This is a genomic window from Neobacillus sp. GCM10023253 (assembly GCF_042653105.1).
In the GTDB taxonomy this organism is placed as follows: Bacteria; Bacillota; Bacilli; order Bacillales; family Cytobacillaceae; genus Neobacillus; species Neobacillus citreus.
Genome location: NZ_JBHSHV010000003.1, coordinates 922,744 through 1,038,086, shown reverse-complemented (window position 1 = coordinate 1,038,086; position 115,343 = coordinate 922,744). Strand labels below are relative to the sequence as shown.

Annotated in this window: 106 protein-coding genes, 3 pseudogenes and 2 riboswitches (2 of these 111 only partly in view); of the genes and pseudogenes, 20 read left to right on the top strand and 89 right to left on the bottom strand. The window is 41.7% G+C overall.

All coding sequences use genetic code 11. The features are described 5' to 3' along the window. The 3 genes from ACFPA1_RS05360 to ACFPA1_RS05350 all read right to left on the bottom strand — a co-directional run. Positions 1-458 carry the 5' end (the start) of a TrkH family potassium uptake protein gene (locus tag ACFPA1_RS05360; RefSeq protein ID WP_213140198.1) on the bottom strand. The gene continues 889 nt to the left of window position 1, outside the view, so the window shows 458 of its 1,347 coding nt (coding positions 1-458); its start codon is at positions 456-458; the stop codon falls past the left edge of the window. Positions 459-583: 125 nt separating this feature from the next. Continuing rightward, positions 584-1,243 (bottom strand): response regulator transcription factor, encoded by a 660-nt coding sequence (locus tag ACFPA1_RS05355; protein WP_213140199.1) that lies wholly within the window; start codon positions 1,241-1,243, stop codon positions 584-586. Then, entirely contained in the window at positions 1,224-3,377 is a 2,154-nt protein-coding gene (locus ACFPA1_RS05350) for an ATP-binding protein (protein WP_378581667.1), read from the bottom strand. Before ACFPA1_RS05350 ends, ACFPA1_RS05355 begins: the two co-directional genes overlap by 20 nt. A 199-nt stretch (positions 3,378-3,576) precedes the next feature. On the opposite strand from ACFPA1_RS05350, the gene ACFPA1_RS05345 reads away from it, so the two are divergent. Continuing rightward, on the top strand, positions 3,577-4,140 hold the full coding sequence (locus ACFPA1_RS05345) for a hypothetical protein (protein WP_378581666.1): 564 nt from the start codon (positions 3,577-3,579) through the stop codon (positions 4,138-4,140). Between the two features lie 191 nt (positions 4,141-4,331). Here ACFPA1_RS05345 and pepF read toward each other — a convergent pair whose 3' ends face one another. Further along, a complete protein-coding gene (gene pepF, locus ACFPA1_RS05340) occupies positions 4,332-6,122 on the bottom strand; it encodes an oligoendopeptidase F (protein ID WP_378581665.1) in 1,791 nt (596 codons plus the stop codon). Between the two features lie 92 nt (positions 6,123-6,214). On the opposite strand from pepF, the gene ACFPA1_RS05335 reads away from it, so the two are divergent. Together ACFPA1_RS05335 and ACFPA1_RS05330 are read left to right on the top strand one after the other, a co-directional pair. Next, on the top strand, positions 6,215-7,141 hold the full coding sequence (locus ACFPA1_RS05335) for an MBL fold metallo-hydrolase (protein ID WP_378581664.1): 927 nt from the start codon (positions 6,215-6,217) through the stop codon (positions 7,139-7,141). A gap of 83 nt (positions 7,142-7,224) precedes the next feature. After that, positions 7,225-7,623, top strand: coding sequence for a hypothetical protein (locus ACFPA1_RS05330; protein ID WP_378581663.1), 399 nt, complete (start codon positions 7,225-7,227; stop codon positions 7,621-7,623). 53 nt (positions 7,624-7,676) lie between these two features. On the opposite strand, the gene ACFPA1_RS05325 is transcribed toward ACFPA1_RS05330, so the two are convergent. The 6 genes from ACFPA1_RS05325 to uraD all read right to left on the bottom strand — a co-directional run bounded on the left by ACFPA1_RS05325 (position 7,677) and on the right by uraD (position 12,151). Then, a complete protein-coding gene (locus ACFPA1_RS05325; RefSeq protein ID WP_213140205.1) occupies positions 7,677-7,853 on the bottom strand; it encodes a Fur-regulated basic protein FbpA in 177 nt (58 codons plus the stop codon). 255 nt (positions 7,854-8,108) lie between these two features. Continuing rightward, complete coding sequence (locus ACFPA1_RS05320; RefSeq protein ID WP_241113880.1) at positions 8,109-9,476, bottom strand: MFS transporter; 1,368 nt, start codon at positions 9,474-9,476, stop codon at positions 8,109-8,111. Positions 9,477-9,651: 175 nt separating this feature from the next. Then, the gene (gene tpx, locus ACFPA1_RS05315; protein WP_213140206.1) at positions 9,652-10,173 is read right to left on the bottom strand and encodes a thiol peroxidase; all 522 of its coding nucleotides are present in this window, start codon (positions 10,171-10,173) and stop codon (positions 9,652-9,654) included. A gap of 43 nt (positions 10,174-10,216) precedes the next feature. Continuing rightward, positions 10,217-10,570, bottom strand: coding sequence for a hydroxyisourate hydrolase (uraH, locus tag ACFPA1_RS05310; protein WP_213140207.1), 354 nt, complete (start codon positions 10,568-10,570; stop codon positions 10,217-10,219). Then, a complete protein-coding gene (gene pucL / locus ACFPA1_RS05305) occupies positions 10,567-11,538 on the bottom strand; it encodes a factor-independent urate hydroxylase (protein ID WP_378581662.1) in 972 nt (323 codons plus the stop codon). Before pucL ends, uraH begins: the two co-directional genes overlap by 4 nt. A gap of 112 nt (positions 11,539-11,650) precedes the next feature. Next, positions 11,651-12,151, bottom strand: coding sequence for a 2-oxo-4-hydroxy-4-carboxy-5-ureidoimidazoline decarboxylase (uraD, locus tag ACFPA1_RS05300; protein ID WP_213140209.1), 501 nt, complete (start codon positions 12,149-12,151; stop codon positions 11,651-11,653). 266 nt (positions 12,152-12,417) lie between these two features. Here uraD and ACFPA1_RS05295 point away from each other — a divergent pair, with 266 nt between their 5' ends. Continuing rightward, the gene (locus ACFPA1_RS05295; protein ID WP_213140210.1) at positions 12,418-13,164 is read left to right on the top strand and encodes a PucR family transcriptional regulator; all 747 of its coding nucleotides are present in this window, start codon (positions 12,418-12,420) and stop codon (positions 13,162-13,164) included. A 36-nt stretch (positions 13,165-13,200) separates the two neighbouring features. Here ACFPA1_RS05295 and ACFPA1_RS05290 read toward each other — a convergent pair whose 3' ends face one another. From ACFPA1_RS05290 to ACFPA1_RS05210, 17 genes are all read right to left on the bottom strand, one after another. Further along, on the bottom strand, positions 13,201-14,424 hold the full coding sequence (locus ACFPA1_RS05290) for a PucR family transcriptional regulator (protein ID WP_213140211.1): 1,224 nt from the start codon (positions 14,422-14,424) through the stop codon (positions 13,201-13,203). A gap of 29 nt (positions 14,425-14,453) precedes the next feature. Then, the gene (locus tag ACFPA1_RS05285; protein ID WP_213115805.1) at positions 14,454-15,785 is read right to left on the bottom strand and encodes a nucleobase:cation symporter-2 family protein; all 1,332 of its coding nucleotides are present in this window, start codon (positions 15,783-15,785) and stop codon (positions 14,454-14,456) included. Positions 15,786-15,950: 165 nt separating this feature from the next. After that, a complete protein-coding gene (locus tag ACFPA1_RS05280) occupies positions 15,951-17,312 on the bottom strand; it encodes an allantoinase (RefSeq protein WP_378581661.1) in 1,362 nt (453 codons plus the stop codon). 204 nt (positions 17,313-17,516) lie between these two features. Beyond that, positions 17,517-18,428, bottom strand: a complete 912-nt coding sequence (locus tag ACFPA1_RS05275) for a sugar phosphate isomerase/epimerase family protein (protein WP_378581660.1) — start codon at positions 18,426-18,428, stop codon at positions 17,517-17,519. 87 nt (positions 18,429-18,515) lie between these two features. Beyond that, positions 18,516-20,246: a thiamine pyrophosphate-binding protein gene (locus ACFPA1_RS05270; protein WP_213140214.1), complete on the bottom strand. Its 1,731-nt coding sequence runs from the start codon at positions 20,244-20,246 to the stop codon at positions 18,516-18,518. 1 nt (position 20,247) lies between these two features. Continuing rightward, positions 20,248-21,699, bottom strand: a complete 1,452-nt coding sequence (locus ACFPA1_RS05265; RefSeq protein WP_378581659.1) for a four-carbon acid sugar kinase family protein — start codon at positions 21,697-21,699, stop codon at positions 20,248-20,250. A gap of 21 nt (positions 21,700-21,720) precedes the next feature. Next, entirely contained in the window at positions 21,721-22,668 is a 948-nt protein-coding gene (locus ACFPA1_RS05260) for a transketolase family protein (protein WP_378581658.1), read from the bottom strand. After that, entirely contained in the window at positions 22,669-23,493 is an 825-nt protein-coding gene (locus ACFPA1_RS05255; protein WP_378581656.1) for a transketolase, read from the bottom strand. It abuts the gene before it with no gap. A 371-nt stretch (positions 23,494-23,864) separates the two neighbouring features. Further along, complete coding sequence (locus ACFPA1_RS05250; protein ID WP_378581654.1) at positions 23,865-24,620, bottom strand: IclR family transcriptional regulator; 756 nt, start codon at positions 24,618-24,620, stop codon at positions 23,865-23,867. Positions 24,621-24,770: 150 nt separating this feature from the next. After that, on the bottom strand, positions 24,771-26,027 hold the full coding sequence (locus tag ACFPA1_RS05245) for an ArgE/DapE family deacylase (RefSeq protein ID WP_378581652.1): 1,257 nt from the start codon (positions 26,025-26,027) through the stop codon (positions 24,771-24,773). After that, positions 26,024-27,295 carry an allantoate amidohydrolase gene (locus ACFPA1_RS05240; RefSeq protein ID WP_213140220.1) on the bottom strand — a complete coding sequence of 424 codons (1,272 nt, stop codon included), beginning with the start codon at positions 27,293-27,295 and terminating at the stop codon, positions 26,024-26,026. Before ACFPA1_RS05240 ends, ACFPA1_RS05245 begins: the two co-directional genes overlap by 4 nt. Before the next feature lie 275 nt (positions 27,296-27,570). Then, a complete protein-coding gene (locus tag ACFPA1_RS05235) occupies positions 27,571-28,083 on the bottom strand; it encodes an RNA polymerase sigma factor (protein WP_378581650.1) in 513 nt (170 codons plus the stop codon). Positions 28,084-28,120: 37 nt separating this feature from the next. Then, positions 28,121-30,349: a sensor histidine kinase gene (locus tag ACFPA1_RS05230; RefSeq protein WP_378581648.1), complete on the bottom strand. Its 2,229-nt coding sequence runs from the start codon at positions 30,347-30,349 to the stop codon at positions 28,121-28,123. After that, positions 30,327-31,019, bottom strand: a complete 693-nt coding sequence (locus ACFPA1_RS05225; protein WP_213140222.1) for a response regulator transcription factor — start codon at positions 31,017-31,019, stop codon at positions 30,327-30,329. The genes ACFPA1_RS05230 and ACFPA1_RS05225 overlap by 23 nt, the downstream gene beginning before the upstream one ends. A gap of 901 nt (positions 31,020-31,920) precedes the next feature. Continuing rightward, complete coding sequence (gene msrA, locus ACFPA1_RS05220) at positions 31,921-32,877, bottom strand: peptide-methionine (S)-S-oxide reductase MsrA (RefSeq protein ID WP_378581861.1); 957 nt, start codon at positions 32,875-32,877, stop codon at positions 31,921-31,923. 249 nt (positions 32,878-33,126) lie between these two features. Continuing rightward, positions 33,127-34,101, bottom strand: coding sequence for a bile acid:sodium symporter family protein (locus ACFPA1_RS05215; protein ID WP_213140223.1), 975 nt, complete (start codon positions 34,099-34,101; stop codon positions 33,127-33,129). Continuing rightward, positions 34,101-35,492, bottom strand: coding sequence for an FAD-binding oxidoreductase (locus ACFPA1_RS05210; protein WP_241113888.1), 1,392 nt, complete (start codon positions 35,490-35,492; stop codon positions 34,101-34,103). Before ACFPA1_RS05210 ends, ACFPA1_RS05215 begins: the two co-directional genes overlap by 1 nt. Before the next feature lie 190 nt (positions 35,493-35,682). Between ACFPA1_RS05210 and ACFPA1_RS05205 the strand changes: the two genes are divergently transcribed. Further along, a complete protein-coding gene (locus ACFPA1_RS05205) occupies positions 35,683-36,414 on the top strand; it encodes a FadR/GntR family transcriptional regulator (protein ID WP_378581645.1) in 732 nt (243 codons plus the stop codon). 118 nt (positions 36,415-36,532) lie between these two features. Here the strand turns inward: ACFPA1_RS05205 and ACFPA1_RS05200 are convergent, their stop codons facing one another. From ACFPA1_RS05200 to nirB, 4 genes and pseudogenes are all read right to left on the bottom strand, one after another. Continuing rightward, complete coding sequence (locus ACFPA1_RS05200; RefSeq protein WP_213140225.1) at positions 36,533-37,381, bottom strand: VOC family protein; 849 nt, start codon at positions 37,379-37,381, stop codon at positions 36,533-36,535. Positions 37,382-37,518: 137 nt separating this feature from the next. Further along, entirely contained in the window at positions 37,519-37,866 is a 348-nt protein-coding gene (locus ACFPA1_RS05195; RefSeq protein WP_213140226.1) for a YrdB family protein, read from the bottom strand. A 430-nt stretch (positions 37,867-38,296) separates the two neighbouring features. Beyond that, a complete protein-coding gene (nirD, locus tag ACFPA1_RS05190; protein WP_378581643.1) occupies positions 38,297-38,575 on the bottom strand; it encodes a nitrite reductase small subunit NirD in 279 nt (92 codons plus the stop codon). A gap of 34 nt (positions 38,576-38,609) precedes the next feature. After that, positions 38,610-40,250: pseudogene (gene nirB / locus ACFPA1_RS05185) on the bottom strand (nitrite reductase large subunit NirB); the annotation flags it as partial. 329 nt (positions 40,251-40,579) lie between these two features. Between nirB and ACFPA1_RS05180 the strand changes: the two are divergent. Next, positions 40,580-41,783 (top strand): annotated as a pseudogene (locus tag ACFPA1_RS05180) (nitrate/nitrite transporter). 77 nt (positions 41,784-41,860) lie between these two features. Here the strand turns inward: ACFPA1_RS05180 and ACFPA1_RS05175 are convergent. The 4 genes from ACFPA1_RS05175 to ACFPA1_RS05160 all read right to left on the bottom strand — a co-directional run bounded on the left by ACFPA1_RS05175 (position 41,861) and on the right by ACFPA1_RS05160 (position 45,913). Then, on the bottom strand, positions 41,861-43,174 hold the full coding sequence (locus tag ACFPA1_RS05175) for an ammonium transporter (RefSeq protein WP_378581641.1): 1,314 nt from the start codon (positions 43,172-43,174) through the stop codon (positions 41,861-41,863). Positions 43,175-43,179: 5 nt separating this feature from the next. Further along, positions 43,180-43,539, bottom strand: coding sequence for a P-II family nitrogen regulator (locus ACFPA1_RS05170; RefSeq protein ID WP_378581639.1), 360 nt, complete (start codon positions 43,537-43,539; stop codon positions 43,180-43,182). A gap of 286 nt (positions 43,540-43,825) precedes the next feature. Then, positions 43,826-45,487 (bottom strand): AAA family ATPase, encoded by a 1,662-nt coding sequence (locus ACFPA1_RS05165; RefSeq protein WP_213140230.1) that lies wholly within the window; start codon positions 45,485-45,487, stop codon positions 43,826-43,828. A 135-nt stretch (positions 45,488-45,622) separates the two neighbouring features. Beyond that, a complete protein-coding gene (locus ACFPA1_RS05160; RefSeq protein ID WP_213115825.1) occupies positions 45,623-45,913 on the bottom strand; it encodes a hypothetical protein in 291 nt (96 codons plus the stop codon). Positions 45,914-46,079: 166 nt separating this feature from the next. On the opposite strand from ACFPA1_RS05160, the gene ACFPA1_RS05155 reads away from it, so the two are divergent. Then, complete coding sequence (locus ACFPA1_RS05155; RefSeq protein WP_213140231.1) at positions 46,080-46,505, top strand: HIT family protein; 426 nt, start codon at positions 46,080-46,082, stop codon at positions 46,503-46,505. Between the two features lie 48 nt (positions 46,506-46,553). Here the strand turns inward: ACFPA1_RS05155 and ACFPA1_RS05150 are convergent, their stop codons facing one another. Further along, the gene (locus ACFPA1_RS05150) at positions 46,554-48,548 is read right to left on the bottom strand and encodes an acetoacetate--CoA ligase (RefSeq protein ID WP_378581636.1); all 1,995 of its coding nucleotides are present in this window, start codon (positions 48,546-48,548) and stop codon (positions 46,554-46,556) included. 235 nt (positions 48,549-48,783) lie between these two features. Here ACFPA1_RS05150 and ACFPA1_RS05145 point away from each other — a divergent pair, with 235 nt between their 5' ends. Further along, on the top strand, positions 48,784-50,220 hold the full coding sequence (locus ACFPA1_RS05145; protein WP_213140233.1) for a PLP-dependent aminotransferase family protein: 1,437 nt from the start codon (positions 48,784-48,786) through the stop codon (positions 50,218-50,220). A gap of 495 nt (positions 50,221-50,715) precedes the next feature. Beyond that, the gene (locus tag ACFPA1_RS05140; protein ID WP_378581634.1) at positions 50,716-52,383 is read left to right on the top strand and encodes a ribonuclease J; all 1,668 of its coding nucleotides are present in this window, start codon (positions 50,716-50,718) and stop codon (positions 52,381-52,383) included. A gap of 233 nt (positions 52,384-52,616) precedes the next feature. Here ACFPA1_RS05140 and ACFPA1_RS05135 read toward each other — a convergent pair whose 3' ends face one another. Beyond that, positions 52,617-53,477, bottom strand: a complete 861-nt coding sequence (locus ACFPA1_RS05135) for a gamma-glutamylcyclotransferase (protein WP_378581632.1) — start codon at positions 53,475-53,477, stop codon at positions 52,617-52,619. A 179-nt stretch (positions 53,478-53,656) separates the two neighbouring features. Between ACFPA1_RS05135 and ACFPA1_RS05130 the strand changes: the two genes are divergently transcribed. Beyond that, positions 53,657-54,229 carry a phosphatase PAP2 family protein gene (locus tag ACFPA1_RS05130; RefSeq protein ID WP_213140236.1) on the top strand — a complete coding sequence of 191 codons (573 nt, stop codon included), beginning with the start codon at positions 53,657-53,659 and terminating at the stop codon, positions 54,227-54,229. A gap of 48 nt (positions 54,230-54,277) precedes the next feature. On the opposite strand, the gene ACFPA1_RS05125 is transcribed toward ACFPA1_RS05130, so the two are convergent. Beyond that, a complete protein-coding gene (locus ACFPA1_RS05125) occupies positions 54,278-55,045 on the bottom strand; it encodes an alpha/beta fold hydrolase (protein ID WP_378581630.1) in 768 nt (255 codons plus the stop codon). Between the two features lie 197 nt (positions 55,046-55,242). Here ACFPA1_RS05125 and ACFPA1_RS05120 point away from each other — a divergent pair, with 197 nt between their 5' ends. Continuing rightward, positions 55,243-56,349, top strand: a complete 1,107-nt coding sequence (locus ACFPA1_RS05120; protein ID WP_378581628.1) for an AbrB family transcriptional regulator — start codon at positions 55,243-55,245, stop codon at positions 56,347-56,349. Positions 56,350-56,420: 71 nt separating this feature from the next. Here the strand turns inward: ACFPA1_RS05120 and ACFPA1_RS05115 are convergent, their stop codons facing one another. The 8 genes from ACFPA1_RS05115 to ACFPA1_RS05080 all read right to left on the bottom strand — a co-directional run bounded on the left by ACFPA1_RS05115 (position 56,421) and on the right by ACFPA1_RS05080 (position 63,774). Beyond that, the gene (locus ACFPA1_RS05115; RefSeq protein ID WP_213140238.1) at positions 56,421-57,158 is read right to left on the bottom strand and encodes a response regulator; all 738 of its coding nucleotides are present in this window, start codon (positions 57,156-57,158) and stop codon (positions 56,421-56,423) included. After that, positions 57,136-58,746, bottom strand: coding sequence for an ATP-binding protein (locus tag ACFPA1_RS05110; protein ID WP_378581625.1), 1,611 nt, complete (start codon positions 58,744-58,746; stop codon positions 57,136-57,138). Before ACFPA1_RS05110 ends, ACFPA1_RS05115 begins: the two co-directional genes overlap by 23 nt. Before the next feature lie 70 nt (positions 58,747-58,816). Next, positions 58,817-60,343, bottom strand: coding sequence for a tripartite tricarboxylate transporter permease (locus ACFPA1_RS05105; RefSeq protein ID WP_378581622.1), 1,527 nt, complete (start codon positions 60,341-60,343; stop codon positions 58,817-58,819). 62 nt (positions 60,344-60,405) lie between these two features. Further along, positions 60,406-60,861 (bottom strand): tripartite tricarboxylate transporter TctB family protein, encoded by a 456-nt coding sequence (locus ACFPA1_RS05100; protein ID WP_378581621.1) that lies wholly within the window; start codon positions 60,859-60,861, stop codon positions 60,406-60,408. A gap of 60 nt (positions 60,862-60,921) precedes the next feature. Continuing rightward, positions 60,922-61,962 (bottom strand): tripartite tricarboxylate transporter substrate binding protein, encoded by a 1,041-nt coding sequence (locus ACFPA1_RS05095; RefSeq protein WP_378581620.1) that lies wholly within the window; start codon positions 61,960-61,962, stop codon positions 60,922-60,924. A 236-nt stretch (positions 61,963-62,198) separates the two neighbouring features. Next, positions 62,199-62,339, bottom strand: a complete 141-nt coding sequence (locus ACFPA1_RS05090; protein ID WP_213140242.1) for a YrzI family small protein — start codon at positions 62,337-62,339, stop codon at positions 62,199-62,201. A gap of 195 nt (positions 62,340-62,534) precedes the next feature. Next, positions 62,535-63,140, bottom strand: a complete 606-nt coding sequence (locus tag ACFPA1_RS05085; protein WP_378581619.1) for a TetR/AcrR family transcriptional regulator — start codon at positions 63,138-63,140, stop codon at positions 62,535-62,537. A 112-nt stretch (positions 63,141-63,252) separates the two neighbouring features. Next, positions 63,253-63,774 carry a cupin domain-containing protein gene (locus ACFPA1_RS05080; RefSeq protein WP_378581618.1) on the bottom strand — a complete coding sequence of 174 codons (522 nt, stop codon included), beginning with the start codon at positions 63,772-63,774 and terminating at the stop codon, positions 63,253-63,255. 288 nt (positions 63,775-64,062) lie between these two features. Here ACFPA1_RS05080 and ACFPA1_RS05075 point away from each other — a divergent pair, with 288 nt between their 5' ends. Continuing rightward, positions 64,063-64,260, top strand: a complete 198-nt coding sequence (locus ACFPA1_RS05075) for a hypothetical protein (protein ID WP_213115843.1) — start codon at positions 64,063-64,065, stop codon at positions 64,258-64,260. Between the two features lie 93 nt (positions 64,261-64,353). On the opposite strand, the gene ACFPA1_RS05070 is transcribed toward ACFPA1_RS05075, so the two are convergent. From ACFPA1_RS05070 to ACFPA1_RS05060, 3 genes are all read right to left on the bottom strand, one after another. Next, positions 64,354-65,724 carry an MATE family efflux transporter gene (locus ACFPA1_RS05070; RefSeq protein ID WP_378581617.1) on the bottom strand — a complete coding sequence of 457 codons (1,371 nt, stop codon included), beginning with the start codon at positions 65,722-65,724 and terminating at the stop codon, positions 64,354-64,356. Between the two features lie 190 nt (positions 65,725-65,914). Continuing rightward, positions 65,915-66,232, bottom strand: coding sequence for a hypothetical protein (locus ACFPA1_RS05065; RefSeq protein ID WP_241113886.1), 318 nt, complete (start codon positions 66,230-66,232; stop codon positions 65,915-65,917). A gap of 88 nt (positions 66,233-66,320) precedes the next feature. After that, on the bottom strand, positions 66,321-67,604 hold the full coding sequence (locus ACFPA1_RS05060; protein WP_378581616.1) for an MFS transporter: 1,284 nt from the start codon (positions 67,602-67,604) through the stop codon (positions 66,321-66,323). Between the two features lie 196 nt (positions 67,605-67,800). Between ACFPA1_RS05060 and ACFPA1_RS05055 the strand changes: the two genes are divergently transcribed. Beyond that, positions 67,801-68,082, top strand: a complete 282-nt coding sequence (locus tag ACFPA1_RS05055) for a hypothetical protein (RefSeq protein WP_378581615.1) — start codon at positions 67,801-67,803, stop codon at positions 68,080-68,082. A gap of 785 nt (positions 68,083-68,867) precedes the next feature. On the opposite strand, the gene ACFPA1_RS05050 is transcribed toward ACFPA1_RS05055, so the two are convergent. Continuing rightward, positions 68,868-69,698: a hypothetical protein gene (locus tag ACFPA1_RS05050; RefSeq protein WP_378581614.1), complete on the bottom strand. Its 831-nt coding sequence runs from the start codon at positions 69,696-69,698 to the stop codon at positions 68,868-68,870. Between the two features lie 163 nt (positions 69,699-69,861). Between ACFPA1_RS05050 and ACFPA1_RS05045 the strand changes: the two genes are divergently transcribed. Together ACFPA1_RS05045 and ACFPA1_RS05040 are read left to right on the top strand one after the other, a co-directional pair. Further along, positions 69,862-71,076 carry an MFS transporter gene (locus ACFPA1_RS05045; RefSeq protein WP_378581613.1) on the top strand — a complete coding sequence of 405 codons (1,215 nt, stop codon included), beginning with the start codon at positions 69,862-69,864 and terminating at the stop codon, positions 71,074-71,076. Between the two features lie 214 nt (positions 71,077-71,290). Continuing rightward, on the top strand, positions 71,291-72,028 hold the full coding sequence (locus ACFPA1_RS05040; protein ID WP_213140251.1) for a protein-glutamine gamma-glutamyltransferase: 738 nt from the start codon (positions 71,291-71,293) through the stop codon (positions 72,026-72,028). A 71-nt stretch (positions 72,029-72,099) separates the two neighbouring features. Here the strand turns inward: ACFPA1_RS05040 and ACFPA1_RS05035 are convergent, their stop codons facing one another. The 22 genes from ACFPA1_RS05035 to ACFPA1_RS04930 all read right to left on the bottom strand — a co-directional run bounded on the left by ACFPA1_RS05035 (position 72,100) and on the right by ACFPA1_RS04930 (position 94,303). Beyond that, a complete protein-coding gene (locus tag ACFPA1_RS05035) occupies positions 72,100-73,095 on the bottom strand; it encodes an ABC transporter substrate-binding protein (protein WP_378581612.1) in 996 nt (331 codons plus the stop codon). A 23-nt stretch (positions 73,096-73,118) separates the two neighbouring features. Further along, positions 73,119-73,886, bottom strand: coding sequence for an ABC transporter permease (locus ACFPA1_RS05030; RefSeq protein ID WP_378581611.1), 768 nt, complete (start codon positions 73,884-73,886; stop codon positions 73,119-73,121). Continuing rightward, positions 73,876-74,646, bottom strand: coding sequence for an ABC transporter ATP-binding protein (locus tag ACFPA1_RS05025; RefSeq protein WP_378581610.1), 771 nt, complete (start codon positions 74,644-74,646; stop codon positions 73,876-73,878). Before ACFPA1_RS05025 ends, ACFPA1_RS05030 begins: the two co-directional genes overlap by 11 nt. Further along, complete coding sequence (gene tenA, locus ACFPA1_RS05020) at positions 74,621-75,292, bottom strand: thiaminase II (RefSeq protein ID WP_378581609.1); 672 nt, start codon at positions 75,290-75,292, stop codon at positions 74,621-74,623. The genes ACFPA1_RS05025 and tenA overlap by 26 nt, the downstream gene beginning before the upstream one ends. Further along, positions 75,289-76,587, bottom strand: coding sequence for an acetylornithine deacetylase (locus ACFPA1_RS05015; protein WP_378581608.1), 1,299 nt, complete (start codon positions 76,585-76,587; stop codon positions 75,289-75,291). Before ACFPA1_RS05015 ends, tenA begins: the two co-directional genes overlap by 4 nt. Before the next feature lie 73 nt (positions 76,588-76,660). After that, positions 76,661-76,764: riboswitch (TPP riboswitch) on the bottom strand. Beyond that, entirely contained in the window at positions 76,765-77,274 is a 510-nt protein-coding gene (thiW, locus tag ACFPA1_RS05010) for an energy coupling factor transporter S component ThiW (protein WP_213140254.1), read from the bottom strand. Positions 77,275-77,281: 7 nt separating this feature from the next. Then, a complete protein-coding gene (gene thiE / locus ACFPA1_RS05005; RefSeq protein ID WP_378581607.1) occupies positions 77,282-77,923 on the bottom strand; it encodes a thiamine phosphate synthase in 642 nt (213 codons plus the stop codon). Continuing rightward, positions 77,920-78,732 carry a bifunctional hydroxymethylpyrimidine kinase/phosphomethylpyrimidine kinase gene (gene thiD / locus ACFPA1_RS05000; RefSeq protein WP_213140256.1) on the bottom strand — a complete coding sequence of 271 codons (813 nt, stop codon included), beginning with the start codon at positions 78,730-78,732 and terminating at the stop codon, positions 77,920-77,922. The genes thiE and thiD overlap by 4 nt, the downstream gene beginning before the upstream one ends. Beyond that, positions 78,732-79,553 (bottom strand): hydroxyethylthiazole kinase, encoded by an 822-nt coding sequence (gene thiM, locus ACFPA1_RS04995; RefSeq protein WP_213140257.1) that lies wholly within the window; start codon positions 79,551-79,553, stop codon positions 78,732-78,734. The genes thiD and thiM overlap by 1 nt, the downstream gene beginning before the upstream one ends. Positions 79,554-79,633: 80 nt before the next feature. Next, positions 79,634-79,742: riboswitch (TPP riboswitch) on the bottom strand. 127 nt (positions 79,743-79,869) lie between these two features. Then, positions 79,870-80,112 (bottom strand): glutaredoxin family protein, encoded by a 243-nt coding sequence (locus ACFPA1_RS04990; protein WP_213140258.1) that lies wholly within the window; start codon positions 80,110-80,112, stop codon positions 79,870-79,872. A gap of 330 nt (positions 80,113-80,442) precedes the next feature. Continuing rightward, a complete protein-coding gene (locus ACFPA1_RS04985; protein ID WP_378581606.1) occupies positions 80,443-81,237 on the bottom strand; it encodes a HipA family kinase in 795 nt (264 codons plus the stop codon). Further along, the gene (locus tag ACFPA1_RS04980) at positions 81,234-82,349 is read right to left on the bottom strand and encodes a glycosyltransferase family 4 protein (RefSeq protein ID WP_213140260.1); all 1,116 of its coding nucleotides are present in this window, start codon (positions 82,347-82,349) and stop codon (positions 81,234-81,236) included. Before ACFPA1_RS04980 ends, ACFPA1_RS04985 begins: the two co-directional genes overlap by 4 nt. 35 nt (positions 82,350-82,384) lie before the next feature. Continuing rightward, positions 82,385-83,401, bottom strand: a complete 1,017-nt coding sequence (locus ACFPA1_RS04975) for a hypothetical protein (RefSeq protein ID WP_213140261.1) — start codon at positions 83,399-83,401, stop codon at positions 82,385-82,387. Positions 83,402-83,653: 252 nt separating this feature from the next. Further along, positions 83,654-84,937, bottom strand: coding sequence for a YjiH family protein (locus ACFPA1_RS04970; RefSeq protein ID WP_378581860.1), 1,284 nt, complete (start codon positions 84,935-84,937; stop codon positions 83,654-83,656). A 180-nt stretch (positions 84,938-85,117) separates the two neighbouring features. Continuing rightward, a complete protein-coding gene (locus ACFPA1_RS04965) occupies positions 85,118-86,116 on the bottom strand; it encodes an agmatinase family protein (protein ID WP_241113871.1) in 999 nt (332 codons plus the stop codon). Continuing rightward, a complete protein-coding gene (hutI, locus tag ACFPA1_RS04960; RefSeq protein ID WP_378581605.1) occupies positions 86,094-87,386 on the bottom strand; it encodes an imidazolonepropionase in 1,293 nt (430 codons plus the stop codon). Before hutI ends, ACFPA1_RS04965 begins: the two co-directional genes overlap by 23 nt. A gap of 214 nt (positions 87,387-87,600) precedes the next feature. After that, positions 87,601-89,274, bottom strand: a complete 1,674-nt coding sequence (hutU, locus tag ACFPA1_RS04955) for a urocanate hydratase (protein WP_213140265.1) — start codon at positions 89,272-89,274, stop codon at positions 87,601-87,603. A gap of 204 nt (positions 89,275-89,478) precedes the next feature. Further along, complete coding sequence (locus ACFPA1_RS04950) at positions 89,479-90,960, bottom strand: helix-turn-helix domain-containing protein (RefSeq protein WP_213140266.1); 1,482 nt, start codon at positions 90,958-90,960, stop codon at positions 89,479-89,481. Between the two features lie 127 nt (positions 90,961-91,087). Further along, a complete protein-coding gene (locus ACFPA1_RS04945) occupies positions 91,088-91,486 on the bottom strand; it encodes an acyl-CoA thioesterase (protein ID WP_277398264.1) in 399 nt (132 codons plus the stop codon). Positions 91,487-91,584: 98 nt separating this feature from the next. After that, positions 91,585-92,631 (bottom strand): ATP-grasp domain-containing protein, encoded by a 1,047-nt coding sequence (locus ACFPA1_RS04940; protein WP_378581603.1) that lies wholly within the window; start codon positions 92,629-92,631, stop codon positions 91,585-91,587. A gap of 137 nt (positions 92,632-92,768) precedes the next feature. Then, the gene (locus ACFPA1_RS04935) at positions 92,769-93,263 is read right to left on the bottom strand and encodes a flavodoxin domain-containing protein (protein ID WP_378581601.1); all 495 of its coding nucleotides are present in this window, start codon (positions 93,261-93,263) and stop codon (positions 92,769-92,771) included. Between the two features lie 113 nt (positions 93,264-93,376). Then, positions 93,377-94,303 carry an alpha/beta hydrolase gene (locus ACFPA1_RS04930; protein WP_241113879.1) on the bottom strand — a complete coding sequence of 309 codons (927 nt, stop codon included), beginning with the start codon at positions 94,301-94,303 and terminating at the stop codon, positions 93,377-93,379. 176 nt (positions 94,304-94,479) lie between these two features. Here ACFPA1_RS04930 and ACFPA1_RS04925 point away from each other — a divergent pair, with 176 nt between their 5' ends. Both ACFPA1_RS04925 and ACFPA1_RS04920 read left to right on the top strand, forming a co-directional pair. After that, positions 94,480-95,787, top strand: coding sequence for an ectonucleotide pyrophosphatase/phosphodiesterase (locus tag ACFPA1_RS04925; protein WP_213140271.1), 1,308 nt, complete (start codon positions 94,480-94,482; stop codon positions 95,785-95,787). A 23-nt stretch (positions 95,788-95,810) separates the two neighbouring features. Next, positions 95,811-97,085: an MFS transporter gene (locus ACFPA1_RS04920; protein WP_213140272.1), complete on the top strand. Its 1,275-nt coding sequence runs from the start codon at positions 95,811-95,813 to the stop codon at positions 97,083-97,085. Between the two features lie 40 nt (positions 97,086-97,125). On the opposite strand, the gene ACFPA1_RS04915 is transcribed toward ACFPA1_RS04920, so the two are convergent. The 7 genes and pseudogenes from ACFPA1_RS04915 to ACFPA1_RS04885 form a co-directional block, all read right to left on the bottom strand. Continuing rightward, positions 97,126-98,022 (bottom strand): carbohydrate kinase family protein, encoded by an 897-nt coding sequence (locus ACFPA1_RS04915; protein ID WP_213140273.1) that lies wholly within the window; start codon positions 98,020-98,022, stop codon positions 97,126-97,128. A 112-nt stretch (positions 98,023-98,134) separates the two neighbouring features. Beyond that, positions 98,135-98,341 carry a copper chaperone CopZ gene (gene copZ, locus ACFPA1_RS04910; protein ID WP_213140274.1) on the bottom strand — a complete coding sequence of 69 codons (207 nt, stop codon included), beginning with the start codon at positions 98,339-98,341 and terminating at the stop codon, positions 98,135-98,137. Between the two features lie 14 nt (positions 98,342-98,355). Continuing rightward, positions 98,356-98,694: a metal-sensitive transcriptional regulator gene (locus tag ACFPA1_RS04905; RefSeq protein WP_213140275.1), complete on the bottom strand. Its 339-nt coding sequence runs from the start codon at positions 98,692-98,694 to the stop codon at positions 98,356-98,358. Positions 98,695-98,831: 137 nt separating this feature from the next. Then, positions 98,832-99,044: pseudogene (locus ACFPA1_RS04900) on the bottom strand (hypothetical protein); the annotation flags it as partial. Between the two features lie 545 nt (positions 99,045-99,589). Next, positions 99,590-101,410: a CocE/NonD family hydrolase gene (locus tag ACFPA1_RS04895; RefSeq protein ID WP_378581598.1), complete on the bottom strand. Its 1,821-nt coding sequence runs from the start codon at positions 101,408-101,410 to the stop codon at positions 99,590-99,592. 535 nt (positions 101,411-101,945) lie between these two features. Further along, a complete protein-coding gene (locus tag ACFPA1_RS04890; RefSeq protein WP_213140277.1) occupies positions 101,946-102,413 on the bottom strand; it encodes a CBS domain-containing protein in 468 nt (155 codons plus the stop codon). 21 nt (positions 102,414-102,434) lie between these two features. Then, a complete protein-coding gene (locus ACFPA1_RS04885; RefSeq protein ID WP_378581596.1) occupies positions 102,435-103,082 on the bottom strand; it encodes a TetR/AcrR family transcriptional regulator in 648 nt (215 codons plus the stop codon). Positions 103,083-103,369: 287 nt separating this feature from the next. Between ACFPA1_RS04885 and ACFPA1_RS04880 the strand changes: the two genes are divergently transcribed. Next, complete coding sequence (locus ACFPA1_RS04880) at positions 103,370-103,522, top strand: hypothetical protein (protein ID WP_213115881.1); 153 nt, start codon at positions 103,370-103,372, stop codon at positions 103,520-103,522. Between the two features lie 179 nt (positions 103,523-103,701). Beyond that, complete coding sequence (serC, locus tag ACFPA1_RS04875; protein WP_378581594.1) at positions 103,702-104,799, top strand: 3-phosphoserine/phosphohydroxythreonine transaminase; 1,098 nt, start codon at positions 103,702-103,704, stop codon at positions 104,797-104,799. A gap of 23 nt (positions 104,800-104,822) precedes the next feature. On the opposite strand, the gene ACFPA1_RS04870 is transcribed toward serC, so the two are convergent. The 6 genes from ACFPA1_RS04870 to napA form a co-directional block, all read right to left on the bottom strand. Continuing rightward, positions 104,823-105,401: a DNA-3-methyladenine glycosylase I gene (locus tag ACFPA1_RS04870; protein WP_213140280.1), complete on the bottom strand. Its 579-nt coding sequence runs from the start codon at positions 105,399-105,401 to the stop codon at positions 104,823-104,825. Between the two features lie 3 nt (positions 105,402-105,404). Then, positions 105,405-106,100, bottom strand: coding sequence for a diphthine--ammonia ligase (locus ACFPA1_RS04865; RefSeq protein ID WP_378581592.1), 696 nt, complete (start codon positions 106,098-106,100; stop codon positions 105,405-105,407). Positions 106,101-106,183: 83 nt separating this feature from the next. Beyond that, positions 106,184-106,750: a 4Fe-4S dicluster domain-containing protein gene (locus ACFPA1_RS04860; RefSeq protein ID WP_378581590.1), complete on the bottom strand. Its 567-nt coding sequence runs from the start codon at positions 106,748-106,750 to the stop codon at positions 106,184-106,186. Then, a complete protein-coding gene (locus ACFPA1_RS04855; protein WP_213140283.1) occupies positions 106,743-107,006 on the bottom strand; it encodes a chaperone NapD in 264 nt (87 codons plus the stop codon). Before ACFPA1_RS04855 ends, ACFPA1_RS04860 begins: the two co-directional genes overlap by 8 nt. Before the next feature lie 68 nt (positions 107,007-107,074). Next, positions 107,075-107,482 carry a nitrate reductase cytochrome c-type subunit gene (locus tag ACFPA1_RS04850; protein ID WP_213140284.1) on the bottom strand — a complete coding sequence of 136 codons (408 nt, stop codon included), beginning with the start codon at positions 107,480-107,482 and terminating at the stop codon, positions 107,075-107,077. A 15-nt stretch (positions 107,483-107,497) separates the two neighbouring features. Beyond that, a complete protein-coding gene (gene napA, locus ACFPA1_RS04845; protein ID WP_378581588.1) occupies positions 107,498-110,035 on the bottom strand; it encodes a nitrate reductase catalytic subunit NapA in 2,538 nt (845 codons plus the stop codon). A gap of 290 nt (positions 110,036-110,325) precedes the next feature. On the opposite strand from napA, the gene ACFPA1_RS04840 reads away from it, so the two are divergent. After that, positions 110,326-110,985 (top strand): hypothetical protein, encoded by a 660-nt coding sequence (locus ACFPA1_RS04840; protein WP_378581586.1) that lies wholly within the window; start codon positions 110,326-110,328, stop codon positions 110,983-110,985. A gap of 53 nt (positions 110,986-111,038) precedes the next feature. Here ACFPA1_RS04840 and ACFPA1_RS04835 read toward each other — a convergent pair whose 3' ends face one another. The 4 genes from ACFPA1_RS04835 to ACFPA1_RS04820 form a co-directional block, all read right to left on the bottom strand. Then, positions 111,039-111,974, bottom strand: coding sequence for a manganese-dependent inorganic pyrophosphatase (locus tag ACFPA1_RS04835; RefSeq protein WP_378581584.1), 936 nt, complete (start codon positions 111,972-111,974; stop codon positions 111,039-111,041). A gap of 99 nt (positions 111,975-112,073) precedes the next feature. Then, the gene (locus ACFPA1_RS04830; protein WP_378581582.1) at positions 112,074-112,934 is read right to left on the bottom strand and encodes a GNAT family N-acetyltransferase; all 861 of its coding nucleotides are present in this window, start codon (positions 112,932-112,934) and stop codon (positions 112,074-112,076) included. Positions 112,935-113,298: 364 nt separating this feature from the next. Beyond that, complete coding sequence (locus ACFPA1_RS04825) at positions 113,299-114,192, bottom strand: R2-like ligand-binding oxidase (protein WP_378581580.1); 894 nt, start codon at positions 114,190-114,192, stop codon at positions 113,299-113,301. 42 nt (positions 114,193-114,234) lie between these two features. After that, a protein-coding gene (locus tag ACFPA1_RS04820; RefSeq protein ID WP_378581578.1) for a class I adenylate-forming enzyme family protein crosses the window boundary here: on the bottom strand, positions 114,235-115,343 show its 3' portion. 409 nt of this gene lie beyond the right edge of the window; only the last 1,109 of its 1,518 coding nucleotides appear in the window; its start codon lies off the right edge, out of view — the gene reads right to left on this strand; it ends in the stop codon at positions 114,235-114,237.

The window sequence follows — 115,343 nt, the reverse complement described above, 5'->3', positions numbered from 1 at the left end:
CGGATCGCTAAAATAAGCGCCCCTGTTATCTCTACAATTAAAGTTATCATGATGATTTTGGAGACAAGTTTTACCACACCTGAAAGTGTAAATAGGTTTAGCGAATCTTGAAGTAGCAATCTTTCTTTCAAGCCAATTTTCTTTCCGAGGATGATGAACATGAATATGCCGATCGTCATAAATCCCCAACCGCCAATCTGAACTAAGAAAAGCATTACCAGCTGGCCGAAAATGGTAAAGGTTGTTCCTGTATCCACAACTGCGAGACCTGTTACGCAGACGGCAGACGTTGCCTCGAATAAGGCATCGACAAAACGGAGGCCCCTTCCCTCCTCATAAGTCGAAATGGGCAGCATTAATAAAAGTGTACCTAATAAAATAAGTACCGCAAATCCGATAACCAAAATTTGCGCAGGATGCAGCTGGATAAACTTCCCTTTTTTCTTGATTAACTCCACAAATACTCCCCTTTGTTTGGTAAGATATCAAATGTGTAAATTTTGGATAAATTTATGAATCATATCTTACTCTCGGGAGTAGGATTTGTAAACAAAAAATTTCATTTGCCGCGTGTTGTTTCCTGTCATGATTCCATTTCAGATTCTTCCCAGCTTTGCGCGGTTTTAAATATTTTCTTAGCCTCATGCCGGTCGGAGGCCTGCAATTTATTAAGGATATTCGTAACATGATTTGCTACAGTTTTCACACTTAAATGGAGCTTTGCAGCAATTTGTGCATTTGTTTTTTCCCCGACAATCAACTCCAATATTTCCTTTTCACGGGCAGTTAGGTCGGACAATATAGGATTTACCGATTCTATCTCTTCTGTTTTTGAAAAATAATGTATCATCCGTGCGGCAATGTCAGCGCTGAAAACGGCGCCGCCATTGCCGACCATGCGAATAGAATGAAGAAGTTCCATTTCTCCGGCATCCTTTAACACATACCCGCTTGCACCCATTTTCATTGCCGTAAAAACAGATTTATCATTTTTTAGCATCGTAACAATTAGAATTTTTATTTTCGGAAATTTTTCCTTTATGATTTGAGTGGCTTCAATTCCATTTAGTCCTGGCATGCGTATATCCATGACAATGACATCCGGTTGGAGTGAGGACGCCATTTCTACAGCTTCCTCTCCTGTGGCAGCTTCGCCAATCACTTCTAAGTCATCCGTTGTTTGAATCAAATTTCGAACTCCTCCGCGAAACAACGGATGGTCATCAGCTAAAACTATTCTCATCCCTCTTCACTCCTGTCGAAAAAGGCAGAACTGCCCTTACTCGTGCTCCACCCGTTTCCAAAGATTCCATTTCACATTTCCCGCCAAGCTCCAATGCTCGCTCTCTTATCGATGTTAAACCAATTCCTCCGTTTTGGGACGGCCTCAGCTTATCAGGAAACCCAACGCCATTATCCGTAACCTCAAGTTCTAGTGTATTTTCGACAATTGTTAAACGAACTGTGCATTTGGTCGCATTCGAGTGGCGGATTACATTGACTAGTGCTTCCGTTATAATCCGGTACGCTGCAACCTCAACTGCTGCGGGCAATACAGGCAAACTTTCCGGGGCTTCCAAGTAAATTTCAATAGAACTAACTTCCGATGTGACAGACACTTCTTCCGAGGTTTTCCTGATTTCGTCCACCCTCGCCTGGATTGAACCCAGCAGTCCAAATTCATCAAGAGTCGGTGGGCGTAATCCATGGACCATCGTACGAATTTCATCCACAGTTGAACGAATTACTTGACGCAGCCCCTCCATTAACTCCAAAGCTTTCGCTGGATTTCTTTCAATATATTGCTCGGCTGCCGCGACGTTAAAAGCTAATGACATGAGCCGGGGGGCAAGGTCATCATGAAGGTTGCGGCGAATATGGAGCCGTTCCTCTTCACGGGCCAGCACCAATCTTTCCCGTGACTGCTGCAGGTCATTTGCCAGTAATTTCATACCCAAAGTCATTTTCACATTTTGAAGAACAGGACCAGCTTGGCGGAGAAGAACCTCAATAAGTTTATTGTCCTCACCAGTAAATACCTCATTTAAAGACCTGTTTGATAAATGAAGTGTCCCTAGTTCTTCCCCTCCATGAATAATCGGTAATGTGTGGATATCAAACTTTACTTTTCCCGATGCTGCAGCAAGTGTCTCTTTTCCGTTTATATTAATGAATATCCCGGCGTATGGCAGGCGAAGAGCATCCCGTATTGTTCCCGTCACAACGTTTAGCATCTCTTCAGGAGCAATGGGTCTGATCAAATGATCCCCAAGCTCCTTCAGTATGGTATACGGTTCATCATGTCTTCCCTTCATCAGTCTGTTCACAAGGCGCTGCAATCTTTCTTTTATTGGCGCAAAAAGAATTGCAACAATGGCGGTTGCCACTAAGGAAATGATGAAGTTGTTATCTGTCTTAAACAAGCTGCTAAAATAGAGAACTAAAAATGAGTATAGAAGAATAATAGCCAGCGATAAGGTGCCATAAACAACCGTCCGGTTCACAAGAGGGTCAATGTCCCACAGGCGATGACGAAGAATCGCAAATGCCAATGTTAATGGTATGATGGCCACAACGCCATACAGTAATGCACTTAAATAAAGATAGAATACAGGGTTTTCGCCAAAAATCGGATAGACAAAAAAACCGCTTACGATGATTGACCCCAGAAATGAAAGCGATAATCCAAAGACCACCCATTTGGTTTGCTGCCGTTCGACCTGGGTGGATATTTTTTTATATTGATAGATTTGTGAATAAATCGTCACAATAATCATGATTCCATAATAAACCAGTCTCGCCGTGCTCGACCAATTTAATAAATCAACAACCGTGTCCGGAAAAATCAAACTAATGAACTGGATGATACAAAAAGGAGTAAACAGGACAAGCTGCCAGCGGTGAATAAAACGTCCGTTTGGAAATATTAAGAAGAATAAGAATAGAGCCATTCTACCTACAGCCCCGATGATTTCCGGAAACTGGCCTACCACTTCGCGGCCATCTGATGCAAGGTATACCAATGATGTGTAGGTTGCCCCATATGTGACCAATGCCAATACTGCCAGAAGCCCCATGATATCCCGCGTGCTTTTAATAAAAATGATAATAGCTGCTGTGAAAAATAGGAAGGCAAACGCGGATTCGATAATGACAAATAGCGCCGCATACGTGTTAGAGGTTAAATGGTATTTGCTTAACGCTTCAATCGTTGTTGGGGGCGCAGGTGCCAAGGAACTGCAGGACTTGAGGATACATTCGTTTCGTAGGGTGTCATAATATCCCGCAATGGATTGAATGAAAAATACTAAGGTCAATATAGAAAAAATAATCACAAAGACTTGAAACAGGAAAAGTTTCTTATTTACTTCATTCATCCAGGAACGATCCCCACCTTTTGCACCTAAGATATAGGAAAATTATAACAAGGTGACCAACTTCTGTATAGATTTGGTTTTTCCTATTTATACCCATAAAAACTTCCCGATTGAAATGGGAATCCCCCTCCCTTCAAAACAGGAATTTCCCTTTGATACGATTAATTCGTAAACAACAATACAAAGGGAGTTGGAAAACATGATGTTAGAAAAAATTGTTAAGGTTCTTGGGTTTATTGCTTTCTTAGGGGGAATCGCTAGAATGGGGATGACGCCGTCAGGTTTGATTTGGGAGTCAGACAGCACACTTGAACTAATCTTCGCTTTTGCCGCAAGTATATTAATGGCAATCTCGTCTATGGCTTTGTTTATGTCCCAGTCACGGCAGACAGGGGTTTTCGGTTTCATCTCTGGTCTCATTCTTTCTACAGGAAACTTAATGCTGTCGGCGACATTCTATGGTTTGTTCGCTTACGGCGATTATCCGAAAGACGGCTTGTTCGTTAATCTTGCGAATAGTCTCTCCTACGGAGGGCTGTTGCTTGCCACGGTCATCCTGATGATTGTTACCTTTCGCGCAAAAGTGTTCCCTCGCTGGTACGCAATTGTGTTCTTGCTCATGCTTGTCTGTCTTGGCCTTCCGTTCCTCGGTGATTTCTTCGCCTTCTTCTGGGGATTGACATATGTACTGATGGGTTACTCCATCTTCACTGGAAAAGGAATCAACGTTGTTACTGTTAAAAAAGAGGAAATTGCCTCATAAAATTATGATGTTTTCTTTAAAGTAATATATCAGCGGATTTTTTAAAGATATCAGCGAATTATTGGCACATATCAGCGAATTTTTTATTATATCGGCGAATTTTCGAAATATATCAGCGAATAGCAAATTATTATGATTAAAAAGATAAAAGCTCCAATGCCAATCTCGGGCATGGAGCTTTTTTCATTAACCTATAAAGCTGCAAATTCACGAATCAACTGCTCAAACCGTTTTAAAGCATTGTCAATCGGTTCCGGTTTAGATAAATCTACACCAGTTTTCTTTAACAACTCGAGCGGATAATCGGAGCTGCCGCTCTTCAAAAATTCAAGGTAAGCATTGACGGCCGATTCGTCCCCGTTTAATAGCTGTTCAGCAATATGAATCGCCGAAGCAAATCCGGTAGCGTATTTGTACACATAGAAAGGTCGGTAAAAATGCGGGATCCGTGACCAGCCGTATTTCACTTCCTCATCAAACACCACTTCGTCCCCGTTATATTGCCTAAATAAAGATTCGTAGATTTCACTAAATACATTTGCGTTTAAAGGTTTTCCGCTTTCCGCATATTCATGGGTGATTTTTTCAAATTCGGCGAACATGACCTGTGTAAAGAAAGTTCCTCTAAATTGATCAATAAAGTGATTGAGTAAGTACTTCCGTACCTCTTTATTTGTTTCTTTTTCTAACAAATAATGAATCAATAGTACTTCGTTCACCGTCGAAGCTACTTCGGCTACAAAAATGCTGTAGCCTGCGGAGATTCTAGGCTGATGCTTGCTGGAATAATAGGAATGCATGGCGTGACCGAATTCGTGAATCATGGTGAACATACTATCCAAATCATCATGTTGGTTTAACAGCACAAATGGATGAACCCCGTAGACACCCAGGTTGTAAGCGCCCGAACGCTTGCCTGGCGTTTCCCGGACGTCTATGTAGCGGGCATCTTTAAAGGTTTTCAGAGTATTAACGTAATCCTCGCCCAGGGGTAGCAAAGCTTTTAAAATCGTTTCATACGCTTCCTCATAGGAAATTTCTAATTTCACACCAGGAACCAGAGGAACGTTCAGATCGTACTGGCGCAACGCCTCTAAGCCAAGCAGTTTTTTTCGAATAGACCCATATTGATGCAACGGTCCAATATTGGCTTTTGTCGCCATAATCAGATTTTCATAGACCTCTTTTGAAACCATATCCCCAAACAAACCTTTTTCCAAAGCGGATGGGTAGTTCCGCAAGCGGGCCAACGTCGCATTAGTTTTAACGTTCGCAGACAAAGTCGAGGCAATCGAATTTTTCAATTGCAAATATGGCTGATAATAAGCCTTGTACGCTTCCCTCCGCTTGTCTCGATCCTCATCTTCAATTAACTTTGAGTACATGCCGCGCGTCAGTATGACTTTCATTCCTTCATCACTCGTCACCTCGCCGAATTTGATATCGGCGTTGTTAAGCATACTGTAGGTGTGGCTTGGCGTAGAAAGGGCCTCACCTAAGTTGGATAAGATCTCTTCTTTTTCCTTGGTCAGAACATGTGCTTTATATCGGAAAGCTTCAAAAAGGTCTTGTTCAAAGTATTTTAACCGGGGTTCTTGCTCGATATATTCTCTTAATGTGCTTTCCTCTAGACTCAATAAAAATGGCATGAAAAATGATGAAGCTGCGCTTATTTTTACGGAAAGCTGCTTGGCACGGTCAACGAGCGATTGCGCCAAGGCATCGCGGGTGTCTACATCGGCCTTGAGCATGCCATACACATAGACAAGATTTAATTTACTGGAAACTTCCTCTTTTTCCGATAGATAATCATAAAGTGACTTTCCATTGTGAATCGCACCATCAAATTTTTTCAATTCGACAGTCTTTTTTTCAATCCAGAGATAATCATTTTCCCAGTCCTCAAGATTTTTATAAAGGTCCTCGAAATTCCATTTTTCTTTTTCCGGCACCTCAACCCTTGACATATAGGTAATGGTCATGTGAATCCCCCTCGCAATTGTAAGTTACTTAATTTTACCATTTAATTGAATGCTGTTATAATCAAAACAAAAAAATTTCCACGGGTGAGCCTATGAGAAAAAGATACTCGAATCTCGATGATGTAAAAAACAACAAGTCATTTAAAGATATGATGAAGTGGAACAAAGAAAGACGAAGCAAGGTAAAGGATTTAACGATTAATATTCCACAATGCCAGGATAAACAGATTGAAAAAATTAAAGAAAACCGGAGCCGAACTTCTTATACCTGGATTGGCCACTCCACCTTTTTGATTCAAATGAATGGGATTAATATATTAACCGATCCAGTTTGGGCAAAGCGGATGGGCTTTCAAAAAAGATTAACGGAGCCCGGGATTCCACTCGAGGATCTTCCTGAGATTGATGTAATCGTTATTTCTCATGGCCATTACGATCATTTGGATTTCCCAACCATCAAAAAATTAAAGGGAAACCCTCAATTTTTTGTTCCAATTGGTTTAAAGCCGCTTTTTAACCGGAAAGGGTATCAAAAGGTCAGCGAAATGGGCTGGTGGGAAAGTGCTGAAATCAGAGGCATCCAGATTCATTTTGTCCCCGCCCAGCACTGGACAAGAAGAACCCTGACAGATATGAATACGTCTCATTGGGGAGGGTTTATTTTTCAATCTCAAGAAGAAACGCTGTATTTTGTCGGGGATACAGGATATTTTGCGGGATTTAAGCAAATCGCCGAGCGTTTTGACAACATTGATACTGTGTTTATGCCAATTGGTGCTTACGAGCCGGAATGGTTCATGAAGGATTCGCATATTTCGCCGGAGGATAGTGTTAAAGCCTTCTTAGAATTAAACGCGAAAAAATTTGTCCCGATGCATTATGGAGCCTATCGCCTCGCCGACGACACCGGGCCCGAAGCCCTTGAACGGCTATATCGTGAATGGGAAAAACAACAACTTCCTAATGAACTGTTAAAGGTTTTGACAATTGGTGAGACGATGATAGAGGAAAAAAAATAACACTAAATAAAGGTATCTCACTCATCCGAAGTGATGTACCTTTATTTATCCAAAGTAAGTCAAAATCGGGGGTAATAACAATATTGAACTGGAAATTAGTACAGAACCTGCAAAATGTATTTCAGTCGTTTGGTGAGCTACAAACCTCTTTTACAAAAAACTTAACTGACATTGCATCAAGGATAAAATCGGTGAATCCCGGTGCCACCATTGTATTTTTGGAATTATATAATCCCTTATCACCGTCCGACAAACTGTATCCTCTTGCTGATCAATTGCTTCCGAAATGGAATCTTAAGTTATATGAGACTGCCAATCAGTATTCACCATCCCTAGTTATCGAAACCACTAAGGTAATAAACGGGGAAAGACCGGAAAATTTATCACCTGATGGTGTGCATCCTAATTCGAACGGTTATTCTGCTATATCAGAGCTAATGATTTATCAATTTAAGCATCAATATCGAATCGATTCTGTATAAAACGAAGGAGCCTTGTGGGCCCCTTTGTTTTTTATATTTTTCTAACCGGCATACTATGTACCGGTTTTTCCCATGTATTCTTTTTCAATTTCCTCGAATTCCTTTTCTAATTCACTTAATGTCCATTCATATAGATGTTTATCATTGATTTTAAAGATACCCAAGTTAATTAGCTCTTCAATGAGAAATTGTCTTTTTTCCTGAACAGTTTCGTTAAGAAGATGTTCCATTAAAAGCTCCCCCAATCTCTAAGCTAATAACAAATTTGTCACCTTCCACTGCCATTATAAAATGTCCAATTCATGGAATTTGTCGAAAAGACAGTTTTTTACCGAATTGTTATCATTTTTTAATAAACTAGTGTGATAGTCACGAATATTTTTAATGAAATTGTAAAAAATTAGGTGATTTTAAAAAATGGGTTTTTACCATGTATATGAATACAATAAAGCCGGATTAAATAAATTTAGTCCGACTCTTTAGAATTATTCATTTTTCCGCCTTTGCAGTTCAGCCAATATGGCCGGGTATTCTTTGTCAATTCTAAAAAACAGCATAAGGATAATCTGGATAACTGCTAATGCGAGCGGTATTTGAATATTAACTGCTTTGATCATTTCAATAGCCAAAGCTGGCTGCTCGACAGCCCCGCCTACATATCCGCCAATCCCAAGCAGCCATCCGACTACTGCAAGACCAAGCCCTGTACCAAACTTCATTCCAAAGCTAGCAGCACTATTGACCAGTCCTTCTGTCCGTAAACCGGTTTTGTACTCGCCGTATTCAACGGTGTCGTTGACCATCGCCAACAGCAACCCAAGCGTTGGCATGACTCCCAAGCCCGCTAACGCTGTCCCAACTAAAAAAACAGGTAAATTACTAGGGTCCGCCCATTTTATTATTTGTCCCACAATCGCTACCAGTGAACCAATTATGGCCACGTTCCTTTTCCCGAACCTGGCCACTAAAGGGCCGATGAAAAATAACCCCAAAATCATTGGTGCCGTTAACGTAAGGCCAATGATAGGAAATTTATTGATATCACCTATAACCCACTGCGCGTAGTATAGCCCTGCGCCTTGTACCAGACAGATGGTAGTGTAAAAGGTGATGCAAAAAAGCGTAATGATAATCCAGTATTTATTTCGTAAGATGGCCTTAAAGCTAGCTGAAAAGGGAATTTTGTCTTGTTGTGATGTTGAAGATTCAACTCTTTCTTTGACAAATCGGAAGGTAATGTAAAGGGCAATAATTGATAACAATCCATAGAAACCAGCAAGTCCTGTCCATCCGATGGAAGCCGTCAACGGTTGGGTAAAGGTCATGACAATTAAGGTTCCAATCATGGTGAAAATCGTAGAGTAAATGTTTGATAAGGAACGGCTATGCTGATGCTGTGTCATGACGCCGAGCAATGTTTTGTACGGGATGGAAGCAGCGGTGTATAGTAGGATGAACAAAATGTATGTGATGTAGGCATAAATGATTTTGCCTGTATGATCGAGATCAGGGACTGAAAATAACAATACAATTGAGACACCGAGTGGAACTGACATCCAAAGCAACCATGGCCTGGCTTTTCCATGTTTAGATCTCGTCATATCAACTATGGAACCCATTCCGATATCGGTAATTCCATCAAACAATCTTGCAATCAGCATCAAGGTTCCGACAATCGCACCAGCAATACCGACTACATCCGTGTAATAAAAGGTTAAAAATGAACTAATCAGTGTATTGACAGAGAAAATCCCAAAACTTCCGACTCCATATGCCCACATTTCTTTTTTTCTTGGTTTCTCTAAATCGTGCTTTTGTTCAATCCATGGCCCCTCAATAATTGTTTGCCTCAACAAAATCCCTCACTTCAAATTGGAATTGTTTAATGAAATAAGTTATCGAATGTATGCGCTTCCATGATATGAGACAAACCAGGGGATTAGACTATGCTCATAGTAAAAACTTTTTAAATGGAGACCCCAAAAAAAAGCAACGGACTAATCCATTGCTTTTTTTGGTCCCATATTATTATTTCGCCGCTGCCTTTGCCGCTTCCAAAGCAGCTTCATAATTCGGATGGTTGGTCACTTCGGAAAGATACTCGACATACGTAACAATGTTTTCAGCATTTACCACAAAAACAGCGCGGCTGTTTAAACGAAGTTCCTTTATATACGTTCCATAAGCTGTACTGAATGACATTTCAAAATGGTCAGACAAAGTCTGGACGCCGCTGATACCGGCAGCCCCGCACCATCTGCTTTGGGCAAACGGAAGATCAGCGCTGATGGTCAGTACCACAACATTGTCACCCAATTCAGACGCTGCTTCATTAAAGCGCCTCGTCTGCTGGTCGCAAACTCCCGTATCAAGTGAAGGTACCACACTGATCAGCCGGATCTTTCCATTTGAATCAGCAAGAGTAACCGGCGAGCGGTCATTTGCCAAAACCGTAAAGTCAGGTGCTTGATCACCTACTTTAATTTCTGGGCCAAGCAAGGTTACAGGATTACCCGCTAATGTTGCCGTTCGAGTCTGTTCTTGAATCATATCTTGTTCTCCCCCTTTAACACACTACACATCTGTCTATAAATCAGCTGCCACGATAAGTGCTATAGCCGCCCGGTGCCACTAACAGTGGAACATGATAATGGGAATTCGTGTCAGCAATTCCAAACCTAATCGGAACTTTATCTAAAAAAGGCGTTTCACCAACTCCCACACTTTGTTCCCGAAAGTAATCCGCTACATAAAAGACTAATTCATATTCCCCTGATTCTACCTGTCCTTCAGCAAGCAACGGGGCATCCACCCTGCCATCGCTGTTTGTAGAAACTATCTTTATAAGTGACCGCTCAGGTCCTAACCGCCAAAGTTCTATTTTTAAATTTTTTGCTGGAAGGCCCTTGGATATATCAAGGACATGTGTGGTTAATTTTCCACTCATGCTTCTACACTTTCTGTCGGAGATTCTAAGCCTTCATTTACAAGATCTTGGCGGTTAACGACAAATCCCTGGAAGCCGTATGGAGGTCGTGGTTCTGTGAACACCGCACCCTCTGAATCCGGAATCTCCACAATTGTTTCCCACGTACGGTTATTTGATAAAAATTGAACTTCAGCAATCTGTGGGAAACGCTGTAATACACGGCAGCCGACTCGATAAATTAAATCTTGGATTGATAATGTTTCAGCTTCATGGAAGACAGATGCTGCAATATCACGGACTTGTTCAGCAGGAACATAAACAGCAGGATTATCAGAAACAGCATCCTCTTTATCATTATAGCGGTAGAAAATATCAAGATAGATATAAAGCGGACGGTCCTTAGCTTCTGGAAGAGTTGTGTATTCATCTTGGATGAAGCCATAGAAGGAGCTGCCGGTTACCTTAATTAGGTGAAGATTTTTAATGCCGCTCTCTTGCTTCACAAGCTGATTACCTTGTTCAGTCCGTGCAACTTTGACAGTTGTTGTAATTAATTCATTTCTGGAGTGACGATAAACTAACGGGCTGGCCTCCAGTCCATTTTGTCCTGCCACTTGGACTGTTTCAAAAGGAACTTCATCTGCGGTGATTTCTACGGATGTTATGTGTGGATAGGTATTAAGGAAGCGATTACAAACGAATTTTAAAAATCCTTCAAAGGTTGGTCCGTGATACTGCGCTGCTTGACGAAGAATGAAATTTTTCATTGAATCCGTAGCGACGACACAGCTGTTATCAGCTTTTGTGAAAGAGTGAAGGAAGTCTCCCTCAAGGGCAATTTTGGCATTCATTCCAAAAATAACATTGTTGCGGCCGGTAAAATTCGACTCCGGAATAGTCTTGATTCCTTCTAGCGGGGTTTGGTACGTCCGGAAAACAAAAACATCACCTTTACCATAATAGCAAACTCTCTCTTGTGAACTCATTTAAATTCCTCCCTAAAATTTTATTATTTTAACCCTGAATCGCCGAAGTGCTGCTCCTGCGTTTCAAGATATAGGAACCAAAAATGATACAAACTTTAAGTCGCCAGGTCTTTTACTTGATGATAAAATCCTCTAGGCGGAAGAAGGCGATTTTAAAAATCTGGGTAAGTGCTTCCTGCAGTTCCTCTGGCGGATCGTTATTCACCCGTTCCTTCATATTGCCTCGAATCGTTTCTTTCGTTTGTCCTTTTACTGCCATGATGAAGGGGAATTGAAATTTTGATGTGTATGCGTTGTTGAGGGATAAAAATTCTTCGTGTTCTTCTTTGGTAAGCTGATTTAGGCCGGCACTTGCCTGTTCCTTGACAGAGGCATCGGCCATTTGTACCCGTGCCGCCAGATCTGGATGCGCCCTTAACAAAGCGAGCTTTTCTTCCATTGTTGATTCCTTCACCGTGTCCACCAACGCTTGGTGAAGATCAGCGACAGACTGGAATGGACGGTTCACCCAGGTCCGTTCTGCCACCCATGGTGAATGTTCAAATACCCAGCCAAGAACTTCTGTGAACGCTGGCTGATCTAAACTATTAAGCGTTTCGAGCTTCATAGTCATTTTGATTCCTTCCTTTCTTTTCTATAACGCCTTCCAAAATGGCCGGTGCAAATTACTCTCTCACCTCTTGGATTAACTTTATTTTACCTTCATTAATGGGGGAAGGTCATTAGCCATAAGTGACAAATATCACACCAATAAAGTGTGCTCTGTGCACACTGGGTTAAAAACCATCCCCAAAAACAAGTAAAATAAACGAATTGTGCACTAAGCACATCATAAGGTAAACTACTATTAAACAACCAAAAAAGGAGGGAACGACACCATTGAAGCTGTCTTTAGAAGAAGCATTAACACTTCCACCACTTCACCAATGTAAAATGATAGCTGGTACACAAGGTCTAAGCCGGACCATTATATCAGTAAATAGTTTTGATGCACCTGATGTGATGAGATGGTTAAAGACTGGGGACTTAGTTTTAACGACTGGTTATATTTTTTTTAATAATGAACAAGCATTAACTAGTTTAGTGTATGATTTGGCTGAAAGAAATTGTGCCGGATTAGGGATAAAAACAGCTCACTTTCCAAACTCCCTGCCTCAAGATATGATCCTGGCAGCAAACAGGCTTGCATTTCCCATTTTCCTAATCCCTAACGAATTATCGATTGCCGACCTAATCCAAACCGTACTGCGTGAATTACTAACACCACAAACGAAGACGGAAACCAACCTTCAAAACATAGCTGTTAATGAAAGTCCTGATTTTTCAATCTATTCCGTTCTGAAGCATATTCCTAAAGAGATTCTAAAAGACTACTATTCTGCCTTTTTATCACCATTAATTTCTCACGATCAAGAAAACCATACGGAATTATTAAATACCTTAGAAGTCTATCTTAATTGCGGTGCAAAGACAACCGAGGCCGCACAAACAATCGGCGTTCATCGAAACACCATCCACCAGCGAATCAGCAAAATAAAAGAACTCCTCGGTACGGACCTGAACAACGGTAAAACAAATTTCAAATTACAATTAGCTATAAAAATGTTTCATCTAAATAAATATTAAAAAGGGCCCGATCAATCAGGGCCCTTTACTTTAAAATTAATATTGAGTTGACCTCAACTGCGACTCTGAATAACCGAGCAGCATTCCTAGCATTCTGGCTATTCGAATCGCCAGCAATAGGCGGAATTGAACCTGACTATCTGTTAAATCCAATCCCAGCAATTCCTCAATCCGCACAATCCTAAATTTTACGGTGTTTCTGTGGACAAAAAGGCGATTGGCCGTGTCTAACAGTTTCCCGCCGCATTCCAAATAGGCTTCTAAAGTAAACAGCATATTGGATCCGTTTTCCTGATCATACTCTAAAAGAGATTCCAGCATACTATGAAAATAATTTTTCAAGGCATGTTCCGGTAATTGCTGCAGTAATCCCTCTGGTGCATAGTTCCTATATTCAAAAACGGTATCCTTTACTTCCTTTGAAAGTTTTTTCCCTAACGAAATGGCCTCCACTGCCTCCTTATAGCTTCGTCCAACCGTCCCCAGCCCGGCACAAGGTAAACCAACCCCTATCTGGACCTGGTGTTTAGGAAATTTTATATGTATTTGATTTGCCAAGAAACTGGCTGTTTTTCTCGCAAGATTCGCTAACTCATGTGACTTATTCTCCGTTACCGATACCAGCACCGCAAATCCCTGTGGAAGAGGAATACTGATTAATCTAGCATTTGCCTTCTTCTCCGCCGCACTGACTAGTTGGGGAAAAACAGAGTGAATCATCTTCTGTTCCTCACCACTTAAATATAAAAGGACAAAGTGGTTATCATGCCTTATCTTAAGCTCATCAGCAATCGAACGGACCTTCTCTTCTTCCGTTTTTTCTCCCGTCAGCAATATTTTAAAAGCTTCATCCTTATCACATGATTGCCGTTGTTCATCTTGAAGAATCTCTCTTGTAATGGATAAAAGAGAATCAGACAAGACATTTTCATAGGGGAGCTCGATCAAAGGCAGACCTAAGCGATCTGCCTCCTCAAGCATACAAGCAGGAATTTCCGTCAAATAACGTTTTACTTTAATGGCCAAGCCCGCGCAGTTACGTTTGGCCAGGTCATTGAGCAATTTTATTTGAGTCGCTTGATGATCTTTAAAGACATAACCGGTTGTCAGGAGCAAATCACCCTGTTTTAACCAAGAGGTATCTGGCTCATCCATGATACTGACAGAACGAATGTTGCGGTTTAACCCACGGATCCCTGCCACTATACGACAGCCGGGAATCAGCCTTGTCTTTAAAATATCAGATACCGTAAACGCCATTGCTCAACGCCTCCATTCAAAGAATAGTTTTAATGGGACTCCTTCGCAGCAGCCATTTCTGCATTTTCAATCCCATGACCGGCATGACTTGCCTTCGATGATGTACCATTTAAAATCATGTTCAAGACAACCAGAACAAGTGAACCCATTACAACCCCGTTTCCTAACAGTAAGCGGGCAGTACTCGGTAAATCCACGAAAGCACCAGGGACCCCTTTAATCGCTAAGCCAATTCCCACGCCTACAGCAACAATGAGTTGATTAGCTGGAGAAGCCAAATCTTCCTTCGCAATAATTTTCAGGGCCGCGGAAATCAACATCCCAAACATTGGAACCATGGCCCCTCCAAGCACAGCTGGAGGAATCATCGTTGTTAAAGCACCAACCTTTGGCACAAGCCCCAGCACAATCAGGATACCGCCAGCGGCAGTCAATACCCTTAAATTGGTTACCTTTGTCAAAAGAACAAGACCGACGTTTTGCGAGAAGGTCGAATGGTTAAAGGAATTGAGGAATCCGCTGATAAATCCTCCAAGACCTTCAGCACGCAATCCCCGTTTAATATCATCTGATTTAATGTCTCTTCCTGTGATATCACCAAGGGCGAAAAATACACCAATACTTTCAATTGCAATAATAAAGGTGATAATAGTCATCGTAATGATGGAAGAAATATCGAATGTTGGTACACCGAAATAAAATGGCTGAGGCACATTAAACCATTTTGCTTCTAAAAAGACGTTAAAATTAACCATTCCGAAAAAGCTTGCTACAATCGTACCGATTACCATCGCTAAAAGAATGGAGATAACTTTAATAAATCCTTTAAACATGGTGTTGAATAATAAAAAGCATAATAACGTAAAAAGTGCTATCAGCAAGTGCTTCGGATCACCAAACGTTTTAGAGCCTGCCCCGCCGGCAGCATTGTTCATCGCTACTGGCATCAACGAAATACCGATGATTAGAATAACCGAACCAGATACGATTGGAGGGAAAAACCTTACCAGTCTCCCTATGAACGGGGCGCACAAGGCCACGAGCAGTCCTGCTACAATAACAGCCCCAAAAACTCCCGTTATCCCATGAATTTTCCCTATCGCAATGGCCGGTTCAACATTAATGAAGGAAACTGCCATAAGAGCCGGCAATTTGATTCCGATATGCTTTCCGCCCATAACCTGGAGCAATGTTGCAATACCACATGCCAATAAGTCAAATGAAATTAGATATACAAGTTGTGCCTGCGTCAGACCTAATGCACCAGCCACAATAATTGGTACTGCCACTGCGCCGCCATACATAACGGCAATATGCTGGAATCCTAATGCCAGCGTTTTCCCTGTTCCTAATCTTTCCATCTATATTCCTCCCAAATTCCAAAAAGTTTATTGGTTGTGGAGCCGCTTCTGTTCATTCATGAAGAGTTTAAGTGGTTTCGGCAAAGTAACACCTATTCTGAATATGGTTAAAATTCAGATAATTTTCTCCATACAGGGATGAATGTGTCTATATAGAAGCTAGTTCTATTGTGGGATGGTTTCAGTGTTTTCTTGTGGCAATATTTCTCCATTTCGATAAACAATGGATCCTTTTACGATGGTGATTCTATTTTTCCCCCTAAACATTTTTCCAATATAGGGAGAATGGGCATGGCGGTAAAAAAGGTCATCTGCTTTCAACGTAAAAGATTCATTTAAACTAATCAATGCCAAATCGGCATCGCTTCCCTCGGCTACTGCCCCTTTTTGCGGGTAGAGGCCAAATCGTTTCGCAGGGTTGGTGGACATGGCGGCTGCAATCTTTTGCAAGGATATGTTTCTTTTCCAATATCCTTCTTCCAATAGAACAGATAAACTAGTCTGCGCACCGCTTATTCCCCCCCATGCTGCAAACATATTGCCGTCTTTCGAACTCTTCATTTCCGGCGGGGCAGGAGAATGGTCAGAGCCAATTACGTCAATCTCACCGTTCGCAAGCGCTTTCCATAATGCCTCTACTTCTTCCGAGCTCCTTAATGGCGGTGCGCATTTTGCGATTGGTCCCAGCCTCGCGAAATCATCACTAGTAAGTGATAAATAATGTGGGCATGTTTCAACGGTTACATCAATTCCCTTTTTCTTCGCTTCTGTTATTAATTCAACGACTTTACTGCTGCTTGCGTGAACAATGTGGACCTTGCATCCGGTCAATTCAGCATAGGATAACAGCCTTCTGACAGCCTCCATTTCCGATATAATCGGACGGGATTCGCAGTAATCCAGGGCCGAAAGCTTTCCTTCTTTAATCTTACCTGCAGCTAGTAACTCCGTCATAACAGTGCTTTCTGCATGGACAGCCAAGATCGATCCAAGTCTTGCGATTTCACCCATTCCTGCCATTAGCGTGGCATCATCCGAATGATGAAATTCGTCAATTCCGCTTGGTGACATAAAGGCTTTAAATCCAATTACACCGGATTGAATCATTTCCTCGAGCAATTTTATATTTTCCGGAACGAGGCCTCCCCAGAGCCGGAAATCTGTGACAGATTTCTTAATCGCTTGCTCCTGCTTTAATCGGAAACCGTAAGCATCAATCGTTGGAGGGTTGCTGTTCAATGGCATATCAAAATATGTTGTCACTCCTCCCGCCGCAAGACTTTTACTTCCGGTCAAGATGCCCTCCCAGTCCGTTCTTCCAGGTTCATTAAAATGGACATGCGTGTCGATTAATCCAGGAAAAATGTGAAGGCCGATCGCATCTATTTCCTCTTTAGCTTTTCCTTCTATCGGAATATCTCTTGTTATTTTAATTATTTTTCCATTCTTGATCCCAATTTCACCTGTAAAACTTGCCTCAGGACCAACAACCATTCCATTACGGATAATTAGATCATATAATAGCATAATAGACTAATACCCTTCCTCTCTAAACCAAGGTCCGCATAGTGAAAACGCTGCCATTAATATTAATTCTTTGTTAACCCATTAATTCCTCCCGTCTTTTAATATAAATTTAGAAAAGTTCTTATTAAAGAACTTTTCTATTTCATCCTCTCCCGAAAATGTATGAATACGGGAGAGGAATCATTCCTAATAAAATAGATAGATTTAGAGCCGTGCCCATGCTTGGATTAAGGTTCGTTTCGACTGCGCAATAATCGCATCGGAATCCTCATTTCCAACCGGTTTTACCTCAAATGCGACCACATTTCTAGACCCTTCCCCGATGTAACCTATTTCTAATAGCATTCTTAAATATTCCGTTAATTCCTCGACGTCATTCTCACTTCCCGGGTAGCCGAATCGCGGATGCTGGTCACCATAGGCAGGATCATTTTTATCCTTAATATAGCAATTTCCGATATGAGCGTGATTAATATAATCACGGGCAATGGTTAAGGCATCCTTTGAGGTTTCCCGCTGCATCGGAAGATGGCTCAAATCCAGCATTAAGCCAAAGCTTGGGTCTACTTTTCTTACTTCCTTCGCAATTTCAACCGCCAAATGATTTGGTCCAATTAGGCATTTTTTATCGGTTTCATCATCAAAGGTTTCTAATGAGAGTACTAGATTACCCTTCTGTCTAGCATACTGGGATAATTCAATTATCGAATCAGTAAGCAATTGGAGGGCTCTATCCACATTCTGATCCGGTTTAGGACCGCTTAAGAATCCTAATTTCGAAGCATTCAACTCATAGGCTTGATCGATCCCGGCCTTTACAAGATCAATTGCCGCCTTCCGTTTTTCCGGGTCAAACGAGTTCAAATCGCCTTTATTGCTAAGCAGGATCGGCTGGGCACCAAAACCAACGGCCATCCGCCCGGATTTCAATAGGGAAGCAACCTTTTGTCTTTCTGCAGGATCATTGACCCTTGTTACTTCAATCCCTGAAAAAAAGTCATCCGTGACGATTTTCCGAACTGTGTCTGAAATTTTCCCCTCACCCTTCATGGCTTCCGGATAGGCCATAAAATGAACAATACCAACCTGCATAAAATGTTGAAGATCTATTTTCATATGCAATACCGGAATAAATCCGGAACTTCCCCCTTCCCCAAAGGAAAAAAGAGTCCGCTGCTCTTTTTTCCTTTTTTAATAGATTGATTATTTGTTAGAATATTCAAAGCCAGTTAAACTACCGTTATTAGAGAACCCGCAAACTGCCGTTGGGTCGACAACCACTTCAATCAAGTATGGTTTGCCACTGTCCACCGCTCGCTGCAATGCTGGTTTAATGTCATCATAGTGGGTAACAAGTTCCCCGCGGACGCCCATTCCGGCAGCGGTTTTCACAAAATCAATACCGCGCTCTTCATTGTCGCAGAGTTCATTTTTGTAAATCAGGTCTGTAGAGATATCGCGCTCATCATAAAACCAATTTTGTTGCTGGCGAATCAATCCAAGTAATGAATTATTCATAACGAATACGATTACCGGAATATTATGCTTAGCGGCAGTGGCAAGATCCTGCAGGGACATTCCTAGACTTCCGTCGCCAAGAATATTGACGCTTTGACGCTCTGGGAAGGCAAGCTTCGCTGCCATAGCAGCTCCTAATCCCCAGCCCATCGTACCTGCACCGCCTGTTAATAAATAGCTGCGTGGAACATAAGTTTCAAACAATTGACAAGACCAAATTTGGCTGATTCCGCAGTCATGTGATGCAAAAGCATCACGGTCTAAGAATTCGCGAAGCTCTTTCAGAGCGCGTTCCGGACGAATCGGAAGGGTATCATAATCTTGTTTACGGGCATACTTCTTTCTTTCCTCGGTTAAATCAAGCTTCTTAATGCCTGGTTCAACAGCTGCCGCAATGCCCACATCCAAGGATTTATAAACCTCAGTTAAGCCTGCCATGAAGGATTTCACATCGGAAACGATTCCAAGCTCCGTCTGTACGGTTTTGCCAAGTTCTTTTGGATCCAGGTTAATGTGGATAATTTTTGCATCGCGCTTAAAAATATCCACTGTGCCGGTGCTGCGGTCTGCAAAACGGCCGCCTAGATTAATGATCAGATCCGAATTTAAGATGGTCATATTTCCGTATGGTGTATCTAGCATTGTTCCCATTCTTCCGGCAAACAGCGGATGATCGTTCGGGAAAGTATCCATCCCCATACCAGTTGTAACCACAGGGATTTGCAATGTTTCTGCCAGTTCCTTTAGCTCTTCCGTGGCATTTGCAAGGTTTACTCCGCCTCCGGAAATAAGAACAGGTTTTTTGGCATCCTTTAATAGGTTTAGAACTTCATAGAGTTCCTCCTTTGATGCAGAAGGCAGTACCTCTGGTTCATCCACAAACTCATCCCAATCAACTTCAAGTTCAACCTTTTGCGTATTGATCGGCAAGTCAATTAATACAGGGCCTTTTCGTCCTGTTGTTGCCGTCGTCCATGCCTCGTGAATCATTTTAGCTGCGTCTTTTCCGTCTGTTAATTGGTAAACAGCTTTACAAACCGGCTTAGCCATTTCGCAAATCGGTGCTTCTTGGAATTGCATTGTTCCGATTAAAGTTGATTTCTGCTGGCCTGTGAAAGCAATCATTGGAATCGAATCCATCCATGCGCCATATAAGCCTGTTAGGAAGTTTGTTCCTCCTGGTCCGGAAGTAGCTGCACAAACGCCAACCCTTCCAGTTGCCCGGGAATATCCGTCTGCCATAAACGCTGCAGTTTGCTCGTGACGGACAACATAAGATTTTATATTGGTTTTCTCGCGAATCGCATCATACAATGGAAGAATTGCAGCCCCCGGAACACCATAAATTTGATCAACGCCTTTTCGAACTAGATAAGCTGCAATTGCTTCAGCAGCGGTCATTTTTTGTTTTGCCATGTTAATCCCCCAGTTCACTATCTATTTTTTTAAATATTTCCGTAATCGTGTTTTTCTGACCTACATTCCCTGGAAACACAATATAAGTTGTATTTTTAATTCTCGCTTCTTCTCCTGTGAGTAAAACAGGAACCCCTGCAGCCGCCTGGCCGAGTATTTTAGCCTTCTTGATTCCTAAACCGCTTGTAGCAATATCACTGGAGGTGATCCCCCCTTTTGCCATAATAAATTTTGGTTTTACCGTTAAGGAGTGGACTAATTCTACTAGAGCTTGGGAGATGATTTGACTATACTGTAAATTCTCCTCCTTGCTTACCGCTTTGATGACAGTTCTGCTTGTATAAAGGACTGTATTGTCACCATTTTTAATGGAGGCTTCTAGTAATTGGGCGGCCCTTTGGATTTCGTCTTTTCTTTGGTTCTTTTCTAAAATCATTTCCACATTCAATTCAATTGGTCTTATATGAACCTCCGAAACTAAGTCGGAAAGCTGCTCTGTGGTCAATTTAGTATGGGAGCCGACTACCAGTAATCCGCCAAAATTCTTACCGTCAGATCCTTGAGCCATTTCCTTTGCTTCAAGAAATGGTTTATGGGAAAACCCACCTAATGACTTTACTAAGGAGGCTGCGGTCCTAAACAGGAAGTGTTTCCCTCTTTCAATAGCCTTTAACAGCGCCAGGGAAACGACATCCAAATCCTGATAATTGATGGCGTTCACAACAATTGGCACATTACCGGAAGCTTTATCTAAAATTGAAAAAACTTGATCGACACCGCCGCTGCGAATATCTTCAATGGAAATGGATAATACCTGTTCCGAAGTGAACTTTCCTTCCGATTTCTCCTGCACATAATCCGGCAGATAAGCGGTTGAGTAGCCAAATACTGCATCTTTTGCGAATTCTGTATTGTTCACTGGAACCAGATTTTGATTGACCAAAAGATAATGAGTATTATCGACTGTATATCGATTCCCTTCGAAAAAGGCTGGTATGATAAGGTGCCCATCAATGTTCCAGTCCAGCTTTTCGGTCAGTGCTTTTTCCAAAACGGAAATTTCTAATGGATAATGGCCGCGTAAAGTTGAGTCGCTCCGGCTGATGATCGTGAAGGATACATTCAATTCCTTAGACACCACCGCTAAGTTTTCAATAATTTCTGTATTGATTCTGGCGGCTTTTTCCGGCTCATAGCTTCTTGTATTCGTTAAAATATAGAGAACTTGTGTATCCTCTTCGAGGCCTTTACGAATCCAGCGTTTATCCCAATCTGTGATAACGGAAACATCATGGACTGTCTGGACTCCAGTTGGGTCATCATCTAGAACAATTAGCTTATGATTTAATTCTTTCAGCTTGGAAAAGATTGTCTTCCTTAACGGGGTGTCCCCCTGTAAGGTGGAAGAATTGCTGATTATTTCTTGAAAAATCATATCGGTTTTGGTTGTCAAGGCCGACGCCACCTCCTAGGTCTATTTGATTAATGCTGAATCGACCAGTTTTTCCGCAGTTGCAGTAATGCGTGCTGCTCTTAGTTCGAAGAAATCCAAAAGCTCATGCATTTTACCGGATACTCCGAAGCGGTCCTGTGTGCCAATCCGTTTTAATGGCACTGGGCAATGTTCGGAAAGGACCTCCGCCACAGCACTTCCTAATCCGCCGATTATGGAATGCTCTTCTATTGTTACGACCCTCTTTGTCTTAGCAGCAGAGGTCGCAATCGCTTCAACATCTATTGGTTTAATGGTGTGGATGTGCAGGACATCTGCTTGAATCCCTTTTTTGCCAAGCGCTTCGGCTGCCTTAAAAGTTTCATCAAGCATGATTCCTGTACTGATTAAAGTAACATCGTTCCCGTCACGGTATTTTATTGCTTTTCCGATTTGGAAACGGTCTTCTTTTTTCGTGACAATTGGAACAGGCAGCTTCCCAACCCGTAAGTAAACCGGACCTTCATGGTAATATGCTGCTTCTACCGCCTTTTCCATTTCCAGGGAATCAGCTGGAACAATCACCGTCATTCTTGGTAAGGACCGCATAAGCGAAATATCTTCAAGCGGCAGGTGTGTCGCTCCTTCCTGTGCAGCCGATGTTCCGGCATTATGGCCGACAATTTTCACATTATTGTTCGAGTAGCATACTGAAATCCGCATTTGGTCATAGGCACGGCCTGTTAAAAAGTTGGCGTAAGCATTGGCAAAGGGGATTTTCCCACCAATGGCCAATCCAGCTGCCGTACCGACTAAGTCGCATTCAGATATCCCGACATTAAAGAATCGGTTTGGAAATTGATCCTTGAAAAAATTTGTCATATTGGATTTAGCACAGTCTGCATCAAGTACAACCAAATCTTCATGTTGATGTCCAAGTCTTATTAATGCTTCGCTAAAGCCTTCGCGTGGTGCTTTTTGTGCTGCCATTTAAACCAACTCCTTTAGTGCCAATTCTAGTTCCTCATCATTTGGAGCTAACCCGTGCCACTTGTGGGTATTCTCCATAAATGAGATTCCTTTTCCCTTCACCGTGTGCGCCAGAATGGCCGTCGGCTTTCCTTTCACCGTCTTCGCCTGTTCGAACGCTGAATGGACGTCATCAAGGTTATGACCGTCAATTTCGATCACATGCCAGCCGAATGCTTCCCACTTGGCTTTGAAATCCTTCATGCCTTTTATGTTTTCTACGTAATCATCCAGCTGGATTTTGTTCCAGTCGATAATCGCGCAAACATTATCCAAATTAAAGTGGGCTGTTGTCATTGCTGCTTCCCAAACTTGCCCTTCCTGTGACTCGCCATCACCAATCATCACGTAGGCTCTTCTTGGCTTGCCATCAAGTTTGGCAGCCATTGCTACTCCGTTCGCTAATGACAGCCCCTGCCCTAGTGAACCAGATGATGCATCGACCCCTGGGATATGCTCACCGCATGGGTGGCCATGAAGGCGGCCGTCCACATCTCGGAAGGTCATCAGTTCTTCAACTGGGAAGAACCCTTTTTCGGCCAAAACCGAATAATAAACTGGTGTACAGTGCCCTTTGGATAAGAAGAATACATCCCTTTCCTCCCAATTAGGCTCATTTGGGTCGACATTCATATGTTCAAAAAATAAATCTGTTAATAATTCGGTTGCTGATAAAGATCCACCTGGATGCCCACTACCCGCATGATGGGTCATTTTGACAATATGACGGCGGATTGTTTTCGTTAATTCCTGTAAATATTCTTTACGGTTAGATTCAAGCTGCATTATTCCTTCCTCCTTTGTTGCTTATTATGAAACTCAGTTTCTTTTAATGTGCAAAAAAATAATTATGCCATCTTTTTTGGACCACTCTTCCCATTCGTTGCTTATTGAGAAACAACGTTTCTATTAATACTTAAAAAAAGAGCAATTAATTATTTTAACACATCTCAACTTAATGTTGCTTATTATGAAACTGCGTTTCCGATATGTTTTATTTAAAGAAATCATAACATCGCTTTCAAATGTTTTCAATAACCTTTTTATGAATTTTCTAATTATTCTTTCGACAAAAAAAGACATGTTTCTCGCAAAACCATGTCTTCTCACGTTTATGTAAAAAGACATGCTCGCCTGGAGTCATGTCTTTATTTCACTTATTCTCCTTTATACCCGAGTCGTCTTGAAATCGATGAACCGACTTCAATTAACTTGTACTTTAGTTCATCCAGCCTAGCTTCCGTCATTCTCATGGAAGGACCGGAAATACTTACGGCACCAATCACATTTCCAAGATGATTAAAGATGGGCGCAGCCATACAAGTAACACCGGGTTCATTTTCTTCCCGCTCTACTCCATAGCCCTTTTTACGGATTTTTTCCAGAATATCCAATAATTCGTCTTGGTCCGTTATCGTGTTGTCTGTGTGTTTTGGCAGCCCTTTTTCCTCGATCATATCCATGACCTCTTCAGTCGGCAAATATGCCAATAAAACTTTCCCAGCACTGGTGCAATGCATAGGAACACGTCTGCCAACCTGCGAGTGCATTCGCAATGTTTCACTGCCCTCTAATTTTTCAATATAGACCGCTTCTTTTTGTGAATAAATGATTAAATGAATCACTTCATTTGATAGATCTACCAATTCTTGCAAAAATGGCTTTGCTTCTTTTCGGATATCAATGGAATCTAACAGCTTGGCGCTCAATTCCAAATATTTATAACCTAATTTATACTTCTTCGTATCTGGGTCCTGTTCAATGTAGCCGTGGGAGGCAAGGGTGGCTAAAATCCGAAATATAGAACTTTTATTTAATCCTAATTTTTCGGCCAGCTCCGTTACACCTAAACCGCCCTTCTGTGAACTGACATAGTTAACAATGGTTAAGGCTCTATCAATTGATTGTACCATGTTCCGACCCCTCTATCTTTGCTATTAATATTTATAAGGAGAATCAAATGCTGTACTTTTCATAGAATCTATTCTGTTCTCATTATATCACTATATTTTTAAACGAAGAAAGGATATTCTCAAATGAAGAATACCCTTTCAATATCCCTATTATTGTTGAGTTAATAAATCATATAAAGCTAATGTGACAATTTTGGTCGATTTTAACAGATCATCCACTTTAATATGCTCGTCAGCACGATGTCCATTAGCCTCAAGGAGTGTACGCGGACCGGCTCCAAAGAGGACGACAGGAATGCCTGCTTCATAAAAATGACGGGCATCCGTATATAATGGCACTCCGTTCACCGGCAGTTCTCCACCCATAATTGTTGTCCAGTTAGTAGAAATTGATTGTACTAAAGGAGAATCAACTGGGACCGGCCCGAAAGCGCGCGCCAGCAGAATTTGATTGATGTATGCCTCCACCCCTGCATAGTTTTCCAGTGCTTCAGCGATGACGTTACGAATTTCAAGCTCAGCAACCTGAGGATTTTCCTCTGGAATAAGCCGTCTGTCAATGCGGATGGTCGCCTCATCTGGTACCACGTTTGTATTAATGCCGCCAGAAATTAACCCTACTACGAGATTAGGAGAATCGATTCCAGGTACATTTGATTTAATTTTTGAAAAACCTTTTCTGTATTCGTATAATGCACTTAATACGCCGGTCATGGCTTCAAGGGCGTCGTGGCCATATTGCGGTTCAGCAGCATGGGCAGATTTCCCCTTCAATTTCACTTCCAAATGAAGACAGCCGTTATGGGCATTCACCAACGAATAAGTGAATCCTGGGCAAATTACCATATCCGGGTTAATTAGTCCTTTATCAAGCAGCCATTTTGGCCCAATGTCACCGCCAGTTTCTTCATCAAAAGTGAACGCAAGAGAAATTTTTCCCTTTAGGTCAGCCTGCAGCTTTCTTAAAGCTAGAACAGCAAATGTATAGGAAGCAATGTCCGATTTTGACACAGCAACGCCGCGGCCATACATTTTTCCATCGACCACGTTACCGCCATACGGATCTTGGGTCCAGCCAAGTCCCGGTGGCACTACGTCGCCATGAGAATTTAGGGTAATTTCAGGACCTTCACCGCTTCCGAACGTGGAGTATGCGACCACATTGGATGCTCTAATCATTCCAACTGCCTTCACTTTTTCTTCTTCTACTTCATTAAGTGATACGTTTTCCAATCCAAAGCCATCGAGGCGCTTATAGATATGTTCAGCAATTGCTTGGCAATCTCCTGGGGGATTATCGGAAGGGATTGAAACAAGCTCTTGCAAAAACTTAATTAGTTCAGCCTGGTTTTCCTCAATATAATTGATTAATTGCTGCTTCTCTGCGCTTAATGTGTTTGTTTTCAATTTACTTTCTCCTTTTCCATATTTGAATTTTTAACTGTTAATTGGATCACAGTATCCAGCAAGACTTTGGCACCCATTTCAATGTCTTTTACGGCTGCGAATTCAGCAGGGTTATGGCTGATTCCTTCTTTGCAGCGGACGAATATCATACCTACCTTTGTAAGTTCTGCCATCGCCATGGCGTCATGACCTGCTCCGCTTATTAAAGAAATGGTCCTCATCCCATTTGAGAGAATAGACGATTCAATGGCAGCGATAATGTTTGCGTCACATAGTGTAGGGTCGGTTTCCATTATTTTTTCAACCTGGAAAGAGAGATTGCGTTTCTGGCAGATGGTGTTCGCGACATGAAGAATTTCGTCAATCACCCTTGATTTTCGGACTGCATCGGTATCACGAATATCAAGTGTTCCTGTCACTTCCCCTGGGATGACATTGCTTGCCCCCGGATTTACCTGAAGCTTTCCGACAGTTGCGACAATCGGCGCGTTTTCTTTAGCTAATTTTTCTATTGCTAAAATGATTTCTGCCGCTCCAGAAAGAGCATCCCTGCGAAGGTCGAGGGGCACGGTTCCCGCATGACCAGCAAAACCGGTAACTTTAAAAGAAAACCTGGAGGCACCGGCTATTCCGGTTACCACTCCACATGGAAGGCCTTCTTTTTCTAGTACGGGACCTTGTTCAATATGAAGTTCTATGTAACCAAGAACATCATTTGCATGTCTTGCGGCTGATTTGTATTGATACGGTTCTAAGCCCAATTCCTCAAGAGAACTTGCCAGGGTGATACCTGTTTCATCTGTAAGCTCTAATGTTTGTGGAGAAAAGGTTCCGGCGATGGCTTTGCTTCCAAGGAAGGTGGAGTGAAATCTGACCCCCTCTTCATCGCTAAAGCCGATGACCTCGATTGGGTGGTCCAGCCGTGTGTCATTTTCATAAAGTACCTGAACAATTTCGATTCCGGCAATAACACCTAACATCCCGTCATATTTTCCACCGTTAATAACGGTATCAAGATGGGAGCCAATCATTAACGCTGGTGCGTTTGGTTTTGCACCTTCGTAGCGGCCAATTATATTATTGAGATTGTCGACACGAACCTTCATGCCGGCATCACTCATCCATTTTTTCACCAAATCTTGGCCTCTTTGAAACTCTTTTGTAAATGATAGTCTCGTTACCCCATTTTTTGTTTCAGAGATTTCAGCTAATTCCTCCAGCCTTTGCGATATTCTTTGGCCACAAATCTGTCCTTTTTTTATCTCCAAACAAATCACCCCTTGTCTGGTTAATTTTTGTTGCTTATTACAAAACCTCGTTTCATATTGTTCGTGATTTTATTTTATCATCACAAAATTAAAATAGCAAGATTTTTCAGATAACTAATTTTATATAATAATTGTGCTTTAAATGTTAATATTATTATTCTATTTGATTCCATAATTTCCTTTTTGCTACAGATAAATGCGGTTGTTTTTTTTTGTGAGAACTATCAAACTTTTTGGCAAAAAAAACACCGCCGTCATCGACAGCAGCATTTAATTTATGCAATTTTCGTTTCAAAAACCAATAACTTAAGTTTTTTTCTGGCCCGGTAGATCTTTGTTTTTACCGTATTAGGGTTCAATTGGAGTACATTTGCGATTTCCTCTTCTTTTAAACCTTTTGTGAACTTAAGCATCAGTAACTCCTGCTGCTCATATTGCAGCGTCCCGATTGCCTCATTGATCTCTTCAAAAAGCAAACCTGTCTCTACTTCCTGCTCCACATTCTGTTTTGTTTCTTTGCCCATAAGTTCAAGCAAATCGTGTTCAAAAGGGACAGCTTTTTTTCTTTTCTCACGTCTGATAAAATCAATGGCAGTTCTGGCTGCAATCACAGATAGCCAAGCTCCCATTTTTCCTTGCTCTTCAATCGTTCCCGCCTTATTCAACGCTTTAATGAACGTTTCTTGAACGACATCTTCAGCGTGAAACCGGTCCCTCGTAATGGAATAGCTAATCACAAACAACCGTTTATAATAGAGCGAATAAAGCTCTGTGAAATCCAGTTCCATCTCCCTTTCCCTTTCTAACGCTATTTTTTTCCTGCGTTTAATCCGCAAGCAGCAAAGTAATGATGACCTTAAATAAATCGCCGTCCGCTTCAATATCCAATTTCCCATCATGCAGGTCGATAATTGATTTGACAATGGCAAGACCGAGACCTGACCCGTCGGTATGGCGGGAAGTATCGCCGCGCTTGAAGCGTTCAAACAACTCATCGACATTATCGCTCAGTTCATATTTGGAGACATTTTTAAACGTGATGAGGGCTTGGTGTTCCACAGTTTTAATGGAAATATAGACACGTGTATTTTCAAGCGAATATTTCAGGATATTGCCAATTAAGTTATCAAAAACTCTCCACAGCTTTTGGCCGTCGACAAGGGCATAAATCGGCTGCCCTGCTTGGTTAACCCGGAATTGCAGGCTGGATGCACGAATCGTTTCATCATATTCTGCGAGGGCCTGCTGCAATAGCTGGTTGAGGTCCACTTTTGCCTTTACCAACTCAACACTGCCACTTGCCATTTTTGATACCTCAAACAGGTCATCGATCAACACCTTTAATCGCTTTGATTTTCGGTCAATTATTTCGAGGTATGCTGTTTTTTCCTCCTCCGACACATCATTTCCCTTTAATAATTCCGTATAGGTAATGATGGAGGTCAGAGGCGTCCTAAGATCATGGCTGACGTTGGTAATAAGTTCCGTTTTTAATCGTTCACTCTTGGCCTGCTCGGACTGAGAGTGCTTCACACCCTGCTTCAGGACATTAATATTGCCTGCCAATGTAGCCAAAACGGATTTCCCGGTTACATCAAGGTCCTCCCCAAGTTTTCCAGCCGCCAGCTCATTTGTTTTTTGGACAATCCGATTAAAATAACCCACTTTTTTGACCAAAAACATTCCAAGTGGAAACCCTGCGCCTGCTAACAGAAAAATATACAAGATAACAAATATAGGATTCATCGCCACCATCAACGCCGCCGCACCAATGAAAAACACCCCAGTAAGCAGAATGAACATCTGCATTCCTGTGCTTTGATCAAGAAACGCTTCGACTAAGGCCGCACGGACGCTTTTGAAAACCTTTTTGCCGCCCTGCCATGTTTTTACCGATAAACTCTTCTTCCATTCTTCTTTCACATTGGTCCAACTTTTCAGATCCACCTGTAAAAATTTACGCTGCACATGGGTGATAGCCACAAAAATGGCGGTCCCAAGCAAGGCGAATACGATTTCGCTTGCTAATATATAAAGATTGTTATAGATATTATAAAAATTTTCATTGACTAGAAAGATAAATATTATGGACAATAGGGCGGTGATCAGAAATAGGCCCACTCTAATATCAATCGGAAGCTTGTTATAGATAGGCCGCCAGCTTTCCACTTGCGCATTTACAGCCGTCACTTTTTTTGAAAAATAAAGGCTTAACAGCAAGCCAATAATGCCTGCCAAGCAGTAACTCAGGATAATGAGCTGATTGCGTTTAAAATCCTTGTACTGCTCCATCAGAGGGGACGATGCAGAAAGCGTTTTGGCAATTCCGATTTGGCCTTCAATCGTTTTTTGTGAGTTGATGCTCAACACGTCCGCCAAGTCCTCGTATCCTCCGGGACCATAATGAAGATAAGAATCACTTGAAATGCTAAAGTTGGTTAAATAAAGCATATCTTTTTGTTTAAGCGGATTTTCATTATTTTGATTGCTATAAACTTTTCCGGTTTCTGGGTCTTTAAAATAGTAGGTTAATTCTTTTTGGTATCTTAAAAAATCATACTTGAATTGGTCTCTTTTCTTAAAATACTCATCAATTTTCGTTTCTTTTTCTTTGACCACCTTTGGCCTGACCCAGTCATCGCTGGCAAAATTGTTGCTGATGTCCTCTATTTTTGCATCTCTTTCCTTTATCAAGGCATTGGCTATCTCTTCATTTTTCGCTGCTTGAGCATCTTGAATGCGAGATTCATATTGAGCCCGGATGTTGGAAATTTGCTGATCTAAACCACCATAGCGGAACCGATGCTCATCTATATCGTCTTTCGTAACGGTAATCGCGGCTTTTGCCTCTTCAGGCGTAGTTTCGTTTAACTCAAACATGCTTAAATATCCCGCGAATTGATCAAGCTCACTGTGAAATTCCGGCGTATGGAAAAAATCGCGATTCATATATTTGGTACCCGTGGAAAATAGGGCCAGAATGCCGCTTAACGAGAAAGTTAACAGAAATGCCCAAAGATAAATCAAAATACTACTTTTCCATTTTGTAGCCAATGCCCCACACCACCTTTAAAAATCTTGGATTCTTCGGATCAATTTCAATTTTTTCACGGATTTTCCGGATGTGAACAGCCACTGTATTTTCTGCATTGTAGCCTGGTTCCTTCCACACCCGCTCGTAAATTTCATCAATGGAAAAGACCCGGCCGGCATTGGTCATTAACAATTCGACAATCTTATACTCTATCGGCGTCAGCTTGACCGGCTCCCCATGTACCGTCACTTCTTTTGCTTCTTGGTCTAGGGTAAGACCGTTTAAATCGATTACTTTTTTAATTCCGCCATATGTACCTAATGTGACATACCTGCGCAGCTGGGATTTCACGCGGGCGACAAGCTCCATCGGGTTGAACGGTTTTGTGACGTAATCGTCAGCCCCTACCTGGAGCCCCAGAATCTTATCTGTGTCCTCACTTTTCGCGCTTAAAATAATGATTGGGATATTTTGTTTTTCGCGGATTTTAAAGGTTGCGGAAATCCCATCAAGCCGAGGCATCATAACATCAAGGATAATCAGGTGAACGGTGTGTTCATTTAATATTTCGAGCGCCTCAATCCCATCCTTTGCCTTGAGGACGATGATCCCTTCATTTTTGAGGTAAATTTCGATGGCATCGCGAATTTCCTTTTCATCATCCACTACCAGCACAAAATAATTGTTCATATCTCTCGCCTTCTTTCTTGCTTCAACATATCTATATCGTAAACAGCAAATCTTAAATTCAAGTCAGGATAAATCTTAAGAATTTCTTAAGGTTTTATGATTATTCCTTTTTAGGGAAAAACTGCAAAATCTATCATTCTTAGAATAGCAGTGTTCGTTCAAAGAATAAACCTGTTCTTTGTTGCAGACTTTGATTCAATCACCCAATAAAAAAAGCTGCCTCCATGACAGCTAATAATTAATATGCATTTGTAGAGATTTTCGTAATGACTAGGATGAAGAATTGAACTCCTCAGTCGTTATTAACACTTCATAACGACCGGAACGGCAATCCATTTACTGCTTCGGGTGTTATGCGCTTTTTTAAAGACCAGAATGGCAATTCATCTACTGGTTCATGCGTCGCTCTTTTTATAAAATATCATAATCTATCAAATTTCTTCAGCACTCCATAAACTACATAAAAAATGAGCTGTACAATAAATACCAATGAAGGAACCACGAGTTCCCATAGAAGATAATCCCATCTGAAAATTGTAAATCCTGTGAGGTCGTTTTTATAACTAATTATTGAATAAATATGGTAAAGGACATTTTGTGCAGCCATTAGCGAAAACCATATCCAAAATAGAAATCTATTAGAGCTTTTCTTTAGCAGCTTAAAAGAGACAATTAAGGAAAAGATAACAACAAAATAGATAACTACCATGAGTTCCCTATCCCCGCTATGTTTCGGGATAAAGACTGTTCCTGCAAGGACAAGCCAGACCAAATACTTCACCATAATGTCCGCCAAAATAATCAGCCAATATTTCAGAGCTTATTCCTCCAATAATTTCCTATTATTAATATAAAAATACCACAGTCAGCTTGTACTGTGGCATTAAAATTGAAATTATACCTAATCAAACAATTTCCTAAACTCGCCGTATCCTTCCTCTACTAGCTTTTCCTTTGGAACAAACCGAAGAGCTGCGGAATTTATGCAATACCTTGCTCGGTCAGGGCCGGGCCCATCATCGAATACGTGTCCTAAGTGGGAATCCGAGGTTTTCGCGCGAACCTCAATTCGCCTTAACCCGTGGGACGTGTCAAACCTCTCTTCAAGCTCGATGCGCCGTAATGGCCTTGTAAAGCTAGGCCAGCCGCAGCCTGCATCATATTTATCTGTCGAGCTAAACAGTGGTTCTCCCGAAATGATATCAACATAGATTCCATCCTCTATATAATCCCAATACTCATTTTTAAATGGCGGTTCGGTTGCGTTATTCTTTGTTACTTCGTATTGAAGCGGCGTTAATACCAACCTAAGCTCATCGTCTCTTTTCCGCTTTTTCCAATTTTCACGAATGAATTTAGCCCGTCCTGAAGCTTCGAAATAATGATTATAGTGAAAAGGTATTTTCTTATAATAATTCTGGTGTTTATCCTCAGCCGGATAAAACGGACCTGCCGGCAGAATCTCGGTTACAATTGGCATCTGAAAACGCCCGCTCACTTCCAATTCAGCCTTCGATGCTTCCGCCAATTCCTTTTGTTTTTCGTTAAAATAAAATATTGCTGTTTTATATGCCTCTCCCCTGTCACTGAATTGTCCTCCGGCATCAGTGGGGTCGATTTGCTGCCAAAAAATCTGGAGCAATTTTTCATAAGGGAAAATGGTCGGGTCAAACGTAATCTGAACTGCTTCATAGTGTCCGGTTGAATTTGAGCGTACATCATCATAAGTGGGATTTTCCTTATGCCCGCCCGTGTAGCCAGATATGACCTCTTTAATCCCAGGCTGTTCATCAAACGGCGATACCATGCACCAAAAGCAGCCGCCCGCGAAGGTTGCCTTTTCGAGTTGTTGAGATATTTGGATCTCCCTCCTTGAGTTTATTACTATTACTAATTGTATCAAAAGGACTGACAGATTTTAATTTTACCATTTTTTACAAATGCTTTCCGAATAGGATGAAATATTTTCCCAATTAAAGCTTTTACTTTCCAAAATGAAACAATTACTTTCCAAACTAACCACTATACTTTCCACTTTTAACAAAATACTTTCCAACCGCAAAATAAACAAAGAAAAGGCACCTAAACCAAAAGGTGCCTCCCTACATTAAATAGCCTTCTTTTCCTGTTCCTGACCGCTGCTAATTTGCCCCTGATTTGCTGGTCTCTTTGACCAATACGTAGCTAGAATTGGACCTGTAATATTGTGCCAAACCGCGCCACAAACACTTGGGATAGCGGCTAAGGGTCCAAAATGGGCAGTTGCCAGTGCCACACCCAATCCAGAGTTTTGCATACCGACTTCGATTGAAATTGCCCTGCGGGTCCCCTCATCAAGCTTCAAGACAAGAGCAGTTAAATAACCAAGAAGCAAACCAAATGCGTTGTGTAGCATGACTGCAGCAAAGGTTAAAAATCCAGCGGATGCGATACTATCGGCACTTCCCGAAACAACCGCAGATACAATCAAGATAATTGCAACAACTGAAATCAACGGTAACACAGAGTTACATTTCTCTACCACTCCAGGTAGGAATTTCCGAATCACAATTCCTAAAATAATTGGAAAAATAATGACTTGAACGATTGACATAAACATCGCCATTGGATCAACAGGCATCCATTTCCCGCCTAGCAACAAGAAAATTGCTGGCGTTGCGATTGGTGCCAAAAGTGTGGAAATGGATGTCATCGTAATCGATAGTGGAACATTCCCTTTTGCTAGGTAAACCATGACGTTTGATGCCGTTCCGCCTGGGACGGATCCTAAAAGAACAAGCCCAGCAGCCAATTCAGCAGGTAAATTCATAAAATAGGCAATCAAAAACGCGGTAACCGGCATGATAATAAATTGGGCACATACCCCGATAATAACAGGGATTGGTTTGGTGATAACAAGCTTAAAATCCACTGCTTTTAAGGTTAGACCCATACCGAACATGACTACGCCCAACAAAATCGTAATATAACCTTTGAACACTAAAAATGGAGCAGGTGCAATAAATGCAATAGTAGCAATTAAAATTACCCACACAGCAAAATATTTTCCGGCAATCGAACTAATAGATTCCAATATTTTCATCAGAATAACTCCCTCTTCACTTTGATTAGTTTATTTGGATTCAAGAGGTTTTCTGGGTCCAATGCTAGTTTGATTCTTTCCATCACCTGCAGCGCTTGTCCGTGCTCCCGCTCCTGATATTTCTGTTTCCCTACTCCGACTCCATGCTCACCAGTACAAGTACCGCCTCGTTCAAGAGCATCAATCACGATGACTTCATTGAATTCTTCTGATTTTCTAATTTCTTCAGGGTTATTCATATCAATCATGATGAGAGCATGAAAATTTCCATCGCCGACATGCCCCACGATGCCTCCTGGCAAATCTAATTTATTTAAAGCTGCTCTTGCATTATCAATGGCTGCTCCCAAATCTGAAATTGGTACACAAACATCTGTTGTCATCATTTTTTTACCAGGATAACCGTGAATAAAGGCATAGGCCAAATTATGACGGGCTTCCCATAGCTGATTTAACGCAGCCTGATCGGTTTCGTATTCAATGCCTTCGCAATGATAGTCGGAGACGATTTCCTTCATAAATTCCACGTCCTGTTTTAAGCCTGCCTCATTTCCGTGAAATTCCATAAACAATGTTGGCTGTTCCTTATAATTCGTGTCGTTAAACAAGTTTACTTGTTTCATAGAGGGTTCGTCGACAAGCTCCACACGAGCAACAGGAATTCCTGCCTGTAAAATGCCAACTACCGCCGAGACGGCATCTTGGACGGACGGAAATGATGCTCGCGCTGCCATCACATATTCCGGAATACCGTAGACACGCAACGTTAACTCAGTGAAGCAGCCGAGCGTTCCTTCAGACCCGACAAACAATCCGTTTAAATGCAAGCCGGATGAAGATTTTTCCGCTAAGTTACCCGTATGTATAACCGTACCGTCTGCAAGAACAACCTCTAAATCACGGACTTGGTCGCGCATTACTCCATATCTGACTGCTGTCGTACCACTGGCATTCGTTGCTGCCATACCCCCTAAAGTTGCATCCGCTCCAGGGTCAACGGAGAAAAACAGCCCATATTTTTTGAGTTCTTTATTTAATTGGGTACGTGTAACTCCCGGCTGTACTCTCACGAGGAAATCATTTTCCCTTACTTCTAAAACCTTATTCATAAGAGAAAAATCTATCGTAATTCCGTGATCATATGGAATGACGTGACCTTCTAAGCTGGTTCCTCTTCCAAATGGCACGACCGGTACTTTGTATTGACTAGCCAGTTTCATTATCTTGATTACTTCTTCTGTCGAAGCAGGAAAAACAACTACATCCGGCATACTTGGGGTATGATACGATTCATCCTTGCCATGCTGCTCTCTAATCGTTTCATTGATGGATACTTGTTCAGCTGGTAACACACTTTTCAGCGAAGCTACCAATTCTTCGGTTGTTAACATTACTTTCACCTGATTCCTCTTAATTTCCAAACAATAGGTCATACCAATTTTTAATCACTTGGAATTGGTTCAACCTTTAATTTATTATAGTGAATAGTCTGAAAAAATCAACCATTTTGAATTATAAAATTGTAACTGTTGAAAAAATTTTTGTATGATAATATTATGATGGTTGGTGAAATTGAGAGGAATGAAAAAAGACATGCAGCTGCCAAGGAAAAAAGCATATGAAGTGGTCATTGATCAAATAAAAGAATCTTTTTTAAATGGAAAACTTCCTCCTGGAGACAAGCTGCCAACGGAGAGAGAACTTGCGAGTCTTTTTAATATCAGCCGGACATCGGTAAGAGAGGCATTGCGGAAGCTGGAGATTGAGGGATTAATTGAAATTAGACAAGGCAGCGGGACCTTCTTAAAAGCAAACCCTATACAAGATACGAAGAGTGATTTTTCCTTCTCTATCGTAAATAATAAAAAAAAATTAATATTTGAAATGCTTGAGCTACGCCGCGTTTTGGAGGTAGAATGTGCCTTTTTGGCATCACAAAGAGCCACAACCGATGACCTGGAGCAAATCCTTGATTCACTGGAATTAATGAGAAATTCCAATGATGATGTGGAACTTGGGCTTCAAGCAGATGTTAATTTCCATAAGAATATTGTCCGCGCTTCCCATAATTCTATCTTTTTACAGTTGATTCAGTCGCTTAGCGAACGTATGGAAGATACCATTCGGGCTACCCGAAAACTACGTTTGACTGATTCCGAAAGTGTAGAAGATACGTTTGATGAACATAAACAAATTTATTTAGCCATCGCCACAGGAGACTCCCTTCTAGCCAAACAGCTGATGGAAAAACATATTTCTCAGATACGAAAAGAGATGACTGAATTTTTCTTGGAGCAGAACAGAAATAGTTAAATACCTCAAATAAACCTTCCAAATCTACATGATTGGAAGGTTATTTATTACGCTTTAGAACGGTATTCGTTTTATGTTTTTTGGGGTTTACGGAAATTCAAGGTAACGGATCCTTTATCTATATTAAAACCATTCGAATCCGATTTCCAGACGGGTCACTGGTCTCTACAAATCCATCTTCTTCTCTTACAGATGCGCCCAACTCTCGAACCCGCATTACAACCTCTTCCCTCGCAGCTTCATCCGGAAAAACAAGAGTATACCAATTAAGTCCCACACTATTACTTGGTGGTGTCGGTGCGCCATCCCCCTGCCAAGTGTTGATCGCAATATGGTGGTGGTACCCTCCTGTCGACAGGAATACTGCTTGCGGATAATAACTTACAATTTCAAAACCTAAACCTTTAGTATAAAATTCCTCCGCTTTTTTCAAATCCCCAACATGAAGATGAATATGCCCCATGATCGTTTCCGCAGGCAGACCAGTCCATTCCGCATTACTTTCAGCAAGAATACCATTCCCATCCAGTTGTTCTGTGGCCATGGAAACAAGTCCGTTGTTCCAGGTCCATTCACTCGAAGGACGGTCCCGATAAACTTCTATCCCATTTCCGTCAGGATCGTTTAAATACAATGCCTCACTTACATAATGATCAGCAGCTCCTAACGGGTAACCAGTCTCAAGCAAATGGCGTAAAAACACTGATAAATCTGCACGCGTTGGCAAAAGAATTGCAAAATGATAAAGACCGGAAGTACGTTCCGCCTTCGGGATCACATCTTCAGGCTGCTCCAGTGTTAATAACGGTGTTTTTCCATCTGTTGTTAAAACCGCACTGCGGTCTGATCTTTTCAATATCCGCAAACCAATAATATTCAGATAAAAAGTAAGCGAGTAATCCAGATTTTTTACGTTTATGCTAATTTCTCCTACATAAACATTAGGTTTCTGATGGAATTTTTCCATTTTCCTCAATCCTTTTTTACTTATTTTAGGTTTTTTTCTCAAAAATTATTATCTCGATTTGAAGATATACTAATTCAAAATACAGAATGTGTAAAGTAACTATTCATTAAAAAAAGAGGAGCTATAACTCTCCTCCATTATTGTTTCCATACAATCAATAAAATTTTATTTATAATCACAATAATCCCTAGTAACCAAGCAATCTCATTTTTTCCAAGCAGAGCAAGCAATAAGACCGGCAGGCCAAACACGATTATTTCCAAGAATAAATGAAAAGGTTCAGCTAATTTAATCGGTGCTTTTGGGGACCCCAGCAATCCCCATATTACAGCCAAAACTAAAGGGCCAACAACCGCGAGAATCCATCGAACAACAAAATTGTTTCCTGTTTTATACCCCCAATAACCCACTGCATAAAGTGAACAAAGTTCTAATAAAAATCGCAACACCAGATTAAATGACTTGAGACCAACAAGCAAGCTCATTTACAAAATCCCCCGTTCATTTGGATTATTAACTTATTCAGATTACCTAAACTATTAATAATAACATTTTAACTAATTGAATTAGTTTTATCAAGAGGTTTTTATCTTACCTTGCAATAAATTTTGTTTTCAGTTAATTAAAAACATTTAGTCTTGGAAGAACTCAAACAAGAGATTTCATTTTTAAGGGGGAACGAGGATGAACTGGAAAATCCCCCTTAGTTATATATCGATAATAATATTATGTTAACTGAAAGGAAGAAAGGGACTAGGGGATTCCATGATCGGTCAAATGCTCATCCGCTATGCCATTTTAATTTGTTTTGTTAATACTATTTAAAGAGAGCTCCACCATATTTTGGCGGGGCTCTCTTGCTCCCAATTATTCTTCATCTAAAAGAAGAAATACATCTTCCCCTCCTATAATTGTTTAATAGCTTTTCACACATCCAATATCGGGCTTTTGAACTTTTCCATCATGCAAACAAATTTTCCAATCATGCATCGGACAAAAGACAAACTCACCGCTTACGATTCCTTGACTTAATACTCCCCCACGGTGTGGACAACGATTTTCAACTGCCCGAAAAATCCCATTTGATAATTTGAAAACCGCCACTTCTTTATCCCCTATTTGAACCGTTTTACCTAAGCGCTCCGGGAATTCATGAACATAGCCAAGTGGAATTTTTGATATGCTTTTATTCACAGGAATTATTCCCCCCTCCACCTATTTATCATCCTTACGACATGACCATGCTTTCAAACAGCTCTTTTCGCACTTTTTGATCCTCAGTAATTTCTTTCCAAGGGTCCCTAATGACTGATAGAGCCTCTTCCATTCTGGCGTTTAATGCTGCACGTTTTTCCTGATCATCTAACACAGCCCGGACATGGTCCAAACCAACATGCTCAATCCAGGCCAATGTTCGTTCTAAATAGTTGGCTGTTTCCCGATAATATTGCAGGTAGGCGCCCGTAATCCCCATAACTTCTTCTTCCGTTTTTACTTTGTACAATATGTCTCCCCCGCGAATGTGGGTTCCCCCATTTCCGCCGACATAAATTTCCCAGCCGCCATCTATTCCGATAAAACCAATATCTTTGAATCCCGACTCAGCGCAGCTTCTAGGACAGGCAGATACGGCCATTTTTACTTTATGAGGAGTTTGCAGCCCTTCAAATCTCTTTTCCAGCATGATTCCCAGACTGATTGAATCCTGGGTGCCGAAACGGCAAAACTGATCTCCGACACAGGTTTTTACCGTCCGAAGCGATTTTCCGTAAGCAAACCCTGACGGCATGTCCAAATCCTTCCATACTTTTGGCAGGTCTTCTTTTTTGACCCCAAGCAAGTCAATTCTCTGTCCCACTGTTAATTTGACTAATGGAATATCATATTTATCAACTACGTCTGCAATCCTCCTTAGGTCATGTGAATTTGTCACACCTCCATACATCCGTGTAACGACTGAATATGTTCCATCTTTTTGAATATTCGCATGCATACGCTCATTCACAAAACGCGATTGTTTTTCATCTTCATAACCGGTTGGATTAACCATTCCCAAATAGTAATTTAGAGCAGGGCAGCATTTCGAGCAGCCTTCTTCCGTGATCCAACCCAGGACAAACATAACTTCTTTTATGTGGGTCAACCCTTTTGTTTTAATTTCTTCAATCACTTCATCTCTTGATAGTGATGTACAGCTGCAAATCGGTTCTTTTTGTAAAGAGACATCAGCCTCGGATCCTAAGGTAATCTGTAAAATCTCTGCTACAAGTGGTTTGCAGCCTCCGCAGGAACGGCATGCACTCGTACATTCCTTAATATCATTGACGGTCGAACAGCCTTTTTCCTGGATTGCTTCGATGATAGTACCTTTTGACACGCCATTACAGCCGCATATAATTTCTTCATTGCTCATGGCAGCAGTCAGACTGTCTCCGGAATCCTCACCATTTTGGTTTAAAATGGCCACTTTTGTTAAATCGGAAATGTCTGTTTTCTTTTGAATTATGGAAACTAAACGGTTTCCTTCGCTGCTGTTACCAAATAGAACAGCACCGACAATTTGATCGCCGGATAAGACGATTTTCTTGTAAATGTTATTTTGTTCATCAAAGACTTTGATGGCTTTTTTTTCTTTATCCTCATAAAAGTCACCGGCTGAAAAAACTTCAGCACCCGAAACCTTCAACTGGGTAAATAAAATAGAGCCTTTATAAGGTTCCGTTCTTACCTTGGAGATTTGTTTGGCTGAAATTTTTCCTTGTTCGTACAAAGGTGCCACTAAACCATAAGCAATTCCGTTGTGCTCTGCACACTCACCAATCGCATAAATATGAGGGATATTCGTTTCCATATAGTCATTGACAACAATGTCCACTAGTGATGAAATAATCGAATATCCCACATTATTTCATAAAAATCGGATAAAGAAATTAAATGCGTTATATTTTCTAACATAAAAAATTCCATGTTAGATGACCTTACAGATTTTGAGACAAAACAAAATTGACCTATTATTCTTGAAAACAGCAAGGGGATTACGAAAAGCACTTAATAAGGAATGGAGGCATGGAGATGAAAAAAGTAATTGGTTTTTTTACGTTTACTGAATTGGTAGCTAAAGTGATTTTCTCAAAAAAACAAAATATCGGATGGTAGATTCCTTAAGACGCAGAAGACACAAGGAAGGAGTGTAATAAAATGAGATTAATAGAGTTAAGGAAAAGCGGGCATGCCCCCTCGCTGCTATCATCGTTTCTATACTTTGATGTCAGTTTCATGGTTTGGGTAATATTAGGTGCTTTAGGAGTCCATATTGCAAATGACTTTAATCTATCACCTTCTGAGAAGGGATTCATCGTTGCCATCCCGATTCTTAGCGGCTCATTTTTCCGCCTTATTTTCGGGGTTTTAACAGACCGGATTGGTCCCCGAAAAACAGCCATTTTCGGAATGTGCTTCTCATTGATTCCCCTCGTGTGGGGCTGGCAATTCGGAGATACTATAGCTGAACTTTATTTGATAGGCATCTTACTTGGTGTAGCTGGGGCAAGCTTTGCTGCAGCCATTCCGATGGCGAGCCGCTGGTATCCACCGCATTTGCAGGGGCTGGCAATGGGGATTGCAGGTGCCGGAAACAGCGGTACACTCTTTGCTACATTGTTCAGCCCTCGTTTGGCTGAAGCTTATGGCTGGCATAATGTAATGGGACTGGCCTGTTCCGCTTTTAATTGTTTTCATCGTTTATATCATTTTGGCGAAAGATCCTCCTTCCCAACCAGAATCTAAACTAATAACGGAATATTTGCGAATTTTCAAACAAAAAGACACTTTGTATTTTTCCTTGTTTTACAGCTTTACTTTCGGCGGATTCGTGGGACTATCCAGCTTTCTGGGCATCTTTTTCGTAGATCAATACCACTTATCAAAAGTTCAGGCGGGCGATTTTGTAACCCTTTGTGTAGCTGCCGGTAGTTTTTTTCGCCCAATCGGGGGTTTTATTGCGGATAAAATAGGCGGGGTTCGGCTGCTTACCTTTTTATTGATTGCAGCAGCACTCAATATGTTCGGTGTAAGCCAGCTTCCTGCCCTTTATTTGGCGATAACTTTTTTAATTATCGGCATGCTTTGCCTCGGAATGGGCAATGGCGCGGTATTCCAATTAGTTCCTCAACGGTTCTCAAAGGAAATTGGTATGATAACCGGCATTGTCGGGGCAGCTGGAGGGGTTGGCGGATTTTTTGTCCCGAATATTCTTGGTACACTCAAACAAGTAACCGGAACATACCAAATTGGTTTTATCGTTTATGCAGTCTTGGGTGTGGCTGTACTGATTGTCCTTGCCAATGCTCAGCAATCATGGCGAAAAAAATGGATTTCAAATGAAGCTTCGATAAAAATTTAATCTTTTCGTTAAGGTTGGTAACCTTTGATAAAAGAAATAAGCCAGTAATATCGGATTTCGATATACTGGCTTTTAAATTATACCGCATCCCTGGAAACTTTTTTCCCTCCGCTTGGAGCTACGGTGATACCTGTTGACTCTTCAAAATTGTACAAGCTGGCAGGCAAATCCGCGAATCGCTCTAATTCGTTATAGGCTGGAATACCGTGAAAGGACATATCCAATCCTTCTTCTTCCTCTCGTTCCGTCGCCCGGAGTCCAACCGTTTTCTCGCATACAAAAGCCATAAACGATCCGCAGATAAGTCCCCAAATAACTACAGCTGCAGCACCCAAGAGTTGAATTTTAATAAGAGAAAAATCCCCTGAAGTGAATAACCCATGAGACTGATCAAACAATCCAACCGCGATGGTGCCGAATACACCATTAAACCCATGAACCGCCACTGCACCTACAGGGTCATCGACTTTTAAATAGTCCACTAATAACGTTGCGTATATGACAATGATACCGCTGATAATACCAATGATGATTGCACTCCATTGCGAAACAAAGGCACATCCTGCTGTTATAGCCACTAACCCAGATAATACCCCATTGATCATCATACTCGGATCCGCTTTACCAAACTTCTTCATCGTCATAAAAAGAGCCGCTGTTCCGCCGCTCGCTCCTGCAAGCATCGTATTAATGGCTATAGAAGCAAAGGCTTTATTAGAAGCATCCAAGGTGCTGCCAGTATTAAAGGCAAACCAGCCAAACCACAAAATGAACGTTCCGGCTGAAGCTAAAGGTATGTTACTTGGAGCAAATACATTCGTGCTTCCATCGGAATTGAATCTTCCTTTCCTCGGCCCCAGCCATTTCGCCATAGCAAAAGCTGCAAAGCCACCTACCGCATGAATAGCGGCCGATCCGGCAAAATCCTTCATCCCCAGTTTCGCAAGCCAGCCGTTTGCGCTCCAAATCCAATGTCCGGAAAGTGGATATACAATGATACAGATTAAGGCAGCTGTTAAAATATAGGCTTTAAAGTTCATTCGTTCGGCAACAGCACCAGAGACAATCGAAATACAGGCAACCGCAAAGCCCATTTGAAACAACACGAAGGCCGTGCTCGGCAGGTCAATGGAAAGGGTAATATTTTGCGGATGTCCAAAAAGTGTGGTTCCAAAAAATCCATTAACATCCTTCCCAAACATCACACCAAATCCAATCAGCCAGAAAGCTAAAGCACCAACCGTTAAATCCACAAAAATTTTCATGGTCACGTTTACGGCATTTTTTGTTCGAACCAGGCCAGCTTCGAGTAGACTAAATCCGCCTTCCATAAACAGCACCATTGCCGCTGCAAGGACGACCCAAACCGAATTTAAGTAGATCAGTTCCATGATACTCATCCCTCCTTTTTCTGCAAATCATCAATATCATCATCCGTTTCACCTGTCCGGATGTTATACGCCTCTAAAATCGGATAAACATAAATTTTTCCGTCCCCATCTTCTCCAGTTTGCGCAGCGCCCACAATTGTCCGAATGGTCCGTTCCACCATGTAATCGGAAAGGATGATCTCCAATTTTACTTTTGGATGGAGGGTCACTTTGTAATTTTTCCCGCGGTATACACCTTGAGTATCTTTCTGCTTTCCTCTGCCAACCACCTGCGAAACGGTAAACCCAGTAATACCTATACTCTTTAACCCTTTTATGGTCTCAGTAAGTCTTTCAGGCCTGATAATGGCTTCAATTTTTTTCATTAAGGTGGACCGCCTTTCTCTATGTTAGCTTTTATAACATATAATGATAAATAATATAACATTCGCAAAATTACTGTCAATTAAAATATAAATATTACAGTCTTTAACCCAATTTAATAAAAAAGGAGCATCCCTTTTTTCCTAAAAAGAAAATGCTCCTCAATATTTCACAGCTTATTGGTTTACCTCTTTCAAGCACATTACCAATATACAAAATGTGTAAAGGATAAATTCTATAAAATAACCAGTCAATCAAAGGATTAACTGGTTTCTTTCTTTTTTTTAATTATGCCCCGACCTCTGGCATTTCCAGGCTCTGTTGGCCATTTAGTCCTTTATATATTTGTTCAATTTCATCTCCGGTTAAATCGCCCCGCTTAAGCAGTTCTTCTGCAATCGAGTGGACGAAGGCAGCATTCTCAAGAACCAGCTTTTTCACATTGTTCATTTCATCCTTTAACAGCTGGTTTATTTTTGTACGAAGAGCCCTTAGGCCATCGGCTCGCGACCCTAAGGCAAGCCAACTGAACAATTCATCTCCCATCCCAACAATACCGAGATATGCACCGGCAAGCTCTGTTGCCTGCCGCAGGTCAGATGTGACACCATTTAATTTTTTCCCGAGGAATTCTTCCTCCACCGCCCTGGCGGCAAGACAAACTTGTATTTCTGCAAGAATTTCACTGTCACTGCGGTTATATCTTTCATGGGTTGGTTTCGTTGCCGCAAGACCGAGGGCTCCGCCACGGCGAATGATAGTAACCTTCCAAACTCGTTCATGCGGTTTCAACAGGTACTGTGCCACCGCATGACCAGCCTCGTGATAAGCAACATTGCGTTTTTCATCTTCGCTCATTGAACGAAGCGGCTGTTTGAGCCCCCATTCATATGTTTCCATTGCGTTTCGGAAATCCTCATAGCTCGAAACCTGTGCCCCGCGCTGGTGAGCGATGACAATTGATTCGTTGACAATATGCTTTATTTGGGCTGGACTATAGCCGATGGTGTCTAATGCAGCACGTTCTGGAGTCAGCGACTTATCACGCTTGATTTTTTGAAGATAATAGAAGAAGACGTCGACCCGACCATCATAGTCAGGTGAATCGACCCAAAGCTTTCGGTCGAAACGGCCGGGTCTGAGCAGCGCTTGGTCAAGAACATCCGGTAGGTTTGTCGCTCCAATCGTCAAAACCGGAGGCCGTTCAGCCTTTTTACGCCTTAAGCCTAGCGTGCGCAGAAGCTTGGCAAACCAGGAGCTGTCAATATTCGGGGGATCCATTTGCAGGAGGAGCTCATTTAAAAGGCCGGCGCCGCCCATTCCCATCATCCCTCCCATCATTCCGCCGCCTCCGCCGCCTGATTGACGGCTCATTCCGATGGCATCGATTTCGTCGATGAAGATAATACAGGCGCCATATAATTTTGCAAGTTTTCTAGCTTTTTTATATAAACCCATGACTTTAAGGTTTCCTACACCGAAGAACATATTTTGAAAGCTAGGGGCAGATGCATAGGCGAATGGTACTTGTGCTTCATTCGCTATAACTTGGGCCAAGTAAGATTTTCCTGTCCCAGGGGGTCCGCAAAGCAATAATCCCCTTATAGCTTCGCCCCCCATTTCCTTAAATTCCTTCACACCTTTAAGGAGGGTGACAATACGCTTGGCATTTTCTACAATTTCAGGGTTTCCTCGATAATCATCCCAAGAGGAACCTGTTTCACCTGGCAAGATCCAATAGGTTCGCCCCCTGGCCAGAAACCAAAATAGAGCAACAAACTGAATAATCATAAACATCATGGCAAAAAACAGTTGGAAGACAAAACCTAAAATAGTTATCGCGATATTCCATGCTGCAGGTCCTCCTTTTACCAACAGCATGACTAAAAACACGAAAACCGCAACCCAGAGGATAATTTTCCGCCATTTGACCCACTGATAGTTCCTCAAGGTCTCACATCCCTTCTTAAATTTGTGGAATATTCTATGAAAAATAGGCTTCCATGTTGACAGGAAAGGTGTCAGGCATGAAGAAATATTTTCATCAAAAAAACCCTCCGCAAAGGAGGGTTTCTATAAACCAGATTATTTAAATTTCTTATAAATATCAAATAAATACTTGAGAGAAATGGCGATACCGCCAATAAAATAGAAGGTTACCAGTATCCATCCTGACGGGTCTATTGAGAGCATTGAAATGAGGATATTTAATGGGAAGATGAAGTAGAGGACATCCTTAAGATAGTCTAAAACTAATGTTGGGCTGAATGAGCCTTTCCAAAATGATTTTACAAAAGCTATCAGAAAATCAATAAGCATAAGTCCGAAAGCAGCCCACAACGTATAGAGCATCCAATCTGCAAGTGCAAAAGACATTATTCATCACCTCCTTTCCTACATAATATTCGTGTAGAATTAGCTGGTGAGAATAGTGAAAAACTTTATTATAAACAAAATAGTTTAAAATTAGACAAGATATGAGCACAATAAACGAGAAAAATTTATATTTACTATTTTAAACTAGAGAAGAGGATGAAAATGGATGGAATTAAATAAAGATTGCATGTATTGCATGGAGGATGAAAGACGAGACAATCTTATGATTGAAATAGCCAAACTTGGTGTTTCCACAGTTTTTCTCTTTAAAGAGCAAACCTATAAAGGTAGATGTAATGTAGTATATAAGGATCACGTAAAGGAACTTTTTGAACTTAGTGATCAGGAATTATCTTTATTTATGAACGATGTAAAAAAGGTAGCAGCTGCTGTTGACAGGGCTTTCCAACCTAATAAAATAAATTATGGTGCATACGGTGATACATTACATCATTTACATTTACATGTGGTTCCAAAATATGAAGGAGAAGATAATTGGGGATCAACCTTTGTAATGAATCCCGGCAAAGTTTATCTGACTGACAAAGAATATTCAGATATGATCAAGAAGATTACAGCCAATTTAGATTAATCCTGAAAACAATAATAAAGCCGCCCACCTTGTGAGCGGCCTAAAAGTTTATTTTTGTAAGCCGTTTAGACTTTTCTGAAATTCTATGAAATATTGTAAAGTATCAGGATTCGCTAATGAGCCTGTATTCACTGCCTTTTCAACAGGCGTTCCCATCAAAATTTTCTTGATCGGTACCTCCAGCTTCTTTCCGTTCAACGTTTTCGGCAGTTCCTCAACTACAAAAATTTCATTTGGAACATGCCTTGGGGAACAATCTTTACGAATAGCCTGATTAACTCGGGACCTCACATCGTCAGACAGCTCAGTTCCTTGTTTTAAAACTACGAATAAAGGCATATAGGATTGCTCGGCACTTAGCGGCAGATCGACAACTAAGCTATCAAGGACTTCAGGCACCTTTTCTAGTGCACTATATATTTCACTTGTCCCCATCCGGACCCCGCCGCGATTAATCGTTGCATCCGAACGCCCGTATATGATGGCGCTGCCCCTTGAAGTGATTTTAATAAAATCACCATGGCGCCAAATGCCTGGGTACATGTCAAAATAGCTGTCGCGGTAACGCTCGCCGCTTTCATCATTCCAAAAATAAATTGGCATCGATGGCGTCGGCTCGGTAATGACGAGTTCTCCTATCTCATCGGTCAGCTCTTCGCCCTGTTCGTTAAATGCCTTTACAGCAGTACCCAGCGCCCGGCACTGCAATTCCCCAGCATGAACTGGCAGGGTTGGAGCACCGCTAACGATTGAGGTACAAATGTCCGTTCCTCCACTTGTCGAAACGAGCCAAAGGTCTTCTTTCACATGTTCATACACCCATTCAAATCCGCTGACAGGAAGAGGTGACCCCGTTGACCCGATACTTTTTAAATGGGAAAGGTCAAACTGTTCCTTCGGCTTCAGGCCTGCCTTCATGCAAGCCGTAATGAAGCCCGCACTTGTTCCGAACATGGTCATTTTCGAAGATTCGGCAAATTTCCACAATGTATCATAATTTGGATATGCTGGATTACCATCATATAATAGAATCGTTGAACCAACCAGTAAACCGCTTACAACTACATTCCACATCATCCAGCCAGTGGTGGTATACCAGAAGAAACGATCATCTTTAGAGATATTGCTTTGCAGCGCCATCATTTTAAAATGCTCTAATAAAATTCCGCCCTGGCTTTGGACAATCGCTTTTGGTTTGCCAGTAGTACCGGAGGAATATAAAATCCACAGTGGATGGTTGAATGGAACCTGTTCAAATGCTAATTCTTCCCCGGTGTAAATTTCCAGCGGATGATTCCACAAGACAGCGTTCGTTAACTGTCCGATATTTGGCTCTTCATTTATGTTTCGGATAATGATCGTTTGCTGTAGAGTTGGCAGTTCCGCTTGGATTTTTTTCACCAGTTCAAGGCGATCAAAGTCTTTTCCTCCATACCGGTAGCCATCAACGGCAAACAATACCTTCGGTTCAATTTGCTTAAAGCGGTCAATTACGCTCATGATCCCAAATTCAGGTGCACAGCTTGACCAGACGGCCCCGATGCTGGCACATGCAAGAAAGGCTGTAATCGTTTCATGAATATTGGACGCATACGCTACTACACGGTCTCCCGGCTGAACTCCAAGTGATTTAAGATATTCGGCAATGGCCGCGGTGTTCTTTTTCAATTCAGCCCAGGTTATTTTCCCCTGCGTCCGGTTTTCACTTTCGTATATAATTGCTTCTTTTTCAGGGATTTCATTCCGAAATACATGCTCTGCATAGTTTAAAGTAGCTCCAGGAAACCACTGAGCCCCTGGCATTTTTCTTACCTTTAAAACCTCTTCATATGGCGTTTTCGCCTGAATGTCAAAATAGTGCCAGACGGCAGACCAAAAGCCTTCAATCGAGGTAACTGACCACTTCCATAACTGTTCATATGTATCAAAGTGCAATCCCCGTGTTTCTTCCAGCCATATCATGAATTTTTTCAAATTGGATTCATCCTGGAATTGTTGTGAAGGCTCCCACAACAACTTTCCTTCCATTTTTTCAATCGTCATTGCCATTCCCCCAAATGTCGTGTTCGAATTGTTTTAGCTACACTTACCATATACGAGTTTAGGATAGTAATTTCCTTCTTAATTTTTCAAAAAATGAAAAAACTCTTAAAAGAAAAGCTGCCATGTTGCAGGCAGCTAAAATACGAGGCACCGACTATCGTGTCCAAAATGAAAAATGCATTGAAAAAGTATACAATTATAAATAAAACCTAGATTAAGTTGAAGGATGTAGCTAATGGATTGGAAACCTAACAGAGAATCTAAAATACCCATTTATAAACAACTTGCTTTATATATCGAGAACGGGATTGCGGATGGAACTTTTCCCCAAGATAAACCATTGCCTTCTGAAAGAGGCTTGGCGAAAGAGCTCGGAGTAAACAGAAGCACCATCATTGCGGCTTATGACGAGTTGGAATCAAATGGACTGATTGAGCGAAAAAAAGGCAGTGGAACAACCGTAAGCAAAGATATTTGGGGAATGGCTAAGAACCGTGTTCCAAGCTGGAACAGGTATATTGAGGCAGGCTCATTTCTTCCCAATTTACCTGTAACGCAAAGAATTCACAAAGAGATGGCTGAGCAAAAGTTAATTAATTTAGCCAGCGGCGAGTTATCTCAGGATTTATTTCCTTTAACGTCTCTTAGGGAAATTACTATGCACAGATCCTTTATCGGTACTTTGGGATATGACCATCCACAGGGAAATTTGATACTCAGAGAAACACTTGCTAAGCATGTTAAACAGTTCCGAGGGATCGAAACGAATCCTTCATCTATATTGGTTACTTCGGGAGCACAGCAAGCTTTGCATCTTGTGGTGCAATGCCTGTTAAAACCAGGAGACTCAGTTGCCCTTGAGAATCCTTCCTATCATTACAATCTGCCTGTATTTAAATCTGCAGGTATCAAAACCTATTATTTAAAGGTTGGCAATGATGGGATAAACCCAGACAATATAACCGATTTATATAAAAAACATCGAATTAGGATGATTTTCTTGAATCCAATTTTTCAAAATCCTACGGGAACGCTTTTATCCCTAGAACGGAGGAAAAAGATTCTTGAAATATCATCTGAATTTGGAATTCCAGTGGTGGAGGATGACCCCTATAGTTTGACGCCTTTTTCAATGAAAAAAATCCCAACTCTTAAATCATTAGACCATCATGGAAATGTTTTATATATTAGTTCTTTGACAAAAATTGTTGCCTCCGGGCTGCGGATAGGATGGATTATTGGACCGAAACAGGTCATTGAAAGGTTATCAGATGCCAAACAGCAAGTCGATTTTGGACATGCCAGTTACTCGCAATGGATTGCGAATGATTTTTTAGAATCACATGATTTTAAATCGCATATGAAAAGCTTAGTAAAGAGGTTGGAAAGCCGCAGAGATCAAATTGTTGACAGCCTGGATACGTTTTTAAAAGATCAAGTCGAATTTAAAATCCCTCAAGGCGGCATTCACTTGTGGTGCCGAATTAAAAATGAATGTGATGAAATCAATTTGTTGGAGGAATCGATAAAAAGAGGTGTAATATTTGTCCCTGGTTCAACGATGGGGACTGAAAAGGGATTCGTCCGTTTTACCTTTGCAAGGGAAAATGAGGAAATGATTAATGAAGGAATTCGAAGGTTTGCTAATGCACTTGAGAGTGTTTCAAAGTAAATAGGGCAAATAATAAGACCATCCTTCAAGATGGTCTAATCAACCCCAATATAGATTCCAAGTGAAATTAAAGCGATGCCGATAATAACAACATATATTAAAGTTAAGTTGGTGGTGTTTCTTTTTGTTGATCCACTGTAGTTTTCATCAGGTTTCCTGGTAATTAATAGCGTTGAAACTACAGAAAAAATAAGGATTAAAATTACTAAACCGATCATTATATTCATACTGCACCTCTAATTAAAAAGCTTTTGCTACCTATATAATATCGAAAACATATTGATTATTGACCATCCAATTCATCTAAAATTAGACCATCCACTTTTTTCTTAATAAAAAAGGCCGTTGTTTATACGGGCCCCTATATTATATTTACACGTTACCTCATGATTTTGGGGCGGTGAATCTTACGGAAAAATGGTGTTCACAGTTAAATTAATGAAGGATTCTCCGGGTATATTATAAATATCAGAATGTATTCGGGAGGTAGAAAAAGTGAGTAACAATACCCTATCCTTTTTTGCTTTAGGCGGCATTAATGAAATTGGCAAAAACATGTATGTGATTCAATATAATGACGATATCGTGGTGATTGATGCCGGCGGAATGTTTCCTGATGAAAGCTTGCTTGGAATTGATTTGATCATCCCAGATGTGACCTATTTGGAAGAAAACCGTGAGAAAATCCGTGCTTTGGTTGTGACTCATGGGCATGAAGACCATATTGGAGGTGTCCCTTATTTTTTAAAAAAATTAAATGTACCTATTTATGCAACACGTTTTACGCTCGGTTTGATTGAATTAAAATTGGAAGAGCACAGACTAAAACGGGATACTAAGCTTATACCGATTGATGCTGATTCAGAGTTAGAATTTGGCGAGATTAAAGTTTCCTTTTTCAAAGTCAGCCATAGCATTCCGGATTGTCTTGGGATTGTTTTCCATACACCAGAAGGAAATGTCGTTCATACGGGGGACTTTAAATTTGATCTAACTCCGGCCAATAACCAATATTCCGATATACATAAAATGGCAGAGATTGGCCAGAAAGGCGTTTTGGCGTTAATTTCGGAAAGTACGAACGCAGAAAGAAAAGGGATCACTCCTTCTGAGCAAATGGTGGGCAGTCATATGTTGGAAGCTTTTCTTCGGGCTACGGGGAAAATTTTCGTTTCGACTTTTGCTTCCAATGTTAATCGTGTGCAGCAAGTCGTGGAAGCCTGTCTTGAGACAAATCGAAAGCTGGCCTTGCTGGGCCGAAGTATGGTGAATGTCGTTGATGTTGCCATTGAACGTGGCTATTTGCATGTACCGGAAGGAATGCTGATAGCAGCAGGCGAAATCGAAAAATTTGCCCCCGAACGAGTCGCCATCCTATGTACTGGAAGTCAGGGCGAGCCAAATGCCGCTCTCGGGCGGCTCGCAAGCGGAAGCTATCGGGATGCTTCGATTTATCCCGATGATACTGTTATTCTAGCGGCATCCCCTATTCCTGGGAACGAAAAGGATGTTTCCCGGATTATCGATAACTTGTTCCAGCGGGGAGCGCATGTTATTTACGGTTCCGGAAGCTCAACCGGTATGCATGTATCGGGCCACGGTTACCAGGAAGATCTAAAACTGATGCTTACGTTGATGAAGCCCACTTACTTTATTCCGATTCACGGCGAATACCGGATGCTTCACCATCACCGGATGCTTGCGGAATCGGTTGGAGTGGAAAAAGGAAATACCTTTATTATCCGGAATGGGGATGTTGTGGATATTCAAGACAGGGTTGCGAGGCAGACAAGATCTGTCCCTGCTGGTGATACATATGTCGACGGCGTGAGTGTAGGTGATGTGGGAGAAATTGTGCTTCGTGATCGGAGGCAACTGTCAGAAGATGGCATGCTAGTAATCGTTTTAACGTTAAGCAAACGGGACCAAAGGATTATCCAAGGACCCGACACGATTACGCGCGGATTTGTGTATGTGAAGGAATCTGAGAATTTGATGAGGGAAATTAACAGCCTTGTCAAAAAGACGGTCAATGACTTACAAGAAGAAAACATTCGGCAATGGAACGTCATCAAACAAAATATCAAGAAGGCTGTAGGACAGTATCTCTTTAAAGAAACGAAAAGAAAACCGATGATATTGCCGATTATTATTGAGATATGAATGTGTAAAAAATTGCCAGGCACCTTCTACCGAGCGCCTGGCAATTTTTGGAGTTTAGAAGTAAAAATTATGATTCTCCAGATATATTTAGAAAATCGCAGATATATTTGGAAGTTCGCAGATATATTTGGAAATTCGTAGATATAATTAAAAATTCGCAGATATCCTTAGAAAATTCGCGGATATAAATGATGATATGCAAGAATGGCGCTATTTTTAATCAAAAACCAATTTCAGATTCGCGAGTAAAGCATCTTAACGTGTTCCTGCAACCTCGAAAGATAAGTTTCACTTAAAAAACCGCTCCCGCCACGGATAATTTCCTCGAGATAATGGTCAGGCGGTGCTGTTTCAGGGTCTTTCGAAACGACTATGAATGTTAGTACATCTTGGATTGTCTGGCCATGCATCTTGACATCAATTAATGCAGGCCGGTAGAGGCGAGTATGAACGCCTTCTCGCCGGTATAAATATTCGAGACATTCATATGGAATCTCGTAAACCTTCCCTTCCACAACACCTCCCTCTTCCACAATGTCTGCCCGTCCGCCGTCAGGCAGCTTTTTTGTAAACCGAAGGGTGTAACCCTTAAGCTCTGCAACCCCGGCAAATTTTTGAAAAAAATGGTCAACACCACCGAGCTTAAACCTGGCATGGTCCAAACAGCTGCCATATGCAAAATACAGTACGTTCCTGCTTTGTTTTTCAAACTGATACACCTTCCAGTCACCTAGTAGGATTGGCGTAATTAACATGCTTTCGTTGTGTTTGGCAACCGTGTAGATATAGGCTTCCGTCTTCCCATTGTCATGAAAAATGATTTGTTTTTTACGGTCGTATAAATTGTCGTGACTATGTTCCTCATATTCTTCCAATTCGTCCAGGCTGCATAGATGTTTATCTGAAACCAGGTATAATTCCCCATATACCGGATCCGATTCTGATTCTTTCACCGCCGGATAACCTAGTCCAGTGTCGAAAAGGCTTCCGTTTGCCCAAGCCTGCTCAGCTACAAGCTCTGCCCCCTGCAGCAAATGATGATATTTTTCATTCTTTCTCAATGTTCCATAAACGAAGACATAATGTTTGTTCATTTTTTTCAGCAATCCCTTTCGTTGAAATAAATTCATCCATTCTAAACTTATCTTTACTTCGGCATAAAAATCCTAGATTCCTTTTACAGTTAGAGTAATTTTTTTGGATTCCTTTCTATACATGGACTGCTGGTTTGCTGGAAATAATAGCATTTAGTTAAAGTTAAGGGGGCATCTTAATGGATCTTAATATTTTTAGAATAATAAATAAAATGGCCGGCCGTTCTCGTTTATTGGATATGATCATGATAACCATTTCGAAAAAAGCTCGTTATGTATATGTATTATTATTAATTATCTTGTGGTTTCGCAATAAGAACTATAAAAAACACTCGCTATTAACGGGGGTATCGGTTGGAGTAACCTATATTATTACTTTCATAATAAAATTTTTCAATTATCAACCAAGGCCATTTGTGAACCATGAGGTGCATTTATTACCTCCTGTGCCAGCAAAAAAGGATTCTTCCTTTCTAAGTAAACATACAGCATTGGCTTTTGCGGCAGCTGTTTCAGTGCTTTTATATCAACGAATATTTGGAAAAATAATGTGGTATTTGGGTATATTTATCGGAATCTCACGGATTTGGATGGGGCACCATTACCCTTATGAAATTGTTAGAAGTGCTGCACTCGGAAGTATAGCTAGTTTCATGGTTCACCTTACGAAAAAGCTGTGGGATCCAATCTTATCCCGATTTATTTATTCATATAATCGTTTTTGCTCCTTTTTAAAATTCCAATTAAAATAATGTTAGCGGGAGCAGCCTTTAGGATTCCTCCCTCTTTTTCATATTTGTTTAATTATGTTTTTGAATAAACCTGCTGATTAGTTGGTTTAAGTTAGGAGCTGACTTCGTTGGTATCTGGTGCTTTTCATATATAAATTTTAATTCATTATTAGGAAGCTTTTCATTTAAAATTTTGGCATATTTATGAAACGATTTATCTTTTTTTCCATAAATCAATAAAACCGGATGATTAATGGTATGTAATTGATTGGTACAATTGTATTGCAAGCTATAATTGTAATATTGTGCGATGTTTCTTGTATCACCATTCAGGGCTTCTTGATACATAGCTTTGAATATTTTTTTATCATCGGAATTGCCCCAGGAAATCCCTAAAGCCAACAAACGTTTGGCTCCTGCTTTGGCAAGCAGCCGTGCCAGAATAATTCTTTTTTCATTATACCAATCATAAACCTCAGACATTCCGCTGATAATAATGGCTCCCAATGCCCTGTCCGGGTTTGTCAATAAAAATTCCAAGGCAATGGAACCTCCGGTGGAATATCCGCAAAGATATGCTTTTGAGATTCTTAGATAGTCCAAGAGATACCGTATGTCATCCGCAATTAACCGATAGGTAAGAGGTTGTTCCGAATAAGAGCTCTGGCCATGGCCGCGAATATCAAAACAAATGACTTTGTAATTTTTCGATAAATCATCCATCTGGTATTTGAAATTAGCGCTTGTGAGCAAGGGAGGATGGATAAAAACGATGGGAACTCCTTCCCCTTTCACGGTGTAATACAGGCTGATTCTTTCCTTTTTCATAACAGGCATCGTTAACCCCTCCTTTATTTCATATTTCAACTGGCTTTAATATTCAAATTCATTATTTAGGTTTACTCCTACATAAAGCCCTTATTCTAAAAAGAATGCTTCAAAATATTAAGGATCAATAAATCATGGTAAAATGATGATAATATGGAGTATTCAAACATAACGTAATATTATTTTTACAGAATGAAGGGTTGTCGTTGACAAAGTTTTCGAATATTAATACCAATAAATCAAATCGCTTTTTTATAACACTCTTCATTGCTCTTATCGGCGCGCTGATATTCCAATTCCTTCATACCCCCATTCCTTGGCTTTTAGGACCAATGACTGCCGTATTCATTGGCTCTAGGTTTAATCGATTTGAACTGTACTGGCCGAGATCGATTCGAGAAATTGGATTAATCATTGTGGGCTATTCGATTGGGCTGTCGTTTACCAAAACGGCTCTTTATCAAATCATGGCGAATTTGCCTTCCATGTTGTTAATGACCACTTTACTAATTTGTTTTTGTGCCGGCATTGCCTTTGTTGTAGCAAAGCTGACTGACGTTGATTATCCCACTGTTCTAACCGGAAGTATCCCCGGGGGTCTTTCGCAAATGATTACCTTTGCCGAAGAGATGAAGGGAATTGATATTACAACGGTGACGTTTCTTCAGGTTGCCAGATTAATGATGATTATCTTTTTTGTTCCGTTTCTAGTGTTCGGACCGCTTTTTCATAATTCAGGGAAAGTAGATTCAGGTTCCTCGTTTTTGCAAAACGCAGATCAAACTTCTGGAGGAATCCTTTCTCCGATGCTGATTTTATTCGCGGTTATTTGCGTTTTAAGTGCCATACTAGCGAAAAAAATAAAGGCACCTACTCCATTTCTGCTGGGGCCGATTTTGGGAACCGCTATTTTTACTATTGGCGGGCTGCAAGGTCCTGCACTCATCCCTTCTATTTTGGACCTCTCACAATTTATGATTGGCGGCTATATAGGACTGTTGTTGAAACCTGAAAAACTGACAAATAAAGCAAAAGTTATTACCCTTTCCATTATCAGCGGGGGACTGATGATTCTCTGCTCATTAGGTTTAAGTTTGCTTTTGGTATACTTTCGGTATTTCACTCCATCCACCAGCTTCTTGAGTGTCGCCCCAGGAGGAATGGATCAAATGGGCATCCTCGCTCATGCAATAGGAGCGGACTTATCAATGGTGAGTGGCTTTCAGCTATTCCGGCTGTTTTTCATATACTTTGCCGTCCCGCCAATCCTAAGATGGATATTCAAAATCAGAAAAACCGCAAAATCCACTTAGACTTACCAACATAACAAAAAGTGTAAAACCTGAAGAGGTCTTACACTTTTTTATTTTTATAAGTGTCCGCCTCAGGTGGACATTTGTCTTTTGGTGGCGTCTGATACCAAATAGACGCGTTCAGGGCGGCCAACTGTGCCGTAGGCTAAATCGGCTTCGATTTTGTCCTCCGCGACAAGGTGTTCGAGGTAGCGGCGGGCGGTGGTGCGGCTGACGCCGATTTCTTTGGCAACGCGTTCAGCGGTGAGACCGCCCTCTGCTCGTCCGAGTACTTCCATTACCTTATCTAAGGTAAGCGGGTCGATGCCCTTTGGAAGGTAAGGCTTGTCCCCCGCTCCTGCGGCCCCCTCAACATCCTTGCGCAACAGCTGGTCGACCTGTTGCTGGGTGACGTGCGGATTATCTTGTCCCAATTGAACAAGCTTTCTATGAAACTCTTGATACCGCAGCAATGATTGCTTGAAACGCTCAAAGACAACTGGTTTAATGATGTAATCAAAGACACCTATACTAATTGCCTCTTGAACTTTATCAATCTCTTTCGTGGCCGTAATCATAATGACGTCCATTTGCTTTGCCTGCTGTTTTGTTTCCTTCAGCAAATCTAGTCCGTTCATATCCGGAAAATAAACATCCAACAGAAGCAGATCCGGCTGCAAAATCTCGATTAACGTTTTTGCTTCCAGATAACTAGCCGCAATTCCCACCGTTTGAAAGCCTTCGAGTTGTTCCAAAAACCTCTTTTGGATTTCCGCCACACGTAAATCATCCTCAACAATTAACACTTCAATATCTCGGTTCACCTTCATGCAAACTCCCCCTGCGTTTTGGAATCGCCACTGTAAAAATCGTTCCTTCTCCCTTGGCCGATGAAAACGTCACGTATCCCCCTAATTCGTGAATTTCCTTTTGAACGAGACTAAGACCGATTCCGGAATTGGTTCCTGAATTCTTTGTTGAAAAGCCTTCTTTAAAAATCTGATCAGTCAACTCGGCGTCAATCCCTGCGCCGTTATCTTCTACTTCGATAATCAATTCCCTGCCAAGGTCGGTTAAAAACAAGGAAACGATTTTTTCCACCTTGTCATTTGCCCTCACAGCTTCAAAAGCATTGTTGACGAGATTGCCAATAATCGTGACTAGTGAATCCCGGCTGATGTCACCAGGAAGATCCCTAAAACTGCTTTCACTATCAATCGTAAACTGAATTTTCAGCTCGCTAGCCAGGCTGACTTTCCCTAGAATAAACCCAGCAATAATCGGATCAGGTATTTCCTTCATTAAAAATCGAATGAACGCTTGGGTAACATCCACTTCTCTCGATATGAAATCGATTGCCTCTTTATAGGAACCTAACTGAATCAACCCCAGCAATGTATAGAGACGATTGGAATACTCATGTGTCTGAGCTCGCAGCCCTTCTGCATAAGCCTTGACATGAGATAATTCCTGAAGCAGGTGCGCCAATTCAGATTTATTCCGCAAGCTCGCTACAGCCCCGATAACGGCACCTTTGTTGTTAAAAATTGGCACTCGGTTTGCTAAAAAGATTTCCCCAAAAATCATGAATTCCCTGTCATATTCGGCCTGACCGGTCCTGACTACATCGAGCAAATGCGTATTTTCCAGCACTTCTTCAATCCTTGTCCCACGAAGAACGGTATCGCAAGGGACTTGTAAAATTTTATGGGCTGTTTCGTTGACAACCGTGATTCTTCCATTCGTATCAATGGCAATTATTCCTTCATGAATGGATTCAAGGATCGCATGCTTTTCCTGATACATCCAGGCAATCTCCTCTGGCTCAAGCCCCAAAAGTGCCTTTTTAATATTAAACGAGATTAATATAGCAGCCAGAAGACCGCCTAATAAAATAATCATGATGGCCCAAAAGACCTTCTTCTGAATTCGCGCCACTTCTTTTTTAATATCTGTCTGCAGGTACCCTACTGAAACGACGCCGGCAACCTGTCCACCAATAAAAATTGGAGCTTTTCCTCGTAAAGAAGGTCCAAGTGTCCCAACTGATTCCGATATAATTGATTCTCCTTTAAAAACACGGTCATTATCTCCACCGACCATTTTTTTGCCTAAACGATTAGAGTTAGGGTGTGAATAACGGACCTCGTCTCGATTTCCGATAACAATAAATTCCGCACCCACCTGTTTGCGTATTTTTTCCGCAATAGGCTGAATAATTAAAGCGGGGTCCTCCGCACTAAACGCCTTTTGTATTTCCGGCATGTTTGCAATCGATTGAGCAACGGATAACGCCTTCGTTCCAATCTCATGCTTCAAATTCGTTTCCATGATATTTTTAAACGTAAATTCTATGATGGTCCCCATTATAATAATAACTATAGAGATTCCCAGCATCAGTTTTGTATGTAAACGCATGCAAACACCTCTATCTTAATAATATATTAAAAAAACTCCTTTAAAAAGGAGTTTTTTGTAATCTTCAGATTTATCCCTCAACATTAATGATAACCTCTTTGCCCCTGCGCTTCATCATGAATGGCACGACGAGCCATAATAGGGTGATTAATAGAAAAATTAATGAAATTGGGCGGGAAAGAAATACCGTATAATCACCGTTCGAAATGGTCAATGCTCTTCTAAGGTTATTCTCAAGCATTGGGCCTAAAACAAGTCCAAGAACAAGTGGAGCAATCGGATAATCATTTTTGCTTAAAAAGTAACCAAGAACACCGCAGGCTAATAATAAAAGTAAATCGTAAGTCGATACTTGGACCGCATAAACACCGAAAATCGAAATGGCAATAATCATTGGAATCAAGTACTTCTTTGGTGTCTCGATAATTTTTGCAAAAACTTTTACTAGAGGCAGATTTAAGATTAATAGCATAAAATTTCCGATAAACATACTGGCAATCAAGCCCCACGCCACTTGTGGATGGTCTTCAAATAATAACGGACCCGGCTGGACATTGTACATCATCAGGGCCCCCATCAAGATAGCAGTAGTCCCAGAACCCGGAATACCTAGTGTTAATAATGGGATCATCGCTCCGCCTGATGCAGCGTTATTAGCGGATTCAGGAGCAGCAACTCCAGCAATCGTACCTGTTCCAAATTTTTCAGGTTTCTTTGAAATCTTTTTTTCTAGCAGATAAGAGAAGAATGATGCGAGTGTTGCTCCTGCCCCCGGTAGAATACCAACGAAAAAGCCGAGTAATGATCCGCGGACAATTGGAGCTGCAGACTCCTTGAATTCTTCCTTGGACGGCAGCATATTGTTGATTTTGGCAATTTCTCCTTCTTCCTCTTCTTTTTCAAGGATGGTTTTGAACACCTCACCAAGGGCAAATAAACCAACCGCGAGTGTCAAAAACTCAATTCCCTGGTATAACCATGGGATCTCGAAGGTAAACCGGGCAATCCCCGAAACATTGTCAATTCCAATCGTTCCTAGCAAAAGGCCGCAAACCGTCATAATCAACGCTTTCGTTACCGATTTTCCGGCCAATCCGCTGACCGCCCCGAGCCCAAGAAGCATAAGTGAAAAATATTCTGCTGGACCAAATTTAAGAGCGACGTTTGATAATGGCTTTGCTAATAAAATAAGTGCGATAATCGTAACGATCCCAGCAAAGAACGAGCCGATTGCCGCAATCGAAAGGGCGCTCCCCGCTCTCCCTTTTTTCGCCATTTGATAACCGTCCAGGGTCGTCACAACGGAGGACGATTCTCCCGGTGTATTTAATAGGATTGAAGTTGTCGACCCCCCATACATCGCCCCATAGTAGACACCAGCAAGAAGAATGATGGCGCTGGTCGCTGCCTGCTCCGGCGGAAGTCCGCCGGTTATCGATGCTGTTACCGGAATCAAGAGCGCGACACCGCTCATAGGTCCAATTCCCGGAAGCACCCCAACCGCGGTACCGATTAAAACCCCGACAAAAGCAAAGATGATATTATACCAGATAAGTGCTGTTCCAAAACCTTGTAATAAATAATCAAGTATACCCATGTCCGTACTCCTTTCTAAAAAGCTGAGATTTCCTTAAATGCGGAAGGTATTTTGCCTCAAACCTACGAGAACCAAACTGGCCAGCCTGGCAGGGTCCCTTTTAAAACCTCCACGAATAAAAAGTAAACAATTCCTGAAAATGCTGCTGAAATAATAAGTGAATTGATCCATTTTGAACGTTCCATCGTTTGAAAGCAGACAAATAAAAATAAGAATGTGGTGATTACATAACCAATGGATTCCAACGTTAAAATATAAAGCAAAGTCGCAATAAAAATAATGATGAATGGTTTGTATTCTAATTTTTCTTTATTTTCCTGCTTGTTTTTGTTTTGAAACGTCTCAAAAAACAAGCGAATACTTAACAACACTAGCGCGTTTCCAAGGACGAGCGGGAAAATATCCGGCCCGACCACACTTCCGTAAGATGAACTGGCAAGATGCCGGCTGCCTATGATAAACAATACGCCTACTGCAAGAAACAGGACTGACGCAATACGGTCGAATTTCATTTCCATTCGAAGTCCTCCTTTTTGAAAAAATAAGGGAAGGAGAAAAGCAACTCCTTCCCGCCTTTATTACTTCTGCATGCCTAATGCTGTTAATAATTCTTTGACTTGCTTATCCTGATCTCCTAAGAATTTTTGGAAGTCAGCGCTGTTTTTGTATTCCAATTCCCAGCCTTGTGTTTCAACTTCTTTTTTCCATTCAGGTGACTGGACAAGCTTGTCGATAGTCTTTTCCCAATAAGTTTTAGCTTCTTTAGACATTTTTTCCGGTCCAAACACACCACGCCAAATCGTGAACTCTGCATCTACACCTTGTTCTTTAGCTGTTGGAACGTCTTTGAAATCGCCGCCTAAACGTTCAGTTGAAGTAATTGCCAACACACGAACCTTGCCTGCTTTTAAGAATTCTTTTACGCTTGAAGCATCTGTGCCGATCACGTCTGCATTACCGCCAAGCAATGCCGTAATTGCCTCACCGCCGCCATCATAGGAAACGTACTTGATCTTAGTTGGGTCCACGCCGTATTTAAATGCTGGCAGGATAGAAATTAAGTGGTCCATTGAGCCAGGTGCGGAACCGCCGGCAAATGTTAGTTTAGTAGGATCTTTCTTCACTTCATCTAATACAGACTTTAAATCTTTGAATTTTGAATCGGCCTTTACAACGATTGCTCCATAATCCTTTGTCAGCTGTGCCAATGGTGTTGTGTTTTTATAACCATATGGGCTGTTACCTTCTTTTTTCAGGTTGTTAATAATGATTGGCGGTGAGTTGACAAACAGCATGTCATTGTTTGCCGCTTGCTGTGTGGCGTATTCCGCCATAAACACGGCACCGCCACCACCCGGTTTGTTTTCAACCGTTAACGGCTGCTCCACCATTTTGGTTTCGCTTAAGATTTTTGTGAAGGAGCGTGCTGTTAAATCCCAGCCGCCGCCTGCCCCGGATGGTGCCACAACGGTAATGGCCTTAGTTGGGTAGCCTGTCCCTTCTTCTTTTTTGGCTGCTGGACTTGAAGTTTCTTTGCTGGCACCGCTGCTACATGCAGCAAGGCTTAACGCCAATGCTCCCGCAGTCACCACTGTTGAAAATTTTTTGAAACTAAACATCTTTTTAATTCCCCCTTGTAAACGTTTACCTAATTCTACAAAAAATTTAGAATATTGAAAGTTTATATACTTAAACAGCATTAAAACCTTATTAATCATTTTGTTCATTTTGTTCACAAATGAGGCGTGGGGACGGTTCTCGTGCCTCAAAAATTTCGTTAAGCGAACCTCTTGGTTCCGTTCATCCGGTCCAACTAAGTAAAAAAAAGCTAGGGCCTCTGCCCTAACCTCTATGATTATTTAAAATTCCTCATCGAAATACGTTGATTTTTATTCTCATCATGTAGTTTTTCTATATAATCATCCTGTACTGCCTCTTTTAAACTTTTTGTTCGTTTTGTGATGGTGATGGTTAAAAACAAAATATTTAGAGTCATAATTAGCCCACCTTTCTTTCACTTTTTAAAATGACCAGTCGGTTTATTTAATCTCTAAAAAAATTCTCTTCCAAATAGACTGTTGAGTCTATTTTGATTTTATTATATATTTATGCTGAATTCAATGATTTTGCGCTGAAATTTCTGAAAAACCGCATGAAGAACAAATTTTTTCCATATACAGTTCTAGTCAGGCTAAGCCTTAATTTTTCTTAAAAACATTTCCCTCATCTTGTTAATCACATCATTACATGGAAAGTCGGGATAGATCGTTTGAATCATTGCCCCATCAATCATCGACCAAAATACATTGGCATAAATTTCTGGCTTCAGGTCCTTCTTTATCTCTCCTGAATGCTGACCCTCTTTAATGATCTGTGAAAAAAGCTGGATAAAATATTCGTGTCTTCGCTGGTTTAATTTTTCCAATAATTCTGGGTGACGAGATGCATGAAGTTTAAATTCATCGTGGACAACAATATTGCCGATATCTTCTCGATCCTTTGGTGATAAATACATATCAAATAGATGTATTATTTTATCTATGGAATTGGTGCATGTCCCCAATTCGCCAGTTAGTTTTTCATACGTAGCCTCTGTACTCGCCTTCATCAATTCCAGAAAAATTTCATCTTTGCTTTTGAAATAATTATAGATAGCCCCTTTGCTAATTCCGGAATGCTGCACAATGTCGTCAACGGTAGCAATCAGGAATCCTTTCTGAGCAAAGCAGACAAAAGCGCTATCCAATATCTCTTTACGCTTTTTTTCTTTATAGGAGTCGGATACAATTGGCGCCATGGCTGTTCCCCCTTTTGCTGAACGAAAAAATATTATGACCAGTCGGTTTATTTTAATTATAGTATTAATCACCATAACTTATCAATGAATTCATCATTTTTCTACATATAATTTATTCTGGCAATTCTTTATACGCCAGTTTCAAAATGATTTCTCTATGCTGTGGATATTTTTGCAATAGCTCGTCCTGTGTAAACAATTCAAAATCCTGAAAATCAAAGCCAGGTGAAACCATGCAGCCTACTAGCGAGCATGTTTCTTTCTCCATGACTGATGAACCGAAAATAGCGTTTTTGGGGACAAGCGCTTGCGGAACTTCGCCATTGTTAAAATTCAATCCAAGCCTAATTTCCTCATATTCTCCATTTTCATGAATGATATGAATAGTCAAAGAGCTTCCACCATGAAAATACCATAATTCGTCTGACTTCAACCGATGAAAATGGGAAACGTCATCAGACGTCAATACAAAATAAATACTTGTATACAGCTTTCGTTTTCCATTATAATTCACAGTTAACTCTTGGTCAGATATTTGCTCGGAAGATTCAAAAGTTCGTTTATAATAACCGCCTTCCGGATGAGGCTCCAGCCCCAAATTTTTCACCAAAGAATCCAGCATTCGAATATCCATATATTTACTCTCTCCTTCATAGAGAACTATTTAAAAATAATTTTTAATTTTTGTTTGAGGTCCTGATTGTCTAAATATTCCACATAAATAAAATAGTAAGATAAATTTTCCTCCGAAAGTATTTTTTTAAATGTTAATTTGTCTATTGAGAAAAGTCAAATCTATGAATATGCTTCTAGGAGAATATGAAAAATTTGTATAAATTTGATACAAAATAACGATGGACTATTTTTAAAAGCCTGCTATAATGCAATATATAAATATATTACACACGTAAAGGTGGGCATTATGGGGAACACTTGTAGATATGTTGTCAATGCTCTTGGTAAGGGTGGGGAAACATATTATACACAATGCAGAGATAAGCAAGAATTGAAAAAGTGGATTACTGATAATCAAGAAAAATTAGTTATGAATGAACTGCAAATCACAGATAAAAACCAAAATCCATTACTAAAATTATTTGGAATAAAAAAGTTTTTTTAACTAAAAGACGCCATTCTGATGCAATGGCGTCTTTTCATTTTATTAACAGAATTTCAGAGTGATTGATTTAGTGAAATAGCGTTTCAGGCAGATTTACCCCACTTCCAACATTTCAACGTTAGTAAATTTGTGTTTTTGGATGTAGATGAGCCTGATGGCTAAAGCGATTCCTGCGGCAAGGAGACCGATGGTGAGGCCGATCCAGTAGCCCCTTGCCCCTAATCCGGTATAGTGTGCCAATAGGTATCCAGCAGGCAAACAGATGAGCCAGTAGGCAACTAATGTCATAATAAAGGCCAAATTCACATCTTTATATCCTCTTAACGCTGCCTGGGCTGTTGCCTGGATGGCATCGGAAATTTGAAAAAACAAGGCGAAAATTAAGAAGTTTGCCGTCAAACTAATAACGGCCGCCTCATTCGAGTAAAACCCTGCGACCTTGTAGCGAAAAGCCACCACAAATAATCCTGTCACAAGCGCAGTCACCACCGCCAAAACAATTCCTAGCCAGCTATAGACCTTGGCATCCTTATAGCGGCGGGCACCCACTTCATATCCGACTAGGACCGTCTGTGCCATTGAAATGCTGATAGGTATCATGTACAGGAACGACACGATGTTCAAAGCCGATTGATAGGCAGCAACAGTTGTTACATTAAACTTACTGATTAAAATGGTAACGACTGCAAACATGCTTGTTTCAAAAAACGTCGACAACCCCATCGGCACTCCAATTTGTAAAATCTCTCTGCACTTCGTCCACGAAAATTGCTTCATATTACCAAATACGGGGTACGCAGAGAATGGTTCTTGTTTTAACACAATTAAAACCGTAAAAGCTAAAATCACCCAATAGGTAATCGATGTAGCATAGCCGGCACCTGCACCACCTAACTCAGGAAAACCCCATTTTCCAAAAATAAACACATAGTTTAACAGAAAATTTACAGGCAGGGACGAAATCATGATCACCATAACAACACGGGTTTTTCCCAAAGCATAAATAAACGAGCGCAATACATTAAAAATGAAAAGCGGCAAAATCCCATAACTAAGCCCGACAAGATAGTTAAAAGCTGTATCCTGCACACCTCTTGGAAGATTCATCGTTACTAAAAGCGGTGCCAATATAAAGAAACCAAAAACAATGATAACCAATGTTAAAATGATAGAAAGATACACACCATGCTTAACCACGGCTGCAATTTCATGGCTCTTTTTTTCGCCCAAATATTGTGCAGCAATTGGCGATACTGCCAGGAGAATGCCGCTCAAGCCTGTAAAAATCGGATTCCAAACTGAAGAACCAATCGCGACACCAGCCAGGTCGGTTGAATGATATTTTCCCGACATGATCGTATTGAAAAACACCATGGAAAACATCCCAAGCTGGGTGATTAAAATTGGAACTAACAGAACGAAGATTTGTTTTATTTTATCCTTCAAGGTGATAGCCTGATTCATGGTAGTAAACTCCTTAAAAATACATTCAAAAAATAATTATACTAAATATTTGTTCCAATTTCCTCTATTATTTTCGTTTCTGTGGTTCACAATATCCGCTGGGAATTAAACAATAAGCCCGCAAAAATTAAAAGCAGGAGCCATAGCCCCTGCTTAATTCACGAACAACCTGTTCTGTTAATTAACCTTTTCAGCCTTGGCCTGGCTGGTAGGTACCGTGGCCGTGATGATATCCGTGGCCTGGATAATAGCCGCCGTGGCCGTGGTGATACCCGTGGCCTGGATAATACCCGCCGTGGCCGTGGTGATACCCATGGCCTGGATAATACCCACCGTGGCCGTGATGATACCCATGTCCCGGATAAAAACCGCCATGGCCGTGATGATAGCCCATTCCCGGATAACCAGGATAACCCATGCCTGGGTGCGCACCCGGATATCCCATTCCCGGATGACCAGGTGGTGCATAACCTCCGCCTGGTAAACCAATTGTTATTTGTCTATCCATTCTTTATCTCCTCCTCAAAATGGTTACAAAATTAGTATATGTGTCCAAATTGAATGAGGGATAGGCTTATTGCCCAATTACTCCAAGCTTATACAATTGCTTCTTCACTTGGCCTGTTCACTTCGCGCTGATTTTCCTTGATCATCATTCCGCCGAGTAAGCCAATCAGCGCGAATGCGGCAGGAATAATAAACCCATAGTGGTACCCCACACTTGCACCGAATGAATGAAAATGGTCTAATACCTTACCAAAAATGCTTGGTAAAAGGACCGCGCTGATAAAACCCCCAGTGTTCGCAAATCCTGTGACTACGCCAACCTCCTTAATAGGGAAAGACTGACGGACGACCGCAAAGGTTAATGTACTGCCGCCATTTCCGTAACCTATTAAAAAGAAAAGCATATATAGAAGGAAAACAGGCGGATTTCCACCGAAAAGCAGAATGATAGTCCAGCTTAGAAAAATAACAACATGAACCAGGACATATGGTCTTTTGAGTGAATCAATCCGTGCTGAAAACCAGCTTGTTACAGGCGCACCGATGATGGCGCCAATCAAGCCTATCATAACCAGCTGGCTGGCAGCGGATCTTGTCATGTCATATACGTGCATTCCGTATGGTACAGCCCATGAACCAATAAATCCAACATACGTCCCTACCGCTCCAAAATGACAGAAAAAAGCTGCCCATGCCTGACGATTTGAAAAAATACGGCGCAGCATCACCAAGGTTTTTTCCTGCCTCGGCTGTTTTTTAAGATAAGACTTTTGCGGCTTGGTTTGGTTCAGGCCCATTTGATTTGGCTTCATGACCAAAACGTAATATAAAAGAATTCCAGTAAGGCAGAGAATAATACCCGTTGTCAAAAAAGGCGATCTCCAGCCAAAGGAGGCAATGAATGCAGAGAAGGGAACTGTCGCCAATAAAAACCCTAAGCTTCCGGCCATTCCTGCTAAGCCAAGCAATTTTACAAATTCATTGGCTCTAAACCACCTGCTTAAAATCAACACCAAATTGACCCAAATGGCGGCATCCCCTATTCCTACCAGCAATCTTGCCGCAAAAAGGATGGCTTCATTCGAGGCAGTACTATAAATAATTGTCCCAAGCCCCGTTAGGAGGGTACCGCCAATAAGAAAATAATTTGGACCCAAACGGTCAGATAAAATCCCAATCGGAATTTGCAGTCCGGCATACGCCAAAAACTGTATACTTGCCAACAAACCAATCGTGGCTGCTGGTAAATGGAAATCCTTCATTAATTGATCCGAAATTAATCCAGGTGCTGTTCTTTGACTTACAATGATAAAATACGTAAACAACACTGCCGTAAAAACTACCCATCTATACTTGCTATTTCGTTTTTCCAATGTTTCATACCCCTGTTGTATTGATTATTTCCCTTATTATACTCCATATTTCCCTAGATGAATTCCCTAATTTCCGATGGAGGCGGTTACATATAAAAAAATTTCAGTTCTCGAAATAATTGCTATTTGTGATTCCCGTCACCCCGTTCCCTCATCCATTTTTACTAAAATAAAGCTACAGGGGAAGGTGATAAAATTGGAAAAAAGAATATCTAATTTTTCTATTTTTGAGAATTACCATGATAGGCAGGTCGTTTTAAACTACTATGAGGACGAAGATTTTTTATGGAAAAGAGATGGGTTTCATTTTGATAAAATACAATTTTTAAATGGAGTGCTTTTATTTACAAAAAAAGATGGAAAAACCTTTTCCATTTCCATTAAGGATTATGAAACCGTATCACTAAATACTGATTTTCAAAACTACTTCATGTTACGCAAGGGCTGTGACCGTATGGAAATGTATTTTCCAAATTGAACCGTCGAGAAAGGGTATTTTTTTCGGCAATTTTTTATTTTGTAAAAACCTAAATTACCAACCTTTAGTTGTTTATCCCTGCTAACTGGCCTGTTGATTTCCGCTCCGGGCACTCGCTTTCCGCGGGGAGCTCCTGGAGCCTCCTCGGCGCTTTGGCGCCTGCGGGGTCTCCAGTGACCTCTATATCCCGCAGGAGTCGAGTGCCCTCCGCTCCAATCAACAGGGAGGCAAATCAACCTAAGTTTTGCAACACACCTTTTCCGTCCTTGCAAAGTGTGTTGCAATCTTTTTCATATCTTGACAGACTGTAATAAGGTGAGTCTGTTCTCTTACATTATTCAATGCCCGTAACTAAGAAGAAAATTGAAACCAATCTATATGTAAATCAAGCGAAAAAGGTTGTCGTCTGGACTAATCCATCGATAGAAACAAATTCATGTTCACTATGGCAATACTCTTTTGGCTTGAACATTGAATTCACCACTTATTTTAATTGAGTTGTAGAACTTTATTGAATACACCTGTTGATTGGCGCGGAAGGCACGAAGACTCCTGCGGGAGTACGGGGCAGGGGAGACCCCGCAGGAGCTTTAGCGACGAGGAGGCTCCCCGGCACGCCCGCGGAAAGCGAAGTGCCGGGAGCGCCAATCAACAGACTTGTTGAAAAGACTGATATTAATAATATAATATCAAATTAACGCGGTTAATCATTAAAGAATATGAGTAAAATAAAAGGCTGTCGATAGTTTCTTGACAGCCTGGGGGACCAAGAAAGGTCCCTGTTTTTATTGTTTCGTTATTTTTGAAGGATTATTAATTTTATATAACACGGGCACTTCGACAGTGAACTCCTCCGCCGCGTCCTTCCCTTTTGCAAGTTTTTTTGCGGCCACCTTCCCATCGAATTCGAGCATATCTCCAGGGGCAAGCTCAAACTTTTTCAATGTTTTGCTGTGGCTGCACCAGGCAAGCCCTAGATCGAGAGGATTTTCCTGGACGATTCGGACATTTTCAAGGACAACGACTTCATCGTTTTCCTCGTTAAACGCGTTGTAGGTCAGGGCGAATTGCTTCACAGTGGCTGTAAAATGCACTTTATCTGCAGGCAGCTCTATTTTAAGCGCCTTTTCCTTTTTAGGTTTAGCCTCCTTCACTTTTGCCGGTTTGGCCGGCTCGGCTTGGGAGTTGATTCCCTTTCTTTCTGCTTTACTTTCCAGGTCGATTTTTGCAGATTCCTCCTGACTAACTGCGGTATCTACTTCCTCTACCTTCACATCCCGATCCTCCAGCGTAAGCATACTTTCCTTCCCGAAACTTGCCTGCTGCATTTCCTTTAAATAAGCCGGGTGAATACAGCTAAGGTTTCCATCTGAAAATTCTATTACAAGGGTGTAGTTTTGATTTCCGTACATTTCATAGCCTTTTATGCTTACCAGGCATTGAAATCCTCTGTCCTTATACCAAAATTCTTTTTTTGCTGCTGACAACCCCCATTCCTTCAACTTCCCTTTAAAATCCTCTTCGCTTTGAAAGCTCTCATATTCTCCCATTGGCGGTATGTATTGGGTTAACTTCTTTTTCGTCAATTGAGACTGCTGTGCTGCCAAATATTGCACATCCTTCCATTATTAATTTGTATTTTATTATAGCATGTTCTTCTTGACTGGCCTAAAAACAGCTACAGTGATGATGGGTTTATTTTTTGAAAAATACTTAGTGCAACGAAGATTTTTGGATGTATAATAGCTTTGTATATTTAAAGATGAACGGTGGAGACAGATGCGTACTTATAATGAAAAAATCAGCATATATCATGGAATGGTGTCGACAGTTGCAACAAACTTGGCAAGCAATTATTTTCCTATCTTTGCTATTTCCATCCTTGGGGCGAGCAATTATCAGGTCGGATTAATCAGTTCTCTGCCGCCGCTTGTCGCCCTCATTATGACCATTCCTGCTGCTGTTATCTTAAATCGGTTGGAAGAGCAAAAGAAAACCGTTGCCTTGTCCGTTCTCTGGGCAAGGGTATTGTTTTTATTGCTCATTGGTGTGGTTTATTTGCAGTCATCCATGCAGGCATGGACATTTTTATTGATTATTGCCTTAATGAATGTTCCCGGTACCATTTCAAACGTAGGCTGGCAGACATTAATCAGCGGGATGATTTCCGAAGAACGAAGAGGTACATTTTTCAGCGACCGTAACCGGCTTTTAACGTTGGTAGGAATGGTAACAACACTGATTATCGGGATTGTCATGAAGAAAGAAACAGATAACGCGGCTGCATACCAGACCTTATTTTTTATGGCCGTTACCTTTGGTGTACTGGAAGTTGTTTTCTTAATGAAGCATAAGGAAACGATAAAGTCAAAACAGGTGAAGGAACCGAAGAATTCTTCGATGGATTGGTCAATTTTTAAGGACCGGGGCTATAAATGGTTTCTGATCGCTGCCCTTTGTTTTAATTTCACTTGGCAAATGGCTTGGGGTCTATTCAATATTTATAACGTAAAATATGCTCATGCCACGATTCTGTGGATTAGTATTTTCTCTGTTGCGAATCAGCTAGTACAAATATTTTCCTATCCGCTCTGGAAAAAATGGGCGGATCAAAAATCCAATACATTAATGCTCGTGTGGGTGGCAGCTGGAATGGCTACTGCGCCTTTCTTAAATGCTCTATCTACGAACCTTTATTATTTAACGTTTGTCAGCATGACTTCGGGATTCTTTGTATCAGGGACCGTGCTGCTGTTGTTTAACCTATTGCTTGAGCAATCACCGAAGGAAAAGAGAACCTATTGCATTACAACCTACAACGTTCTCCTCTCCTTCGTCGCCTTCATCGCACCGCAAATCGGCATCTGGCTGCTCGAAATCGGCGGAATCATCACCGCCCTCAACATCAGCACCGTATTTAGATTCATGAGCGCCCTCGTCTTTCTGCTCATGTACATGAAATCCTTGAAAGTGTCAATGAAGGTATCTCAATGAAGGTTTTAATCCGTACGAAGGTGTCAGGCACCTCTTGATGACAATGTCCCCCTGAGACGGACGCATAATATGGAAATTGCTCTTAAAAAGTTGGGGTTTTTATCCCAACTTTTTGTTTTTCAAACTAGGCAGTGAAGAATTTATTTTAAGTGTCACAACTAAGGATTATTCATAATGTAAAGGTAGGCTGATATCTGATTTCGGGGGGGAAAATATGATTCGTATCAATAATCAGGTTGTTAAGGCAGAGGAGCTTTATAAACAAATCACCAACCAAGAGCAGCGTAAAATAATAAAACAAATGACTGCTTATGAAGAGGTTTATTCGTATCAAACCGTGGAGCAGCTTAAATTCGAACTGACTTTTCGGTCCAATACGATGAGAGCTGCCCGTGAACTGAACAAGAGCGGCGCAATATTTACAACCTTTACCTATGCAATCTGCAATAAAAAATATTGGGACCGGCTCGGCAACGGAGGGTTCCTACTGAAGCCAGGAGCAAGTCCTTCGACTGCTATTCTAGACATCTTAAAAAACGGAAAGCTGTATGCTTTTGAGTGTTCCACTGCTATAGCCATTGTTTTATATATTGCTACCCTTTATTCAATTGGCAGAACGCGGTTTGATTTGCTGTTTGAACGCCTATATTTAATGGACTGGCAATTTGATGAGGATTTGCCAATCTACCAAAAATTCGGTGATGATTATTTACCAGGAGATGCTCTTCATTTCAACAATCCAGATTTCAGTCCAAAGGAACCTCATTGGAGAGCGGAAAATGTCATCTATTTTGGCGGCGATCAATACTATGGCCACGGAATCGGTATCCGAAACGCCAAAGTCATTATAGACTTCCTAAACAAAAAACGAAAACCCAGCCCCAACCACTCAGCCTACCTGATGAACATGATCTCTCGCCCAAATTATTCATATTTTCTAACATATCAGTAATGGTTTCAGGCACCGCGCGTGGACATTTGTCCACTTACGGTGCCTGACCATGACATCAAGATTATTATTTATTAAAAGTTAATATAGGCATCTTCTGGTTTGATATCTTTATTGATGATTTTGGTATCCTTTAGCCATTTAGCAGCATGTTCCCAGACTACAGAATCCTGGTAGCCGAACGGCTTATCTCCTGCATCCATCAACGGCAGCAGAATTTCGAGGCTCTTCGTCTCGATGTCCTTTTCCAGTGGCGATGATTTGTCTTCATGCTTTAATAGAATGGACAGCCCCTCTTCCGGATGGTCCGCAACATATTTTTGTCCATCTCTTATGGCAGCCATAAACTTCTTAAATACTTCAGGTTTTTCCTTTAACCCTTTTTCACTTCCTACCAGCACCAATTCATAATAGTCTGGTACACCATAATCTGCTGGATTTAACGTACGCATTGGGTGTCCCTCTTTATCAAGCAATAATTTCTCATGATTGATATAGCCGCCAATCAAGGCATCGGTTTTTTTCGTAGCCATCGCCGGAATCAAGTCCCAGCCGACATCGACCATTTTTATCTTTCCAGCATCTCCGCCATCTGCCTTTACCATCGTTTGAATGATCGCCTCATCTAAGGGAATCGATGGATAGCCGATGGTCCGTCCAGCCAAATCCTTCGGTGATTGAATCGGGATATCGGCTGCAACCATTAATTGGTTAAGCGGATGTCTAACGAGAGCAGCGAATGACCGGACAGGAATATCCTCTCCACGTGCTACTAATACCTGCGGCTGGTAACTGATCGCCATGTCAAATTTACCAGCGGCCACAAGTTTTAAAGGATCGTTCGTGTCTGCAGGCATTTGAATGTCGACATCCAGTCCTTGTTTTTTGAAATAGCCCTTTTCCTGTGCTGCAAAAAGAAACGAGTGAACGGCATTCGGATACCAGTCAAGCATCAAGCTGACTTTCTGGAGGCCCTCCTCTTTAGCGGGGGACTTATCGGCCCCTGCCTTCCCGCATGCGCTAACCAACAGAAGCAGCAAACTCACCATAACCAATAAACTTTTTTTCACAATAATAACTTCCTTTCAGCAAATTAACGAATCTTATTTTTTATTAACTTTTTTTCTAGTAAGCTTATAAACAAAAACAATACAATTCCCATTAAAGAAAGCAGAAAAATAGCTGCAAAGACCGAATCTGACTGGAGATTTGAAGACATCCTCCGGCTAAAATAGCCCAGCCCTTCACTTGCCCCCAGCCACTCTCCGATAGTGGCGCCGACGACACAATAAACCACCGCCATCTTCAAACCGGACATGATGGATGGCAAGGCCATCGGAACCTGCACCTTTTTAAAAATTGTCCAGCGTCCGGCCCCCATTGTTAACAGTAATTCACGATATTCGCTTCCGCCCGCCTTCAACCCGTCATAAGTACTCACAACGATTGGGAAAAAGGATACCAATATTGTCACAGCAACCTTGCTCCATATCGTGTAGCCGAACCACATGATAAAAATCGGCGAAATGGCAATCATCGGGATCGTTTGCGAGATGATTAGAAAAGGATAAAGCACTTTTTCTAATATCTTAGAAAAATGCATACTAACGCCTAATAGCAGCCCTCCTATAAGCGAAATTCCAAAGCCAATCAAAACCTCTAAGAATGTCGCTGGTAAATGCTCGCCCAAAAGAATCTCACGATTATTCACAAGTGACTCGCCGATTGCCGTAGGTGCAGGCAATATAAATGACGGCACCATTCCAGCTTCAACTACCCACTGCCAAATATTGATTAAACAAATGGCCGTCAGCAAAAACAAACCGTATTCTCCGGCCCATCTTTTCCATTTACTCCTCATGTTGTATCAGCCGCTCCAATTCTTTACGCATCGAAATAAACTCTGGTTGATAAATAGATTCTGAATTTCGTGGTCTTGGCAGGTTGACCTTGTATTCCAAGACTCCTCTATTTTGAAGGAGAAGAATTCTATCGCTTAATAAAATTGCCTCCTCGAGATCATGTGTGATGAACAGGACGGTCTTTTTAAGCTCACCCCATAGCCCCAATAACCAGCTATGCATGGTTCGTTTCGTTAACGAATCCAGCGCCCCAAACGGTTCATCCAACAATAAAAGTTCCCTGCCTGTCATAATGGTCCGTAAAAAGGCGACACGCTGTTTCATTCCCCCTGATAATTCATCTGGATAAGCATTCTCATATTCCTTAAGGCCAAAACGGGATAACCAAGCACGGATTTCGTGTGCCTTTTCCCGCTTGTCCTCTTTCGCGATTTCTGAGGGCAACAGCACGTTTTCCATTACCGTCCGCCAAGGCAGCATTAAATCTTTTTGCGGCATATAGCCAACTTTTCCTAGTCTGCCTGAGGATAGATTCCCAGCAATTTGTATTTTTCCCTGGCCCGGTTTAAGCAGTCCGGTAATTAATTTAAAAAGTGTACTTTTCCCTGACCCGCTTGGGCCAATAAGGGAAACAAACTCCCCCGCCTTTAAATCGAGCGAAAGCTGTTGAAAAATCGGCTGCATATCCCTATCAAACGTATATGTTAAATCTTCGATGTGTAACATATTTGAATTAGACAGGCCAATCTCCTCCCTCATAGACCATGTCCCAGAACATATACTCAAACCTGGATGTGGTGAGAAAATGCTCTTCTAAAACCGCCAATTCTCGCTCTGGTTTTCCTTCCGTTAATTTATCTAACAAATCGATTAGCCAGAGAGCCAGCGACCCGAATTCATCAGAAGAGTACATTTTCACCCAGTCGCCGTATAATAGATGATCGCTAGAGTTTTGATAGTTTTCTGCTAGCATTTTACCGATTTCCCAATAGCTCCACATACATGGCAGCAGACTTGATATTAATTCCTCCAAAGAACCATTTTGAGCCACATTTAACATGTAGCGGGTGTAAGCTAAATTAATCGGAGTAGGTTCGGTGCCTTCAAGATCCTGTTCCGTAATTCCAAACCGTTTCGCATACTCGCGGTGCAGGTCCATTTCACCATGTAAGGTTTCATCTAAAAGCTTTGCAAAAGCTGCCATGGTCTCAACATCTCTCGCCTTCACCGTTCCAAACGCAAACAACTTTGAATAGTCAATAAGAAACACATAGTCCTGCTTCATATAGCGGATAAAAGATTCGACCGGAAGATCGCCACGTCCCAACCCGACTACGAATGGATGCTCATGTGTTTTCTCCCAAATTCCCTTAACTTTTTCAAAAAGCCGATCAGAAAATTTCATTGGCTATACTCCTCCTTTAGTGTGTTGCACCAGACAGCAATAAATTGAGCTAACACTTTTGTAAAGTCTAACAATTGCCGAATCTCGACCTTCTCATTAACAGCATGGGCATCCTCTAGTTTTCCCGGCCCAAAAATAACTGTCGGAATTCCTGCACGGCCAAGCCAGCCTGCATCTGTTACCGTCGTTGACATATCCAGTACAGGCTTTTTCATAAGCGTTTTTTCAAAGGAGCTTGCCAGCATTCGGGTTCCTGAATGGTCCACATCAAGCTCCAAGGAAGGAAATATTTCACCACGATCGATTATCATGGATTTACCGCCCCAAACAAATTCCGGTGGATTGTCACGAAGCCATGGATCCGCAGCTGCCACTGCACCAATATGTTGCTCAATCTCCTTTATAATCTCTTCGTAATCTTCATTTGGGTAGAAATGAACGGTAACCCACAAGGCGCAGCGGTCGGCAACAAACGCAGCATGCCTTCCGCCCTCGATTACAGCAGGATTAATTGTATTCATACCTGGTGGAAAACCTTCGTAACTTTTTGTCACAGCCCAGTGGCGTTCAAGGTCTTGAAGGCCTTCGATGATTTTCGTCATTTTTTCAATCGCACTGGCACCATTGATGCCCCCGCCGGCATGAATCAGCCTTCTCCTCATCCCATCATGATAGGTTTCTTTGCTTTGAATCGTTATCCAGCCGGTTATGACGCCGCCCTGCCCTTGAATATGTAAATCACTTGTGTCAACTACCACTGCATAGTCAGCAGAATAGCCCCTTTCCAAACAAGCAAGCGTTCCTGCCTCGCCAACTTCTTCTCCGATAACAGACTGAAATTGCAAATCTCCTTTAAGCGGAACCCCAAGCTCTTTTAAAAGTTTTATAGCAATGAGGGATGCGGCAATACCGCCTTTCATGTCGGCAACACCGCGTCCATATATATAAGAATCCTTGATTCTGGCAGAAAACGGGTCCGCCCCCCATTCCTTCTCGTCGCCAACCTCAGCAACATCCACATGTCCATTGACAATTAAGCTGCTATATTGCTCAGAGGATTCACCCTTTAAAATTCCAACCACATTCGAATCCCCAGGATATACTTCCCACATATCGGTATGAAATCCCATGTCTCCTAAATAGCTTTTAAGAAACTCCTGGATTCCCGTTGTATTCCGGGCCGGAGGACTTTCAGTCGGAAACGCAATTAGGTCGCTCAAAAGTTTAAGCAGTTCGGCTTCCCTAGCTTCCACTTCTTGTCCGATCGTTTCTATTAAATTTTCCAGACAAACCATTCCTAAAGCCTCCTAAATTCATTCTAGGTTTTAAAAAAATAACACCCACTCTTTATAGCAAGGGTAAGAGTGGGTTCTGATCGTTCCACTTCCCTCCGCTGGAATCATCCAGTTCAGGTTCAAAGGGTTCGGAGCTGTGCCCATCTCAAGCCTTTTAGGCTTCCCCCAGTGAAGGTTCTATTTAGTTACTGTGATATTTTTCTCGCCAAGCCGCACTTTCTTCCTTAAGAAAATCGTTAAAATCACAAATCCAAGCAGTGCTCCCGCAAAGGAACTGAAAATAAATAATGGGATAAACCCGAATAGAGTTGCTTTCTGCCCGAGGATTAGGGTTGCAATAGGATAGGAAAGCAATGCTCCAAGAATTCCCGTCCCAATAACTTCTCCTATAACAGCAAAGTAGATTTTTCTAGTTTTCCAAAATAATAGTCCGGCTAGAAATGCCCCGACCATGCTTCCAGGAAACGCAAAAAGCGAACCTGTGCCCATCATATTCCGAAGCAGGGAAACACAAAAGGCCTGGGCCACGGCATAATAAGGGCCCAACAGAACAGCGGAAAGAACGTTTAAAAAATGCTGCATTGGAAAAACCTTTGTAAAGCCAATCGGAATCACGACCAAATTACTTGAAAGAGTCCCCATCGCAATCATCATGGCAGTTAACGTAAGCTTATACGTTTTTTTCATGACCTCTTCACTCCCCTACACTTTTTCGCAAAGCCTTTGCAGCTAAGTGCGGTGAATCGGCAAGGCTGATGGCAGTAATAACTGAAACGCCATCCGCTCCGGCTTCCACGACAGTTGCCGCATTTTCACTTGTAATCCCGCCAATTCCAACAATCGGTACAGCAATTCCTTGGCTTCGCAGTTCCTCGATCAGGGTAGTCCCTCTTGATGGCTTTGCATCGGCCTTCGTTTTTGTTGGATAAACCGGTCCAATTCCGAAATAATCGGCACCAGCGCTAAGTGCTGCTTCGGCCTCCTCCGGCGTATGAACGGATACACCAAGAATTTTATTATCGCCAATTTGATTTCTGACTGTTTCAGCCGGTTCATCCTCCTGACCAATATGAACCCCATCTGCGTCAAGCGCGATTGCCAGTTCAAGATCATCATTAACGATAAACGGAATTCTGTGTTCTTTGCATAGGCTTTGCAGTTTTTTCGCAAGAGCATATTTTTCTTCCCCAATTAAAGCCCCTTCGCCTTTTTCCCGAAATTGAAAAAAGGTAATTCCTCCGGCGATGGCTTCTTTCAATACTTCAACCGGATCCTTCCTGCAATTGGCTGTTCCCATAATAAAATATACTTTCAAGGCTTCCCGTAAGTTTATCATGATTGGACCATCTCCATGATTCTTTTCCGGTAAGCCCCATGGTTTGTCGGCCCATGTCCCTGTCCAATTGCAATCCCATCTTCAATTGCAGCCTGAATAAAATCCTTCGCCTTGATGACCGCTTGATACACATCTGCTCCCCTAGCCAGTTCAGCAGTAATCGCTGCTGAAAAAGTGCAGCCAGTGCCGTGTGTGTTCTTAGTCGGAATTCGCTTACTCGTAAAAGTATAGAATTCTTTTCCATCGAAGAGGAGATCTGTTGATTCTGAAGGGTTTTCATCATGGCCGCCTTTCAGCACAACGTTTTGCACCCCTAAGGCATGTAATTTTTTTGCTGCCTCCTGCTTATCTTCTGCTGTACGTATAGACATCCCGGTTAGGACCTCAGCCTCTGGAATATTCGGGGTAACCACTTTGGCAAGCGGCATTAAAAATTTCTGCATCGCAGAAATTGCTTCCATCTTAAGCAAGGAAGCCCCGCCTTTTGCGATCATTACAGGATCGACAACAACATTATCCCAATGATATTTTGTAAGATTAACAGATACAGCTTCAATAATTTCCGCATTAAATAACATACCCGTTTTCACCGCATCGGTCCCCATGTCCTCACCGATGGCTTTCATCTGTTCGATAACCGCTTCTGCTGTCATTGGATAAACTCCATGGACACCTAATGTATTTTGCGCTGTAACAGCGGTTAATGCGGACATGCCAAAAACCTCTAACTCCTGAAATGTTTTTAGGTCCGCCTGAATTCCGGCCCCGCCGCCTGAATCGGAACCTGCAATCGTTAACGCCTTATTCATTATTGCCCTCCTCCTGTTAATTTTTTTATGGAAGAATAAAGATTGATGTCATCTGCAGCAACCTTCGAAAGCTGGTTCAAAAATTCGATTTGAAAGCTTCCTGGGCCTGATTCCACCGTTAGTTCCGCCGCCTTTTCTGCGGCTATTCCGTATATCGAGACTGCAGCAACAGATGCCTGCAGTAAATCCTTCTCCACCCCGGTAAATGCACCAATAACGGAGGTTAAAAGACAACCAGTACCTGTCACTTTTGTTAACAATGGATGTCCATTAGCCACAACATAAGTGGTACTCCCATTCGTAACGACATCTTCCTTCCCTGTAATGACGACGATACAGTTTAATTTTTCTGCAGCAGTCATAGCGAGATCGGTAATATTACCATTTGTGCTTCCCGCATCGACACCTTTGATTTCCCATTTCTCTCCAACGACATTGGCAATTTCAGCGGCGTTCCCTCGAATTATGGATACTCTTAGTTCCCTCATGATCCTTTGCGCTGTTTCCGTCCGATAAGGGGTTGCCCCTGCACCCACCGGGTCAAAAATAACCGGAATACCTTGTTCATTGGCCGCCTTCCCTGCCAAAATCATCGAATCTACCGTTTGTGAATTTAAAGTGCCAATATTTAAAACTAGTGAACTGGCGATCCGTGCCATATCTCCGGCTTCCTCAGCAGCATTGGCCATTACCGGTGATGCCCCAAGAGCCAAAAGTCCATTCGCAGTAAAATTGGTTACCACTACATTCGTAATATTATGTACAAGCGGTTTTACTTCTCTTACTTTTTGCAACGTTTCAAACAAGTTGTTTTTAAGCAAATCCTTCTCCTCCTTTTAAAAAATAAAAAAAACCAGACCCTCATAAAGGACCTGGTTAAGTTAAGTAAGAAACCGTAAAAATTAAACATGGTCTACTTTCCTACGCTGGTATTATCCAGTTCAGGTCCGAAGGGTTAAAAACTAGCCGTTTTCTCTCAGCCCGCTAACAGGGCACCCCTAGTAGTTACATCAAATATGAAATTATCATCAGAATAAACCTAAGAATCTTTTTTGTAAAGAAAAATAACTTAAAAATACTTTTGTTTAACCCGCTTCTAAAAACTCCGAAATACTCGATTTCCGAAATTTGTACTTATTAGCTCTCTTTCGCAAGCTCCATCAATTCTTTAAGATCATTTGTAAAACCCTTTACCGCACGGTTATTCACTACCGTAACAGGAACACCGAGAAAACCGTATTTTTCCACTTCCTTTTGATACTCAGGATTTTCTGCCACATTTCTTGTCTCAAAAGGAATTCCTTCTTCAGTCAGGACTTTCTTAACCATTGTGCATTCGATACAGTCGTTGGTGGTATAAACAATTACTTGTTTGCTCAAGATAAAATTCTCCCCTGTCCGATTATGTCTAACATACACAATATTCATTTTACCTACAAAAAGCAATTTAAATGATTATATGCCAAATGATTTATATAAAGGCAAACAGTGGGAATACAGCTTCATGTCGGGTCATGTCATTTTGTACATCACTCTACCGACATCACAACTCGAGAAATGTCACTTCATGCGCTTTCCCAAGGAATAAACACAATAATTCCCCATCACAAAACAGCCTATTCAACCAAAAACCACGAAAAAACAAAAAATTAACCGTCAAAAAATGACGGTTTAAACACTGTATACCGACTTTTTTACAATTCATCCGCCTTAGGTGGACAAATTGCCAAAATGTCTTTTTGTGGTGTCTGACACCCATTTTCTTTTCATAAACCTTTCGACCAATTTAGGAAGAATTTTTTTTCGCCTTGTTACGAGTGTTGTTACTATTGCTTTTTTTTCGTCTTTTGTGACGCCCCATTCTTCCGGGATAAGCTCAACAATTTCTTCTATTAATAATATGGGGATTGTTTGAATGATTTCCAAGTACCCATTAAATAATTTTTCATCCTCGATATAGGCCGACATCAATTCATGTGTGGCACTTTTTAATATATCGGCAGGGAGATTCTCTACATCCTCCTGGATCCAATTAAAAGAACCAAAAACCTCTGCCTGGTCGATCATCCAAAGCTTATATCCACCTGAGGCAACTTCTTGAAAAAGAACATTCATACGGGTCCGATCACGATTAAACAACCAATAATCAAATGCAATAATACCTGCTAATGACTGGTGGTTTTCAATAGAAGAAATTTTAGAAACCTTGTGGCCATCCAGACAATCAGGAATATACAAGGATGCAAATTGGTATTGGGTGTGTCCCATCTTGGCAAGTTCAGGTACCTGTAACGAGAATTCCTGCGGAATTTCTACGATTCTGCCAAATGGAATTGGTAATCCTAGATATCGCCCAAGGCAGTAGGCGACCCATTCATTGGGCAGTGATCTTTCAAAACCTTGCTGAAAAAATTTCACCACATACTCCCTGCCATCATCAAACGTGATTAAATGAGCATTCGATTTTCCTTGTAATTTTTTCTGATACGAAACAGGTTTAATCAAGTCGCCTCCACCTCCCCATCTCCGTTCCTCTCCAATTGAATGAATGATTTTAATAAATGAACGTATTGATCGGCGACCACTTGAATGGCAAAATTTTCTTCCACCCGACGAACTGCAGCTTCCGACATATTTCGATGCATGTCGGGATTGTCTACAATCTCATAGATTTGCTTGACTGCATCGTCGACGTTTTGGCCCCGATAAAGCAAGCCTGTCTCACCATTTACCACCAGTTCGTTAATTGGCATGATGTTCGAAGCCACAACAGGAACCCCGCACACCATCGATTCAATAAAAGTATTCCCAAACGATTCCGACTTGGTTGTCGCTAGGGTGCAGCCACCCGATTCGCGAATTTTGGCATAGACATGCGGCATCTGCTGGTACGGAATAACGGGAAACCATTTCACAATGTCAGTTAGTTCCCCGTCCTTCCAGGCGGCAGCAAATTCTTCCCGCTGGACGCTTTGTGCACCGCCAATGAGCCAGAATTCTATATCATCGCGTTCATGTTTTATTTTCTTGGCTACCTCCAATAGCATCGGCCAATTCTTCCGCCTGTCAGTCCGGCCTATCCAGCCGACAATTTTTTTACCAAGCTGGTTAAGAGGCAGGCTTGCAAAATCGATTTCCTCCACAGGCAGTGCCCGAAAAAAGGACGTATCGACTCCGTTGTATATAACGTGAATAGGAATATCCTCTGTAAGAATGGAAACAAGCCTTTTCTGATAGTGGGAAGGAACAATGATTAGTTTAGGCTCGATTCCTTTGAAGGTTTTCAAATGCGGCATCAATTTGATAAGCTCGGGGGTTCTGGCCTCTATTAATATAGGACCTTCGTATTTCGCTTTTCGAATCCACTTGTAGGCAGCACCGGTGTCGACTACGATGATGGCATCATATCCATTTTCTTTGATAATGTTAATAATCTCATTGTCGTCCTTCGTTAAATAAACTTTAGCCACATCCTGCATAATATGAAGGCCGCCGTGGTCCGTCGTATAGAGAAATTCGGTTTCAATTCCATGTTTTTTAAAATAAATGGCTCGATTTCGCCAACCGGCATTTACTCCTCCTACAGTGAGCAAGCGCCAGATGACCAATATCTTCATGTTCGCTTCACCTCTCTTTTTAATAGGTTTGTAGTTTACCTTTTATGTCTTTTTTTATCTTTTTCATGCTTGTGACGCTTACGATCTTTATCATGATGACCTTTACTGTGGTGTCGATCTTTTTTTCGGTCATCATAACTGTATCCTTCATATCGGCGGGAGCGTTTATCCTTATTTTTCTTGCTGCGCTCTTTCACTGGGTAATTCTTCTCGAAACTTTGTTCACGTTTATCCCAGTACTCATCAATCTTTTCCATAACTACTTCTGGGTCAGTACCCCGGGCCAGCATGGTTTTGATCCATTCTTCCTTAAAAACCTTGTACATTAGCCCTTCAAGCTGTAATACGTATTTTTTTTCGTTGTCTACTATTAGATTCTTTTCACTTAATTTTTTTAAAGTTTTTTTGTTGGATTTCTGCTTGAGTATAATTTCATAAATATGACGTGAAAGTTCTTCCATTCGGATGAAGTTCTGCCATTCCTCATATAAGTCAGGCGATAATGCTTGTACATGGGATAAAAATACTTCTTTATACTCTTTCCCTAAGGAATTAATTAATTTTCTAGGATAAGGGTAAACACGGTCGCGCCATACGGTCCTCGCGACATCAATCACCTTTAAGCTCCCGTCCTCCTGCAAATAGATTTGCCGTTTATGATGGTCTATCCGTTCATAACCTATCTTTTTAAAAGTAATGAGCATGTCTATTAGTTTTGCAGAGAGTTCCTCCGTTAATGGCTGTGATTGCAAATATTCCCGCAAATCAACCCCTTTGATAATCTCCATTGCGATGTAAAGCTTTCCTTTTGCATATACTCGCGGTAAAAGGGTGGTCTGTTGGCCAAGCGATAAAGCATAATACTCCCGTTCACAATCCTCTTCATTTCCAAACACCTTAACGCAAATGTCATTAGTATAGTGAAAAACTGCTCCCTGCCTGCCTTTACCAATCATCGTCAACAGGGTATTATTCACAACCTCCACATCTGCATTCGGTACATTTTGGACGCTAATGCCGCTCAATATATTTTCGAGACGCTTAATATCCATTTATTTCCTCCCTCCTGTATTTTTTAAAATATGCCATTAGGCATGAAGCATAATTCATTAATATTACCTCCACATAACAATAACCATCCAAAATCTTAACAACATCTGCCTCTTCTTATAGTTAATTCATATTAGCTGTAAATGGTTAAGGCTTGTATCCTATAAATGTGAAAGTAATTTTTGAAAATAGCATTTTTTCATAAAAAAAAACCTTGATAATCAAGGTTTTTTTGGAAAACGAAATTCCTTGGCTTATAGAATTAAAAATGCAATTGGTGCTGTAATCAGGATCGTCAGGACTACTCTTTCGAACCAGATGACCACAAGTTTGCCGACTGTAAGTGGTATTTCAGTTGAAAGGATACATGGTACCACTGCCGAGAAGAAAATGATGGAAGAAACGGACACAACAGCAATGACAAATTTTGTAACAATTGCAGCCTTTGTAACTAAAAGTGCCGGTAAGAACATTTCGGCAATACTTAAAGCACTGGCTTTTGAAGCAAGCATGGCATCCGGAAGCTGCACGAGCTTTGCGAAAGGATAGAAAATGTAGCCAAGCCAATCAAAAACTGGGGTAAATTCCGCTAATACAAGACCCAGCAAGCCAACTGACATGATCGAAGGAAGAATCCCCATTGTCATGACAAAGCCGTCTTTTAGGTTGTCCCAAATGTTTTTGCCAAGACTAGGAGACTCGTTTGCAGTTACCATCGCTTCTTTCCATGCAGTCTTCACTCTGTCTTTCTTAATGATAACCTCTACGTCGCCCTCCATATCTTGATAATAGTAATCACTCATTTTGGATAATGGCCAAATACGGACGGTGATAGCGGTTACGATGAATGTTACGATAAATGTTACCCAGAAATAGGCATTCCAAATGTTCATTATATCCAGCGTTTTGGCAACAACGATCATAAAGGTGGCTGAAACAGTAGAAAATCCTGTTGCAATAATTGCTGCTTCTTTAATAGTATATTTTCCTTCTTTAAAAACACGGTTGGTAATTAATAATCCAATTGAGTAGCTTCCTACAAAGGATGCCACTGCGTCAATAGCAGAACGTCCAGGTGTCTTCCAAATCGGTTTCATCACCGGCTGCATAAAGATTCCGACAAATTCAAGCAATCCATAGCCGACCAATAGAGCCAGAAATACGGAGCCAATTGGTACCAGCAAGCCAACTGAAATGACTAACTTGTTAAATAAAAACGGTGCCATATTTGGGTCAAAAAACCACTTAGGGCCGACATTAAATACAAGCATCACACCTGCCACAAAACCAAACACTTTTAGGATTGAAAAGACTAATGTTACCGTGTCTTTTTTCCAAGTGCCTTTAATAAATGGGTAAACAGCACCCAATAAAATCACGAGCAATGCATAATATGGCAGAACTCCTGGAGCCGCCGTTTGAATGTAGGAAACAATGTGGTCCAGCATGATAGATGATTTCCCATTTACTGTTACCGGAATAAAAAAGACAAAAATACCAATTGCACTATAAACAAAAAACTTCACAATATTTGCCATGTTGCTGTTCTGTAATTCCGGCTGTACAGCCTTTACTTGTTCAACTGAATGATTTGCCATACTCCATCCCCCTTGAAATAAACTTCCTTTAGTTCATTAAAGTACAAAATCAAAAAATTAAGTATTTGTCCACCTGAGGTGGACAAATACCCCAAATTGTCTTTCTGTGCCGCCTGACACCTATCTCAACATAACCCCTGTTACAAAGGTTAAAAATACGTGGGTGCCGAGTTTAACAGTTGGTTGGACGGCACTGTCTTTGAGCGGGTCTAGACAGACGATATCCATGGCACCGACTTTTGGATGCTTTGCTGCTGCTAGTACCCCTTCAAGCAGTTCAGTTGTGGTCATGCCCCCCGGCGTTGAGGCCGGTACCCCTGGGGCATAGGCGATGTCAAGGACATCCATGTCAACCGTCAAATAAATAGTGTCAACTTTAGCGGCGAGTGCGTCCAGACATTCAAGGACCGTCGCCTCGATGCCTTTTTTCCTGGCACGCCCCAGCGTAATATAATTAACACCTTTTTCATCTGCATATTGCTTTAAATCTTTAGTGTTAAAAAATCCGTGTAGACCAATATTATACATATTCGAGCCGTCCACGACGCCGCTTTCAATCAGGTTCCGCATCGGTGTCCCATTCGAAGGTCCATTATCACTCATGTCCCGTAAATCAAAATGAGTATCAAATTGGATAATTCCAATCTTTTCGTCAGGCCGGGCCAGATGCAGACCCTTTACCATCATTGCCGTAATCGAATGATCACCGCCAATAGCGCAAATCTTGGACTTCGTAAAATGCTGATGAAGTGCCGTAGATGCCGCGATAATATTATCATGGCAGCGGCGGATATCAGTGACATGCATCGGGACGTCTCCTGCGTCCACTGCCGTCATATCCGTGAGATCCACATCTTCATCCAAATTATAAGTCGTGAATCCTTTCCATGCTCTTCGGAAGGCATCCGGAAATTCCGAAGCTCCTGATGCACTGATGGACGAACGAGAAAGCGGGACGCCGACAACGAGAAAGTCAGCGTCCTTTGCTTTTTCCGGGTCGCTTGCAGCTGACAAAGGCTCAATCCATTCATGAACTTTGCTAGCTTCCGCGCTGCCTCCCTCTGGCCGTACCCATGTAAAGCTAGGCGGATTTAGTTTAGGATAAAGAAAGCTCTTCAATGAGCTGACCTCCCTTGACAACCACCCGGCCATTTTTCACGACAGTATCAGTATGGTTGACACCATAGGAATATTGAAGCTTCATATAGTTTTCAATGTTAAAAATTGTCACGTCGCCTTTTTTACCGACTTCTAAACTGCCAATCTCGCGGCCGCGATTGATGGCATGGGCAGCGTTAATGGTGGCAGCGGTGATAACCTCTGCCGGAGTCATTCCCATTTTTAAGCAGCCAAGGCTCATGATAAACGGCAGCGAAACCGTTGGTGATGATCCAGGGTTACAATCAGTAGAAAGTGCGACCGGTACTCCTAAATCTATCATTTTTCGGCCATTAGCAGACTCTGCCATTAAAAAGTATGCTGTACCTGGCAGTAACACACCGACAACGCCTTTTTCAGCCATTGCTTTCATACCTTTTTCTGAAGCTTTTAGAAGATGGTCTGCGGAAATGGCACCAACCTCTGCCGCAAGGTCAGCTCCTTCATATGGCTCAATCTCATCGGCATGGATTTTCGCAATCAAACCATGACGCTTTCCCGCTTCAAGAATGACCCTTGATTGCTCCGGTGTAAACACGCCATGCTCACAGAACACATCATTAAATTCCGCGAGTCCGAGCTCGGCAACTTTCGGAATCAAATCTTCCACTAACACGCGTACAAACTCATCTGGGTTTTCCTTATACTCCTTCGGAACTGCATGTGCTCCCATAAAGGTAGAAACGACATCAACTACGTGCTTTTCCTGCAGCTCCTTCGCCACTTCAAGCTGCTTCAGTTCGGTTTCCCAATCCATACCGTAGCCGCTTTTTGCCTCAACCGTGGTAACCCCATGACGCAAGAACTGATTCAAGCGGTTATAGCTTTCTTTGTAGAGCTGCTCATGTGATGCGGCTTTTGTTGCTCTTGTCGTCGCGTGAATCCCGCCGCCGGCATTCATGATTTCCATATAGGTTTTACCTTGTAAGCGCATATTGAACTCGTTTTCTCTGCTGCCCGCATGTACCAGATGCGTATGCGGGTCAACTAAACCTGGTGTTACAAGCTTTCCACTGGCGTCAACTAGTTCAGCCTCAGCGAGACGGTTGGCATATTTAGCCGCAAGCTCTTCATCAGTGCCGACAGCCTGAATAACTCCGTCCTCAATCCATACACTTCCGTTTTCGATAATGCCGAGCTCAGACATTTCCGCTTTTACCCGTGGCGCATCAGAGCCACCATGTAAAGTAACTAGTTGAGATGCATTTCTAATAAAAATTGCTTTGGTCAATTTGAGTCATTCCTCTCAAAACATAGTTTTGCAGGATTATCTCGGGCTACATTTCCATTTCAACATAGGAATCCGCCAAAAATTGCAAGTAATTCGCCGAAAACACCAACATATTCGCCGAATTAACCGAGATATCCGCCTAAATAGCGGACATATCCGCCAAACTCGCAGATATATCCGCCAAACACGATTGCGTACCCTTATCCTGGTAGTACTAGTCTTGCTTAAGCATTGGCATTTTGATGCCTTTTTCCTTAGCAGTCTTAATAGCCAGATCATACCCGGCGTCAGCATGGCGGACTACACCCATCCCAGGGTCAGTTGTTAATACGCGCTGCAAGCGGACTTCTGCTTCCTTCGTACCATCGGCTACGATAACCATACCAGAGTGCTGGGAATATCCCATCCCAACGCCGCCGCCATGGTGTAATGAAATCCAGCTCGCTCCTCCAACAGCATTAATCATCGCATTTAGAATTGGCCAGTCGGAAACTGCATCCGAACCGTCTTTCATTGCTTCAGTTTCACGGTTAGGTGAAGCAACAGAACCAGCGTCTAAGTGGTCACGGCCGATAACAATTGGTGCTGAAACCTCACCACTAGCCACCATGTCATTAATCACTTTACCGAAACGTGCACGGTCTCCATATCCTAACCAGCATATACGAGCAGGAAGTCCTTGGAATGCGATTCTTTCCTGGGCCATTCTTACCCATTTGCAAAGATGCTCATCATCTTTAAACTCGCGAAGTAATGCTTCGTCAATTTTACGGATATCTTCCGGATCGCCAGATAATGCCGCCCAACGGAAAGGTCCTTTTCCTTCACAGAATAACGGGCGAATGTAAGCTGGAACAAATCCTGGGAAATCAAAGGCATTTTCCACACCTTCGTCTTTTGCTACCTGACGGATGTTGTTACCATAATCGAATGTAACCGCACCTTTTGCCTGCATATCCAGCATTGACTTTACATGAACAGCCATGCTTTGTTTGGAAAGCTTCACATACTCAGCCGGATTTTCCGCTCTTAACTTCGCTGCTTCCTCTAATGAATACCCAATTGGTACATATCCATTTAATGGATCGTGTGCAGATGTCTGGTCTGTTAACACATCTGGATTGAAACCTTTTTCGATCATTAATGGTAAAATTTCAGCCGCATTTCCAATAAGCCCAATAGAAAGTGCCTTGCCTTCCTTCTTCGCTTCAAACGCTAAACGTAATGCTTCATCAAGATCCTTTGTTTTTACATCCAAGTATCTTGTTTCGATCCGACGGTCGATTCTCCACTCATCGACCTCCACAGCGATACAAACACCATCGTTCATTGTTACCGCAAGTGGCTGAGCGCCGCCCATCCCGCCAAGACCAGCAGTTAGTGTAATCGTGTGTTTTAATGAACCGCCAAACTCTTGACGAGCAAGCTCAGCAAAAGTTTCATAGGTTCCCTGAACGATTCCCTGGCTGCCGATATAAATCCAGCTTCCGGCTGTCATTTGTCCATACATCATCAAGCCCTTTTTATCAAGCTCATGGAAGTGCTCCCAATTAGCCCATGCAGGAACAAGGTTTGAATTTGCCAGCAATACACGGGGCGCATCCTTATGAGATTTCCAAACTACAACCGGCTTTCCTGACTGGATCAATAATGTTTCATCATCTTCTAACTCTAAAAGCGTTTTCACAATTGCATCAAAAGATTCCCAGTTACGTGCTGCCTTTCCGATTCCGCCGTAGACAACTAAATCTTCTGGTCGTTCGGCAACCTCCTGGTCAAGGTTGTTATAAAGCATGCGGAGCGCTGCCTCTTGAATCCAGCCCTTTGCATGCAGTTCAGTGCCTTTATAATTTTTAACTACTCTTGGTTGTGATGTTTTCGTTTCCATTTTTACACCCCTTATTGGTTTAAATCTATTTTTATTATAAAAAGCTAATCTTCTGAAAAATACGAATAAAACATTAGAAAACAGATACAATTTTTATAATAAAATGCTTTTTTTTAGGACAAACCCTCAATAAAATATACTTTTTTTAGAAAAGGTTAATTATTTTTAGAAAAAACAAAAAAAAGAGACTCAGTCAGCACTGAGTCATAGTTTCATTTCTTTTCGATATTCTCTTGGTGAGGAACCCATCAAATCCTTAAACAGCCTGCTAAAATAATTGGAATTTTGGAAGCCGGCCATTGCGGCAATTTCATTGATGGGCTTGTTCGTCTCCCGCAGCAGTCTTTTCGCTTCCTTCATCCTGATTCCAGTCAACACATCCGTAAAGCTTGAACCAGTCGTCGAGCTTATAAGATGACTGAAGTAAGACGGATTTCGCTCCACATATTGAGCTACTTCTTCAAGCCGCAGCTGGCTATTTGAAAAATTAGCTTCCATATAGGCGATGCCTCTTTCGATTGGATCGTTTTTTAAGCTGCGGATGTTAGCCTCCACACCCTGGAAAATCTTTTGCATAAATAAAATCAGATTTTGAACCGTCCGGTAAAGAACCGTATCATATAATATAGAATTAAAAATGTACCGATATTCCCTCTCAAAGTGCTCGTCTTCCTCAAGAGTATAGGTCTTCATAAATCTTCTTATTTGCGCCAAAATACTTGTCAACCTGATTCTGACCAGCCCGGGGTCCGGATAAGGAGTTTCTAAATGTAGAAATTCATCATAAAGGCATTTCTTTATTTTTTCCAATTCAAAATTGGTCAGCATGTCAATCCAATTTCGTTGCTCGGGAGGCGTTAAGAATGGGTCGAGATAAACCCATTTCGGAGAGTATTCAAACTCAACCACCTGCCGGTATCCTTTATAGTAAGTGAAATCCAGCATTTTTCTGGTTTGGCGATATTTTTCGTTAAGAGGCGTTGGGGAATTCCCTTTATGAACGACAATCGCAAGAGAGTCGGAAAATTCCTCTTCCCATCTTCTCATTGCTTTCCGGCATTGCTCCATTATGGTGGTACAGGACTCCATAAACAAAAGAATAACCATGTCACTTAACGGAAAAATGCCATGCAAATCCTTAAACGAATATTCTAATAAAAAGGAATGCAAGGTACGATTCATTTCAATCTCTTCAGCCTTAAATGCAGCAATATGGTAGTTTTCGCTAAAACCTATTTGTGAAATAAATAAGGACTCATAGGTAATATCTTTATAAAGGGTTGACTGCATTAGACCATTTGGTTTCAATTTGGTCGAAAGCTTTCGGGATGCCTTTTGATAAGCAGACTTTATTTTTACCGTCGAAAAAGGTTTGATCATTAAATCTAGTGCCTGTAGGTCGATGGCCAAGCGCGCTTTCTCAAAAGTGGCCTCAGCGCTAGTTAATAGCAGAATAGGTTCATAAATTTGGATTAAATCACGAAAAGCCGGCCAATCTTCTTTGTTAATCATATCTAATTCGATTAAGACGATTTCAGGAGATTCTTTCTCAAAAAGGACGATAAATTCCTGATAATCAGCCGCCGACAAGATGTTGGCAACAGGAATAGAGGAGGTTTTTAACATCCACTTCAACCCCTCCCGTTCGTTTAAGTCACGATCTGCTATCAGCCATTTTCCTTCCATTAATGAATCCTCCGTTTTTTAAACCTATCTATCATTCTATAGCATAAAATGTTTGATTAACAGTATCCAATATAGTCTTTAAAAGAAAAAAGGACAAGCACCATCAGACATGGTGTTCGTCCTTTTTTTAGCAGTTGATTAGTTCGGCAAGCTCAGCATTTTGATGGAGCAGTCGGCGAATTTCATCAGGTACAGTGGTTTTAATTCTTGTTTGCCGATTAATTGTTGTCAAAATAACTTCAGCAGACGCCAGCAGAATGCCTTGTTTATTTTCCATCTTTTGCATAAGGGTAAAACTTGTATTCCCAACTCGCTCAAGCCATGTGCGAACGATTATTTCATCATTATTAAACACTTCTTTTTTATAATCAACGCCAATATGGACCGCTACTGCCTCTACACCCAGCTGCTGGGTACAAAAACGGTACCATTCCTTACGCCCCAGGTCGAAATAATCAAAAATCTTCACATTACTGACATGAAATGTTTTTGTCTCTGCGATTAGCTCTAATTCAGAATAAGTCAATTTTTTCACCTTTCCCCAGCCGCACCGTTATTTTTTTGAATTTTCCATATTTATTTTATTTTACACTATCTACTAAACAAATGAAATCTTTATATGGTTTACGGTGCCTGACACCAATCATCCTTAAGAATCATTTCTCTTTCGAGATGGCTGGCGCGAATGCCGAAACGCGGGCTGACCGCTTCAATTTTCTCCCCGAGGAGAATTTTGATGGCCAGATAGGGCATATTGATGCCGGAAAGGCAGCTGATATGCATGCCGCCGCTCATACGTGGGTTAATTTCCAATAGCTTTGGGATACCATTGTTATATTTTAATTGAATATTAAATATATATGGCAGCTTAAACTCAAGATGAAACCGATGAGCGAGTTGAATCAGTTCTTGATGGTCTACTAGCTCACGGATTCTTCCATCTCCCTTCATCCTTGGGATCGCGGCAAGTAATCGGTCTGGTGTTGCCAGGCAATCAATACTATATTCCCGGCCCTCTAGATACTCAAGGACCATTAAATCTGGAAATGTCTCCTGCTGGCCAAGAATTTCGCAAGCGTACCGATAAGGCATTCGGAAACTAGTGCCATGATGAAAAAGCTGATTGACGGAATCAATCTCATCCTTTATCACACGAAAACCGTTGGCACCCTCGCCGATGACCGGTTTAAAACAAACCTTATGTCCCTTTTCTATCAGCCTTTCGCAAGCGGACTTAAATTCCGCTAAAGTATTAACCACATAATGTTCAGGAATGGAAAATATAGGGCCTTCTTCTTCCGCTTTTTCCATAACGGTTCGATAAGCAAGGGCCTTATTATCCATCTTCTCCATTAGTTCCGCATCTGGACAGACCAACACTTTGACACCAATTTTTTCGAAATCAGCAAGTCTTTTTGAAATTAACACGTTTTCCTTGCGGGGTATTAAAATGTCGATCCCATGTGTTTCACAAAACTCCATACAGAAGGCGATATATTCATCACCGGAGAGTTCCGGTTCGGTAAAAGCTTTATCACAATACTGCAAATATAGAGCATCCTTATTCGGACTCGTTCCATAGATTGAAAATTTCCGGTTATCGGGATTGTCCCGAATCATCTCAATATAGTGGGAAACAGTTGTAAACCAGCGGTTAAACCAAATTTTCATAAAAATCCTCTCTCATGTTGTAATTTGACCCTTCCATTATGTTCAAAACGTGTTTTTTTTAAACAGATAAATATTTTTCTAAAATAAAAAAACGCCTCTTTTGCTGCAGAAGCGTTTTGGAATAATAGTCCGGCTGACTAGACCGGGATTCTTATATTATTATATCTTAGGGCAAATTCCATGATGGCGTTGAGGTTTAGATGCGATTCGTCTTTTATTACACTATCCACTTTTTTTACTACTTGTCTTTCAAAAAAATTCATTTTAGAAACTAAGAATTCGCCACCAAATAAGCCCATTGCCACGGAGTTTTTCCGTAAATCCTGCGGAAAGGCGCGGTTAAATTGCTCCACAGCGATATCACCATCCCGGATGCAGCACAGAAATAGTCCCACTTCTTTTTCTAAAAGCTCATCATGATGCTGTTTGACAAATTGTTTAATCTTCCTTTGAATTTCCCCTGCATGAATCGATCCGCCAATTATAACCCCATCATAGTCCTCTAAATCAAAAAGAATTTTATCCCGTTTCAAATCTACAGCGAGGACCTCTCCTTCAATATTCTCGCATAATACACTCACAGCCTTTTCTGTCGTACCATGGGATGAGCAATAAACAATTAACGTTTTCATGATTTGCTCCTCCTTCAAAATGATGTTCCTATTAATTTTCATTATATAGCCTGTAAAAAAGACTGGCTGCAAAAACATTGGCAATATTATTACAATTTCCAATTTGCGGGCATTCACTTAATTGTGGAGTTTTTAAAGCTTCGCTTCGCAAAATGCCCGATTTCGCGAATGGCTTTACGGGCCTCGGGCAGAACGCCACCGAAGATTTGCCAAACGTGCCACATTCCTTCCCATATCTTCAAGGTGACATCAACGCCAGCAAGCCGCGCCTTTGCTGCAAGCATTTCGGCATCACTTTGTAAAATTTCATGACTTCCCGCTTGGATAAACAATGGCGGTAAGTCGGTCAAATCAGCGAAAACAGGCGAAATCATTGGGTGATTTAGCGGTTTGGCACCTGCATACATGGCAGCTGCCTTTCTCACGGCTTCTGGGTTTAAATACGGGTCCAGCTTCCTGTTTTTCTCATAACTCTCTCCGCTGCTTGTTAAGTCCGCCCAAGGCGATAAACAAATAACTGCTGCCGGCAAGGGATCGTTTTGCTCCCTCAGTGTCAAGGCGGCGGCAATACTTAAGCCTGCACCTGCTGAATCGCCAGCAAAAATAATATTAGAAGATTCATAACCCCGGTCAAGCAGCCAATGGTATACTAAAACAGCATCTTCAATCGCCGCCGGGAATGGATGTTCAGGGGCAAGCCGATACTCCGGCAAGAGCACTTTGGCACCGGAAGCCTTGCCAATTCTCGCAGCCAACACACGGTGGGTATCTGCCGACCCATATTCATATGCACCGCCGTGCAAATAAAGGATTACCTTCTTCTCCTTAGTATCAGTGAAGGAAAGCCATTCAGAATAGAGGCCGCCAATTTTGCAGGATTCCCTAACACAGCCCTTTGGCAGCTGGCCAAGCTTGGCACCAAATTCATTGAACCTCTGCCGTGTTTCCTCCATCTCTGTTTTCCTGATTCCTTTTTTCGCCATTCTTTTTACTGATAGTTTTATCATTTTTTCGATTAATAAACTTTGAATGCTTGGCATCACGGTCATCCCCCTCCCTAGACATTTATATACATTATACTGAAAAAACTTAATTACATATATCTTCCAACACCAAAACATCCTAATTTTTTCATAAATATTGTAAAAATTCTGTAACAACCCAGTATCTTATTGTACAATTGGATTAGCAGTAGTTACCAATTCGGAGGGTTTTTATGAATCGACTTACCGACCATCTCATCATTATCTCATTCGACTGTCTTTCTGCTTTAGATTTTCCCATCATTAAAGAATTACCTCACTTTCAGACAATTCTTCAAAACGGGGCCTTGGTGGAAAATGTCGAGAGTATATACCCATCTGTCACCTACCCTTGCCATGCCACTATCGTAACGGGAAAATATCCGAACAGACACGGTGTCATTAATAATACCCTATTGCAGCCAGGACGCTTATCTCCTGATTGGAATTGGTTTCGGAGCTCCATTCGCGGAACCACCCTTTATGATGAAGTAAAAAAAGCAGGCATGACCACAGCTGCCTTACTATGGCCGGTTACCGGAAAAGCGGATATTGATTATAACATGCCCGAGATCTTCGCAAACCGTCCATGGCAAAATCAAATTCTTGTATCTCTCACTAGCGGGACTCCCCGCTTCCAATGGGACCTCAATAAACGGTATGGTCATCTCCGCAACGGCTTAAGCCAGCCGGAATTGGATGATTTTGTTTTAGAAGCAGCGGTGGATACGATTAAAACAAAGAAACCAAACCTAATGCTAGTCCACTTTACAGACTTGGATTCCATGCGTCACTTCCATGGTTTTTCTTCAGATGAGGCGATTGCCGCCATCTACCGTCATCACAGCAGGCTTGGCAGAATCATGGAAGCACTTGAGGAGAGCGGCATCAAAGATAACTCCACTGTGGTTATCCTCGGCGACCACAGCGCGTTAGATGAAACTAAGGCTGTACACTTAAACGTACTTTTTAAAGAACACAATCTGATTACCACCAACTCTCGCGGAAAGCTGGTAAATTGGAAGGCATACTGCAAAAGCTGTGACGGTTCGGCATATATTTATGTAAAAGATCCGTGTGACACCATTACTTATGAAAAAGTAAAATCCTTATTGTCAGAAATGATTCAGGACCCAACTTCGGGAATTGAACAGGTGCTTTCAGGCAGTCAGGCTGCCGAACGAGGTGCGGATGGGGAATGTGCCTTTATGATTGAAGCAAGCCTGGGGTATTACTTTTTAGAAGATTATGAGGGGGATTATATTAAAACCATTACAGCTGAAGATGTAAAGGCAGATAAAAAATATACCCTGGCTACTCACGGCTATTCTCCCGTAAAAGAGGCATATGGAACCATCCTTATGGCGGCAGGAAAAGGGGTCCAATCAGTCACACTTCCATCCATCCGGCTTATTGATGAAGGGCCCACCTTCGCAAGATTACTTGGTGTCAGCTTAGGAGATACTGATGGAAGAGTAATTGAGGAGATATTGAAACGATAAAAACTTAGTTAGGGGGAAAAAATATGAGCCGGATGACAAAGCAAGAAAAAAGCTGGGTTTTTTACGATTGGGCCAACTCCGCCTATTCTATCCTGATTACCACTGCTGTTTTTCCGTTATATTTCAAAGCAGCCGCCAAAGAGGCAGGACTTGCCGGTGCAACATCAACCGCCTATTGGGGCTATGCCAACTCTTTTGCGACACTATTAATCTCTATTTGTGCCCCCGTCCTTGGCAGCATTGCAGATTTCCGAGGGTTTAAGAAACGATTTTTCACCTTTTTCTTTGCTTTAGGAGTTATTTTTACTTTTTTGCTCGCCGTGGTTCCAAGCAGCCAGTGGATGATTCTTTTAATCTGCTATATGGTTACGGTTATTGGCTTCGGCGGAACGAACATTTTCTATGATGCCTTTCTGGTTGATGTCACTACTGAAGAGCGGATGAACAAAATATCCTCACGCGGTTTTGCGATGGGCTATATCGGCAGTACCATCCCGTTCATTATGGGAATTGCCCTGATCATTTTGGCCCAACAAAGCATTCTCCCATTGTCTGTCACCGTTGCCAGCCAAGTCGCTTTTGCCATCACCGCCTTATGGTGGGGACTATTCACGATTCCGATGTTAAAAAATGTAAATCAAGTTTATTACAAAGAACGCGTCCCAAACCCTGTTTCCAACGGCTTTAAACAGTTATTTATTACGTTTAAAAAAATTAAACTCTATCGCCCGTTATTTCTCTTTTTACTTGCCTATTTCTTTTATATTGACGGGGTTAACACAATTATTACGATGTCAACCGCGTACGGATCGGATTTGGGGATTGATTCTACCAATCTGTTAATCATCCTGTTTGCCACCCAGGTGGTGGCCGCGCCGTTTGCCATTTTGTACGGCAAGCTTGCCGATCGGTTTAAGGGTAAGACGATGCTGCTCGTTGGCATTTTCGTTTATATCATCATTTGTACTTATGCCTATTTCTTAAAAACTGTTTTGGACTTTTGGATTCTGGCCATGCTTGTCGCCTCTTCTCAGGGCGGCATCCAAGCGCTCAGCCGCTCTTATTTCGCCAAATTGGTGCCGAAAGAAAGTGCCAACGAGTTCTTTGGATTTTACAGCATCTTTTATAAATTTGCAGCCATCCTTGGACCGTTTTTAGTCGGTTTTACTGCACAGATGACAGGAAACACCAACAGCGGTGTTTTTAGCTTAATTGTTTTGTTCATCATAGGTGGGATTATTTTAATGAGGGTACCGGAATCAAATCAAGCTACACAATCAAATTCAATCACCCATTAAAAAGACAAAACAGCGAAGTCATGTGCTTCGCTGTTTTTGTTTACAATGCCCCCATTTTCGTCGTTGCCCGCGCACCGATTTCATTAGCAAATCGGACAAATTCTTCTAATTGCAAATCATCTTGAGGAACACCATGATTATGAAAGCGGGATATAATGGCTGCCATGAAGGCATCACCTGCCCCGGTGGTATCTACAGCTTTAACCTGCACACCCGGAATGAAAATGCTTCGTCCCTTATGTACGGCACAGGAGCCTTGCCCGCCCATCGTGATAAACAGAAACGGAATCCCCCATTCAGAGATAAGCCCCAGACCTTCCTCCAGGTTATTTGTTTCTGTTAAAAAGAATAATTCATCTTCAGCCATTTTAACGATATCGGCTTGTTTGGCAAAAGAAATGACAGTCTTCCGGCATTTCTTTTCGCTTTCCCAACGCTGCAGGCGAATATTTGTATCAAATGCCGTCAGCAACTCCCGTTTGCGGGCATATTCGAGTGCCTGGCGTGTCGTTTCCCTTGCTATATCATGAAAAAGTGTCCCGGAACCGAAATAAAAGAGTTTCCCCTGCTGAAACAATTCTTCAGGAAGATCATTGCTGGTTAGAAGTAAATCTGGAGTTGGGTTATTATAGGAATGAAACTGTCTCTCACCTGATTGATTTATATGTACCTTGACACTACAGATTCTTTTTTCAGGCGAACGGACACAATAATCGACGTTCACTTTCTCTTTTACAAGCTCCATCTCCACAAAAGCACTCTCTTCGTCCGTTCCAAGTTTCGTTAAGTAATAAGAAAGCACCCCTATCCTGCTTGTCCAAACAGCGGTATTTACCGTCGCCCCGCCGGGAAACTGGTGAAATATTGTATTAGTTGAATCCTTTGATATGTAATCAATAAACGCATCCCCGAGGGATATCACACCTTGCCTGCTCAAAGCTGCACCTCTTTTCAAAGCTTTAACTATCATTCTACCACAGCTATTTTTATAAAAGAATTGACCCCTTGTAAAAAGAAAACACCCAAGCTAATCTGGGTGCCAATCATCATTATTCTACATCGTATCCTTGATCGTCAATTGTTTCTTTAATCGTGCTGAGGGATACTATGCTTGGATCAAACACAACATCAACTTGACCTTTTTCCAGCTTAACGAAAACATTTTTTACGCCATCCAATTTCCCGACGCTTCCTTCCACCGCTTTGACACAATGGCCGCAAGACATACCGCTTACATTTAATGTTACATTTTCCATTTTTTATTCCTCCGTTATTTTTTCATTAATTTTTGTACGGTTACAAGAACCTCATCAATCACGTCAAAATCGCCTTCCTGAATCCGTTCCACCACACAGCTCTTCATATGGCCTTCGAGCAGGATTTTCGCTACACTATTTAAAGCCGACTGCGTGGCGGCAATTTGGTTGATCACTTCATCACAGTACGTGTCTTTTTCAATTAACCCTTTAATGCCGCGAATCTGGCCTTCAATTCTATTCAGCCTTGTCACAAGATTGCTTTTTACCTTATCAGAATGGTGACTCTTGCGGTGATTTTCCTCGGTATGGCAGCAGGATTCATCCATTATTTCCTTTTCATTCATTGACATTTGACCCGCCTCCCTTTTTGCTAATTATATCATACCCCCCTACCGTAAATCGATGAGTACAACAAGTAATTTTAGTTAAAATGGTAAGATTATTGGTTAGGAGCCAAGTTTCCCGCCACCTCCATTTCTATTAGTAGTTAAAGCTTCACTCTTTGTAAACGCAGTGCGTTTAATACGACTGAAACAGAACTAAATGCCATAGCAGTTCCGGCAAGCCATGGGACTAGAAAGCCGATTGCGGCAATTGGAATCCCCAATGTATTATATCCAAATGCCCAGAATAGATTTTGTTTAATGCTTTGAATTGTCTTTTTACTTATAAAGATGGCATCGACGATACTGTTTAGGTCGGTAAGGACAACATCATAACGACCGGGACTTGTTCGTTTAAGTTTTGAGGTTGTTATAACCCCACCATAACGCCTGGGGCCTTGTTTTTTTCGGTCGTTCGGGCGTTATAAACCCGTCATAACGACCGAATCCTTCTTTCCTTTAATCGTTTGGTCGTTATGAACCCACTCATAACGACCGAATCCTTCTTTCCTTTAATCGTTTGGTCGTTATGAACCCACTCATAACGACCGAATCCTTCTCTCCTTTAACCGTTCGGGGGTTATAAACCCATCATAACGACCGAATCCTTCTTTCCTTTAACCGTTTGGGCGTTATAAACCCATCATAACGACCGAATCCTTCTTCCCTTTAACCGTTCGGGCGTTATAAACCCATCATAACGACCGGATCCTTCTTTCCTTTAATCGTTCGGGCGTTATAAACCCATCATAACGACCGAATCCTTCTTCCCTTTAACCGTTCGGGCGTTATGAACCATATATATTAGAAAAAAGCTGCAGATCACCGCAAAAACCAGTAATCAACAGCTTATTAAAAAGATTTATTTTACTATTGGTAAGGTCACATATGAAGGATATTGGCTGTTATGCATAATAGTAACCACACCGCCTAATTGATTAAGCAGCATCGGTGTCGTTGATAACGAATGCGGGAAGTCACTTGGCCCAACGCTGACCCGTAGGCGGTGCCCATCTTTAATCTGTGCATTGGTCGGAAAAATCTCGATGTTTAATTCCATAACCTCGCCTGGTACCACCGCCTGGACCGCTTCCGTCGTAAATGGATGCCATGGCTGAATATTTTCGCCATTTAAAAAGCGGCTCTTTGACTTATCTACAGCACGATGCGAAGCAGCGAGCCAGCCGGCGGTCAATTCGCTTGAGGTGCCATCCGGAGCCACATCTGTTACACGAACAGATAGGACTGCTTCTTTAGCGGTTGTACTTACATAAATTCTTGCAGCAATCGGACCGGAAATTCTCACGTCCTGATTAACCGGAGGTGTTGTGTAGGTGACTTCTGTAGTCTCGGTTAAGCGATTATCCTTTGTGCATGGAAAGACCCCCAATATTCCCATCGTCCATTGGCTGGCACTGCCAGAGCAAATCCCGTTCACTGGCTGCTGCAGCATTAAATCGGAGCCTTCAATCATGGATGGAGTATCCTTTGTCAGCAGGTTCCCGGAACGAAGATAATATTTTTCAGCCTGTGCCTTGGCATGCGGCCAGCCTGGCTGCACTGCAAAGTGACCATCGCCTAACACAAATTGCGTTACATCAGGAATCCCTTCCACATCCACATTCATGCCCTTCACATATTTGTCGAACCATTTTAAGGCAATTTGGTCTAAAGTAGGAACATTATCCGCCGGTAATCCGCTTCCAAAATCTCCATGCGTCCAATTACCGATCAACAGCTTCGTTTTGACCCCATTTGCCTTCAACTTTTCAAATAGTAAAGGTTCACCCCGTTGAAAAATATCATGGAGGCCGCCGGTTATAAATGCCGGCACCTTTACTTTATCTGCGACTAATAGCGGCGAACGCTGCCAAGAAAATGGCCCATCATAGGCAACTTCCCCGCCTGTAAGAGCGGATGTTAACGTATTTGTCTGAAAACCGGAGATTTGCCCTGCATGGTTAATAAGAACTCCTGCTGTCTGAACAGGATCTGTCAATGTGTAGCTTGGCGGCAATAAACCCGCACCAGTGACTAGCCCCAGCCACAGAGGGATAAACCCGGTATTGACCAGACCGCCTGACATCACGATATCCCGGTAGCTGTCTCCCATCGGCACAATTGGGAACATCGCAGCCAAGCCTTTGGGCTGCTGGGCTGCCGTAAAGAATTGGTTAATCGCCATATAGGAAGCCCCGTATAAGCCAACCTTGCCGCTTGACCACGCCTGACTGGCCGCCCATTCCACAAGCTCCTTTCCGTCCTGCTGTTCAGCAATCCCAAATGATTCCCATGTGCCCTGCGAACTACCTGTCCCACGGACATCTACCACTACCTGGACATAGCCGCGTTTAACAAAATATTCATTAACGCCATTAACATTTTTATTGTATGGCGTCTGAGTCAAAATAACTGGAAATGGCCCCGGTCCGTCTGGCCGATAAACATCGGCAGTCAATATGACGCCATCCCTCATTGTAATGAAAACATCTTTTTCTGTAATGTAGCTTTGATATTCCTCAGATCTGTCGTAGCTTTCCCACTTTTTATTAGTAGTTGTGTCTATTGATGTTGTTTGGGTTTCCTCGCCTATTGGAGTGCCAGTTAAGGAAAATGCGGTTGAAAAAATAAAACCAAGCATTACTAACAGAATGCCGCCGGCCTGAAACCGTTTTTTGTGCATATTTAACCCCCCATTCTGAATTTTCTCACTCTTATAGTGTAAGACATCAGAATGATGAAAAAAATAATACATCCTTACTATCAACCTAATACAAGTTGCGTATTTTTGGAAAATCAGTGGAAAACAAGGTTTAATCAAGAGGATATTGGAGGGATTGTATGAATCAGCAGGTTCAGGGAACAGGAGGCCACCTCAGTCCTAAATATAACAAGATTTCCCACTTTACGGGCTTTGTCGAAAAAAACTGTTCAATGGTAAGATGAAAACCTAATAACTAAAGGAGGGTTTTAACATCCAACATTTACGTTTGAAGTACACGAGTGAAATGGAGAAAGCACTTCTTAATGCCCATGGTGTTTGTTATAAGGTTTATTGCCGGAATCATGACATACGGATATTAGTTGAAAAAAGACGGGAACAGGATTATATTACATCACAAATGATGCTTGCCGATATTGGACGCAAATTTCATACTTAACTCTAAAAAAAGGTGTCAGGCTGTCTTTCATGAAAGTACCTGGCACCTTTTTATTCTTCAATCCATCTCATCAATAATGGTTTGTTGGATGCTTCGAATCACATCTCCCCTGCTGAGGACACCGATTACACGATTATTACCGTTTAACACAGGCAATTTTTTAAAATGGTGCTTGGATAAGAGGGAGACAACTTTTTTCATATCATCATCAGGATGAACAGTGACAATCCCATTTGTTTTGGCAATCTTTATGATTTCCCTTCCCGCCATTTCACTCAAGCGGCTTTCTAAATCCTCCTCGGCGATATAAGTCATAAAGGTAAAATAATTATAAATTTGCCGATCAATGGGTTTAATAGCTCTTAAGATATCCCCATCTGTTACAATGCCGCATAATTTACCCTCGCCATTCACAACAGGCATGCCGCCAATTTTTTTTTCTACAAAAATTTTCATAACATCCTTAATAGTATCAGTTGGTTTTGCTGTAATGACATTCATTATCATAAAATCTCTTACCTTCATCGCTAGTCACCACTCTTTAGTTTATTCTTCATTTTCAATAAGGAATTTCTTTAGTACTTCAGGAGGGAAAACAATGCGGCAAATGACCTTTGCCAATTCCATAAAATCTTCTTTTTTACAGTGTTGACCTATCTTGGTATTTCCACTCTCTGCCAACACCATAATAGACCAGGCAACCTTATCCAAATCCAAGTCCCTCCAAGTTAACCCTGAATCATAAGCACGCTTTAATCCGGTAAGAATTCTTAAATGGATTTTTTTTCTGGCTTCTCCTAACACCTCGGCAAGTTCCGAATCCTTATGCAGTAGTTCTGGCAAAACACGGTGAAGTCCCATCCCGTTAAGCCGTTTCATATGCGCTTCTAATAAGGATGCCAATAAAAGTTCAGGATTACCGGCAGTCCAATTTGGTTCAGGAGGGAGCAATTCATCTATTTTATCCTCCAAAAGGGACATTAACAGCTGCCGTTTATCTGAAAAATAGCGATAAAAGGTTCCTGTAGCTACCCCTGCATGGGCCGCGATTTCCTTTGCGGTTGTTTGCTCATATCCTTTTTCAATAAACAGTATTCGCCCGCTTGCCAAGAGAGCATTTCTTTTTTGTTGGGCCCGTTCTTGTTTAGGAAGAATCGGAAATTCACCTACAAGCAAATCTTCACGTTCAGTCATAGGACCACCTCGGGCTTATTATAGCACAAAAATTAAAGGTGAACTACAGTTCATCTTTTTGTTGACATGTTTATAGCTGAATGTAATACTTGAACTATAGTTCATGTTATTCAATTCCTTCCATAACACCCCTGGATTAAAGGAATTCGTCTAACATGAACAACTTTTTTAAAAATTTTTTAAAAAACAGGTTTTGTCAGGAAGGATATCACCATATTTTTCCGAATAATATAGGGTAATCTTATTTTTTATATTGGGTTTATAAATTTTGAAAGGTGTTGATCCATATGGCCAATCAATCTGACTCTAAAAAAATCTCCGTAAATTCAACTATTTCCTTAAAAGGAATAGTAAAAGCCATTTTCAACGATACCGTTCACGTCCAAATTGGCGGAAAGATCATTACGCTGCCAAAAAAGGATTTTCTTGCTGAAAGTTAAGTGATTTATATTTAAACATAGAAGCATTTTGTCGGTCTGCTACTTGCATTAGTGGCAGGCATTTTTTTGTTTAAAAATTGAACAAGCCTTTAACTCTGTAAAGGAATAAAATTTCCTGTCAAAATAATACGAAAATATGTTATATTCATTTATATTAAAAAAACATGGGAGTGAACGAAATGAAACTAGACATCAAACGGGCCTATAATTTCAATGCCGGCCCATCTGCTCTTCCTCTTTCTGTACTGGAAAAAGCCCAGCAGGAGCTGATTGATTTCCGTGGCACAGGAATGTCAATCATGGAATTAAGCCACCGCAGTGCTGCCTATGAAGAAGTACATAATCAGGCGATCGAGCGCCTAAAGGATTTAATGGGTATTTCTGAAGATTATGAAGTACTCTTTTTGCAAGGTGGAGCAAGCCTGCAATTTTCAATGATCCCGATGAACTTTTTGGGAGAAGGAAAAAAAGCGGGTTACGTGATGACTGGATCTTGGTCAGAAAAAGCTTTTGCCGAAGCCAAGCTATTTGGTGAAGTTGCTCAGGCGGCGTCATCAAAAGAAGGCAAATACCGCCGCATTCCTAGACTAGCGGAAATTCAATATCAAGGTGACGAGGCCTATTTACATCTGACCTCCAATAATACAATTTACGGAACGCAGTGGAAGGAATTCCCTGCTACTGGCAATGTTCCGTTAATTGCGGACATGTCCAGCGATATTTTATCCAAGCATGTTGATGTCAGCAAGTTCTCCATGATTTATGCGGGTGCCCAGAAAAACCTTGGACCTTCCGGTGTTACGGTAGTAATTGTTCGCAAGGAGTTTCTTGAAAAGGCTAATTCTAATATCCCTACCATGTTAAAGTACAGCACTCATGCAAAAAACAATTCCTTATATAACACTCCGCCAACCTTTGGCATTTATATGCTCGGTGAGGTTCTTGGCTGGGTACAGGAAATTGGCGGCCTTGAGGAAGTTGTCAGACGGAATGAGGAAAAGGCGAAGGTTATCTACGATGCTATTGATCATAGCAATGGTTTCTACATCGGGCACGCTGAAAACGACAGCCGCTCCCTAATGAATATTACCTTTAACTTAAAATCAGAAGAGCTGGAAAAAGCATTTTTAGCGCAAGCCAAGCAAGAAGGCTTTATCGGTGTTAACGGCCACCGCTCCATCGGAGGCTGCCGCGCATCCACCTACAACGCCGTTCCATACGAATCCTGCAAAGCATTCAGCGAATTTATGGAACAGTTCCAAAAGCAAAACGGATAAAAGATGGGGACGGTTCTAATGCCTCAAATTTTTGAGGCAAAAGAACCGTCCCCGCGTTTCATTTCACAGCTTTCGATATGGTCATTGACCATTCCTACTGCTTGCATGAAGGCGTAGCAGATGGTGGAGCCGACGAATTTAAAGCCGCGCTTTTTTAAATCCTTGCTCAATTTGTCGCTTATTTCCGTGGAGGCAGGTACCTCGCTCGCTTCTTTGAAGTGATTGATAATCGGCTTCCCGTCAACAAATGACCAAATATAGCTATTGAAGGAACCAAATTCCTCGACCACCTTTAAATAAGCTTTGGCGTTGCCAATCACCGCATTAATTTTTAGTCTATTCCGTACAATACCATCATTATGTAAAAGTTCTTCAATCTTTTGATCGTCATACAGGACAATCTTCTCCGCCTCAAAGTTGTCAAACGCCCTCTGGTAATTCTCCCGCTTTTTTAAAATCGTATACCAACTAAGGCCAGCTTGCGCCCCTTCCAAATTCAAATATTCAAACAACAAACGGTCGTCATGAACGGGGACTCCCCACTCATGGTCATGATAATCAATATATAATGGGTCTTGATTAACCCAGCCGCAGCGATTCATAAATCAAAACTCCCTTAATGGAATTAAATCGGTAAAGCAAAATCTTGTTTCACCAGCGTATACATCCTTTGAAAACTTTTTCTCGCCAACTTGAAACCGGATTGGCTTATTAAAAATTGGACCATCATATACAAATGAATGATACTCGCCGTTTTCACCGCAAGGGTCCACACCTTCAGGCAGGGCCTGCAAAAAACCGTCATTAATTTCTTTTCCGGAAAAATCCTCTGGAAGTTTCGTCAAGTCTACACAGGTTATAATTGTTTTATACCCTAGCGACAAAAAGCGGTGAATTAAATCTGCAGTATTCTGTCCCCAGAGTGGAAAAACCGCTGTAAAACCTAAGGGTTTTAACTGTTCTTCACGGTACTTGCGGATTTCCTCAAGAAATAGGTCGCCAAATACAATATGGTCAATCCCATTCGCCTTCAAATCAGCCAATTCCCGATTCATTATTTCCCCGTAGACTTCATTGGAGCATTGCTCCGGAATAAAGATTTTTCTTAATGGAATGCCAATCGATGCCGCTTGCGCCTCCAGCAGTTCCTCCCTTACTCCATGAATGCTTGTCCGATTAAAGCCTTCAGTTACTGTCGTAAACAACAATTCAACCTCATATTCTTCCCCGTGAAGGAGTTCGTGCAATGCCAGTGTAGAATCTTTTCCACTGAATGATAACGCAGCTCTTTTTTTTGCCACGAAAAAATCACCTCTTCCCCTTTTACCATTATAATTTGCCGGGACTAGAAAAGCGAAAAAGAGCACCTAAAACAGACCACGTTTTAAGAATGCTCTTTTTGCAATACTTTCAATGCACCGTCTTCAGCAATGCAGTTCGTAATACATATACCGCAGCCTGTACAAAGTTCCTTGGATACGACCGGAACTCCATCCTCTAACCTGATCGCACCGTTAACCGGACATGCCCTTACACAATAATCGCACATCACTTGTTTATATGCCAAACAGCTGTACTTCTCTACTTTTACAGTTCCAAGGTATGGACACTTCTGATAATCAGAAAGGTTTAACGCCTCTGTCGGGCACACCTCTACACATTTCATACAAAACGTACATGGTGACTCATTCAAGTTCATGTACGGAGTATTTACAAGCTTGGCCCCGTCAGATAAGGCAAATAAGCGGATGCTTTGTTCCGGACAAATCTCCTGACATTTGCTGCATCTTGTGCAAGAGGTCAGAAATTCAAGCTCCTCCCCGGCACCTGGCGGCCGGATAAAATCACGCTCTAATTCCATTGCCGGCGCAAGGAAGTTCCCTAAAAAATGAATCGTTGATTCCCAGTTCAACGCCAAATATTGCCGTCTATTTAATTTCTCCTTATCCATTACCAGCCACTTCCTGATAAAATGGTTCGTCCTCGAAGTTGGTATAAACAAGACAGATGCCCAGCACGCCTTCAATCGCCTTGAATTTTTCGGCTGTCCGGTAGCTTTGGTCCACAGTATCAGTTTCCAAAGTCAAAATGACCCTTTTATCTTCATGAATGTGGTGAACCTCGACACCGTTTAATTCGCCCAATTTCTCCGCAGCACCGCAAGCCTTGCCCTGGATTGTTTCAACATAAATTCCCGATATCACCATTTCAATTCCCTCCCTGAGACTAAAGGGAGTCTGCTGCCTAAAACCAACAGACCCCGCCAGTTGTAAAATTACTTGCTAAAAGCGGTCTTTGTCTTCGTTTCGTTTTGCTGACCATGGCATTGGACACAGTTGTCGCGGAAAATCTTGCCCTTTGTATCATTGTTGTAGAAGTGATTATCCGGCGGCGTTGGTGCTCCAGTATCCGGCTTTCCATGACAAGCTAAGCAGCTGTCTTGGTGTGCCTGCGGGTTCCATCGGTCGACGTGACTTGCAGGCTGCAATGGAGGAGCCCCGATCAGCCCCATCGTTTCCGCATTAGGTCGGCCCTTTTCAGCCAATTGCACCAATTGTACATTTGTGGTTTTAGTACTGACTTTAGCCGAAGATTCCATTGACCATTGAAGCTTCGTTCCTCCAATTGCCAAACCCAACACAACGACAAATGCGACGATATAAAGAATTCCTTTTTCCTTCACGACCATTTCACCTCACTAAGCCTTCACAATTTTAACAGCGCATTTTTTAAAATCGGGCTGTTTGGAAATTGGACAATAACAATCTAAAGTGGCAAGGTTGATCAACGTTTCTTCGGCGAAAAATGGCACAAACACCAATCCCTTTGGCGGATTTCCGCGGCCCGTTGTCGTCGCCTTCACTTTTACTTCGCCGCGCCGGGATACGACCTTTACCATGTCACCTGTTTTGATACCTAGTGCCTTCGCATCCTCCGGATTGATTTCACAAAGGGCTTCAGGGAAAGCTTTATGGAGCTCTGGAACCCTTCTCGTCATCGTGCCGCTGTGCCAGTGCTCAAGCACACGACCCGTACAGAGCCAGAGAGGGTATTCTTGATCCGGCACTTCCGCCGCTTCTTCAAATGGTCGGAATAGGATGGCCGGCTTATGGTCGGTAGACTTATAGAAATCAAGATCCATGTATTTCCCCTGATGGCCAAATTCCTCAACCCCATATTGGTCGAAGCCATCTTCCTGCTTGCCATATGAATAACGCCAGTTGGTCTCCACCCATTTGCCGTTTACGTTCCGCACCGGCCAAGCAATACCATGCTGCTTTAAATATTCATCATAAGGGGCCATTTGCTTCGCTTTCATTTTCAATTTTCCCCCTAATTGCTGAACCTCTGGATTTTTGCTTTCATGGGGATTGGTGAAGGAGCGATACTCATCCCAGAGCCGCTTGTTGACTTCGTGCTCATCGGCAATTAAATCGTTTTTCTTTTGATCCCAAACCATGCCGAACAAGACATCGAAGGCAGGTTTATCACCTATCATTTTTCCGTCAAGGACACGCTTAGCAATTTGCACGATCGCCCATAAATCCCACTTAGCCTCACCTGGCGGCTCCACGCATTTTTCAAAAATTGATGTCCGGCGCTCGGCATTGCCAAATTGACCTTCACGTTCCACCCACATCGCGGCCGGGAAAACAACATCAGCCATTTCAGTCGAGCGGGTTGGATAGACTTCGGAAACGACGATGAATCCATCGATAACACCTTTACCGTTCGCATCATTCCCCCTGAAACGGTTTAACTTCGGCATCGTTTGTCCCCAGTTGTTGGACATGCTCCATAAAAACTTGATTTTGCCGTTGCCTAATTCGCGAAACATTTTAACGGTATGGAAACCTGGGGTTTCTATCGGATTCAGGTAGCCTTGCGGGAGGTTCCAGATTAATTCGGCATAGCGGCGATGCTCCGGATTCTTGACAACTAAGTCAGCAGGCAGGCGGTGAGAGAAAACCCCGACTTCTCGTGCTGTGCCGCAGGCGCTTGGCTGCCCGGTTAATGAGAATGGGCCGTTTCCCGGTTTGGCAATTTTACCGGTTAGCAAATGGATATTATAAATGAGATTATTCATCCAAGTGCCGCGGGTATGCTGGTTGACACCCATTGTCCAAAGCGACATAACCTTCTTCTTCGGATCAGCAAATTCTTTGGCCAGTGCTTCAATGTCTTTGGCAGGCACCCCTGACATTTCAGCCGCCTTTTCAATCGTATACTCCGAAACTCTTGTTTTAAATTCATCAAAGGAAATGACCCAGTCGACGTCAGCAACTTTTCCGACATCCGTTGCCTCATAGTTATCATCAAACGTATGACCAAGATTCTCTGTTCCAGCCTTAAACTGCGTATGTTCGGTTACAAAAGCTTGGTCATACAAATTATTTTGAATTAAGTAATTGCAGATTGCATTGGCAATGGCCAAATCTGTTTGTGGACCGAACACCATTACAACATCGGCTATTTCGGATGTTCTGGACCTTCTTGTTGTTAGATCGTAATGCTTAACGTTGCTGTTTTTCAGCTTATGAGCGGTGAGGCGGGAATATAGAACCGGGTGCATTTCCGCCATGTTGGCACCCCAGGTGACGAACACATCCGCCTCATCAAGGTCACGATAAGACCCCATTGGTTCATCTGACTGGAACGTCGACATGAAGCCAGTTACCGCACTTGCCATGCAAAGGCGGGCGTTCGGGTCAATATTGTTGCTTAATAAACCGGCTTTCCACAGTTTGACTGATGCATAACCTTCCATGATGGACTGCTGGCCGGATCCGTAAAAGGCCACCGATTTAGGGTCGGCATCATAGGCTTCCTTTAACTTAGTGGCAACCAAATCTAATGCCTCTTCCCAACTGGCTTCCCTAAATCCCTCTCTCGTGCCTTTTTTCGATTTATCATCGCGAATAAGCGGTTTTGTTAACCGGTCTTTGCCAAACAGAATTTTTCCTACATAATAACCTTTAATGCAGTTAAGACCTTTGTTCGAACGGTTATCAGGGTCACCTTTTGTAGCAATTACCTTTCCATCTTTAACACCTACTAGAATCCCGCACCCAGTTCCGCAAAAACGACAGACGGTAGTTTTCCATTCATCCGGTTCGATATTTGCCGCTGACGCACTTTTCGTATCAGCGCTGTTGTCTTTTGTACTACATCCTGCGGCTGCCATCGTCATCGAAATCGCCGTTGCTTTTAGCAATGATCTCCTGGTTAATTCCAATGCAATCTTCCTCCCTTTTAAAATAGGTCAAAAGTGTAAATCTATAGCTTAATAGTAATCGAGCTGAGTGTTTTTGAGAGGAAGGTTTAGGAAGATTTTACAAAACGTTCACAGCTGAAAATCCCTTTCTGACACAGGTTTGACATTACTGATTTGGCAGTATTTATAACGTTTTAACCGTGTTTTAAAGAGGATTTTCAAATTCTTCTCCCCGATTAATAGTCGAGCCCAAACGTGTCCCCTCTAATGTTTTGGAAGCATAAAATATTAAAAAAGGAGTGGAGTGAGGTATGAGTTTATACATTAATAAGCGTGAACATCCCAATGTTTTTGAAAATAAACAAACGATCAATGCCCCTAATCAGTCATATTCCAGACAGGATTTCCTGACTGAATTAATCAAGGAACAGGAAAAAGCGAATGCCGCCTTAAGAAAAACATTAAGGGAACTGCAACTTCGAACTATTAAGCAGGAAGAATCCCAAACTAGCCATTGGAATGATATCGGCAGCCAATTGATTGACTTGCAAAAAAGCAGCCAAACGCATCAAGAAATGATGAGAATGCAGGAAAAATTTCAAGAGGAAATAGCGGACAAATTAAATCGACAAGCCGTTTTTCAAAAAGAAGTAACGGAGAAATTGAACAGCCAAGAGGATTTTCAAAATCAAATCTCTGCCAAAATGAACAAGCAAGAAGAATTTCAAGAAGACGTCCTCAAACGATTGGATCATCAAGAAGCATTAACCGAGAAAATTTCACGGCAGTTGAACTTTATTCGGTCCATTCTATTTGAACGGACCAATTATTTGGCCTCCAAAATCGAAGATGGTTACAAACTCACCTCGTCCTATGTTTATAAACTGATGACAGGCTCTGATAAGCCGCTGACCTTCTTCCTGATGAATCAGCATCATGATGAGCACACAAAGCAGACGGACAAATCATAAAAGATAACAACAAAAAACGTTCATGCCATCAAATGCATGAACGTTCTGTTATCTTAAACACCCTTTGTGAAAGTTTCCGTTAATACTGGCACGATTTGTTTCTTACGGGATACGACGCCTCTTAACATTGCAGTATTGGCATCAAGGGTCACATTATAAGCCTTTTCCACTGCAGCAGCCTTACTTCCAAGCGCTAACCCTACTGAATCATTATTAAGGATATCAGTCACTACCAATAAGAATAAGTCCAGATTCTTCTCATCAATTTTCTTAGAAATAGCTGCTTCTAATTCTTCTTTACGGACAAGAACTTCCGCAGTATCTACAGCATTGACTTGGGCAATTTCTACTTTGCTTCCGCCCATGTCAAATTCTTTTGCATCCAGTGTTAATAAATCAGCTACAGACTTGTCGCTTAAATCCGCACCGGCCTTCAGCATTTCTAAACCGTACGCTTCGGCATCTACACCGGCAATATCAGCTAATTCACGAGCTGCAGCCACATCTTCAGCCGTGCAGGTTGGCGATTTGAATAATAAGGAATCAGAAATGATGGCTGAAAGCATAAGTCCCGCGATTTCTTTCTTAATTTCCTTGCCATTTTCTTTGTACATTTTATTTAAAATTGTGGCCGTACAACCGACTGGCTCACAGCGGTAATATAACGGATCGCTTGTTTCAAAATTTGCGATGCGGTGATGGTCAATTACCTCAAGCACTTTAACATCAGTGATGTCGTTCGCGCTTTGCTGGCGTTCATTGTGGTCTACCAAAATAACAGAATTAACTTCAGAAGCAACAGTTTCTACAAGACGTGGTGCCTCTGCCTTAAAGGTATCCAACGCATATTGTGTTTCGCCATTAATTTGGCCAAGACGAACTGCTTCAACTTCCATTCCAAGTTGTTTTTTCAAGTCTGCATACGCAAGCGCAGAACAAATCGAATCTGTGTCTGGATTTTTATGTCCAAAAATAAGTACTTTTTCCATATTCCTACTCCTAACCGTATTAAATTATGTAAGGACAAGCCAAATAAGGTTTCCCTATCGGAAATTATATATTAATACGGTAGAGTATTCAAAAATTTTTTATAAAAATTTCACCATCTGCACTTGTTCCGTCATCTTATTAAATCCATGGCTCATTAGGTATGCGATGATTGGACTTGAGATGGAGGCATTAACAGTCATAAAGTTTACGGTTTTTTCAGCTCCCCCGCAAATGCTGGCAAAAATAATTTTTAATAAATCTTTGTTTACTTCAGAAAACAGCTCCAATTGATAGATAACGACTTTTTCTACCTTTCCATGTTCATTCCATATTCTTTTAAACAAGCAATAGCCTAAAGGGTCATTTCCTGTTCCATAAAAAATTTGTGCTTCGCCGTTTCTGACACTTTGCCATTGGCATTGCCAAGGTACATTTTCTTTATAGAAAGAAAGTGTTGCCAATTGTTCAGGACGGATGGATTTTACCCAGATGGATGCGGCTAAAACTGACTCGAATTCCTCAGACCCTTTTAAATGAACAAGGGAGTCAACAATCTCATATCCATATCGTTGATATAAACGAATGGCTCGTTCGTTTTCCTTTATCGCTTCGAGAGTGGCAACCTCCACCCCCTCTTCCGCGTAAATCCTTAAAGTCTCCTCCATTAAAAGCTTGGAAACTCCTTTTCCACGATATTCCGCGGCTACGCCGGTTCCTCCATTCCAAGCGGTCTTTTTTCCATCAATCAGGCGCACTCCATTTAAGACAATTGCTACAGGCTTATCACCATCGAAAGCAACAATCGATAGATTCATTGAAAGCCCCTCATTAACCAACCTAGCAAAAAACAGCTCCGCAGACATTTCCAATTTTACAAAATAGACTTCAAAACCGCGATTCCAGGCCGTGATAATGTCCGTTATTTGACATTCAGATAATTTTTTAAAAACAATACACATGAGTCGGCCCCCTTAAATAGCGTTGAAGAAAATTAAAATAAAATAGACTAAATAGTTTATTTTAATTAAACCAAAGCCTTCCAGTTTTTACAATCCATAAGAAAAATAATCCCATTATGGACGAGAAAAAATCCATAATGGGATGATTTCAACTAACATTATTTAACCGGCAAAGTCACAACCCTCTGTCCAATTGCCGCTATTAGTTCCGGCGGCATTGGGAAGTTTAATGCAGCAGGATCCTTCATGACTGCCGGGATTACCATTTGTAGTGCCTCTCCACTAATATTGTATTCACTAAAATCAGCCGGCAAGCCAACTTTATGCTGTAGCAACAGAATTTTTTCAATTACTTCAGTTTACTTTAAAGTACTCCTATCTCGCTTTCCGTCACTCTATAAATCTCTTCGATTTTCTTTCCCTTCGCCCTTGCTAAAACTTCCATGCGAACAGCTAGCTGCTTCATGGTGAAATTCATGACATCATCAGGGTTCCCGCCAAACGAACTGACTTCTTTTCCGTTAATCCCTTCTTGATTAAGTTTGATTGCCAGCGGGGCCAATTCTCCCATCCTTGAGGCAATAAAATCGTAGAGATGAGGATGCTCGCAAATTAACCGCTGCAGCAGGAAGGTCCCGTAGCCGATGTGACGGGATTCATCCCGTTTCAAATTGCCGATTCCCTCCATAAGCCCCGGCATGATTCCGGCTGTTTCCAGAGATTGATAGAAGGAGAAATATCCGGTTTCTGCCAGTACCCCTTCCACAAACATATTGTAAACAACCGATGCCTCAGCAATGGCTTCCGGCGATTGATCAGTGACAAGACGTTCCATTGCAGTTGGCAGGATTTCATGGAAAATATGCTGATAGGTTTCTGAATGAAAATGTGACAAGTCACCTGTCTCCCCAATCGCATTTAACACCCTGCGGAAAAATTCTGTGTGCTTTGCTTCCTCGTATAAAAATGTTGTTAAAAACATTTCCTCCTCAAGGCGCCCTTCTTTGGCAATAGCCATGATAAGCGGCAGCAAATCCAATGTTACTGCCTCTTCTCCTGCCTGGAACATGGAAATGAGCCTCAGGATGTCTTCCCTCTGCACTTCATTCATTGCTTGCCAATCTTTTTGATCTTGGCTGAAATCAATATCTGCTGGATTCCAGATTCCTACCCTCTTCGCCTTTTGATAAAGACGGTAAGGAAAGGAATCCTCCATCAGACCACGGCTGCTTGTTGTTAAAATCGTTCTTTTCTCCATAAAAACATTCCCCTCTCATCATTTCCTTTATGTGAAAATCTGTTAACGAACCACAATATCTGCAGCTGTTTTGCGAAGATGTGTTTTCAGAATCTTTCCAACACCGTTTCTTGGCAGTGAATCTAGGAACACAATCCGCCGTGGTGTTTTGTTTTTTGCTAAATGGTCTTGGCAAAAACGAATCAATTCTTCCTCTGTTAGTTCTGAACCAGCTTTTTTGACGACACAGGCGACCATCTCTTCACCCATCCGTTCATCCGGTATGCCGACAACAGCCGCTTCAGCAACCTGCTCATGACCATTTAAAATTTCTTCAACATCCCGAGGATAAAGATTAAAGCCTCCTCGGATAATCAGATCTTTCTTTCTATCAACTATATAAAGGTAGCCTTCATCATCCTGCCGGGCCATATCTCCCGTGTATAGCCACCCATCTTTTAACACTTTCCGAGATTCTTCCTCATTTTGATAGTAACCAGGGGTCACATTATCCCCGCGGACAATCAGCTCACCTACTTCGCCACAAGGAACCTCCACACCATTTTCGTTGACTATTTTCACTTCAACACCAGGAATCGGAATGCCGACAGAACCTGGCTTAATTTCAATACCCTTGCGATGGGCTGTTACAACCGGTGCTGCCTCTGACAGGCCGTATCCTTCAAAAACCTTTGCGCCAAACTTTTGCTCAAATGCGTACAGCAGGGCTACTGGAAGCGGCGCAGACCCTGATCCTATCGATTCTAGACTGGAGGTATCGTATTGGTCTGCCTCCGGGTAGGATACAAGCGCATAAATCATTGCCGGAACTCCAGAAAACGTTCTCACTTTATGCTTTTCAATGGCATTAAGTACTTCCTTTACATCAAAGTTAGGAAAAACGACAATAGAACTTCCGGTTAAGTACAACACATTTGAAACCGTCAACCCATATACATGGGCAAGCGGAAGGACACCCAGGGTGGTTCCACGCTCGGTTTCATTATGTTTTGCCGAGTTTTCGGCATTCGAATATAAATTTTTATGTGTTAATAAAACCCCTTTTGGATTTCCGGTTGTTCCGGATGTATAAAGGATGACAGCTGTGTCCTCGGGCAGGACATCATCATAATAAAGATTGGCATCTTGTACCATCACATCATAAATATTTT

Excerpts from the sequence above, each read along its gene's own strand:
- ACFPA1_RS05355 (WP_213140199.1), bottom strand. The coding sequence starts at position 1,243 with ATGAGAATAGTTTTAGCTGATGACCATCCGTTGTTTCGCGGAGGAGTT.
- ACFPA1_RS05350 (WP_378581667.1), bottom strand. The coding sequence starts at position 3,377 with ATGAATGAAGTAAATAAGAAACTTTTCCTGTTTCAAGTCTTTGTGATT.
- ACFPA1_RS05345 (WP_378581666.1), top strand. The coding sequence starts at position 3,577 with ATGATGTTAGAAAAAATTGTTAAGGTTCTTGGGTTTATTGCTTTCTTA.
- pepF (WP_378581665.1), bottom strand. The coding sequence starts at position 6,122 with ATGACCATTACCTATATGTCAAGGGTTGAGGTGCCGGAAAAAGAAAAA.
- ACFPA1_RS05335 (WP_378581664.1), top strand. The coding sequence starts at position 6,215 with ATGAGAAAAAGATACTCGAATCTCGATGATGTAAAAAACAACAAGTCA.
- ACFPA1_RS05325 (WP_213140205.1), bottom strand. The coding sequence starts at position 7,853 with ATGGAACATCTTCTTAACGAAACTGTTCAGGAAAAAAGACAATTTCTC.
- tpx (WP_213140206.1), bottom strand. The coding sequence starts at position 10,173 with ATGATTCAAGAACAGACTCGAACGGCAACATTAGCGGGTAATCCTGTA.
- uraH (WP_213140207.1), bottom strand. The coding sequence starts at position 10,570 with ATGAGTGGAAAATTAACCACACATGTCCTTGATATATCCAAGGGCCTT.
- pucL (WP_378581662.1), bottom strand. The coding sequence starts at position 11,538 with ATGAGTTCACAAGAGAGAGTTTGCTATTATGGTAAAGGTGATGTTTTT.
- uraD (WP_213140209.1), bottom strand. The coding sequence starts at position 12,151 with ATGACTATGAAGCTCGAAACGCTTAATAGTTTAGATCAGCCAGCGTTC.
- ACFPA1_RS05290 (WP_213140211.1), bottom strand. The coding sequence starts at position 14,424 with ATGGCGTTTACGGTATCTGATATTTTAAAGACAAGGCTGATTCCCGGC.
- ACFPA1_RS05285 (WP_213115805.1), bottom strand. The coding sequence starts at position 15,785 with ATGGAAAGATTAGGAACAGGGAAAACGCTGGCATTAGGATTCCAGCAT.
- ACFPA1_RS05280 (WP_378581661.1), bottom strand. The coding sequence starts at position 17,312 with ATGCTATTATATGATCTAATTATCCGTAATGGAATGGTTGTTGGTCCT.
- ACFPA1_RS05275 (WP_378581660.1), bottom strand. The coding sequence starts at position 18,428 with ATGAAAATAGATCTTCAACATTTTATGCAGGTTGGTATTGTTCATTTT.
- ACFPA1_RS05270 (WP_213140214.1), bottom strand. The coding sequence starts at position 20,246 with ATGGCAAAACAAAAAATGACCGCTGCTGAAGCAATTGCAGCTTATCTA.
- ACFPA1_RS05260 (WP_378581658.1), bottom strand. The coding sequence starts at position 22,668 with ATGGCAGCACAAAAAGCACCACGCGAAGGCTTTAGCGAAGCATTAATA.
- ACFPA1_RS05255 (WP_378581656.1), bottom strand. The coding sequence starts at position 23,493 with ATGCAGCTTGAATCTAACCGTAAAGAATATTTACAGGAATTAACGAAA.
- ACFPA1_RS05250 (WP_378581654.1), bottom strand. The coding sequence starts at position 24,620 with ATGGTACAATCAATTGATAGAGCCTTAACCATTGTTAACTATGTCAGT.
- ACFPA1_RS05235 (WP_378581650.1), bottom strand. The coding sequence starts at position 28,083 with ATGGAACTGGATTTCACAGAGCTTTATTCGCTCTATTATAAACGGTTG.
- ACFPA1_RS05225 (WP_213140222.1), bottom strand. The coding sequence starts at position 31,019 with ATGAACAATTATTTTGTGCTGGTAGTGGATGATGAAAAGGAAATTCGC.
- ACFPA1_RS05215 (WP_213140223.1), bottom strand. The coding sequence starts at position 34,101 with ATGAAAATATTGGAATCTATTAGTTCGATTGCCGGAAAATATTTTGCT.
- ACFPA1_RS05210 (WP_241113888.1), bottom strand. The coding sequence starts at position 35,492 with ATGTTAACAACCGAAGAATTGGTAGCTTCGCTGAAAAGTGTGTTACCA.
- ACFPA1_RS05205 (WP_378581645.1), top strand. The coding sequence starts at position 35,683 with ATGAAAAAAGACATGCAGCTGCCAAGGAAAAAAGCATATGAAGTGGTC.
- ACFPA1_RS05200 (WP_213140225.1), bottom strand. The coding sequence starts at position 37,381 with ATGGAAAAATTCCATCAGAAACCTAATGTTTATGTAGGAGAAATTAGC.
- ACFPA1_RS05195 (WP_213140226.1), bottom strand. The coding sequence starts at position 37,866 with ATGAGCTTGCTTGTTGGTCTCAAGTCATTTAATCTGGTGTTGCGATTT.
- ACFPA1_RS05175 (WP_378581641.1), bottom strand. The coding sequence starts at position 43,174 with ATGGAACTGATCTACTTAAATTCGGTTTGGGTCGTCCTTGCAGCGGCA.
- ACFPA1_RS05170 (WP_378581639.1), bottom strand. The coding sequence starts at position 43,539 with ATGAAAAAAATTGAAGCCATTATCAGGCCTGAAAGACTTACTGAGACC.
- ACFPA1_RS05160 (WP_213115825.1), bottom strand. The coding sequence starts at position 45,913 with ATGTCTTTTGCACTTGCAGATTGGATGCTCTATACGTTGTGGGCTGCT.
- ACFPA1_RS05155 (WP_213140231.1), top strand. The coding sequence starts at position 46,080 with ATGGAATTAAATAAAGATTGCATGTATTGCATGGAGGATGAAAGACGA.
- ACFPA1_RS05150 (WP_378581636.1), bottom strand. The coding sequence starts at position 48,548 with ATGACGATTGAAAAAATGGAAGGAAAGTTGTTGTGGGAGCCTTCACAA.
- ACFPA1_RS05145 (WP_213140233.1), top strand. The coding sequence starts at position 48,784 with ATGGATTGGAAACCTAACAGAGAATCTAAAATACCCATTTATAAACAA.
- ACFPA1_RS05135 (WP_378581632.1), bottom strand. The coding sequence starts at position 53,477 with ATGAACAAACATTATGTCTTCGTTTATGGAACATTGAGAAAGAATGAA.
- ACFPA1_RS05130 (WP_213140236.1), top strand. The coding sequence starts at position 53,657 with ATGGATCTTAATATTTTTAGAATAATAAATAAAATGGCCGGCCGTTCT.
- ACFPA1_RS05125 (WP_378581630.1), bottom strand. The coding sequence starts at position 55,045 with ATGCCTGTTATGAAAAAGGAAAGAATCAGCCTGTATTACACCGTGAAA.
- ACFPA1_RS05115 (WP_213140238.1), bottom strand. The coding sequence starts at position 57,158 with ATGAAGGTGAACCGAGATATTGAAGTGTTAATTGTTGAGGATGATTTA.
- ACFPA1_RS05110 (WP_378581625.1), bottom strand. The coding sequence starts at position 58,746 with ATGCGTTTACATACAAAACTGATGCTGGGAATCTCTATAGTTATTATT.
- ACFPA1_RS05105 (WP_378581622.1), bottom strand. The coding sequence starts at position 60,343 with ATGGGTATACTTGATTATTTATTACAAGGTTTTGGAACAGCACTTATC.
- ACFPA1_RS05100 (WP_378581621.1), bottom strand. The coding sequence starts at position 60,861 with ATGGAAATGAAATTCGACCGTATTGCGTCAGTCCTGTTTCTTGCAGTA.
- ACFPA1_RS05095 (WP_378581620.1), bottom strand. The coding sequence starts at position 61,962 with ATGTTTAGTTTCAAAAAATTTTCAACAGTGGTGACTGCGGGAGCATTG.
- ACFPA1_RS05090 (WP_213140242.1), bottom strand. The coding sequence starts at position 62,339 with ATGACTCTAAATATTTTGTTTTTAACCATCACCATCACAAAACGAACA.
- ACFPA1_RS05085 (WP_378581619.1), bottom strand. The coding sequence starts at position 63,140 with ATGGCGCCAATTGTATCCGACTCCTATAAAGAAAAAAAGCGTAAAGAG.
- ACFPA1_RS05080 (WP_378581618.1), bottom strand. The coding sequence starts at position 63,774 with ATGGATATTCGAATGCTGGATTCTTTGGTGAAAAATTTGGGGCTGGAG.
- ACFPA1_RS05075 (WP_213115843.1), top strand. The coding sequence starts at position 64,063 with ATGGGGAACACTTGTAGATATGTTGTCAATGCTCTTGGTAAGGGTGGG.
- ACFPA1_RS05070 (WP_378581617.1), bottom strand. The coding sequence starts at position 65,724 with ATGAATCAGGCTATCACCTTGAAGGATAAAATAAAACAAATCTTCGTT.
- ACFPA1_RS05065 (WP_241113886.1), bottom strand. The coding sequence starts at position 66,232 with ATGGATAGACAAATAACAATTGGTTTACCAGGCGGAGGTTATGCACCA.
- ACFPA1_RS05045 (WP_378581613.1), top strand. The coding sequence starts at position 69,862 with ATGCGTACTTATAATGAAAAAATCAGCATATATCATGGAATGGTGTCG.
- ACFPA1_RS05040 (WP_213140251.1), top strand. The coding sequence starts at position 71,291 with ATGATTCGTATCAATAATCAGGTTGTTAAGGCAGAGGAGCTTTATAAA.
- ACFPA1_RS05030 (WP_378581611.1), bottom strand. The coding sequence starts at position 73,886 with ATGAGGAGTAAATGGAAAAGATGGGCCGGAGAATACGGTTTGTTTTTG.
- ACFPA1_RS05025 (WP_378581610.1), bottom strand. The coding sequence starts at position 74,646 with ATGAGGGAGGAGATTGGCCTGTCTAATTCAAATATGTTACACATCGAA.
- tenA (WP_378581609.1), bottom strand. The coding sequence starts at position 75,292 with ATGAAATTTTCTGATCGGCTTTTTGAAAAAGTTAAGGGAATTTGGGAG.
- ACFPA1_RS05015 (WP_378581608.1), bottom strand. The coding sequence starts at position 76,587 with ATGGTTTGTCTGGAAAATTTAATAGAAACGATCGGACAAGAAGTGGAA.
- thiW (WP_213140254.1), bottom strand. The coding sequence starts at position 77,274 with ATGAAAAAAACGTATAAGCTTACGTTAACTGCCATGATGATTGCGATG.
- thiE (WP_378581607.1), bottom strand. The coding sequence starts at position 77,923 with ATGATAAACTTACGGGAAGCCTTGAAAGTATATTTTATTATGGGAACA.
- thiD (WP_213140256.1), bottom strand. The coding sequence starts at position 78,732 with ATGAATAAGGCGTTAACGATTGCAGGTTCCGATTCAGGCGGCGGGGCC.
- ACFPA1_RS04980 (WP_213140260.1), bottom strand. The coding sequence starts at position 82,349 with ATGAAGATATTGGTCATCTGGCGCTTGCTCACTGTAGGAGGAGTAAAT.
- ACFPA1_RS04975 (WP_213140261.1), bottom strand. The coding sequence starts at position 83,401 with ATGGATATTAAGCGTCTCGAAAATATATTGAGCGGCATTAGCGTCCAA.
- ACFPA1_RS04970 (WP_378581860.1), bottom strand. The coding sequence starts at position 84,937 with ATGGCAAATATTGTGAAGTTTTTTGTTTATAGTGCAATTGGTATTTTT.
- hutU (WP_213140265.1), bottom strand. The coding sequence starts at position 89,274 with ATGGAAACGAAAACATCACAACCAAGAGTAGTTAAAAATTATAAAGGC.
- ACFPA1_RS04950 (WP_213140266.1), bottom strand. The coding sequence starts at position 90,960 with ATGGAAGGAAAATGGCTGATAGCAGATCGTGACTTAAACGAACGGGAG.
- ACFPA1_RS04940 (WP_378581603.1), bottom strand. The coding sequence starts at position 92,631 with ATGAAAATTTGGTTTAACCGCTGGTTTACAACTGTTTCCCACTATATT.
- ACFPA1_RS04935 (WP_378581601.1), bottom strand. The coding sequence starts at position 93,263 with ATGAAAACGTTAATTGTTTATTGCTCATCCCATGGTACGACAGAAAAG.
- ACFPA1_RS04930 (WP_241113879.1), bottom strand. The coding sequence starts at position 94,303 with ATGCCAAGCATTCAAAGTTTATTAATCGAAAAAATGATAAAACTATCA.
- ACFPA1_RS04925 (WP_213140271.1), top strand. The coding sequence starts at position 94,480 with ATGAATCGACTTACCGACCATCTCATCATTATCTCATTCGACTGTCTT.
- ACFPA1_RS04920 (WP_213140272.1), top strand. The coding sequence starts at position 95,811 with ATGAGCCGGATGACAAAGCAAGAAAAAAGCTGGGTTTTTTACGATTGG.
- copZ (WP_213140274.1), bottom strand. The coding sequence starts at position 98,341 with ATGGAAAATGTAACATTAAATGTAAGCGGTATGTCTTGCGGCCATTGT.
- ACFPA1_RS04905 (WP_213140275.1), bottom strand. The coding sequence starts at position 98,694 with ATGTCAATGAATGAAAAGGAAATAATGGATGAATCCTGCTGCCATACC.
- ACFPA1_RS04895 (WP_378581598.1), bottom strand. The coding sequence starts at position 101,410 with ATGCACAAAAAACGGTTTCAGGCCGGCGGCATTCTGTTAGTAATGCTT.
- ACFPA1_RS04890 (WP_213140277.1), bottom strand. The coding sequence starts at position 102,413 with ATGAAGGTAAGAGATTTTATGATAATGAATGTCATTACAGCAAAACCA.
- ACFPA1_RS04885 (WP_378581596.1), bottom strand. The coding sequence starts at position 103,082 with ATGACTGAACGTGAAGATTTGCTTGTAGGTGAATTTCCGATTCTTCCT.
- ACFPA1_RS04880 (WP_213115881.1), top strand. The coding sequence starts at position 103,370 with ATGGCCAATCAATCTGACTCTAAAAAAATCTCCGTAAATTCAACTATT.
- serC (WP_378581594.1), top strand. The coding sequence starts at position 103,702 with ATGAAACTAGACATCAAACGGGCCTATAATTTCAATGCCGGCCCATCT.
- ACFPA1_RS04870 (WP_213140280.1), bottom strand. The coding sequence starts at position 105,401 with ATGAATCGCTGCGGCTGGGTTAATCAAGACCCATTATATATTGATTAT.
- ACFPA1_RS04860 (WP_378581590.1), bottom strand. The coding sequence starts at position 106,750 with ATGGATAAGGAGAAATTAAATAGACGGCAATATTTGGCGTTGAACTGG.
- ACFPA1_RS04855 (WP_213140283.1), bottom strand. The coding sequence starts at position 107,006 with ATGGTGATATCGGGAATTTATGTTGAAACAATCCAGGGCAAGGCTTGC.
- ACFPA1_RS04840 (WP_378581586.1), top strand. The coding sequence starts at position 110,326 with ATGAGTTTATACATTAATAAGCGTGAACATCCCAATGTTTTTGAAAAT.
- ACFPA1_RS04835 (WP_378581584.1), bottom strand. The coding sequence starts at position 111,974 with ATGGAAAAAGTACTTATTTTTGGACATAAAAATCCAGACACAGATTCG.
- ACFPA1_RS04830 (WP_378581582.1), bottom strand. The coding sequence starts at position 112,934 with ATGTGTATTGTTTTTAAAAAATTATCTGAATGTCAAATAACGGACATT.
- ACFPA1_RS04825 (WP_378581580.1), bottom strand. The coding sequence starts at position 114,192 with ATGGAGAAAAGAACGATTTTAACAACAAGCAGCCGTGGTCTGATGGAG.